The 115,343-nt window shown below is 39.0% G+C and carries 112 protein-coding genes and 7 tRNA genes (2 of these 119 only partly in view); 23 read left to right on the top strand and 96 right to left on the bottom strand.

Translation table 11 applies throughout. The features are described from left to right. The 7 genes from WDA22_06255 to WDA22_06225 all read right to left on the bottom strand — a co-directional run. Window positions 1-784, bottom strand: partial view of a T9SS type A sorting domain-containing protein gene (locus WDA22_06255; GenBank protein MFA5833062.1) — the start only. 920 nt of this gene lie to the left of the window's left edge; 784 of the gene's 1,704 nt are visible here — the first part of the coding sequence; its start codon is at window positions 782-784; its stop codon lies off the left edge, out of view. A 1-nt stretch (window position 785) separates the two neighbouring features. Further along, the gene (locus WDA22_06250) at window positions 786-2,903 is read right to left on the bottom strand and encodes a TonB-dependent receptor (protein ID MFA5833061.1); all 2,118 of its coding nucleotides are present in this window, start codon (window positions 2,901-2,903) and stop codon (window positions 786-788) included. 146 nt (window positions 2,904-3,049) lie between these two features. Further along, on the bottom strand, window positions 3,050-3,577 hold the full coding sequence (locus WDA22_06245; GenBank protein MFA5833060.1) for a hypothetical protein: 528 nt from the start codon (window positions 3,575-3,577) through the stop codon (window positions 3,050-3,052). A 23-nt stretch (window positions 3,578-3,600) separates the two neighbouring features. Further along, window positions 3,601-6,939, bottom strand: coding sequence for a T9SS type A sorting domain-containing protein (locus WDA22_06240; protein MFA5833059.1), 3,339 nt, complete (start codon window positions 6,937-6,939; stop codon window positions 3,601-3,603). A gap of 14 nt (window positions 6,940-6,953) precedes the next feature. Continuing rightward, window positions 6,954-8,252, bottom strand: coding sequence for a (Fe-S)-binding protein (locus tag WDA22_06235; GenBank protein MFA5833058.1), 1,299 nt, complete (start codon window positions 8,250-8,252; stop codon window positions 6,954-6,956). A gap of 72 nt (window positions 8,253-8,324) precedes the next feature. Beyond that, window positions 8,325-9,707, bottom strand: a complete 1,383-nt coding sequence (locus tag WDA22_06230) for an FAD-linked oxidase C-terminal domain-containing protein (protein ID MFA5833057.1) — start codon at window positions 9,705-9,707, stop codon at window positions 8,325-8,327. Further along, window positions 9,707-10,060 (bottom strand): TIGR03067 domain-containing protein, encoded by a 354-nt coding sequence (locus tag WDA22_06225; GenBank protein ID MFA5833056.1) that lies wholly within the window; start codon window positions 10,058-10,060, stop codon window positions 9,707-9,709. The genes WDA22_06230 and WDA22_06225 overlap by 1 nt, the downstream gene beginning before the upstream one ends. A gap of 149 nt (window positions 10,061-10,209) precedes the next feature. On the opposite strand from WDA22_06225, the gene WDA22_06220 reads away from it, so the two are divergent. Beyond that, window positions 10,210-11,595 (top strand): tyrosine phenol-lyase, encoded by a 1,386-nt coding sequence (locus WDA22_06220; protein MFA5833055.1) that lies wholly within the window; start codon window positions 10,210-10,212, stop codon window positions 11,593-11,595. A 78-nt stretch (window positions 11,596-11,673) separates the two neighbouring features. Here the strand turns inward: WDA22_06220 and WDA22_06215 are convergent, their stop codons facing one another. From WDA22_06215 to secG, 19 genes are all read right to left on the bottom strand, one after another. Next, a complete protein-coding gene (locus tag WDA22_06215; protein ID MFA5833054.1) occupies window positions 11,674-12,462 on the bottom strand; it encodes a hypothetical protein in 789 nt (262 codons plus the stop codon). A gap of 97 nt (window positions 12,463-12,559) precedes the next feature. Then, window positions 12,560-13,117 carry an HD domain-containing protein gene (locus WDA22_06210; protein MFA5833053.1) on the bottom strand — a complete coding sequence of 186 codons (558 nt, stop codon included), beginning with the start codon at window positions 13,115-13,117 and terminating at the stop codon, window positions 12,560-12,562. A 70-nt stretch (window positions 13,118-13,187) separates the two neighbouring features. Next, window positions 13,188-13,745: an ATP/GTP-binding protein gene (locus WDA22_06205; protein ID MFA5833052.1), complete on the bottom strand. Its 558-nt coding sequence runs from the start codon at window positions 13,743-13,745 to the stop codon at window positions 13,188-13,190. Continuing rightward, the gene (locus WDA22_06200) at window positions 13,742-14,608 is read right to left on the bottom strand and encodes a hypothetical protein (protein MFA5833051.1); all 867 of its coding nucleotides are present in this window, start codon (window positions 14,606-14,608) and stop codon (window positions 13,742-13,744) included. The genes WDA22_06205 and WDA22_06200 overlap by 4 nt, the downstream gene beginning before the upstream one ends. Beyond that, window positions 14,605-14,982 carry a roadblock/LC7 domain-containing protein gene (locus tag WDA22_06195; GenBank protein ID MFA5833050.1) on the bottom strand — a complete coding sequence of 126 codons (378 nt, stop codon included), beginning with the start codon at window positions 14,980-14,982 and terminating at the stop codon, window positions 14,605-14,607. The genes WDA22_06200 and WDA22_06195 overlap by 4 nt, the downstream gene beginning before the upstream one ends. A gap of 14 nt (window positions 14,983-14,996) precedes the next feature. After that, entirely contained in the window at window positions 14,997-15,797 is an 801-nt protein-coding gene (locus tag WDA22_06190) for a response regulator (protein MFA5833049.1), read from the bottom strand. A gap of 39 nt (window positions 15,798-15,836) precedes the next feature. Continuing rightward, window positions 15,837-16,193, bottom strand: coding sequence for a hypothetical protein (locus WDA22_06185; protein ID MFA5833048.1), 357 nt, complete (start codon window positions 16,191-16,193; stop codon window positions 15,837-15,839). Between the two features lie 25 nt (window positions 16,194-16,218). Then, the gene (locus tag WDA22_06180; GenBank protein MFA5833047.1) at window positions 16,219-16,971 is read right to left on the bottom strand and encodes a phosphate/phosphite/phosphonate ABC transporter substrate-binding protein; all 753 of its coding nucleotides are present in this window, start codon (window positions 16,969-16,971) and stop codon (window positions 16,219-16,221) included. A gap of 53 nt (window positions 16,972-17,024) precedes the next feature. Next, entirely contained in the window at window positions 17,025-17,513 is a 489-nt protein-coding gene (locus tag WDA22_06175; protein MFA5833046.1) for a PAS domain-containing protein, read from the bottom strand. Window positions 17,514-17,527: 14 nt separating this feature from the next. Beyond that, on the bottom strand, window positions 17,528-18,028 hold the full coding sequence (locus tag WDA22_06170) for a PAS domain-containing protein (protein ID MFA5833045.1): 501 nt from the start codon (window positions 18,026-18,028) through the stop codon (window positions 17,528-17,530). 73 nt (window positions 18,029-18,101) lie between these two features. Then, entirely contained in the window at window positions 18,102-18,467 is a 366-nt protein-coding gene (locus WDA22_06165) for a CZB domain-containing protein (GenBank protein MFA5833044.1), read from the bottom strand. Window positions 18,468-18,546: 79 nt separating this feature from the next. Beyond that, complete coding sequence (locus WDA22_06160; GenBank protein MFA5833043.1) at window positions 18,547-18,921, bottom strand: roadblock/LC7 domain-containing protein; 375 nt, start codon at window positions 18,919-18,921, stop codon at window positions 18,547-18,549. 58 nt (window positions 18,922-18,979) lie between these two features. Beyond that, window positions 18,980-20,449 (bottom strand): hypothetical protein, encoded by a 1,470-nt coding sequence (locus WDA22_06155; GenBank protein ID MFA5833042.1) that lies wholly within the window; start codon window positions 20,447-20,449, stop codon window positions 18,980-18,982. A gap of 302 nt (window positions 20,450-20,751) precedes the next feature. After that, window positions 20,752-23,022 (bottom strand): PAS domain S-box protein, encoded by a 2,271-nt coding sequence (locus tag WDA22_06150; GenBank protein ID MFA5833041.1) that lies wholly within the window; start codon window positions 23,020-23,022, stop codon window positions 20,752-20,754. A 406-nt stretch (window positions 23,023-23,428) separates the two neighbouring features. Continuing rightward, window positions 23,429-24,094, bottom strand: coding sequence for an endonuclease III (nth, locus tag WDA22_06145; GenBank protein MFA5833040.1), 666 nt, complete (start codon window positions 24,092-24,094; stop codon window positions 23,429-23,431). Next, window positions 24,091-24,969 (bottom strand): hypothetical protein, encoded by an 879-nt coding sequence (locus WDA22_06140; protein MFA5833039.1) that lies wholly within the window; start codon window positions 24,967-24,969, stop codon window positions 24,091-24,093. Before WDA22_06140 ends, nth begins: the two co-directional genes overlap by 4 nt. Before the next feature lie 143 nt (window positions 24,970-25,112). Then, window positions 25,113-25,185, bottom strand: a tRNA-Lys gene (locus WDA22_06135). Between the two features lie 37 nt (window positions 25,186-25,222). Then, complete coding sequence (locus WDA22_06130; protein MFA5833038.1) at window positions 25,223-26,455, bottom strand: hypothetical protein; 1,233 nt, start codon at window positions 26,453-26,455, stop codon at window positions 25,223-25,225. A 68-nt stretch (window positions 26,456-26,523) separates the two neighbouring features. Continuing rightward, entirely contained in the window at window positions 26,524-26,856 is a 333-nt protein-coding gene (secG, locus tag WDA22_06125; protein MFA5833037.1) for a preprotein translocase subunit SecG, read from the bottom strand. Window positions 26,857-27,117: 261 nt separating this feature from the next. Between secG and WDA22_06120 the strand changes: the two genes are divergently transcribed. The 5 genes from WDA22_06120 to WDA22_06100 all read left to right on the top strand — a co-directional run bounded on the left by WDA22_06120 (window position 27,118) and on the right by WDA22_06100 (window position 31,089). After that, entirely contained in the window at window positions 27,118-27,282 is a 165-nt protein-coding gene (locus tag WDA22_06120; GenBank protein MFA5833036.1) for a hypothetical protein, read from the top strand. 16 nt (window positions 27,283-27,298) lie between these two features. Next, on the top strand, window positions 27,299-28,168 hold the full coding sequence (locus WDA22_06115; protein MFA5833035.1) for a metallophosphoesterase: 870 nt from the start codon (window positions 27,299-27,301) through the stop codon (window positions 28,166-28,168). 88 nt (window positions 28,169-28,256) lie between these two features. Next, window positions 28,257-28,826 carry a thymidine kinase gene (locus tag WDA22_06110; GenBank protein ID MFA5833034.1) on the top strand — a complete coding sequence of 190 codons (570 nt, stop codon included), beginning with the start codon at window positions 28,257-28,259 and terminating at the stop codon, window positions 28,824-28,826. 59 nt (window positions 28,827-28,885) lie between these two features. Then, window positions 28,886-30,208: a nucleoside transporter C-terminal domain-containing protein gene (locus WDA22_06105; GenBank protein ID MFA5833033.1), complete on the top strand. Its 1,323-nt coding sequence runs from the start codon at window positions 28,886-28,888 to the stop codon at window positions 30,206-30,208. Between the two features lie 20 nt (window positions 30,209-30,228). Continuing rightward, on the top strand, window positions 30,229-31,089 hold the full coding sequence (locus WDA22_06100; protein MFA5833032.1) for a purine-nucleoside phosphorylase: 861 nt from the start codon (window positions 30,229-30,231) through the stop codon (window positions 31,087-31,089). Between the two features lie 31 nt (window positions 31,090-31,120). Here WDA22_06100 and WDA22_06095 read toward each other — a convergent pair whose 3' ends face one another. Genes WDA22_06095 through WDA22_06085 form a run of 3 tightly spaced genes read right to left on the bottom strand, consistent with a single transcriptional unit; the run spans window position 31,121 to window position 33,477 of the window. Further along, on the bottom strand, window positions 31,121-31,537 hold the full coding sequence (locus WDA22_06095; protein ID MFA5833031.1) for a DUF420 domain-containing protein: 417 nt from the start codon (window positions 31,535-31,537) through the stop codon (window positions 31,121-31,123). Between the two features lie 7 nt (window positions 31,538-31,544). Further along, a complete protein-coding gene (cyoE, locus tag WDA22_06090; GenBank protein MFA5833030.1) occupies window positions 31,545-32,471 on the bottom strand; it encodes a heme o synthase in 927 nt (308 codons plus the stop codon). A 10-nt stretch (window positions 32,472-32,481) separates the two neighbouring features. Further along, window positions 32,482-33,477: a COX15/CtaA family protein gene (locus tag WDA22_06085; GenBank protein MFA5833029.1), complete on the bottom strand. Its 996-nt coding sequence runs from the start codon at window positions 33,475-33,477 to the stop codon at window positions 32,482-32,484. A gap of 131 nt (window positions 33,478-33,608) precedes the next feature. Here WDA22_06085 and WDA22_06080 point away from each other — a divergent pair, with 131 nt between their 5' ends. Further along, complete coding sequence (locus tag WDA22_06080) at window positions 33,609-36,332, top strand: M28 family peptidase (GenBank protein ID MFA5833028.1); 2,724 nt, start codon at window positions 33,609-33,611, stop codon at window positions 36,330-36,332. A 72-nt stretch (window positions 36,333-36,404) separates the two neighbouring features. Here the strand turns inward: WDA22_06080 and WDA22_06075 are convergent, their stop codons facing one another. The 17 genes from WDA22_06075 to xseA all read right to left on the bottom strand — a co-directional run bounded on the left by WDA22_06075 (window position 36,405) and on the right by xseA (window position 52,454). Further along, the gene (locus tag WDA22_06075) at window positions 36,405-36,881 is read right to left on the bottom strand and encodes a hemerythrin domain-containing protein (protein ID MFA5833027.1); all 477 of its coding nucleotides are present in this window, start codon (window positions 36,879-36,881) and stop codon (window positions 36,405-36,407) included. Window positions 36,882-36,886: 5 nt separating this feature from the next. Then, the gene (locus WDA22_06070; GenBank protein ID MFA5833026.1) at window positions 36,887-37,183 is read right to left on the bottom strand and encodes a hypothetical protein; all 297 of its coding nucleotides are present in this window, start codon (window positions 37,181-37,183) and stop codon (window positions 36,887-36,889) included. Window positions 37,184-37,203: 20 nt separating this feature from the next. Continuing rightward, a complete protein-coding gene (locus WDA22_06065; GenBank protein MFA5833025.1) occupies window positions 37,204-37,905 on the bottom strand; it encodes a Yip1 family protein in 702 nt (233 codons plus the stop codon). Window positions 37,906-37,993: 88 nt separating this feature from the next. Further along, complete coding sequence (locus WDA22_06060; protein ID MFA5833024.1) at window positions 37,994-39,364, bottom strand: tryptophanase; 1,371 nt, start codon at window positions 39,362-39,364, stop codon at window positions 37,994-37,996. Between the two features lie 27 nt (window positions 39,365-39,391). Beyond that, window positions 39,392-39,913, bottom strand: a complete 522-nt coding sequence (locus WDA22_06055; GenBank protein ID MFA5833023.1) for an adenine phosphoribosyltransferase — start codon at window positions 39,911-39,913, stop codon at window positions 39,392-39,394. A 117-nt stretch (window positions 39,914-40,030) separates the two neighbouring features. After that, window positions 40,031-42,157, bottom strand: coding sequence for a glutamine synthetase III (locus WDA22_06050; GenBank protein MFA5833022.1), 2,127 nt, complete (start codon window positions 42,155-42,157; stop codon window positions 40,031-40,033). A gap of 10 nt (window positions 42,158-42,167) precedes the next feature. Beyond that, complete coding sequence (locus tag WDA22_06045; protein MFA5833021.1) at window positions 42,168-42,641, bottom strand: Lrp/AsnC family transcriptional regulator; 474 nt, start codon at window positions 42,639-42,641, stop codon at window positions 42,168-42,170. A 147-nt stretch (window positions 42,642-42,788) separates the two neighbouring features. Then, on the bottom strand, window positions 42,789-43,961 hold the full coding sequence (nagA, locus tag WDA22_06040; protein ID MFA5833020.1) for an N-acetylglucosamine-6-phosphate deacetylase: 1,173 nt from the start codon (window positions 43,959-43,961) through the stop codon (window positions 42,789-42,791). Between the two features lie 6 nt (window positions 43,962-43,967). Continuing rightward, entirely contained in the window at window positions 43,968-44,633 is a 666-nt protein-coding gene (rpe, locus tag WDA22_06035) for a ribulose-phosphate 3-epimerase (protein MFA5833019.1), read from the bottom strand. Window positions 44,634-44,638: 5 nt separating this feature from the next. Further along, the gene (locus WDA22_06030; GenBank protein MFA5833018.1) at window positions 44,639-45,427 is read right to left on the bottom strand and encodes a PASTA domain-containing protein; all 789 of its coding nucleotides are present in this window, start codon (window positions 45,425-45,427) and stop codon (window positions 44,639-44,641) included. Next, window positions 45,424-46,017 (bottom strand): riboflavin synthase, encoded by a 594-nt coding sequence (locus WDA22_06025; GenBank protein ID MFA5833017.1) that lies wholly within the window; start codon window positions 46,015-46,017, stop codon window positions 45,424-45,426. The genes WDA22_06030 and WDA22_06025 overlap by 4 nt, the downstream gene beginning before the upstream one ends. Window positions 46,018-46,020: 3 nt before the next feature. Further along, the gene (locus WDA22_06020) at window positions 46,021-46,863 is read right to left on the bottom strand and encodes a serine hydrolase (protein MFA5833016.1); all 843 of its coding nucleotides are present in this window, start codon (window positions 46,861-46,863) and stop codon (window positions 46,021-46,023) included. A gap of 41 nt (window positions 46,864-46,904) precedes the next feature. Beyond that, window positions 46,905-47,996: a bifunctional diaminohydroxyphosphoribosylaminopyrimidine deaminase/5-amino-6-(5-phosphoribosylamino)uracil reductase RibD gene (ribD, locus tag WDA22_06015; GenBank protein ID MFA5833015.1), complete on the bottom strand. Its 1,092-nt coding sequence runs from the start codon at window positions 47,994-47,996 to the stop codon at window positions 46,905-46,907. 69 nt (window positions 47,997-48,065) lie between these two features. Continuing rightward, the gene (locus WDA22_06010; protein MFA5833014.1) at window positions 48,066-49,088 is read right to left on the bottom strand and encodes a Gfo/Idh/MocA family oxidoreductase; all 1,023 of its coding nucleotides are present in this window, start codon (window positions 49,086-49,088) and stop codon (window positions 48,066-48,068) included. Then, window positions 49,085-51,025 carry a 1-deoxy-D-xylulose-5-phosphate synthase gene (gene dxs / locus WDA22_06005; protein MFA5833013.1) on the bottom strand — a complete coding sequence of 647 codons (1,941 nt, stop codon included), beginning with the start codon at window positions 51,023-51,025 and terminating at the stop codon, window positions 49,085-49,087. The genes WDA22_06010 and dxs overlap by 4 nt, the downstream gene beginning before the upstream one ends. Then, the gene (locus WDA22_06000; protein ID MFA5833012.1) at window positions 51,025-51,258 is read right to left on the bottom strand and encodes an exodeoxyribonuclease VII small subunit; all 234 of its coding nucleotides are present in this window, start codon (window positions 51,256-51,258) and stop codon (window positions 51,025-51,027) included. The genes dxs and WDA22_06000 overlap by 1 nt, the downstream gene beginning before the upstream one ends. Next, window positions 51,258-52,454, bottom strand: a complete 1,197-nt coding sequence (gene xseA / locus WDA22_05995; GenBank protein ID MFA5833011.1) for an exodeoxyribonuclease VII large subunit — start codon at window positions 52,452-52,454, stop codon at window positions 51,258-51,260. The genes WDA22_06000 and xseA overlap by 1 nt, the downstream gene beginning before the upstream one ends. Window positions 52,455-52,516: 62 nt before the next feature. Here xseA and bshB1 point away from each other — a divergent pair, with 62 nt between their 5' ends. Further along, complete coding sequence (gene bshB1, locus WDA22_05990; protein ID MFA5833010.1) at window positions 52,517-53,236, top strand: bacillithiol biosynthesis deacetylase BshB1; 720 nt, start codon at window positions 52,517-52,519, stop codon at window positions 53,234-53,236. 8 nt (window positions 53,237-53,244) lie between these two features. Further along, complete coding sequence (locus WDA22_05985) at window positions 53,245-53,868, top strand: Fe-S-containing protein (protein MFA5833009.1); 624 nt, start codon at window positions 53,245-53,247, stop codon at window positions 53,866-53,868. Between the two features lie 52 nt (window positions 53,869-53,920). On the opposite strand, the gene ccsA is transcribed toward WDA22_05985, so the two are convergent. The 26 genes from ccsA to WDA22_05855 form a co-directional block, all read right to left on the bottom strand. Next, window positions 53,921-56,233, bottom strand: a complete 2,313-nt coding sequence (gene ccsA / locus WDA22_05980; protein ID MFA5833008.1) for a cytochrome c biogenesis protein CcsA — start codon at window positions 56,231-56,233, stop codon at window positions 53,921-53,923. A 7-nt stretch (window positions 56,234-56,240) separates the two neighbouring features. Then, window positions 56,241-56,630, bottom strand: coding sequence for a cytochrome c maturation protein CcmE (locus tag WDA22_05975; GenBank protein MFA5833007.1), 390 nt, complete (start codon window positions 56,628-56,630; stop codon window positions 56,241-56,243). 11 nt (window positions 56,631-56,641) lie between these two features. Then, entirely contained in the window at window positions 56,642-56,773 is a 132-nt protein-coding gene (locus WDA22_05970; protein MFA5833006.1) for a CcmD family protein, read from the bottom strand. Between the two features lie 9 nt (window positions 56,774-56,782). Beyond that, window positions 56,783-57,499, bottom strand: a complete 717-nt coding sequence (locus tag WDA22_05965) for a cytochrome c biogenesis protein (protein ID MFA5833005.1) — start codon at window positions 57,497-57,499, stop codon at window positions 56,783-56,785. Window positions 57,500-57,505: 6 nt separating this feature from the next. Continuing rightward, the gene (locus tag WDA22_05960; protein MFA5833004.1) at window positions 57,506-58,174 is read right to left on the bottom strand and encodes a heme exporter protein CcmB; all 669 of its coding nucleotides are present in this window, start codon (window positions 58,172-58,174) and stop codon (window positions 57,506-57,508) included. 16 nt (window positions 58,175-58,190) lie between these two features. Further along, window positions 58,191-58,823 (bottom strand): ATP-binding cassette domain-containing protein, encoded by a 633-nt coding sequence (locus tag WDA22_05955; GenBank protein MFA5833003.1) that lies wholly within the window; start codon window positions 58,821-58,823, stop codon window positions 58,191-58,193. Then, complete coding sequence (locus tag WDA22_05950; GenBank protein MFA5833002.1) at window positions 58,820-60,400, bottom strand: MXAN_6640 family putative metalloprotease; 1,581 nt, start codon at window positions 60,398-60,400, stop codon at window positions 58,820-58,822. The genes WDA22_05955 and WDA22_05950 overlap by 4 nt, the downstream gene beginning before the upstream one ends. After that, window positions 60,384-62,558: a VCBS repeat-containing protein gene (locus tag WDA22_05945; protein ID MFA5833001.1), complete on the bottom strand. Its 2,175-nt coding sequence runs from the start codon at window positions 62,556-62,558 to the stop codon at window positions 60,384-60,386. The genes WDA22_05950 and WDA22_05945 overlap by 17 nt, the downstream gene beginning before the upstream one ends. A 68-nt stretch (window positions 62,559-62,626) precedes the next feature. Beyond that, window positions 62,627-63,106 carry an acyl-CoA thioesterase gene (locus tag WDA22_05940; GenBank protein ID MFA5833000.1) on the bottom strand — a complete coding sequence of 160 codons (480 nt, stop codon included), beginning with the start codon at window positions 63,104-63,106 and terminating at the stop codon, window positions 62,627-62,629. Next, window positions 63,103-63,906: an outer membrane protein assembly factor BamD gene (gene bamD, locus WDA22_05935; protein ID MFA5832999.1), complete on the bottom strand. Its 804-nt coding sequence runs from the start codon at window positions 63,904-63,906 to the stop codon at window positions 63,103-63,105. The genes WDA22_05940 and bamD overlap by 4 nt, the downstream gene beginning before the upstream one ends. 1 nt (window position 63,907) lies before the next feature. Continuing rightward, complete coding sequence (locus WDA22_05930; GenBank protein ID MFA5832998.1) at window positions 63,908-64,972, bottom strand: CapA family protein; 1,065 nt, start codon at window positions 64,970-64,972, stop codon at window positions 63,908-63,910. Between the two features lie 15 nt (window positions 64,973-64,987). Continuing rightward, window positions 64,988-65,602 (bottom strand): hypothetical protein, encoded by a 615-nt coding sequence (locus WDA22_05925; protein MFA5832997.1) that lies wholly within the window; start codon window positions 65,600-65,602, stop codon window positions 64,988-64,990. Next, window positions 65,602-66,882, bottom strand: coding sequence for a Glu/Leu/Phe/Val dehydrogenase (locus tag WDA22_05920; GenBank protein MFA5832996.1), 1,281 nt, complete (start codon window positions 66,880-66,882; stop codon window positions 65,602-65,604). Before WDA22_05920 ends, WDA22_05925 begins: the two co-directional genes overlap by 1 nt. A gap of 42 nt (window positions 66,883-66,924) precedes the next feature. Continuing rightward, window positions 66,925-67,776, bottom strand: coding sequence for a nitrilase-related carbon-nitrogen hydrolase (locus WDA22_05915; GenBank protein ID MFA5832995.1), 852 nt, complete (start codon window positions 67,774-67,776; stop codon window positions 66,925-66,927). A gap of 1 nt (window position 67,777) precedes the next feature. After that, window positions 67,778-68,233, bottom strand: coding sequence for a TPM domain-containing protein (locus tag WDA22_05910; protein ID MFA5832994.1), 456 nt, complete (start codon window positions 68,231-68,233; stop codon window positions 67,778-67,780). A gap of 9 nt (window positions 68,234-68,242) precedes the next feature. Further along, on the bottom strand, window positions 68,243-69,259 hold the full coding sequence (aroF, locus tag WDA22_05905; GenBank protein ID MFA5832993.1) for a 3-deoxy-7-phosphoheptulonate synthase: 1,017 nt from the start codon (window positions 69,257-69,259) through the stop codon (window positions 68,243-68,245). Window positions 69,260-69,301: 42 nt separating this feature from the next. Further along, the gene (locus WDA22_05900) at window positions 69,302-70,072 is read right to left on the bottom strand and encodes a TPM domain-containing protein (GenBank protein MFA5832992.1); all 771 of its coding nucleotides are present in this window, start codon (window positions 70,070-70,072) and stop codon (window positions 69,302-69,304) included. 5 nt (window positions 70,073-70,077) lie between these two features. Continuing rightward, entirely contained in the window at window positions 70,078-70,671 is a 594-nt protein-coding gene (locus WDA22_05895; protein ID MFA5832991.1) for a LemA family protein, read from the bottom strand. 57 nt (window positions 70,672-70,728) lie between these two features. Further along, complete coding sequence (locus WDA22_05890; GenBank protein MFA5832990.1) at window positions 70,729-71,871, bottom strand: acyl-CoA dehydrogenase; 1,143 nt, start codon at window positions 71,869-71,871, stop codon at window positions 70,729-70,731. Window positions 71,872-71,955: 84 nt separating this feature from the next. Further along, a complete protein-coding gene (locus tag WDA22_05885) occupies window positions 71,956-72,819 on the bottom strand; it encodes a 3-hydroxybutyryl-CoA dehydrogenase (protein MFA5832989.1) in 864 nt (287 codons plus the stop codon). 19 nt (window positions 72,820-72,838) lie between these two features. Then, complete coding sequence (locus tag WDA22_05880) at window positions 72,839-74,020, bottom strand: acetyl-CoA C-acetyltransferase (GenBank protein MFA5832988.1); 1,182 nt, start codon at window positions 74,018-74,020, stop codon at window positions 72,839-72,841. Between the two features lie 86 nt (window positions 74,021-74,106). Continuing rightward, window positions 74,107-75,354 carry a transcription termination factor Rho gene (gene rho, locus WDA22_05875; protein ID MFA5832987.1) on the bottom strand — a complete coding sequence of 416 codons (1,248 nt, stop codon included), beginning with the start codon at window positions 75,352-75,354 and terminating at the stop codon, window positions 74,107-74,109. Between the two features lie 193 nt (window positions 75,355-75,547). After that, window positions 75,548-76,762, bottom strand: coding sequence for a folylpolyglutamate synthase/dihydrofolate synthase family protein (locus WDA22_05870; GenBank protein MFA5832986.1), 1,215 nt, complete (start codon window positions 76,760-76,762; stop codon window positions 75,548-75,550). Between the two features lie 25 nt (window positions 76,763-76,787). Further along, window positions 76,788-77,729, bottom strand: coding sequence for a dihydroorotate dehydrogenase (locus WDA22_05865; GenBank protein ID MFA5832985.1), 942 nt, complete (start codon window positions 77,727-77,729; stop codon window positions 76,788-76,790). Then, the gene (locus tag WDA22_05860; protein MFA5832984.1) at window positions 77,726-78,493 is read right to left on the bottom strand and encodes a dihydroorotate dehydrogenase electron transfer subunit; all 768 of its coding nucleotides are present in this window, start codon (window positions 78,491-78,493) and stop codon (window positions 77,726-77,728) included. Before WDA22_05860 ends, WDA22_05865 begins: the two co-directional genes overlap by 4 nt. Next, window positions 78,490-80,613, bottom strand: a complete 2,124-nt coding sequence (locus WDA22_05855) for a tetratricopeptide repeat protein (protein MFA5832983.1) — start codon at window positions 80,611-80,613, stop codon at window positions 78,490-78,492. Before WDA22_05855 ends, WDA22_05860 begins: the two co-directional genes overlap by 4 nt. A gap of 124 nt (window positions 80,614-80,737) precedes the next feature. Here WDA22_05855 and WDA22_05850 point away from each other — a divergent pair, with 124 nt between their 5' ends. Beyond that, on the top strand, window positions 80,738-81,247 hold the full coding sequence (locus WDA22_05850; protein ID MFA5832982.1) for a periplasmic heavy metal sensor: 510 nt from the start codon (window positions 80,738-80,740) through the stop codon (window positions 81,245-81,247). Window positions 81,248-81,327: 80 nt separating this feature from the next. On the opposite strand, the gene WDA22_05845 is transcribed toward WDA22_05850, so the two are convergent. Genes WDA22_05845 through WDA22_05820 form a run of 6 tightly spaced genes read right to left on the bottom strand, consistent with a single transcriptional unit; the run spans window position 81,328 to window position 84,705 of the window. After that, complete coding sequence (locus WDA22_05845; GenBank protein ID MFA5832981.1) at window positions 81,328-82,035, bottom strand: SDR family NAD(P)-dependent oxidoreductase; 708 nt, start codon at window positions 82,033-82,035, stop codon at window positions 81,328-81,330. Continuing rightward, window positions 82,036-82,764: an SDR family oxidoreductase gene (locus tag WDA22_05840; GenBank protein ID MFA5832980.1), complete on the bottom strand. Its 729-nt coding sequence runs from the start codon at window positions 82,762-82,764 to the stop codon at window positions 82,036-82,038. It abuts the gene before it with no gap. A 3-nt stretch (window positions 82,765-82,767) separates the two neighbouring features. After that, on the bottom strand, window positions 82,768-83,358 hold the full coding sequence (gene folE / locus WDA22_05835) for a GTP cyclohydrolase I FolE (protein MFA5832979.1): 591 nt from the start codon (window positions 83,356-83,358) through the stop codon (window positions 82,768-82,770). A gap of 2 nt (window positions 83,359-83,360) precedes the next feature. After that, window positions 83,361-83,774, bottom strand: a complete 414-nt coding sequence (locus tag WDA22_05830; protein MFA5832978.1) for a 6-carboxytetrahydropterin synthase — start codon at window positions 83,772-83,774, stop codon at window positions 83,361-83,363. Beyond that, window positions 83,774-84,238 carry a thioredoxin-dependent thiol peroxidase gene (gene bcp, locus WDA22_05825; GenBank protein ID MFA5832977.1) on the bottom strand — a complete coding sequence of 155 codons (465 nt, stop codon included), beginning with the start codon at window positions 84,236-84,238 and terminating at the stop codon, window positions 83,774-83,776. Before bcp ends, WDA22_05830 begins: the two co-directional genes overlap by 1 nt. Before the next feature lie 5 nt (window positions 84,239-84,243). Continuing rightward, window positions 84,244-84,705, bottom strand: a complete 462-nt coding sequence (locus tag WDA22_05820) for a redoxin domain-containing protein (GenBank protein MFA5832976.1) — start codon at window positions 84,703-84,705, stop codon at window positions 84,244-84,246. A gap of 319 nt (window positions 84,706-85,024) precedes the next feature. On the opposite strand from WDA22_05820, the gene WDA22_05815 reads away from it, so the two are divergent. The 6 genes from WDA22_05815 (at window position 85,025) to WDA22_05790 (ending at window position 91,233) form a co-directional block, all read left to right on the top strand. Further along, window positions 85,025-85,180 carry a GIY-YIG nuclease family protein gene (locus WDA22_05815; protein MFA5832975.1) on the top strand — a complete coding sequence of 52 codons (156 nt, stop codon included), beginning with the start codon at window positions 85,025-85,027 and terminating at the stop codon, window positions 85,178-85,180. 95 nt (window positions 85,181-85,275) lie between these two features. Further along, window positions 85,276-85,362: transfer RNA gene (locus WDA22_05810), tRNA-Ser, on the top strand. Window positions 85,363-85,446: 84 nt separating this feature from the next. After that, window positions 85,447-85,534, top strand: a tRNA-Ser gene (locus WDA22_05805). A gap of 169 nt (window positions 85,535-85,703) precedes the next feature. Further along, on the top strand, window positions 85,704-87,932 hold the full coding sequence (locus WDA22_05800) for a TonB-dependent receptor (protein MFA5832974.1): 2,229 nt from the start codon (window positions 85,704-85,706) through the stop codon (window positions 87,930-87,932). Window positions 87,933-87,951: 19 nt separating this feature from the next. Further along, window positions 87,952-88,797 (top strand): DUF4249 family protein, encoded by an 846-nt coding sequence (locus WDA22_05795; protein ID MFA5832973.1) that lies wholly within the window; start codon window positions 87,952-87,954, stop codon window positions 88,795-88,797. 78 nt (window positions 88,798-88,875) lie between these two features. Then, window positions 88,876-91,233, top strand: coding sequence for a DNA polymerase domain-containing protein (locus WDA22_05790; GenBank protein MFA5832972.1), 2,358 nt, complete (start codon window positions 88,876-88,878; stop codon window positions 91,231-91,233). On the opposite strand, the gene WDA22_05785 is transcribed toward WDA22_05790, so the two are convergent. The 16 genes from WDA22_05785 to WDA22_05710 form a co-directional block, all read right to left on the bottom strand. Further along, complete coding sequence (locus tag WDA22_05785) at window positions 91,230-91,631, bottom strand: cobalamin B12-binding domain-containing protein (GenBank protein ID MFA5832971.1); 402 nt, start codon at window positions 91,629-91,631, stop codon at window positions 91,230-91,232. The two genes, WDA22_05790 and WDA22_05785, sit on opposite strands and share 4 nt — an antisense overlap. Then, window positions 91,628-92,236 (bottom strand): Maf family protein, encoded by a 609-nt coding sequence (locus WDA22_05780; protein MFA5832970.1) that lies wholly within the window; start codon window positions 92,234-92,236, stop codon window positions 91,628-91,630. The genes WDA22_05785 and WDA22_05780 overlap by 4 nt, the downstream gene beginning before the upstream one ends. Window positions 92,237-92,294: 58 nt before the next feature. Next, on the bottom strand, window positions 92,295-92,690 hold the full coding sequence (locus WDA22_05775) for a hypothetical protein (protein ID MFA5832969.1): 396 nt from the start codon (window positions 92,688-92,690) through the stop codon (window positions 92,295-92,297). Window positions 92,691-92,708: 18 nt separating this feature from the next. Continuing rightward, window positions 92,709-92,791 (bottom strand) — tRNA-Leu (locus WDA22_05770). Window positions 92,792-92,831: 40 nt separating this feature from the next. After that, window positions 92,832-92,917 (bottom strand) — tRNA-Leu (locus tag WDA22_05765). A gap of 74 nt (window positions 92,918-92,991) precedes the next feature. Continuing rightward, a tRNA-Cys gene (locus WDA22_05760) sits at window positions 92,992-93,066 on the bottom strand. Window positions 93,067-93,111: 45 nt separating this feature from the next. Beyond that, window positions 93,112-93,184, bottom strand: a tRNA-Gly gene (locus tag WDA22_05755). Window positions 93,185-93,241: 57 nt separating this feature from the next. After that, on the bottom strand, window positions 93,242-93,715 hold the full coding sequence (gene greA / locus WDA22_05750) for a transcription elongation factor GreA (GenBank protein MFA5832968.1): 474 nt from the start codon (window positions 93,713-93,715) through the stop codon (window positions 93,242-93,244). Window positions 93,716-93,831: 116 nt separating this feature from the next. Then, window positions 93,832-95,037, bottom strand: a complete 1,206-nt coding sequence (locus WDA22_05745) for a bifunctional 3,4-dihydroxy-2-butanone-4-phosphate synthase/GTP cyclohydrolase II (GenBank protein ID MFA5832967.1) — start codon at window positions 95,035-95,037, stop codon at window positions 93,832-93,834. An 8-nt stretch (window positions 95,038-95,045) separates the two neighbouring features. Continuing rightward, window positions 95,046-95,381 (bottom strand): preprotein translocase subunit YajC, encoded by a 336-nt coding sequence (gene yajC, locus WDA22_05740; GenBank protein MFA5832966.1) that lies wholly within the window; start codon window positions 95,379-95,381, stop codon window positions 95,046-95,048. A gap of 42 nt (window positions 95,382-95,423) precedes the next feature. Then, window positions 95,424-96,545, bottom strand: a complete 1,122-nt coding sequence (gene tgt, locus WDA22_05735) for a tRNA guanosine(34) transglycosylase Tgt (protein ID MFA5832965.1) — start codon at window positions 96,543-96,545, stop codon at window positions 95,424-95,426. 42 nt (window positions 96,546-96,587) lie between these two features. Next, complete coding sequence (locus WDA22_05730; protein MFA5832964.1) at window positions 96,588-96,959, bottom strand: cyclic nucleotide-binding domain-containing protein; 372 nt, start codon at window positions 96,957-96,959, stop codon at window positions 96,588-96,590. An 18-nt stretch (window positions 96,960-96,977) separates the two neighbouring features. Then, entirely contained in the window at window positions 96,978-97,631 is a 654-nt protein-coding gene (pdxH, locus tag WDA22_05725; protein ID MFA5832963.1) for a pyridoxamine 5'-phosphate oxidase, read from the bottom strand. 124 nt (window positions 97,632-97,755) lie between these two features. Further along, the gene (locus tag WDA22_05720; GenBank protein ID MFA5832962.1) at window positions 97,756-101,025 is read right to left on the bottom strand and encodes a S41 family peptidase; all 3,270 of its coding nucleotides are present in this window, start codon (window positions 101,023-101,025) and stop codon (window positions 97,756-97,758) included. A gap of 156 nt (window positions 101,026-101,181) precedes the next feature. Then, window positions 101,182-102,924 carry a M14 family metallopeptidase gene (locus WDA22_05715; GenBank protein ID MFA5832961.1) on the bottom strand — a complete coding sequence of 581 codons (1,743 nt, stop codon included), beginning with the start codon at window positions 102,922-102,924 and terminating at the stop codon, window positions 101,182-101,184. A 67-nt stretch (window positions 102,925-102,991) separates the two neighbouring features. Continuing rightward, a complete protein-coding gene (locus WDA22_05710; protein ID MFA5832960.1) occupies window positions 102,992-104,677 on the bottom strand; it encodes a M14 family metallopeptidase in 1,686 nt (561 codons plus the stop codon). Window positions 104,678-105,012: 335 nt separating this feature from the next. On the opposite strand from WDA22_05710, the gene WDA22_05705 reads away from it, so the two are divergent. Next, window positions 105,013-105,426 carry a hypothetical protein gene (locus WDA22_05705; GenBank protein MFA5832959.1) on the top strand — a complete coding sequence of 138 codons (414 nt, stop codon included), beginning with the start codon at window positions 105,013-105,015 and terminating at the stop codon, window positions 105,424-105,426. Between the two features lie 54 nt (window positions 105,427-105,480). On the opposite strand, the gene WDA22_05700 is transcribed toward WDA22_05705, so the two are convergent. Together WDA22_05700 and WDA22_05695 are read right to left on the bottom strand one after the other, a co-directional pair. Further along, the gene (locus tag WDA22_05700; protein ID MFA5832958.1) at window positions 105,481-107,025 is read right to left on the bottom strand and encodes an acyl-CoA carboxylase subunit beta; all 1,545 of its coding nucleotides are present in this window, start codon (window positions 107,023-107,025) and stop codon (window positions 105,481-105,483) included. A 5-nt stretch (window positions 107,026-107,030) separates the two neighbouring features. Beyond that, the gene (locus WDA22_05695; GenBank protein ID MFA5832957.1) at window positions 107,031-107,924 is read right to left on the bottom strand and encodes a DUF3667 domain-containing protein; all 894 of its coding nucleotides are present in this window, start codon (window positions 107,922-107,924) and stop codon (window positions 107,031-107,033) included. A gap of 149 nt (window positions 107,925-108,073) precedes the next feature. On the opposite strand from WDA22_05695, the gene WDA22_05690 reads away from it, so the two are divergent. From WDA22_05690 to WDA22_05665, 6 genes are all read left to right on the top strand, one after another. After that, entirely contained in the window at window positions 108,074-108,481 is a 408-nt protein-coding gene (locus tag WDA22_05690; protein MFA5832956.1) for a MerR family transcriptional regulator, read from the top strand. Next, on the top strand, window positions 108,465-109,133 hold the full coding sequence (locus WDA22_05685; protein ID MFA5832955.1) for a PTS sugar transporter subunit IIA: 669 nt from the start codon (window positions 108,465-108,467) through the stop codon (window positions 109,131-109,133). Before WDA22_05690 ends, WDA22_05685 begins: the two co-directional genes overlap by 17 nt. After that, on the top strand, window positions 109,130-111,106 hold the full coding sequence (locus WDA22_05680) for a proton-conducting transporter membrane subunit (protein ID MFA5832954.1): 1,977 nt from the start codon (window positions 109,130-109,132) through the stop codon (window positions 111,104-111,106). Before WDA22_05685 ends, WDA22_05680 begins: the two co-directional genes overlap by 4 nt. A gap of 161 nt (window positions 111,107-111,267) precedes the next feature. Then, window positions 111,268-113,166: a proton-conducting transporter membrane subunit gene (locus WDA22_05675; protein ID MFA5832953.1), complete on the top strand. Its 1,899-nt coding sequence runs from the start codon at window positions 111,268-111,270 to the stop codon at window positions 113,164-113,166. Window positions 113,167-113,219: 53 nt separating this feature from the next. Further along, on the top strand, window positions 113,220-115,190 hold the full coding sequence (locus tag WDA22_05670) for a proton-conducting transporter membrane subunit (GenBank protein ID MFA5832952.1): 1,971 nt from the start codon (window positions 113,220-113,222) through the stop codon (window positions 115,188-115,190). Next, window positions 115,175-115,343, top strand: the 5' portion of a protein-coding gene (locus WDA22_05665) for an NADH-quinone oxidoreductase subunit H (protein ID MFA5832951.1). 761 nt of this gene lie beyond the right edge of the window; 169 of the gene's 930 nt are visible here — the first part of the coding sequence; it begins with the start codon at window positions 115,175-115,177; the stop codon falls past the right edge of the window. The genes WDA22_05670 and WDA22_05665 overlap by 16 nt, the downstream gene beginning before the upstream one ends.

Below are 115,343 nucleotides of genomic sequence, written 5' to 3'. Positions count from 1 at the left end.
CTGTATATGGTGAGACAGATTGAACGCCAGCCCATACCGCGAATAGATTGCTATCAATTCCGATTGCTAATTCTGCACCCTGACTTCGTTGAACAGGATTATTGATTGATGTAGGAACACTCCATGTTAATCCCCCATCAACTGTGAATGACACCTTTAGAGGAAATGGAGGGAGCAATTCGACATAAGCAGTGTATGTTCTTCCATAATAACTGCTGATAGAATTTATATCGGTGGTAATTGAAGCACGATCCTGCCTTTCACCGGCAATTGTTCGTTGCGAAGACCAGGTAAGGCCATTATCAGTGGAAACATGTGAAAATAATCCATCTTGGAATCCGAGACGTGTAAGAATAAATTTTCCATCCTTATCGATAGTAATTCCGGGATCACCTCGATGAAATAATAATGGAGCACCTTTACAGGTATCACTTCCATTCCAGGTCGCTCCTCCATTGTTTGAGATGTAAATACCTTCGCTAATAAATCCTGACGAGAGATTGATCGTGTTTGCACTACTGAATAAAAGAGCGTTATTTGATGGATGTCTCGTAACAAAAACTTCTGTTTGTGTAACATTGCTAGGGTATATTCTGAAATTACTTGAAATTCCAAAAAGAGAAGTTGCCGACAACTGAGCAAATGCAGAATTGGTTGGAACGGAGAACAATATTATTAAAAGAAACATCCAACCAATAGCGGGTAGGCTCGTCGCTCCGTTCCTTGGAATGACATTGAGATGAGATTTTTCAGATGTCTCAATAAGTGAATTATGGAAAGACATATTACAACGTATATCCAATGTTAAATGAAGCGTAATAATTTCTCGGTTCACCTGATTCAAAAAACTCTTTTCTATCCGAGTTGATATTGATGAATGCGATGTGAGTTTTATTAAAGATATTATTTATACCGCAGGAAACAAGAAAATTCACATTTCCCGAAACGATGTCTGTTCCGACGGTCGCGTTTACAATTTGATAATCACCTGATCGCGACGAATTTTCATCATTCACATACATACCGCTGACAAAATTGAAATTTGTTTTCACAAATCCTGTCATCTTCTCTATAATTTGCTGTTGATAAGAAAGACTTGATGAAAAATTATGTTCTGGTACGCTCGGCACGATTTTACCAGAGAATATTTTGTCAGTGATTGTGTCACCACTTGCGTTGTATGTTCTTGCAACGTATCTGTTATATAAAAAATCTGAAAATGTATACGCCAGTTTGAATTGCAGTCCTGAAATAATATCCGTCGCAATTCCAAATTCGATACCCGTTCTCTTTGTTTCCGCAGCATTCCGATAAAACACATCACTGCCAATTGAAAACGGAACGATTTCATCCTGGATAATGCTGTTAAACAACACAAGTTCAAAACGCGTTTGCGAAAAATATCCGTCGTTCATAATCATTCCCTTCATTCCAATTTCAACATTTTGCGAATACTGGGGCTGAAGATCAGGATTGATCAACCGTGGGAAATTGGTGCTCAGCGGATAATTTTCCATTTCATTTCCTGCCGGAGAATCGAACGAATAACCGAACGATGAGAATATTCCAATCACCGGGGTTATCTTATAATTAGCCGAGACTTTTGGAGTAAATTTTTCAAAAACGCGTTTTGCATTCCTCACTTCAAGATTCCTATCCGACTGATCAAAGAGGACTTTGTCCTGACGTCCGGTGATAAGCAGATCCAGCTTATCAGGAAGAAGCGATATTGTCGTTAAAAAGTATGCTCCCACATTATCGATGATTTCATCCGTGAGATTGTCCACCGGTTCTCCTTTTTTCCCACCAATGTTAGGATATTCTTCGATTGGACCGTATTGATGGAACAAATCCATTCCTAAGGAAACTTCCACAGGAAAATCGAATAACGATGTTTTGTGGACCCATCGGCCGGTTCCGCCGAATCCGTTCCGATTAAAAAAACGGTATGTTGCCGCGGTTCGTTCAAAATACTTTGTCGTTCCGTAGCCGGTAATTTCTAATTCGTTGTTTTTATTTCCGCCGAACAATGTATTGTATCGAATACCGATTCTCCCTTTTTTAGAAACACGTTTTGCATCTCTTCCGACATCTCGGGGATTGGACATAAAGGGATCTTTTTCATATTGAGCCTGTGTTAACGAACCGGGAAGTTTAATCAATCCGTCAACATAGTATAATAACATTGTCATTTTTGATTCATCGTTCGGTGCTGTTTCATAAACGGAATTGACGATATTCCAATAATCATTACTATGCTTGCGATATCCTTCCGCAGTATGATATGAATAGGTTGTAAGGAATTTATATCCATCTCCTTTTAATGCAAGTTTAAATCCATTGTTGCGAGAACCAAACGATGCCGCTTCATTAAATTGAACGATATGACTCTCATTAAAGTCAATGTCGTTAATGAAGTTGATAACACCGCCGGGCGCATTCGTATACAATGAAGAGGCATTCCCTTTGACAATTTCAATTCGTCCGATGGATTGGAAATCAATTGCCTCGATGCGTGTTTGACCATCCGGTTCCGACTCTGGAATATCGTCCAGTAAAATTCGAACCCCGCGTATTCCTGAATTGGAACGGGAACCGAAACCGCGGATTGATATGCGAACATCATGGTTGCCATATCGGTTTTGAAAGAATAAACCGGGAATGCCGGAAAGAACATCGCTTGCAGAATTTTTCCGTTCGTACCGATATTCATAATTGTTGATTCGCTGTACTGAATACGGAATATCAATAATTTTTTTTAAGGTTCGTGTTCCTGTGATAATCATCTCATCCACTTCGTACGCTTTCGTACTATCGTCCGAAGAAATAATATTATCACCCTGGGCTGCAGTAAATGAAATACTGATACCAAGGAGAAGCAACACATATTTCAGAAGCTTCATAACGTATCTTTCTGTTAAATGAAAAGATTCATAAGTATACAATGCTTCGTTCATCGCAAAACAGCATACTCCGTTTTATCAATCGACAACACAATTGAGAATACCTATGACAATTACTGTGGTTGTGATATGTCTATCTAGACAAGCTAGATGGTGTGTATTCGCGGCGGTGGAAGATCGACGCATTCATGTCGACCAATAGTAAGGAATGTGCGATACAACCGGAAGCTTCCAATCATGATCACCGGTTGAGCTTGGAATCCGTTTTCGGGTGTAAAAAAAATAAACCCTGTCGGAATGGAGTGAGAATAGATGTAGTTTGCTGTCGAATTATCTTTTGTTTTGTTTGCTAAAAAACCGAGAAACTTAGCAACCATTTTTTCTTCGGAAATATCTCTGTAACAGAATAACACAAAATCGTCCCCCTCTGCTTCTCTCCATACAATGTCGTACATACCGCCATTGAGACGGAACTCCCGTTCATGGATTTTGATTTCATCAAATTTTTTCTTGCTGATCCGAATCTTCTGTATCTGGGGTGCGATATTTTTCGAATGGATGATTGTTGCAACCGCAACCTTATGAATCCACTGCCTCACTTGCAACCCAAAGATCATCCCGCCCGCATCAAACAGGAAAATAGCAATGAGCGATATGGAAATATATTTTTTCAACAAAGTAATTATGACACCTGATACTATTTCAAAAACATCATTTTTTTTGTCTCAAGAAAACGTCCAGTCGAAATCGTATAATAGTATACCCCCGATGAAAGTCCGCTTGCGTCAAAATATTCCCGATAATATCCAGGAGTTCTCATCCCTTCAGCAAGGGTTTGAATGATTCTGCCGAGTGCATCATACACAGTAATTTTAACAAAAGAAACTTTTGGAATGGAATATTGAATAACTGTTAAAGGATTAAAGGGATTCGGATAGTTTTGCTGTACCGAAAAATGTATGGGGAGCTGTTGCGCTTCATCGGAAACTTCCGCTACTGCATCCGGATTTAATGCAATAGCAGTGATATTCGATTTCCCAACATCAAATGTGTGAATGGCTTTCCCGTTTGTTGTATCGACAATCAGGAATTTATTTTGTGCCGTATTAATTCCAGCAAGAACGTATAATGTTCCATTTTTATCGAACAATACATCAGCATTAGATATTCCTAAACCAGTTTGACCAACCAATGTTACGGCTTTGGTAGATACATCAAATTTGTAAATACCATCCAAAATTCCGGAAGTTGCGCGGAGGCAAAACCATAACGACCCGTTAACAGGATTTAGCGCCAATCCACCGATACGAAGTCCGGTAGATGCCAATTGTGTTGTCGATCCGGTGTTGATGTTGAGCCGGTAGATTCTTCCATTAAAATCTGCAGTATACGCAAGAGAATCGTCGATGAATGCAAGACCTTTCAGATTGGTAACGGCGACGTGCGATATTTTTTGAAGGCTGCTCCCTGAAACGCTAATGCGGTATAATGCTCCTCCATTAGTACTTCCTGTGGGATCAAGACCGATCAATTGTTTTGTTGTCGGATGGACTCGCAAACTTGTCACCTGCGTTAATCCGCTGTTAGCAATAAAAGTTATTTCTCCATTTGAAGTATTGATTGAATACAGTTTTCCTCCATCCGATAATCCGGATGTAGCATAGAGAGTTCCTAATTGAGCAGGGACAAGTTGGAATCCTGTGCCGCTGAGTGTCGTCAATGTATTTGTTGTTACACACGATTGGGATGCACAGTATATAATTGAATCATTGAAATTTCCTGCTGCAGTTGGCGCAAAATAAATTTTGAGCACGAATGTTTCGAGGCTTGGTATTTTTATCGGCAATGAAATTGATCCAGCGATCTTAAATTGTTGTGTAGCAGTGCGAAGAGACGAAATCACTAACGTATCAATCCCATCATTGGTTATTATAATAGATACAGTGTCGCTTGTTGTCCCAACATTTTTTGTTCCAAAATTAACAAAAGTTCTATCGGTTGTCAGTTTACTCCCTGCAATTGGTCCCATTTGTGTTTTCGCCACCCAAGTTCCCCATTTATTCTTTCCTGCAGCAAATTCTGTATGTGTCCAAATAGAAACACCGTCTGTCGGATCCAAGCCTATGCCGCTGTAATCACCCCACCGATTTCTTCCCGACGAAAAATCGACGACATAATTTCCTCTTCCATCCCGCAATGCAATACTTGGAGCAAGTCCCGGAGGATCATTCTTTCTTCTTCCAGTCATAAACGCGCCAATATATTCTTCCGTTCCGGAGCGGCTATACGTGATGGTCATGTCGCCATTTTTATTAACCATCAATGCCGGATATGAATGCCAGTATCCTTCCAATCCAAACGCTACATCTTCTTTTATTTTCTTTTGAAATGGATCGATTTTTAAATACCGAATAGATGAAAAACTTTTTTCGAACCCGCTTGCTACGGCGTGGACTGCCCACAATGCACTATCGCGATAGATTGGTTCATTCCGGATATCTGCTCCGAATGTTTCAATCAATATTGAGCTTCCATCACGTTGATCTGCGTCAGGTGATGGAAAATATTGGACGACTGGAACATTTGTTCCTGAAATTTTTGGTTTGGTCAACACACTGTCCACTGTCCACAACGTAAAGAACGTACCGAAGAAATAGGGAGAATCGTTTAAGAGAAATTGTGTTCCCGTATTTTCGTACGCAATACTTGGTCTCAATCCAAAAATCACCGCTTGCAAATTATCCGGATCTCTAAAATCCCAAAAATCTGTCCAGGAAATTGCATGAGCATTGTTCTGATATAATTGTGCTTTTGGGATGATTCGTAATTTGCTGTATTCAAAATTGGTAGTAAATCCGAACTGATTTCCTGTAATGTATATTGCATCTTTATCAAATCCGACACGAGCGTAGTCAGTCCAATTGGAGACGACGGAGTCTCCGAGCATATGAGCTGGTAATGCCCAATTATACCACGTTCCGATTGGATTGCTGTCGTCAGAAACGCCGAGTAAAATATATGCCTTCTTTTGTGTGTCATCGACATGGAGCATTTCAAAAATCCATCGCTGATCAAAATGATCGTACATGAGAATAGGATCGAATGTACTGGCTCCCGTTATTACTTGATCAAACCATGCATCGGCATCGATCGTCTTCAAAATATTTCCATTTTTATCAAATATTCGAAATGTGGAATTGACGGCAACCATAACATGATTCGGTCCAACGGCAAGGATTGGATCAGGAGGAATAAAATTTGTTTGAGGGATTCCCTCAAAACTCTGAACCGCCACAGGACGTGCTATGGTTGAAGCAATTGATTTTATTGAAGCATCTTCAAAATAATTGGATCCATATGGCGCCAGCGGAGCAATCATCTGTTTCGGAGGTGGAAGTTTTTCTATCCGTTTATTTACGTTTGGTTTTTTACTCTTCGGGCGAGATAAAGGTATTTCAAACGTTGTTAGAAAATTATCCGTATTGGTTATTACACCGTTATTCACAATTCCCAATTTTGGTCCACGAACCAACGGCGGAAGAATCGGGGCATACACTTTTAGAATAAGGTCACCTCCGGTCGGAACTCCTCCGTTTGTGCCCCCGCCTCCCCATTCACCAATCATAATGTAATACGTTGTTCCGGCGATCACAAAAGTTCCAATTGCAGATTGACGCGTATCGAGAGTATCGTCGTTGCATTTTATTTCCGAGAGATTTCCGCATGTACCCACAAACATTGCCATAATAATATCATAATCTGCGATTGGCTGACTTCCAACAGTATTAAAGACTACATATCGTGAAGTATCTGCAATGTATTTGAACCACACTGTTTTCCCGTTTGTCACACTGTCTTGGCACGATAATGCCGGATCGGAATTGTTGGGAGATGCTAATCGCGTATTTTGTGAAATCTGAAACGGAAGCGATGAAATTGTCATAGCAGTTGTACATTCATCGTTGCTGATTTGTGCGAAGAGTTTGTTACCAAGAAGGGAAATTGTTAGAAAAAATATTCTCAAAAGTATTTTCATATCACCTTTGAATGTTACAATTCATAGACATTGCGCAACAGCGTTGCAAGATGAACAATTTTCATCGTAGAATTATTTTTTTTGCAGCCATATTCAATCTGAGTTATACATCCGGGATTGTTTGCAACTATATATTCAGCATCTGCAATCGTTACATTCTCCATCTTTCGATCGAGAATCTTCATAGAGTCTTCATGGCGTACAACGTTATAGATTCCGGCGCTTCCGCAGCACCAAGATGCCTCATTCAATTCTACATATTCAACGCCTGGTATGGATTTGATGACATCACGTGGTTGTTTGGAAATTTTTTGCGCATGAATCAAATGGCATGCATCATGATACGTCACCCGATGACGGAATTCCTTGACCGGTCTTTTTAATCCAATATCAAACAGGAATTCCGAAATATCCTTTACTTTACCGGAGAGAAGTTCTGCTTTTTCCGCATAGTCCGGATCGTCATGAAGATAATGTCCATACTCTTTCATCAGTGCTCCACATCCGGCGGAGTTCATCACAATCGCATCTAAATCGAACTTTAAAAACTCATCAATATTTTTTTTTGCAAGAGTTCGTGCAATATCAAAGTCGCCGTTGTGCGCTTGCAGCGATCCACAACACACTTGATTTTTTGGAATGATTACTTCACAATCATGGTGCAGAAGTACTTTTACTGTGTCTTCATTGATGTGCGCAAACGCTACATTCATAATGCAGCCGGAAAGAAATCCTACACGAAGGCGTGATTTTCCGGAGGGACGAACAATTTCAGGATAAACGTCGTCAAAAAATCGGTCGTCAATTCTTGGGGAGAGATTCTGGATTTTTGAAAGATTGGGGGCAAGTTTTTTTACAACGAGCGAATGTTTCATTATTTGCTCTAAACCGCTGCTTTGATAGAATCCAAGAATCCTGGCTGTAAATTTCAGAAGATATTTTTTTGAAAGGACGTTTCGAAGAAATATCCATTTCATGATACGAGTGCTCGGCGATGCTTTTGACTGAACTCGCAATTGATTACGAACAGATTCCACAAGAGAACCATATTTCACACCAGCAGGACAAGCTGTTTCGCACGCTTGACAGTCCAAACAAAAATTCATTTCATCGATAAATCCATCTGTTACATCTAATGTTCCTTCAGCAACAGATTTAATCAAACGGATGCGGCCTCGTGGCGAAGATTTCTCTCTTCCGGTGATAGCATAGGTTGGGCAAACCGGTAGACACAATCCACAATGCATGCAATTTGTGATGATGTCATCACTGGGGATATCGATTCCACTAAAATTTGATTGTGTAACGCTCATAGTATGAATCAATCCAAAAATATCTGAGAAGTTGCTGTCGGATGCGATACTACATCTTAAAATGATGTTGATTTACATATCAAATATTTTTCCGGGATTTAAAACATTGTTAGGATCCAACGCCTTCTTGATTGTTCGCATTGTATTGATTGCCGTATATCCGGTAACAAGGTGAAGAAATTTTTTCTTGGCGAGGCCTGTACCATGTTCGCCGGTAATCGTTCCTCCCAATTTTACCGCTTCCAGAAAAATATCTTCGAATGCCTTTTCTGCCCTTGCAATCTCATCATGATCACGTTCATCGGTCAGACACGTAGGATGTAAATTACCGTCGCCGGCATGGCCAAATGTTCCAATCATCACGTTGTATTTTTTTGAAATACTCTGAATCTTTTCCAACATCGTCGCAATTTCACTTCGAGGAACGGTGATATCTTCCAGAATGGTAGTCGGCTTCACTCGCGCAAGCGCGGAGAAAGCAGAACGGCGAGCCGTTTTCAACCTCATTGCTTCTTCAACGGATTCGGCAATTTTAACATCGGAAGCATTATTAAGTTTACAACATTCAACGATTTTTTTTGCCTCCTCCTCCACAATGGAAGCAGGACCATCCACTTCTAATAGCAGCAAGGATTCAATATTCGTTGGCAGTCCAATCTTTGCAAAATCTTCCACGCATTGAATAGTGATTTTATCTAAAAACTCTACCGTGCATGGGATAATCTTCTGTGCGATAATTGCCGAAACTGTTTTCCCAGCATCTGCCTGTGTATTAAAATACGCAACCATGGTTTTACTGGTTTGCGGTTTTGGGATCAGTTTGAGTAGAATCTTTGTAAATATTCCAAGCGTTCCTTCCGAACCAATAAAAAAGTCTTTTAAATTATATCCGGCAACATCTTTTACTGTTTTACCACCGCAAATAATAATTTCACCGTCCGGAAGAACGACTTCCAAACCCATCACGTAATTTTTGGTCACTCCATATTTTAATCCGCGCAATCCGCCTGAGTTCTCAGCAACATTTCCGCCGATCGTGCAAATATTCATGCTTCCCGGATCCGGTGGATAAAACAGACCTATTCGTTCCACCTCTTGGTGAAGTTGCGCAGTAATAACCCCCGGTTCTACCCACGCTGTTAAATTTTCAGCATCAATTTCCAAAATCGTATTCCATTGCGACATATCTATGATGATACAATTTTCCGTAGGAATTGATCCTCCGCTTAATCCTGTACCAGATCCCCGGGGAACGACAGCAAATTTTTCTTGATTCGCAAGTTTTAGAATTTCGGAGATCTGTTCTTTTGTTGATGGCCGGGCAATTGCTTCAGGTAAGTGTGAATGTAACGGAGTGCCGTCGTACGAATACGTTATCTTATCTTCCTGAGAAGTGAACAGGTGTTTTTTCCCAACGATGGAAGAGAGCTTTGAAAGAACGTTCGATGATATCATTACTCTGCTCGTTTATAACGAACTAGGTAGAACTGATTGTCATGGGTTGAGACAAATACCTTAGGACGGTCACCATTGACAGTATTATAACAAACTACTAAAAAGCCACCGGTGACTTTGTAAATCGCTTTAAATACTTTTCCTTTGTTTGGACCGTCACTGCTGGTAAAATCAAAAGCCATTGGAATGACATACGGAATAAATTTTAATGTCCCTTTATCCGTATTCCCTCCAATATGAATTTCACATTGTTCTTTTGCGATCGTAAGTGTAATAACTGAAAGATATTCTTCATCAATATGTTGTCCGCCAAGCTCTACTTCAACTGCGTTCCAGGTTCCGTCAAGAGTCATAAAATTCCTTTAAACAAGATATGGTGATCGCGTATCACCAATGGGTGAAAATGAAATTGTTTCATCAACACATGTTGATTATATTTGTCCGTGCAATTCATATGAAAGTAACAAAATCACCTTCTAAAATCAATGAAAGAGGAGCATCAATGGATATTATAAAAAGACGGTCTTGGGCGGAACCATTCAAGATCAAATCAGTTGAACCGTTGCGAATGACCACGCGTGAAGAACGAGAAGTGACGATCAGAGAAGCCGGATACAACACATTCCTTCTAAAATCGAAAGATGTCTATATTGATCTATTAACGGATAGTGGCACGAATGCCATGAGTGATTACCAATGGGCAGGAATGATGCTTGGCGACGAAGCGTATGCTGGAAGTGAAAATTACTATCATCTGGAAGAAAAAGTTCAAGAATTTTACGGATACAAATATCTCGTTCCAACTCACCAAGGCCGCGGTGCCGAAAACTTGATTTCACAAATCCTGATCAAACCGGGACAGTATGTTCCTGGAAATATGTATTTCACTACAACACGGTTGCATCAAGAACTTGCGGGTGGAACATTCGTAGATGTGATTATTGATGAAGCGCATGATGCGCAGATTGAACATCCATTCAAGGGTAATGTTGATCTTCATAAATTTGAGAGTTTGATCAAAAGAGTTGGTGCAGAGAAAGTTGCCTACATTACCGTTGGTGCTACTGTAAATATGGCAGGCGGACAGCCGATCTCGATGGAAAATCTCAGAGCGGTATATCAACTGGCGTCAAAAAATAAAATAAAAGTAGTATTCGACGCTACACGCGCCATGGAAAATGCTTACTTCATAAAAGTGCGTGAAAAAGAGTATGAACAAAAAACGATAAAAGAAATTTTACACGAGATGTGTTCCTATTCCGATGCTGCAACTATGAGCGGAAAAAAAGATTTGTTGGTAAACATCGGCGGTTTTCTGGCAATGAATGACTACGATGTGTTTGAAGAAGCGCGGAATATGGTTGTAGTGTATGAAGGACTCCACACATATGGCGGACTTGCCGGCCGTGATATGGAAGCAATGGCGCGAGGTATTGAAGAAGCGTGTCAGTTTAATCACTTACAAGCTCGTATCGGACAAGTGGAATATGTCGGTAACAGATTGATTGAACTTGGCGTTCCGATTGTCCGCCCTATAGGTGGGCACGCTATCTTTTTGGATGCAAAACAATTTTATCCACAATTGGAACAATTGAAGTTTCCTGCCCAAACTCTTGCCGCAGAATTATACCTTGATTCCGGAATCCGAGCAATGGAACGAGGAATTGTTTCTGCAGGAAGAAATAAAGAAACGGGAGATCATTATTTTCCCAAACTAGAACTTGTTCGCCTCACTTTTCCCCGCCGGGTCTATACGCAAGCTCACTGTGATGTCACTGTTGAGTCTGTATATGAAGTGTGGCAACAGAGAGAAAAAGTGAAAGGTCTGAAGATGATCTACGAACCAAAATATCTGAGATTTTTCCAAGCACGTTTTGAAAAGCTATAATACCTAGAATAGCATTTAAAAAAGATATGCCACGACTCAAAGTCATGGCATATCTTTTTTTAAAACCGTTTCTATCTATTACCAGCCAAAATATCCGAACATTATTCCTGCGTTGATTGTATATCCGTTTATTTTAATATTGGATGGAACCGAATTGATCTCATGCTTTTCATCCAATTTCCATTCCGGTGAAAACATAATTGGATATCCTGCACCAATTCTTAGTTGCAACCATGTTAAAATGGTATATTCAATGTCTACATGAGGATTAAAAACGGCAAACGTACCATTCAACCTTCGTGTGTAATTTGTCGACTGTGTATTTTGATTTCCAAAATCATTCCAAAGATTGTTCCAATCCTTAAAATTGCCATCATCACGTCTCATTGTTAAATTAATCTCACCGCCGCCAATTGTTGCTCCTACGGCAACATCTAAACGATACGCTACGGGTTGCACATAATCTATTAAAAATCCGCCGTAGGAAACTTCGTATTCAACTTCCTTTCGCAGATTTCCGCCGGCGGTCATCGGTTGAATGGAATTAACTGTTCTACTACCACTTGCTCCAAACCCTCCCATTCGAACATTTCTTAAGAACATGATATAGCCGTATCCACCCCCTCCAACCAAATAGAGTGGATCATTTGCGAAAGTAGGAAGTCCAGAACTGGTGAGGAATTTATTAATTTCTTTATTATCAAACATTCCAACAATAGGCGTTATACCACCAGCACCACCCACTTTGGTTCTATTCCAGTAAGAATACTCTCTTCGATCATATTCGTCGTCATCATCTTTATCTTGAGAAAGGAGCGGAATGGAAAATATTAATGCAGCAAGAAAGAAATAGATGGTTTTTTTCATAATACGCTCCGGCAATGGTTTAATATTAGGTATAGATGGAACAAACTTTTTTAAGTTACGGAATAATGATTAAAGAGTTACAGGAACTCATTGTTGATTATAATCCCAACTGTGCGGCATTAGCCTTTAGTGAATCGAGAACAAATTGAATATGATCATCGAGGATAACACCCAGTTCGGCTGCACCGTTGATGATATCGTCTCTGCTCACATTCCTCGCGAATCCTTTATCTTTTAATTTTTTTTTGACAGAACTGACTTCAACAGATGCGACTTTTTTGTCCGGTTTTACCAAAGAACATGCAACGATAAAACCACAAAGTTCGTCGCAGGCGAATAATGTTTTTGCAAGAATTGACTCGCGGGGTACATTAGTATACGATGCATGTCCCAGTATGGCGATACGCATATCTTCTGGGTAGCCAAGGTTTTTTAATATTTCACTACCCTTCAATGGATGATCCGGTGGGTTGGGGTAACGCTCATAATCGAAATCATGCAGGAGACCAGTAATACCCCATAACTCTTCATCTTGATTAAATTTATTTGCGTAAGATCTCAATGCTGTTTCTACACATAGCATATGTTTGCAGAGACTTTCATTGAGCGTATACTCCTGCATTAACAATAATGCATCGATTCTATTGAATACCATGTACAACCTTAGGAAATTATATAAAATGATGATGAAGTATCAGTTGCTAGTAAAAGTGTGCGGGTGAAAATTACGATTGTGCGGCTGCTTTGTCAATAGCGAGACTCAATAATGCAATGAGCGCGGTACGGACATCTTCTTTTTGAGTTGTGTTACAGGGAATGGCAAATAGATCTTGTTTGTCAATAAGTTTGAGAACTTCTTTATAGTCTATGCTAGTCGGTACATCGAGTTTAGTAACACATAAAAGATAAGGAAGATTAAAACGGTCAGAAAAATATTTTATAATTTTTTTTGTATTCGAAATGCTGTCAAGATCTGTGCTGTCTGCCAAAAATATTACTCCAAATGCACCTTCAACAAGAACATCCCACATAAAATTAAATCGCTCCTGTCCCGGAGTGGCATAAATATGGAGAATAACATCGTCGTCAATTGTCCTTCTTCCATAATCCATTGCAACGGTTGTCTGCCCTTTTAATACTTTTACATTAGCTTCGGTTGCATATTCATCGGTCGTAATAGGGTCGAACTCGCTGATAGTTCTCACAAATGTCGTTTTTCCGGAATTCACTGATCCTGAAATAACTAATTTAAAGTACGCAGTATTTTTGGGTTCATTATTCATAATTTTTTGATGTTCTGCAAAATTTTTCTCAAATTTTCAAGTTTTGTTTTACTCACCAGACTACGATTCCCATCACTTTTTTGTTCGATTGGCACAGGAATAACATTCTTGAGAGACGGTTTTTGTAAAATATGTTCAATTTGTTTCTCGATTTTTTTCTCCACAGTATTTTTATCAAACTCAATGTTTTCAGGCGATGTGATTTTCTTGTCCATAACCGGAACTGGTTCTATGAAAGAGACCTGAGATTCCATCGGTAGTTTTGGTACCGGAACGTTTTTGGGAGGTTCATCGCTGATGACCGAATTCGTTATCACAATAGGTGCAGAGACTGATTCAAGTTTAATGTAATCCAGCAATGCCATTCTGATCAAACTGCGATAATAGTGAACTCGATTTGTTGTCTCAAAATCTTGTAAAAACAATGCTGCCGGTTTTGGAACTACTTGAAAATAAAAGACAACAATGCTATCGATACTATCCCTGGAGAAGAGTGAAAAATCTTTCACAGGATGTTTTGTCTTCGAAACAGTAACGGTTTCAATATCTTTGCAGATAGAAATAATGTCATCATCTGAAATCTTATTGATAGATTCCCATACAAATTGATGAACATCAAAAAATAAAATCGGTTCAGCACCCAGTTGACCGATAGGTGCACATGCCACATCAATATTCCCGTACAACAAATCTCGCATTATTTTATGGAACAACTTAATGTTTTTGTTATACAGCAAACGGTCCCCGGTAAGTATAAACTCACTGGACGACGGAATTTTCAGAAGTGAGAATGTTATCCGCTGTGGCGTTCCTACGGCAGCAGCATTTAAGACGTTAACAAATTTTGAAATTTGTTCAATCACAAATCTTCTTCCCGTAAATTTGCAGCAATTGATGATGCCGCTGTTCTTGCATATAAATTCAGCATTCCTAAATTTCCAGCGTTCGACATATGAACTATTAGCACGGAACGATCCCCAGCACTATACACTGACAACATACCTTCCGTGGAATGCAATACCACTTGTAATAACTCACCGCGGGATAAAATTTCAATAGCTTTTTTTCCTAAACCGAGTAGCGCTGAACCGACAGCCCCTACTTTATCAATTTCAATGGTGCTTGACCATTGAGCCTCGATCACTTTACCATCAGATGAAACGACACTCATCCCGTCTATTTCCGGTACGTCGCTTTGCAACTGCTTAAATACTTGTTGTAAAAATTGGTTATCCATTCTTGTAACGATAATTATAACGTTAAAATAGGAGATTCTTTTACAACATTGTCTACAGTAATACGGAGTAATCCGTGAGTTATCTGTGTAGAAGCCTCCACGTAAATACATATTTCTGGTGAAACGATATTTCTGTATACCATCTGTGTTTCATCGTCAGTTATTAGTATCTCTTTTGGATTACCGTTCTCACTGCCGAGTGTAGACCATAGAGCATTCATTGCCAAAAAAAATGATCCGGATTGTCGGATGAACATTTTTTCATCAACACCATTTCCTTTTGATATTGTGCTGTAAATAGTTTGTGTTTTAGGATTTGCTATGACGATCTGCAACGCTTCGGGCAAACGTTCCTGTATATCTTTCGCCATATGCTCGAATCGTGTGTCGGTGTTTTTCGATACCGGTTCCGCTGCAACTGGTCCTTTATGTACAAGTTCCGTCGATACGATAGGCTCACTTTGCAGTGAAAAGTTCTTTAGCATCGATTGGAGTTTATCAAATTGAATCGGCTTGCCGAGAATGTTTGTTATTCCCTGGTTTGAAAAGTATTTAATAAATCCTTCGTTATAGTATGCCGACATAATGATGAAATGCGGCTTTTTTTTATGCATATTCAGCCACGTGAGCAATTCACCACCGTCCATGTTTGGCATAATGAGATCTGAAATGATAACATCAACGGTCGTCTCCTCAAGAACTTTCTGCGCTCCAACGCCATCATAGGCGGATACAACCGAGTGGCCCCATTTCTCTAGTATTGTTGTGAGTGTCATAACGAGATCTTTTTCATCATCAACAATCAAAATTTTCATACCCTTCACCTTTTTGATATCCAGGAAAGTTTTTTAGCGTTATGAGAATGAATATTCTTCAATTTTTTGTTTCAAAGTATCTCGTGCCCAACCGGTGGTTACTCCCCCGCTTCTGAGGAGAATGAAACAACGAAGCGGTCGGTGTGGAAATTGTCGCATGAGTAGTATCCATTGATCGTCCAATGCCATGAATTCGACACTCGATTTCTGTGATTGTAATACTTCCTCAAATACAGCATTACATCGATCTGAAACGGACACACCATTACTGGTCGGTACATTCCCAAACTCCGCTAGTGATATTTTCTTTTGTAAGTCAAAAACGCATCCCCAGCGGAAACTGAGTAATTCATTTTCCAGTACTTTTAGGAAGTCGAGATATTGTTGGTCGCTCATCGTTCTATGCTCCCAGAGTAGTGATTCATTCTTTTTCAACTAACGTATCCATCAAATCAATCATAAACTCAACATCTTCTTGTTCAAGCAGATCCCATCCAGTCATTCCAAGTGCCTCCAATGCATTTTTCCCTTCTGTATCAGTAGACATTTTTACGAGTGTTTGCTGTAATTTATCTTTTAATGGAATCATCTTATTTCCGACAAGTAATGCATGATGCACCATGTAGATCTGGCTGGTGATGAGAGGTCTTAATTGTTTTTTGACAATATCGGAAAGGTCATCATAAGTGGATTTTAAAAAGAATCCGATATCTGCTGTACCGCCGATTAAATCCTGTGCAACTCTCATATAGGAATCCCGGTGAGTGATAACGGTGTTAGTTTTGTTCAAATCTGCAGGTTCAATTAAAATCATCGCCATCATATGAACATTCGGATCATCGGTTGTAGCAATGCGTGTGTTCGGTTTGAGATCTTCTATTTTTTTTAATGGACTTGAATCAACAACGGCAATAATTGCTTCATCAGTCAATTCCCTTGGACGCGCTACTGCCTTAAATCCATGTTTCCGTACCAACGTTGCTGCATCGTATGGATTGGAATAGATTAAATCTACTTTCTTCTCTTCGATAACTTTTCGTTGACTTTCAAAATCATCAAATAGTTCCAGGTGAATGTGTTCCCCAAGATTACGCTGTAACCACGTGTTGACGAGAAACCAGTCCGATATATGAAGCGGACTAAAATCCGGACTTACAGTAAAGAAGAATGACATAAGATTCTTTCCTTTCTTAACATGCTCAAATCGAATACTGTTAGTTTACAGTGTTATGTTGTCTCTTGCTGTTTCATTTTTTTATATAAGGCAATATGTTCCTGAATTTTTGTTCGTGAAGGTTGGCGGCGAATGGATGAGTAGCCGATGATTTTCCCGTTTCGGACATTTGGAATTATCGTAGCATATACCCAATAATAACCGCCATCCTTGCGTAAATTTTTTACATAACCGTGCCAATATTTTCCTTGACTGACGGTTTCCCATAAATCCTTAAATGCTGCTGTAGGCATATCGGGATGACGAAGGATACAGTGAGGTTGTCCGATAAGTTCCTCTCGTGTGAAACCGGACATATCGCAAAAGGATTTATTGCACGACAAAATGTTTCCGTGGGTATCCGTCCTTGAGACAATTAAATTTCCTTCTGGAAAAGAAGTTTCGATATCGGTATAAATGATGGTTCGTTCCGAACCGTTGAAATATTTGTGTCGAACAGTAGTACCGGATGTGACAATATCAGAAGGAAGCATATCTTTCATAAGAATTTTCCTCCTTAACTATTTTTTATTTTTTTCTCGTCTTCTAACAATTTTTTATAGAGCACAACACATTCATCAACTTTTGTTCGTGAAGGTTTTCGCCGAACCGATGTATAACCAATAATATTTCCTTCGCGGACATTAGGAATGACAGTGGCAAAAACCCAATAAAAGCCTCCATCCTTTCGTAAATTCTTCACGTATCCATGCCATCGTTTCCCTTGTTGAATAGTATCCCACAATCCTTTAAAGGCAACAGCCGGCATATCGGGATGACGCAAGATGCTGTGATATTCACCAATCAATTCTTCCTTTGTATATCCGGCAATATCACAGAATGATTTGTTGCAGTGGGTGATAATTCCGAACGTATCGGTTCTTGAAACAATAAGTTTTCCTTCAGGAAAAGGTGTTTCGATAGTTGTATAGAATATTGTCCGTTGAAACCCTTCATAATAGGTCAATTGAACAGATGCTCCCGGTACAGTTGCATCCTTAGGGGTCATATCTTTCATGATAGCCTCAATAAATAAATGTTCTTCAATTATACTTTCAGCCACTCAGACTAACAATATTTTGCCGACTACTTTATAATGAATATTTTTTCACTAACTCTTCCAGATGATATAATTTGAGGATTAATTTACATGCTGTTGTTGCATCCACTGTCTCTTGTGTTGGTTTGAGTGTATTCACTTCGCTCGCGGTTGTGTGGAAAATCCGATGTTCATCCTCAATTTCTTTAATGACCTGTTTAATATCATCCGGAAAATTTTGTACTGATGGCCATATATCCGAATAAAAGAGTTTTCCAAAATTGCACTCAGTATGTTTTTTGTGTTCAAATACCGTTTGGAGTCGAACACATTCATCAAGTTTGTTCAAGTAGTTAACATGCTGCAAAATCAAATAATCTAATTGGCTTACCAAACTCTGTAATTGATTGGTAATCATAAACATTGTCCAATAAAAAGAAAAGTTTTGTCACAAAAATGTAACAGTATTTTTCTTCAGCTTCATTAAATGTGCGGCATTATCCGACTGCACCGGCCAGTTTTTTTGCGGATTCGGTTGCCCGCAGAAATACCATTCCAATATTAACGGTTTTGGGCGTTATAATGCACAAAGCCGCTGATGTACCAATTAAGTAAATGAACAACCGGCCTTCTGATGATGTAATTGTAAACTCAGACACTTCACCTAGTGACAATGACGGCATAATTCGTCGACCCATACTGATGGTTGTTGCCATGAGGGCGGCAAGTTTATCTGCCGAAGTATTCCCCTTGATATCGGAGACCAGCGGTAGTCCGTCATGTGACGCGACAATGATGCCTCGTGTTTCAGGGATATCGGCATAAATTTCTTGAAACACGGTTTTTGATAATTCAGTTAGTGATCCGGCCATATAAACCTCCTATTTATTTTTACATCAGTGGAACAATTATGTTATGAAACATCTGTTGTTAGTGTGTTTTATTTCTTTTAGCGAGTTTCTTTTTAAGTTCTTTTCCTAAGTCCCGCAGGGCTTCTTCTGTTTGTAAATTTTCTGTTGAATGAATATATCCTGACTTCACTAAAATATTTTTTGCACTTCGAAGAGCGTCTAACAATTGCTTCTGTGCTCGATCGGTTTGATCATTCTCATTGAGTAAAACATATTCTTTTGACTCACGACGAATATCTTGTTCGAGTTTTACCAGATCTTCATTCAACGGGTCATGTAAAATAGCACGGGCTATTTCGTCAAGTGCTTCAGAAAAATTCTTCTTTTCGCGAAGTGCCTGCACTTTTGTTATTACTTCAATTTGTAATTCCTTAAGTCGAGTTGCAGATAGAGCATTCTCTTTTTCTTTCAAAACCTGTTCTTGCAGCGACAACTGTAATTGACGTTGAGCTTCTGTAATGGTATTGCGCAATGCCAAGGCTTGTTTCTGTTTAGGGTCTTGTACGAGAATAATAGCGATTTCACCAAGTGCATCTTCAAATCGGCATTGGTTTTGATATATCCTTGCTTTTTGAAATCGGTATGTCATTTCGGCACTGCTGATAATCTCATTACCTTTTTGAGAAAATAGAGTAACGATATCTTGTTGCTTTTTTCGTACGGTATGTTCCGGTAGTGTTGTCTGTGTCTGAATTTCGTCAAGTACTTTTAACTGAGCTTGCTGTATTTCCTTTTGTAATTGCATAGCCTCTTTATTTTGTGGATGAAGCTGATGAATCTTATTCAATACTTGAAGGGCTAGTGTAAATTTTTGTTCGACCAGATACTGTTTTGTTTCTTGAAGCAAGACCGTAGTTGCATGATGTGTCTCTTCAAGCAATCTTTTTTGCGCAAAATATTTTCGCCGTTCAATTTCTTTTTCCATCACATTTTGTTCATGAATAGCATTACTTACCCGTTTATGTAATTCAAGCAGTGGTGAATGTGTTGGATGGATTGATAAAGCGTTTAATATCATCGTCATGGCAATTTCATATTTGCCTGATTGAGCGATTTGTTTTGCTTTTGTATATAAAAGTTCAACTTCATCAAATTGTTGTTGATTGATGGTAATGGGATTTGATTTGTGCGAGTCTGCAAACTCTTCCAAAAGTTGTCTCTCTTCATGTTTCAGTTGCTGCTGCTCCATTTGTTGACGAGCGATTTCCTTTTCATACGCCTGCCGGATTTCATGTTCAAGATCTGCCGCTTTTTTATTAAACGGATCAATCACAAAGGCTCTATTTATCTCATCCAGAGCATTGGAGAATCTTTTTTCGTTTGCCAGTTCGTTCGCATATTGAATGAATTGTTCTACACGGGCATTCATTTTCTCTTCACTCAGCTTCATCCTTTTCTCATTTTCATCGTAGCGCTGTTTTATTTCATCATGAGTGCTGATAAGTGTACTGGCGAGCTGTTCCGTTCTGCCGACATCATCGATTGTCACTTGAGCAAGATTGTGTAATGTTTCTGTGGTTACGGTGGTGACTGATGGATGGTGTTGAGGTGCATTATTCTTTTCAAGAAGCGACAACACATTTACTTCGTATGCCTGCACATATAAATTACCTGGCGCGGCACTTAATGCTTTGCGAATTGTTTTAAGTGCTTCTTGAAGATTACCGTTCTTGACAAGTCTATCGGCTTCCTTCAAGAAAGGAGAAATTGTATTTATTGTTGACGATGTCACTGACGTCGTTTGATAAATTGTCACTTTGTGCAAATAACATTTTACGGATCCAAGATGATTTAAACAGGCTGTTTTGTTTTTTCCAATACTTTTTCAAGAGTTTCTATTAATAGTTCTATTTCTATTGGCTTGTGAAGAAAAATATCAATGCCCAGTTCCTTAATATTTGCTATGGTATTTTGATCACCAAATCCGCTTAGCACTATTATCTTTTTATCAGGATATAATATTTTCATTTCTTGTATTAATTCATCACCCGTTCTGTTTGGCATTGCTATATCGGTGATGACAATGGAAATATCTTTTTCCGATTTCCGCAGAAGTGCAAGTGCCGAATCAACATCTAGCACACCAATGGTTTTATATCCATAGAGCGATAATGCCTCGCTCATAATGTCCAAAAGCTCCTGTTCGTCATCAACCAATAGTATTGTTTCTGTGTGTTGATGCGAAGTAATGTGGACAAAATCTTTTTCTTTCTCTGCCTTTTCTTTGGTCAGCGGTAAATAGATTCTAAATGTTGTCCCTTTGCCAATAGTACTTTCAACGTCGATATAACCGTTCAAACTCGACACAATACCGTGCACAATGGAAAGTCCCAATCCAGTTCCTTTTTCTATTTTTTTAGTCGTAAAAAATGGATCAAAAATTCTATCGAGTAATACATCGTCAATTCCCATTCCTGAATCGGAAACAGATAGTTCAATAAAGTTATCAACTGTCTGGACGGCAAACTTTTGGTAGAGCACATTTTTATCTACCGACCGTACTCCTAAAATTAATTTTCCCCCTTGCGGCATTGAGTCGGATGCATTAATGCTCAAGTTGAGATATACTTGTTCAATCAATGAATAGTCTCCCATCACCTCAAATTCTTGGTCTTTGGGAATATGTAACTCTATGCTGACTGATTTTGGCAGGGAATGTTCAAGGAAATTCAGGATCTGTGCAATTGCTTTATTTATAGAAATAGGCACCGATGTAATTTTGTCGCGTCTTGAAAATAAAAGAATTTCTTTTGCTATGGCAGATCCTCTTTTTGCACTTTGTGTGATGACATCAACATATTTTAAAAAGGTAGGATTGTCGGATAATTCCATTCGCAACACTTCTGATGCGTTGAGAATGATTGCCAGGACATTATTAAAATCATGCGCGACACCCGCCGCCAGTGTCCCGACACTCTCCATTTTTTGAGATTGCAGTAATTGATGTTCTAATAATTTTAATCGTGTTTCATTCAGCAAATAACCGTTGATCTCTCTCAGATCTCCATGCTCATCAATTGTTCCGACCAAATTTTCAACCACATGCACACTATTTCCAGCGTGCGTTCGCAATTTTTCTCGCAGATTATCCAATCTATGTTCCCGTTGTAAACGTACAAGCGTAGCATTCCATTGTTCTTGATTTTCATACAAAGACTGCAACATAATCGCGGGATCCGAATTACCATGTTCTTCAAATTCGAATATTTGTCGAAACGCCTTGTTGCATACGATGATATTGCCATCTGGTCTTGCAATGTAAGCGCCGCTGACATCGTCTTCAAAAAACGTTCTATAGCGCTGTTCATTGACTCGTAATATTTCTTCTTTCATTTTTTGAAGACTAATGTCTTCAATAACACCCACATAATTAATCAATTTACCCGACTTGTCCAAAATCGGAGATAGCGTCGCCTGCTGCCAATAATGTTCACCTGTTTTCTTCTTATTGATAAACGTTCCACTCCATCGCTTCCCTTCGTTTAATGTTTTCCATAAATCGGTAAAGGTTGCCTGCGGCGTTAATCCTGATTTAAGGATACGCGGATTTTGACCCTTAGCTTCTATAGATGAATAACCTGTCGTTTCCGTGAAACCTTTGTTTACATATTCAATGGTACCTTTTGGATCTGTAATTACGATAGATGCTGAACTCTGCTCAACTGCCACCGAAAGTCTATTTAATTCAGTTTCTACTCTATACCGTTCAGTATAATCTCTAATAATTCCTGCATAATATTTTTTTTCACGAAACGTGTATGTGGAAATTGCTATTTCCAAGATGAGCTCTTTCCCGTTCCTATGTTTTCCCTTCACGTACATACCGCTTCCCATTTTACGAGATTTATCATTTTCTTTTCCAAATTGTCTTACATAATCATCATGAACATCCCGAACATGTTCGGGAAGCAGCGAGGATAGTTTTTTTCCACACGCTTCTTTTGAAGTGTACCCTAGAATTGATTCAGCAGATTTGTTGAAGCAGAGGATGATTTGGTTTTCATCAGTAATGACTACCGCATCCATTGATGTTTCAAGAAACTTTTTAAACTCGCTTTCCATATCACTGCCCAGCACTTTTTCTATTGATGTTACCGCATAGCAGCATTGAATTTCTATCTCAAGAAAAAAACTTCACTACATGCGAATGCTATGACGAATGGTGTCATCATAATAGAATAGATAATATAACGTCAGTTGATTGAAAATATTTTCGGAGAGCACGCTCCTTTTTGGAGGGACAGGTCAAAAACTGTTGAACGTACTTTTTGTAAAGTATAAATAAATCATAGCAAAGCAAAGATTGAAATTGTGAAATTGAATTATTTTTACTACAAAGAAGATAACTTTCTCCGTTTTTATTTTGCGAAAGAACAAGAACCTATAATGCAGATTAGATTGTACGATTGTAAAATATATTTTAACACATTGAATCTTTGAAGGAATTATTAAAAATAATAGGAGAGTACTATTTTAGTGAAGATGAAGGACAGAATTGAGAAAAAGGACATTGAACGCATAATGGTTTTCGAGCAGAACAAATTTTTCTTCCATGCAGGATTAAGGAATGAGAAAAATGGAACCATTTTTTCTTTTGAACGAGCGGCATTAAATCTTTTTCTATCTTAACGGCATCCTGTTCCTTTGTGAGTCCCAGTCTGTTTGAAAGCCGAATGACATGTGTATCTACAACGAGCCCTTCAATTTTTCCAAATGCTTCACCAAGAACAACATTGGCGGTCTTCCTCCCTACTCCTGGAAGCTGAAACAGTTCTTCCATCGTCTCCGGAACAATTCCATTGTGGTCTTCCAATAATGCTTTCGCACAACCAATAATATTTTTTGCCTTATTGTGGTAAAATCCTGTGGAATGGATTAATGATTCCAATTCTTTGATGTCTGCGGTTGCGAATTCTTTGGGAGTAGAAAAGCGGGTAAACAATTGCGGTGTGACAATATTTACTCTGGCATCCGTGCATTGCGCGGAAAGAATGACGGCAACCAATAATTGGAAAGGATTTGCGTACTGTAAAGCGACTTGATTGTTTGGATATTCTGCGAAAAGAATTTTGGCAATAACAGATACGCGATCCCGTTTTTCCTCTTCAGATTCTTTATTGTGTCGCTTCTTCACGGTATTTGTTCAAGAACGATCAACGACCCATGATTCGTAATAGCATTTTCTAATTCATCATGATCACCGACAAGCGAAAGGATTACGGAACCCAGCGGATGTTTATTGACATTGAGTCCAAATCTGATTTGATAGGTTGCTCCGACAGAGCTATGCAGCAATTGTTTTGTCAATGAAAAATGATTGATCCCAAATTGATCCAGCAAAATAGGCAGCCGTTGGTTTAGAAGCGCTACAAGTGAATCGTCCTGATAAGCAATATCAATCACAATAAGATTTTTTTCCGGTGACTTTTCTTGATCAATGGAAATCATATTTGCATTGATCGATCCATTTACAATGGAAAGGAGTTGTTGTGAAGAAAAATCATCAAGTGTCGATTTTAAGGATTGTACAGTTGAAAATCCGTCAAATAAAAATAACGAGAGGGCGACTTCACCAGAATTCTTTCCAAACGAACACCCAGCATCCGCAAGCATTGTCCGGCCATTTTTTAAAAGACGTTTCACCACACCGACGAGTTGACGTTGCAAAGGAACTTCCTGCGGTTCTAACACTTTCCACAGAGTATGTTCAACAGTCGAAAGTATTGGTGCTGCATCAAGTTGCTGGACAGTATTCTCTATACTGTCCTGAATTAAGCGAATAATCTCATCAGTGTCAGATTTTAACGGTGTGGAAAGAAAATGCGATAGTCCTCCTCGAAGAATTGTCCCATTCTTTTGAATGGATTCAGCTTTCTTGCGTTGAAATTCGGTCGCCCTTGTTTGCAGGCTTGTGGGTACAAAATTTTTATATTGATCAAAAGGGTTTTCTCCCGATTTAATCACCGATGAGTTCTGTTGAAGAATTACAAAATACGAGTATTTTTTCATACAATATTAAAACGGTTATTTGCGAAAGTACGTTCTACTATATAAAGAAATTTAATCAAAAATAAAGACTTGAAGGAGTCTTTTTTTTATTTGGGGGAGATTCTGCTAAAAAAAAAGTCCGATTGAACATCGGACTTTTGTAGTGCACCTACCAGGACTCGAACCTGGAACCCACTGATTAAGAGTCAGTTGCTCTACCAATTGAGCCATAGGTGCAAAGCGTTCTATAAATATAAAAAAGAGTCAGCTCTTTTCAAAATTGAAATTCAAATATCAAATTCAATTGTTCATAATCTTCATAGACAAGTTGAGTTGAAAATGTATCCGATCCTTGTAACCGAATACCAGCGTTCACAACAAAAGCATTCCCTTTTGAATTTCTAAACTCTTTGTCAAAAATAGTATTCATTTCTACTACAAATCCCAAATGGTTTTTAAATTGCTCATACAATGGAAATGTTGTCACACCGGCAGATATTTTTCTTTTGTCACCATAGAACGAGATTGTTGAATAGGAATACTCGGGGATAGTGATGTTTCCTGCGATAAAAAAAGAATATTTAGATCGCTTAAATTTATATCCGCTGTCTGCGATGAGTGCAACGGCTTGAACTGCACCAAGCGCAAGAGATGTTTTTGAAAACTCCCCCACTCTTGGCAGAACCTGGATTTTGGCAAATGCTTCTTGTTGTGCAAGTTTCTTTTGTCGGAAAATAGCATTCGCGGAGAATTCAAACATTGCTGCCCGGACTGCATACATTACTCCGCTTAATTGAAACGGAGAAAGTCCCCCTTTTACCATAATCGAACTTTCTTTATTTGAAATCTCTCCGTTACGGAATGAAATGACTTTTTCAGGAGGAGCACTTTTCAAGAATTCACCGAACATCTTTTTGTGTAACTCCGCTTCTTGATCTTTCTGCTGCTGACGCTTTTTTTCTATACTTAATTGTTCTTGCTTCGTTCGCAAATCCTCCTTATGACGTTCTTCTTCAAATTGATTTTTCGCTTTTTGTGTTCTCAGTTCCTCCTGTCGTTTCTCTTCTTCCATCTTGTTACGCACCTTCATCAATACAATTTCCCGTTCAATCTGAAACTGAATTAACGAATCGTATTGAGATATTCGGTACTGGATCAAACTAAAATGTGTTGTTGATGACGAGTCATGGTATCGTTCAGTGATGGAAATCCCTTTGAGACTGACATCGGAGATCATTTCAGTGGACAGTTTCGTTCTATCGGAAAATTCTTTTCCTTCTTCGGATACTTCGCTTTGAAAAAGACTTTTCACTTTTACTTCGACATTGCGTGCAAATTCAATAAATGCACGCGTATCTGCTTCGTCGGATGATTGTTGAGATACTCCTATTCCGTAGTAGAATCCGGAACCGATGGAATTTTTTTGTGTATTTGTCCATTCAGGTTTTTGTTGTGCAGCCGTAAATAATGTTCCAACAACAATTACAGACAAAATTCTCAGTATCATACTCCCCCATAAAGAAAAAGCCCATAGTACTGTCTATGGGCTTCAAAAACTTTTACGATTTCAACATATCAGGGATTTGCTTGTTGCGGTTGAGTTTGTGTCGGAATCTGCGGTGCCGGAACAGTTGTTGACTGTCCGCTTTGAATAACGCTTTCCTGAGTTTTTCCTTTACCCGGTAAAAAGAACAAGTTGACCAAAAGTGCAAGAACGATAAATGTTGTTGCTAGATAGGTTGTGGATTTGGAGAGAAAATCTGATGCACGACGAACGCCGAATACACTTCCGATATTTCCGCCTCCCATACCTGCGGCAAGTCCGCCCCCTTTGCTGTTTTGCATAAGGATAACGATGATCATAAGGACTGCAATAATGATTTCAATGAGAACTAAAGTGGTGTACATTGTGTTCCTAATTAATAGTAAGTATGTTTTAAGAATTTATTGTAACAAAATTAACCAAAAAGAGTAGAAAAATCAAGATAAAGTATTTTTAATGTTTAAACTATATACAATATTATTTCTTTTCTCAGGCCAAACATATCTTTTTGTTCGCCTTCGGAAGTATATCAGTAATCAAAATATTTTTCCAACATGGTCACAGAAACTATTGATTGCAGTATTTCTGGTGTTTAATATCCCACTTCTCTTTTTGTATTTTTATATATGGAATCTTTCTCAATTCTCCCCTATAGTGTTAACCTTGCTTACTCCATTTTTCATCTGGCATTTATCAACTCTTTTTATTTTTATGGTATTGGGATCGGCAGCATTAATAATGTTACCCTTCAAAGTATCAATGAAAATAGTCACAGTCCATCCAACCGTTAAATTTAAGGTTAATCGCATGAAAGAATCAACTCGATTCAAACAATTTGATGTTTCACGTCGATCGTTTTTACAAAAAGGTGTTATCGGACTTTCGGCATATTCATTTGTCGGAGCAACAGCCGGTGCAGTTTCCAGTGGAGAATATGAAATTATTCATAAGACAATCACGATCTCAAATTTGCCGGAAGAATTTAAAGGTTTTACGATCGGTATGATGAGCGACATTCATTCGAGTATTTTTATGAATAAGGAAGATATGGATGAATATGTGAGGGCAATGAACGAGTTAGAAACGGATTTAATCGTTGTTACCGGCGATTTTGTTAACAGCAAAACGGAAGAAGTATATCCGTTTACCGAAGCATTTTCAAATCTGAAAGCGCAATATGGCATTTACGGCTGCTTAGGAAATCATGATTATTTTGCAAAAGATGTAGAACTTGTTGCCAAAGAAGTAGATGATTGCGGTATTAAATTGTTACGGAATGACGCTGTTCAGATTCAAAAAGGGAACTCTTATTTTAACCTTGTTGGTGTGGATGACATTGGACGAAATGTAGATCCGAATGATTATATGAATAAGGCTCTTGCATTTGCAAAAAATGATCGGCCAAAAATTATGTTGTGCCACAAACCGTACTACTTCCACAATGCAAAAAATCTCGGTGTTGACTTGACATTGAGCGGACACACGCATGGTGGCCAGATTGTCTTTGGAACCATTGATCAAACGCCAATTTCACTTGCGTCATTAGCTTCCAAATATATATCCGGACTCTATTCGTTGGATCAATCCAATTTATATGTAAATAATGGAATCGGTTTTACAGGAATCCCCATAAGAATAAATTGTCCTGCGGAATTAACAGTTATCACTCTAGCGTAACCGTTTTTTCTCTTTGAAATTAGAACGTGTTTTCTCTATATTCTTTCCGTAGTTCACTGAAAGAAATCATTAAACGCGTTCTTTTTTTATGGAAGTCACTCAACAGCAAGCCCCTCAAAATGTCGGCTGGATTGAAGTTGTTGCCGGTTGTATGTTCAGCGGAAAAACGGAAGAATTAATTCGTCGTCTCCGCAGAGCGCAAATTGCTCGACAAAAAGTCCTCATCTTTAAACCTCGCATCGATAATCGATATTCTGCTAGCCAGATCGTTTCGCATAATACACAATCCCTAGAATCAATTGTCATAGACAAAGCCGAAGAGATACTTTCATTAGCAAAAGATGCTCAAGTTGTTGGTATTGATGAAGTGCAATTCTTTGACATGTCTATTGTTGGTATTTGCAATAAACTTGCGGACGAAGGAAAACGTGTAATTATTGCCGGATTGGATCAAGATTATCGCGGAGTCCCTTTTGAACCGATGCCCCAGTTGCTTTCCGTAGCCGAATACATCACTAAGACACTTGCTATCTGCGTCGTGTGTGGAAATCCGGCGGATAGAACTCAACGAAAAATTGCCAGCGCCGATCGTGTTGTTGTTGGAGCGGCAGATTCGTACGAAGCACGCTGCAGAAAATGTCATTACATCCCGGATTGATGCACGCATTAAAATATCATGTTGTTTCCATCTCACATTCTTAACAAATAAGGAATACTATGGACATTCTTTCCATTCTACATGGATTCTTCGGGTTAGCAGTTGTTATAGGAATCGCGTTTGTTTTCTCTAACAATAAAAGGAAAGTTAATTGGCGATTGGTTGCGACAGGTGTTGCTCTACAATTCCTTTTTGCTTTTATCGTGATCAAAACAGAGATTGGAAAATCTGTATTTCGTGCAATCAGTACCGGATTTGTTAAACTTTTAGATTTCACCACCGAAGGCGCTACGTTTGTCTTTGGTTCGCTTGCCATTGGTCCTGCTGCTCCCGGCACGATGGGATTCTTTTTTGCATTTCAAGTACTACCGACAATCATATTCTTCGCGGCGTTGATGTCTGTGTTTTATTATCTTGGCATTATGCAAAGAATTGTTCAAGGCATAGCATGGTTTATGGCAAAAGTTCTCGGAACGAGCGGTGCTGAATCGCTTTCCGTAGCGGCAAGTGTTTTCATTGGACAAACAGAAGCACCTCTTACCGTAAAACCATACATTTCCACCATGACAAAATCAGAACTGCTGACGATGATGATTGGTGGCATGGCGCATATTTCCGGCGGTGTTATGGCGGCATATGTGCAGATGCTTGGTGTTGCTTTTGCAAAAGCGAATGGTTGGCAATTAGGAACAGCGCAGGTTCAATTTGCAGGACATTTACTTGCTGCCAGTGTTATGTCTGCTCCCGCCACTATGATCATTGCAAAAGTCCTGATTCCGGAAGTGGAAGAACCATTGACTAAAGGAAGTGTAAAAATTGAAATTGAAAAAACACATTCCAATCTTATTGAAGCAGCGGCCGGCGGAGCATCCGACGGTGTAAAACTTGCCATTAATGTTGCGGCTATGCTTATTGCGTTTGTGGCGCTTATCGCACTGCTTAATTCGCTGCTTGGCTGGACCGGTGAAGTAACAGGACTGAACACCATTTTGATGCAGCAGTTTAATCGCCCACTTTCTTTAGAATTAGCATTCGGACTTGTTCTCCAATTTGTCGCATTTGCTATTGGTGTTCCTTGGCAAGATGCGCTGAATGTTGGAAGTTTAATGGGAATTAAAACAGTCTTGAACGAATTTGTTGCTTACTCAAAACTTGCAGATATGATTTCGGCACACATGTTATCTCAAAAAGCAATTACGATTGCAACATATGCACTGTGCGGATTTGCAAATTTTTCTTCCATAGCAATTCAAATTGGAGGCATTTCCCCACTAGCAGAAAACAGACGCTCCGATATTGCTAAATTCGGTCTACGAGCACTACTTGGTGGAACAATTGCAACCCTTATGACGGCAACAATTGCCGGAATATTGATAGGTTAATTTTTTCATAAAGCCATCTAATGTACGATGGCTTTATTCTCTATACTCAAATGGACAATACGTTATTAAGCGAATCAATTTCTTACCTTAAGAAACAAGTATCAACAGTTCCTAAGATTGCTGTTGTTTTAGGTTCCGGCCTTGGTGATTTTGCCCAACAGATTAAACATCCGACTTCCATTCCAACTGCGGACATTCCTCATTATCCAGTCTCTACAGTTCAAGGACATGCTGGTAAAATTATTTTTGGAACACTAGAAAAAGAAGGAAAACAATCGGCGCAACTTATTGTTTTTCAAGGGCGTGTGCATTTATACGAAAGCAATGATGTAAGAAAGGTAACATACCCAATTCGAACTGCCTCAGCATTAGGCGCAGAAAAAGTGATCATCACCAATGCTGCCGGTGGCATTAATCGTTTGTTTGATGCAGGAACACTCATGTTCATTCGAGATTATATCAATCTCACTGGTGAAAATCCATTGATTGGTTCATCAGATCTGAATAGCATATTGCATAAACGAACTACTCCGCCAATGGACCCAGAAATCCTTGAACAAGCAAAATCTATTGCCTTGAATAATGGTATTGTTACTAAGGTTGGTGTGTACTGTTGGACGAAAGGACCAACATACGAAACTGCGTCAGAAATTCGAATGATGGCATCTATGGGTGCTGATGCTGTGGGAATGTCAACAGTACCAGAAATTATGGTGGCTCATCAATTTGGGATGAAAATTCTTGGCATATCGTGTATTACCAACATGGCTACCGGAATCTCTCCAACCAAGCTATCACATGCTGAAGTAACCGAAACAGCAAACAGAGTGAAGAATGATTTTGAAAAACTAGTGAGCGAAATTATTTTTGGGATTAGTTAAGACGAAAGACTACAGAAAGATACCCTTCATCTTAGAATATTTGATATAACATCAAATAAACAATTACCCCCGTTACGGAAACATACAACCAGACGACGAATGTTTTTTTCGAAATCTTTGTGTGAAGATCAAACTTTCCTTTTAATCCACGATACAATGTTACAATGGCCATTGGCGGGACAACTGCAGCAAGTACGATATGCGAAATAAGAATGGTGAAATAGAATGGACGACTCCATCCTTCCCCTTGAAATGGAACAGATCCTACCTTTGCATGATACGTAAGATAGCTAATTAAGAAAAGACCGGAGGTTATAAAAGCGGCAATCATAAATTTTTTATGTTGCTCTCTTCTCCCCGCTTTAATATGTCGGTATCCAATAACAAGAAACACAAAACTGATGAAATTTAGGATGGCGTTCACAGTTGAAAGATCTTCGAATTTCATAATGAAGTTACTGAATTTTAAAGATGATCATTGCAGAAAAGATGATCGGCAAATAGAATAATGATGAAAAGAATAGCATGCGAGCCGCAGAACTTGAAGTCTCCGAACCTACTGATCGGGAAAATTTCCAACCGAAAAACAAAAATGCCAATCCAATAGCCAGGGCAATGGGTACATATTCTAACGAAACAAGTCCGACAAATGCCGGTGATAAACCAATGAATACAAGAATCGCCTGATGTAGCAAAATATGGTTTGCAACTTTTTTCCCTTTGGTATCTAGACTTGTTAACAACCGAAATCCTGCTTTTGCATAATCATTTCTATATAGCCATCCAATCGAATAAAAATGAGGCATCTGCCAGTAAAATAAGATGGCAAAAAGAGTTAACGATTGATATGAAAGTGAATTTTGGATAGCTGCCCAACCAATTAATGTCGGAAGGGCTCCAGGTATTGCTCCAATAATTGTTGAGAGTGTGGAGATTCGCTTGAGGGGTGTATAGAGAAATAGGTACGTAACAAGAGTCGACAGAGCCAAAAATGATGTCAGCCAATTTACAAAGAACAGCACAACGGCTCCAGCTAAGGAGGCGATCGATCCAAATAGAAATGCCTCAATGGGAGAGATTCTTTCATCAGGAACTGGTCTTTTTTCGGTCCGTTTCATTCGTGAATCGTATTCATGTTCTAAAAATTGGTTTAATGCTCCTGAACCGCCTCCCACAAGTAATGTTCCTAAGGCAAGCAAAGGAAATACCAATAATTGGGATTCATCCGGTTTTTGGATCGCCAAATATGCAGAGCAGAGCGAGGTAAAAACTGAAAGCAACGTTAACTCTGGTTTCATAAGAAGCCAAAGGTCTCCAAGAAATTGAGGAAGTGTGCGTTCTTCCTTTTTGCTATCTGTCATGCTAACGGATTTTTTTTCCATGGTACCGTTACTATTTATGTAGCCAGCGTAACCGGGCAATTTTTAATGAAATTAAAACACATGTTACAAGAACAAGTGCACCAATAACAACATGCAATGATGTAATGATAAATTCTTTTCGAGATAAAACTGTTAGGATACCAAGCGTAAATTGAATCAAAATACTGCCCAAAAGTAATGTCCCTAATCTTCGAAGTTGGTTTGGAAGTGCATTCGATTTCTGAAGTATATATCCCAATAAACTGACAACACCAGCAACAATAAATGCCCAATATCGGTGAATCAAGTGAACAACAATCTGATATGACTCAACTGGTTTATCTCCTGTCCATTTAATGCCATCTCTAATTAATTCCTGATTATACGCCTCTACTGATCCTTGGGATAATGTTGGGAATACTTGTCCATATGCTAAAGGAAAGTCAGGAATTGATAAACCCGAATACGTATGCCTGAGCAAAGCACCAAAACCTAATTGCAAAAAAACTACAGCGACTGCGATATAAGAAATTGTTTGCATTGATTGTGTGCGTTTAAAATCAATATTCTGCTCTTCTTCTTTCCACCATTTTGAAGTGAATAATGCGATTGATGATACTGCACAAAAAAAAGTTTGAGCTAACATTCCGTGCGCAATAGAAATAGGTGTTGGAAGAAGAAAGAGAACAGTAAGTCCTCCTAAAATTCCTTGAAAGATTACTGCACCAAGTGCATAATACGTCAACCATTTCACCCACTTACGGTCTTCCTTTATTGTCACCCAAACGGTGAGAATAACTGTAAGAAAACCAACAAAGGATGCAAAGAGTCGGTGTCCATGTTCATATTTAATTCCTCCAACCCATTTGTCAATTGGAAATGTAAACATGTTTTCACCGTATGTTGTAGGCCAGTCCGGAACGGAAAGTCCTGAACCGGTACTGGTAACAAGTCCGCCAAGAAAAATTAAAACGAATGTACTGACTGCGGTCAATACGGAAAAGCGATGTAAAGATTTATTGTACATAGTTCTGTCTAAATGTTAACGAACATTTAAATATAAGAATTTTTCATAGTGAATAACAGACAATCCTTGCATCCGCCATTAGATATCGGTAAATTTATGCGCATGTTTTATGACTATTTGAAGGAGTACCAATGAAACAAATGATGTTGTTCCTGCTCTCTACCTTGCTAGTATTTTCACAATCGGAAAGACATTTTGCAAAAATTAAACAGATCACTTTTGGCGGATCGAATGCAGAAGCGTATTTTTCCTCCGATGGGAAACAATTGATTTATCAAGCAACAAAAGATCATTTCAAATGCGATCAGATATTTACCATGAATATCGATGGAACAAATAACACACTTGTTAGCACCGGTGACGGTAGAACTACTTGCGGGTATTTCTTTCCTGATGGAAAAATTCTGTATGCGTCAACGCATGATGACGATGACGATTGCCCTCCTACTCCTGATCGTTCCAAAGGATATGTTTGGGGAGTGTTTAATGCATACGACATTTATAGTGCCAATGCCGATGGGTCAAAACCAAAAAAACTTGCCGCCACCAAAGGATACGATGCTGAAGCCACCGTCTCATCTGATGGAAAGCAAGTGGTATTTACATCTTCTCGAGATGGTGATTTAGAATTATATATAATGAATTCTGACGGTTCAAATGTCCGTCGCTTAACAAATGACAAAGGATATGATGGAGGCGCATTTTTCTCGCCGGATGGGAAAATGATTGTTTACCGTGCTCACCATCCTGTGGACTCGGTGGACATAAAGGAAGGCGAAAATCTTTTGAAGGAACAACTCGTAAAACCGACAAAGATGGAACTCTTTGTCATCAATTCAGACGGAACCGGAAAAAGGCAAATTACAAATAACGGTGCGGCTAATTTTGCTCCCTACTTTACTCCTGACGGTAATAAAATTATTTTTGCAAGCAATGTAAATGATCCTGCAGGGTATGATTTTGATCTTTTTCTTATCGACGTTGATGGAAAACATATAGAACAAGTAACATTTTCGAAAGGATTTGACGGATTTCCAATGTTCAGTCCCGATGGAAAAAAATTGGTCTTTGTATCCAGCAGAAATGCAACATCTCGCCATGAGTTCAACATTTTCATTGCAGATTGGACTGAGGATCCAACAATATCAAATTTGAAAAAGCATATTGAATTTTTAACTTCCGATGCGCTTGAAGGAAGAAGCACAGGTGAGAAAGGAAACGATCTTGCTGCAGAATATATTGCAGAGCAGTTTAAGAATATTGGACTTCTTCCTTCGGGTGATCAAGGAACATATCTCCAATCATTTGATGTAGTAAAATCGTTAGAAGTCGGTGCGAATAATTCTCTTGCCTCAACAATTGCAAAAAAGAAACCGACTACATACATCGTCAAATCTGATTTCACACCAATTGGATTTTCAGCAAATGCTTCTGTATCCGGTAAAGTGGTTTTTGTTGGTTATGGTATGACCGTTGACTCAACCTACGATGACTACAAAGGAATTGATGTCAAAGATAAAATAGTGATCGCTATGCGATATGCACCGGACGGCGATAACCCCCACTCAAAGTATACAAAACAATCTTCGCTGAGATATAAAGCAATGCAAGCACGTGAAAAGGGGGCAAAAGCATTGTTGCTGGTGACGAGTACTGCAGACGATTCAACGGATGGAATAATGAAATTGAAATATGATAATTCATTTAGCGATGCAGGAATTCCGGTATTGTCAGTCACACGAAAGGTTGTGAATAATTGGCTGAAACAGAATAAATTGAATATCGATTCATTACGAAGCAAAATTGTAAAAACAAACTCTCCTGCATCGGTTGAAGTAAAGAATTTATCTATTAAACTCTCAACCGAAATCATCCAACGAAAAAAGAAGACACAAAATGTTGTTGGTCTTTTAAAAATTAATGAAGCAAATGAATACCTTGTGATTGGTGCGCATTATGATCATCTCGGTTATGGCGGTCAAGGTTCAGGTTCCCTGGCCCCGGATAAAAATGAGATCCATAATGGCGCTGATGATAATGCATCCGGAACTTCGACGGTCATCGAACTTGCTCGTCGATTATCTGAATATAAAAATGTGTTAAAACGAAATGTTCTTGTGATGGCATATTCCGGCGAGGAAATGGGATTACTAGGCTCAGCGTATTACACAAAACATCCTAGCTTTCCTCTTGTGGATGCAGTTACCATGATGAACTTTGATATGGTTGGTAGACTAAAGGAAAATATGTTAACGGTTCAAGGGATCGGAACTTCGACGAATTGGGAATCGCTTACGAAAAAACATAATGCAGATTCATCCTTTACATTGAAATATGTAAAAGATGGTTTTGGACCAAGCGATCATTCATCATTTTATTCACAAAATATTCCTGTGCTTTTCTTCTTCACAGGACTTCATGACGATTACCACAAGCCTTCTGATGATGCAGACAAGATTAACATTCAAGGAATGAACGACATCGTTTCCTATGCTGCCAAACTTGCTGTTGAAATTGATACAACATCAGTTCGCCCGGACTATATAAAGACACAATCCCAGGAGCAAAGTGGCGGGCGGCAAGGATTCCGTATATTTGTAGGGACAATTCCTGATTACTCGGAAGATGCTAATGGCATGATGCTTGCAGGAGTTCGAGATAACAGTCCTGCCTCAAAAGCCGGAATGCAGAAAGGCGATGTGCTAATTAAGTTTGGAAAACATGAAATAAAAAATGTTTATGATTATACGTATGCCTTGCAGGAGTATAAGCCGGGTGATATTATTGAAGTGACGTTTGTCCGAAATAAAACTGAAACAATTACGGCTACAATGACTCTTGAAAAACGAAATTGAGATTCATGGATATGGTAGTAATAAAAAAGGACGCCGATGCGTCCTTTTTTTTATAATTATGTTCTTAAACCATTAAATCAGCTTTTTAGCAATCTCTCGAACTTCTTCTTTTGTGCAGAACCGTTGAATCATCGGAAATAGGATGTGATTCTCTTTATGAATATGATTTACCATCAATTGAACGATCTCTTCTGCCGATTCACACAATTCTTCCCTTGATGTTTTATCATCATGATTTTCTTTGAGTGCTTTAATGCTGTAATTAAGTTTCTTATAGATCCTGGCCATCTTTGCATGGTCTTCCCGAAGTACAGAAGTGGGACCATCAACATACCGTTCTACAACAGGAAACAATGCATCTTCCTCATGTTTATTATGAACACGAACTTCTTCGTCTACATACTCAACTGCTTTTAATAACGATTTAAACGATTTTTCAGAATACCCTTTTTTCTTCAAATCGGTTGCATTTTTTTTAAGTTGATGCAGTTTCGTTAAAGCTTCTTCGTGTTCTTTCATCAACAACGCTATCGGATCGCGAGATGCCATGATGCTTATTTCGTTTCCATATAGGTTGTGTACTTTGTTTTGCTATCAATAAAATCCTGAAGTTGTGCTGTCAGCTCATCTGCTGTTTGGTCATCGCTTTCTTCAAATTTTTTATAAGCAACTTCAGAATGTGCCATGAAAATCTCTGCAAATGAATTCTGCTTTCCGCGTTGTTCATAGACTGAATACGAAACAAATTGATTTGTTGCATAATGGGTTTTCAATTTTTCCACTGCAGACAAATAATCGGTCCGCTTTGCTTCTTTCACGTCGTATTGAACGGTGAGAATAACTTTTCCCATCGAAATTAGCTTCCTTTACGTTAAATGTTAAATGATGAATAAATGTATACACTTACTGTTGAGACTGCCCCAACAACAATCAGGGTCAATATAAAACTTGTTACAAATCGTATTCGATGCGCCATCGAAATGCCAAAGGAGGCCAGCACCATACTCCACAACACCGTAAGACCATCCAATCCTAACAAGACAATGGTGACCATAGGTTTCACTTCATAAGCACTTGGATTGGTGGAGAACATTAACAATCCAAGCGAACCAAATTCCAACGGCAAAACAAACATTATCGAAAACATTATCGGAACAAGAGACCAACCAATTACACCATATGTCTCTTTTAATGTTCCCTTCCCTTGTAAAATTCGTGCACTAATGTGAAATGTTCCTATCAGCAAACAGACTAATGGAATGCTGATCATAATACCGAGAACTATTCCATAGAGTAAAAGTGGGAATAAATTATCAAACGAATTTCCCGATTTGTTTGCCCACATCAATGTGAAGATTGTCCCAATTCCAAGAAATAAACTAAGTAAGAGGACAAAATTTTTGTGTTCCGCTATGATAATTTTTTTAAATGCTTCGGATGGCGATTCAATCATCATCCAGATCATTGCAAAAAAATCTAGATTGGGAACTCGATCCTGTACAAAACTGCTGCACGATTCACATTTGATTGCAAAATCATCGTTGGAATGTCGGCATACAGGACAAACTATCATATAATGATAAAAATACGAATAAAAGCACGGGCTTGCAATGAAAATTGCGAGAAATCTTCATGAAAGAAGAGGAAAAGCAGCATGTTCATTACAGTGGCTTGAACTGTGCAGTAAAATGTCGCAGTTGTGGCGCTTCATAGGTGATCGTATATCCGCGAAGATTTTTTCGATTTGCATATAGCTCAACTGCACACTCAATAACATAATCCATATGACTCTGTGTATAGACACGGCGCGGAATTGCCAACCGGACTAGTTCCATTGCGGGCGAAACAACCTTCCCCTGTTCATCATACGTTCCGAACATAACGCTTCCAATCTCAACGGATCGAATGCCTCCAATCAAGTATAACTCGCAGACAACAGATTGTCCCGGATATTCATACGGAGGTATCTGTGGTAAAAATTGTTTTGCGTCAATATAAATGGCGTGACCACCCGGTGGCAGAAGTATTGGAATTCCGATCTCTGTTAATTTATTGCCGAGATACTCAACGGAACGTAATCGATATGTAAGGTAATGTTCATCCAGAACTTCTTCTAAGCCTTGCGCAATCGCTTCAAGATCGCGTCCAGCTAATCCTCCGTATGTAGGAAATCCTTCTGTCACGATCAATAAGTTTCTTGCAAGCAATGCCAGAGAGTCATCATTCATTGCCAAGAAACCACCCATGTTGACGATCGCATCTTTCTTAGCACTCATTGTCACACCATCGGCATACGAAAACATTTCTTGTGCAATCTCTTTTGGGGATTTATGTTCATACCCCTTCTCTCTTTTTTTAATGAAAAAAGCATTTTCTGCAAATCGACAGGCATCAATGAATAATGGTATTCCATATTTATTCAAGAGTGCTTTTGTTTCTCGTATGTTTTGCATTGAGACAGGTTGGCCGCCGCCGGAATTATTGGTGACAGTAATAAAACAAACAGGAATATGTTCTGCGCCGGTTTTTTGAATAAATTGTTCAAGTGCTGCAACATTCATATTTCCCTTAAACGGAGCAATAACATCCGGTCGTTTCCCCTCTTCAGTTTGAAAATCGACTGCTACTGCACCGCTGAACTCAACATTAGCTCGTGTAGTATCAAAATGTGTATTATTGGGGACAAACTTCCCTTTGCCACCAATAATCGAAAAAAGAATTTTTTCGGCTGCACGTCCCTGATGCGTTGGAATGATATTTTTTAAACCGGTAAGATCACGAACCGCTTTCTCAAATCGAAAGAAACTTTTTGCTCCGGCGTACGATTCATCTCCTTCCATCATTCCCGCCCATTGTTTTGCGCTCATGGCCGATGTTCCGCTGTCAGTCAACAGATCGATCAACACATCATCGGCACGAATCAGGAAAGGATTGTAAAACGCTTTTTCCAATATCGCCTTTCGTTCATCTACTGTGGTGAATCGAATTGGTTCAATGGATTTTATTTTAAATGGTTCGATAATAGTTTTCATGCGTATAGTATTTTTTACAAACGTTTGTTATTCAGCATCATAACTCACCAATGAATGGATGTCAAAGCCGGATAATTTATTTCGTGGTTGAAGAAATGCCAGCTCAATCAGAAATGATAAGCCGACAATATTACCGCCCAATTGTTTTACCATTTTGCATGCCGCCTGCATTGTTCCGCCGGTTGCCAAAACATCGTCATGCAAAATCACACGTTCACCAGGTGTGATTGCATCTTTATGCATTTCTATTGTATCTGTTCCGTATTCCAACTGGTACTCTTGCCGAATTTTTTCAGCGGGAAGTTTGCCTGGTTTTCGAATCGGAACGAATCCAACACCCAGCCGATAAGCCAATGCCGTTCCAATAATAAATCCGCGTGATTCAATTCCAATAACTTTTGAGATTTTTTTGTTCTTATAGTATTCATAGAAGGAATTGACACAATATTGCAGTGCTTCAGCGTTTTTCAAGACCGTTGTGATGTCTTTGAACATTATTCCCTGTTTAGGAAAATCGGGTATTGTTCTGATAATGGATTCAAGTTTCATAGAGTGCTCCTTATTTACGCCGTGAAAAAATATCAAATTCAATCTGAAGAAGCAATTTAAAATAAAAATCCCCGAAAGGTACTTCGGGGATTCGCCTTCAAGATATAATTCGGAATTCTACAAACCGACGATCATATCTGAATATTTTGGAACTGGCCAGAGGTCATTTGCAACGATCACTTCTAGAGAATCGACAATTAACCGTACGGCTTCAGTCTGTTTACGAACAGCCAGGTACGCTGCACCTTTCTTTTTAATATCTTCTACCTTTTGAGCGGAGCCCAACGACTTCTCAAGTGTTGCAACTTCGGAATAAAGAGCGGATACTAATTTCGAGAGATCTTTAATTACCACGGAAATTGTTTTTGCACCTTTGTCTCCACGACCGAGTGTTGATTTTAATCCTTCTACGGCCTGAGAGAGTTCTGTGATGTATGTTGTGGCAGCAGAGAAATAGAGCGTTGTTGCCATGCTTTTTGCAACTTGTGCTTCAATCTCAACCTGTTTGATATAATTTTCAATATCAATATGATAGATAGCTTCTATCTCTCGTTCATTATAGACTTTGTATTTCGTAAAGAGATGTTCTGCTTCTTTAGTGAGATATGATGCTAGCGCTTCCGGCGAAGACTTCATGTTTGGCAAACCGCGTTTTGCAGCTTCTTTATGCCAAGCTTCCGAATACCCATCGCCGCTGAACAACACTTTTTTCGATTCAGATATAGCTTTTCGCAGGACTTCTACCACGGCAATATTGAAATCTTTTCCGCCCGCAACTGCTTTTTCGATCAACAAGCGGATGTCATCAAGTGACTCAGCCATTGCAGTATTCAATACAGTGATTGGTGTGGAAGGTGACTGACTTGAACCTACAGCTCTAAATTCAAATTTATTTCCAGTGAACGCAAACGGTGAAGTTCTGTTCCGATCAGTATTATCTTTCGGAATCTCTGGGATTTTGTCAATGCCGATATTGATCCATGCTTGATCTGAGTCCGTAGTTACTTTCCCTTTTTCAAGATCATCCAGAACTCTCGTCAGCAATTCTCCAAGGAATACAGAAATAATTGCCGGAGGTGCTTCGTTTGCACCTAGTCTGTGATCGTTATGTGCCGTAGCAATCGATGCACGCAACAATTTGGAATGTTTATAAACAGCTTTAATGGTGGAGACTAAAAAAACCAAAAACTGTAAATTTGACTGCGGAGTTTTACCGGGATTTAAAAGATTTTCCCCTTTATCCGTAGCAAGTGCCCAATTACTATGTTTACCGCTTCCATTAACGGCGGCAAATGGTTTTTCATGAAGCAGAACAGCAAGGTTGTGTCGTTGTGCAATCCGTTCCATGAGATCCATCAAAATCTGATTATGATCTATTGCGACGTTGACATCCTCAAATATCGGAGCCACTTCAAATTGATTCGGAGCCACTTCATTATGACGTGTCTTCAACGGAATACCTAATTTGTAGGATTCCTCTTCGATTTCCGTCATGAATGCAAATGCCCGTTCAGGAATATTGCCAAAATATTGATCTTCGAGCTGCTGATGTTTTGCAGGATTTTTTCCAAACAATGTTCTGCCGGTCTGTTGTAAATCAGGACGAGCATTGTAGTATTCTCGATCGATTAAAAAATATTCCTGTTCAACACCAAGAGTCGAAAATACCTTGGTTGCCGAATTGTTGAAATGTTTCAGCATGCGCATTGCTGATTGGTTTAAAGCATCGATAGATCGCAGTAATGGAGCTTTTTTATCGAGTGTCTCTCCCGTATAGGAAATAAACACTGTCGGAATACACAGTGTGTTTCCGTGCGGGTATTCCATGACGAATACTGGACTAGTCGGATCCCAAATGGTATATCCACGAGCTTCAAACGTTGCTCGAATTCCGCCTGAAGGAAACGATGATGCATCCGGTTCACCCTGGATCAATTGTTTTCCGGTAAACGCTTCAATAATTTTTCCGCTGTCACTGTAATCAATGAACGAATCATGTTTTTCAGCGGTAAATCCGGTGAGAGGCTGGAACCAGTGTGTGTAATGTGTACATCCTTTCGCAATTGACCAATCTTTCATAGCAATCGCTACGATATTTGCTGTATCGCGATCAAGTTTTTCACTTTTATTGATAACATTGAGAATTTTCTCGTATGCATTCTTCGGAAGCATTTGTTGCATTTTGGCAAGGTCAAATATGTTCTCACCAAAATATGTCGAAACTGGTTTTGCCGGTTTACTCATAACGTTCCCTTTATTTTGATTTATTAATTTTAAGTTTGTTAGTTTCTTTCATTGTTGACAAAACAATACTCGTAGTCGTGTTCACAATTCCGGACCATGCTTGAATTTTTGAAAGTAGCTTTTCCAAGCTGGAGGTATTTTCCGTTCTGATTTTAATTAAATGAGTGCCTGTTCCTGTCACCGAATGGATTTCTAAAATTTCATCGGTCGATTTAGCATGATCAATAAATGAATTATAATGTTTTGAAGAATCCACCGTAATGGTTATAAATGCAGTAATGTCCTTCCCTACTTTTTTAGGATCAACATAGGTTGTATACCCGGTGATGATTCCATTTTCTTCCAATTTTTTCATCCTCTCGCTGACAGAGGGTATGCTGAGTTCAACGGCCTGCGCAAGATCGTTGCGACGGGTTCTGCCGTTTTTTTGAAGGATATCGAGTATTGTAATGTCGATATCATCTAGTTGATGCAATGAATTCACAGTATCACCTTATTAATTTAGGTATATAACCATTTACACTTAGAATATAAGGTTATATTCAAATAATGTCAAACAGTTATTTAAAATTAAAAAATCCAATCTCAACAGATTGGATTTGTCATGCTCTCAACGGTAAATCATTTAGGGTTAGTTCAATAGTAACCCTTTTTGATATTTTATTTGTCCTTCGTAAATAGTTGCATGGACAACAAAATCATCATCCATAACGACAAGGTCAGCATCTTTACCAACAGCCAGAATTCCTTTTTCGTGTTCCAATCCAAGTACTTTTGCTCCATTTAATGAAGCCATTCGTACTGCATCCGTAAGTGGTACTCCTACCATACGCACCATATTGCGAATGGCTTCTTCCATCGTAAGAGTACTTCCTGCCAGTGTTCCATTTTCTAAAAACGCTCGTTTATTTTTTACAATAATTTTTTGATCCATAAAATGATATTCACCATCCGGCATTCCACACGCTCTAATTGCATCTGTCACCAAAATGATTCCACCGCTCCCTTTGATGTTATGCAAGAGCTTCATCACAATCGGATCGACGTGAATGCCGTCTGCAATTAATTCTACTTTTAATTCGTTACGGAGTAATGCGGCTACCATAATTCCTGGTTCTCGATGATGAAACGGGCGCATTGCATTGAACATATGTGTAACGTGTGCCGCGCCATTGTCGATCGCTTTTTCAATGTCATCATACAACGCAAGAGTATGTCCAATAGAAGGAACAACGCCCTGGCTTGCTGCTGCTCGGATCACGTCAATATTTCCGGGAAGTTCAGGAGCAATTGTCATGAGCTTTATAGAACCGCGTGCAGATGAATTTAATTCATTCCACATGTCAACATTCGGTTCCCATAAGTACTCAATTTTATGTGCGCCTTTAATCTCCGGATTTATGAACGGACCCTCCATATGGATTCCCCATATATTCGAGTCTTTGTGCTGTTCAGCGTATGTTGCAATTCTATCGACATCTTTTTTTAGGAGATCGATTTTTTTGCTAAACAATGACGCCAACATTCCGGTTGTTCCATGAGAAAAAAAGAAATCTGAAACAGTTTTTATTGATTCATCGCTATCATCAGCGAATCCTTTTCCCCCGCCACCATGAACAAGAAGATCAATAAATCCTGGAGTTACTGTTTTTCCATTGAGATCATAAACAGGAATATCAGAGGAGAGGTTAACATCACCAACCTTTCCCATATTGGTGATTTTCTTATCTGTAATAACTATCGTACCGTTATTTACAATTCTAAACGGTGTAACGATTTTAATATTTTTAAGAGCATACTTCATATATTTTTATTTAATGTACGAATTAAGGATGGTAAAATTCGATTCAATATCTGCGGACCCAAAAACAGCATTTCCAGCAACAAGATAATGTGCTCCGGCATCGATGACGCTTTTAATAGTTTTTAAATCGAGTCCCCCATCTACTTCAATGATGGTTTTTAACTTTTGTTCTGCAATCATTGCCGCAAGTGATTTTATCTTAGTCAGAGAGGATTCAATGAATTTTTGTCCGCCAAATCCCGGATTGACTGACATGATCAATATCAAATCTGTATACGGTAATATTTCTTGAATAGTGGACAACGACGTTGACGGATTTAAGCTGACGCCTGCCTTCATGCCTAATTCTTTTATTTTCGTAATTGTTCTATGAAGATGTGTACATGCTTCAACGTGGACAGTAAGAATATCAGCCCCTGCCTCCTTAAAATGTTCCAAGTATTGATCCGGTCGTTCAATCATTAAATGAGTATCAAGAGTAAGCGAGGAAATTGAATTGATAGTTTTCACTACATTCGGGCCGAAACTTATATTCGGCACAAAATGTCCGTCCATGATATCGAGATGCAGAATTTTCGCTCCAGCGGATTCTACACGTTTTAGATCACTTTCAAGATGGGCAAAGTTTGCCGAGAGTACAGAAGGGAGAATAGCTAATTCATGTGTTTGCATAGTTATTAATCACGATTCGGTTTTGCGTTCGATTTATCCGGAGTTTGGGAAATGAAAAGATCCACATCTTTTTGAGTTGTGACAACTTCATTTTCTCTTGGCAGTTGGTCAATTACAGTGTTTGGCAATAATTCATCATTAATTTGAAAGGTAATATTGCCTGCTCTAAGTCCCTTTTCTTTTAAGATTTTTTGGGCTTCAGTAAATGTCTTTCCAATCAATGAAGGAATATAAATACTATCGATAGATTCTCCAGCACTGACGATTACACTAATATATGTGTTCTTTTTTACTTTACTTCCGGCAGGGATATCCTGTGTGATAATCGTTCCTTCAGGTAATTCTATCGATACTTGATATTGAATTGCACCTTGCTTCAACGCCGCTCTGTCCAATGCAAATTTTGAATCACGAATAGATCTTCCTCTGAGCGATGGAACGATCACATCTTGTTCTCCTCCAGAAATTGTAAGATATACTCTTCTCCCTGTCTTTACCACTTGATCAGGAGCAGGATTTTGCAGAATGACATATCCTTCTGGATAGGACGGATCTTGGCGTATCTCGCCTCTTCGTGGTTCAAGATGAAGAGAGTCAAGAATTCGTTTTGCTTGTTCCTCTTTCACACCCACAACTTTGGGAACCGTGAGTGTGCCACCTTTATTCACATAATACGGCATCACAAAAGTATCAATAAGGAATAATGCGACAATAAAGAGGCCCAGTGTCCAAAAGAAAGGGCGAATTGTTTTCGATGTTATAATTTTTACAAATGCGTTTTTTGAATTTATCATGAAGTATAATGTACTAAACTCTCGAGATATTTGCCGATGATATCAAATTCTAAATTTACTTTTGTACCTTTGACATATTGATGGAAGATGGTGTGTTGGTATGTATATGGTATAATTGCAACAATAAGCTCCTCTCGCTCCAGTTTAGCGACTGTTAAACTCGTACCATCAACGGTAATGGATCCGACTGTGATAAGATATTTTCGATACTTTTTTGGAAATGAAATAGAATACATCCAACTTGTTTTTAGAACAACTATTTTTTTAATAGTACCAGTATAATCAATATGTCCCTGAACTAAGTGGCCTCCCAATCGGTCGTGAAGTTTTACAGAACGTTCCAGGTTAACCTCACTATTTATATTTAACTTCCCAAGATTCGTTTTCGAAAGTGTTTCTTTTATTGCCTGAATAGTAAATGAAGTTTTGGATCGTCGAACCACCGTTAGACAAACACCATTAACACAAATACTATTATCAATGCGAAGATCAGAAAGTACTTTTCGCGCGGTGATGGTAAATTCAATTCCATCACCAAATTTCTTAATGGAACGAATCGTTCCAATTTCTTCTATTATTCCTGTAAACATAATTTATTGAACCATAAAATTAAAAATTTCTTCGGAAACCCTTGAAAGAATTTCTATACCATCACTATTTGATTTTAAGTCTTTTGACAACAAAACCAATACATAAGATCTACCATCTGGTAAATATACAATTCCGGAATCATGTTGAACATTTGTAATTGATCCGGTTTTATGAGCAACTTTCACTGTCTGTGGAAGCTTAGCAGGAATCATCGTGTTGAATTTTTGTGCGAGTAAAATATCCAACATTGAGTTACATGCTTCAACTGAGACGCATTGTTTTTTTGCAATACGTTCGAACATGATTGAAAGATCGAATGCCGTAGTTGTGTTATTTTTCCCTGCTTGGAATGCTTTAGTATCTTCTACTCCTCGAAGGACTTTCATATCATTGAGATTCAATTCTTTCATCGTATTCATAATATTGTCAGGCCCTACGATGCCAATCAGAATATTTGTTGCAAGATTACTGCTGACGGTAATCATCTTAAACACAAGATTATATATTGACTCTTTTTGTCCAAGGCGTTTATATAAACCGTCATCACTATCATCAGTTAATTCTAACGAATAGGCGCTGCTATCAATAATACTTTTGAATGAGTTTGAGACAACGATTGAGTCATCCAATCGCAATTTCTTATGATGAGCCTGCTTGAACACTTCTATCATTACAGGAGTTTTCATAGTACTAGCTGCATGAAAATATTTATGTTCATTAATATAGAAGCTTTTGTTTGAGCCCAAATCCTTAAATGCAATAGCGAAAGTACCTTGATGAGTTGAAATCAGCGATTCAATTTTGGCTTTAAGTATTGCTACATCTTTTGAGGGCTGGCCAGTCATATGTGAACAGAGAAGAACGAACGATAAAATGATATGAAACGTCATGGATACTCTACCGTATATTCCCGAAACCTGTCAGTTCCGAAATATTTATCTAAAATAAGTTTCTTTTTATAAGATACCGAAATATTTCCGAAAGTTTTTACGCCATCTTCATATTTCTTCTTTGCTTCAAAAATATACATTTTATTAACACAACGAGCATCCATAAATTGAGTAAATATTCTCTGACCACCCTCTACGAATACAGATCCTATTTTTCTTTTATGTAAATCTTGCAGAATATCAGCAATATTTAATATTCCATGGTGACTCTTTAGAGAAATTATTTCAATACCTTTTCGCTTCAAATATTTTCTTTTGGAAATATCTTTAACGGCGCTCTGTTTTAATGTATACAAGATTGTCTTTGCTTCACTATTAAATATTCTGCTCGTTATTGGAACAGAAAAATGTCCATCAACAATAACGCGGACAGGGTTTGGTCTTTTAATCCCTCGCACTGTTAATAAAGGATCATCTTGAATGACTGTATTTGCACCTACAAGAATTGCATCATATTCACTCCGAAGTCGGTGAACATGTTTTCTGGATTGAAGATTCGTAATCCATTTACCTTTACCATTGTGCTGAGCGATAAACCCGTCTGAGGTTTGCGCAGCCTTTAGTGCAACAAACGGCTTATTTCGCAGAATATGAATAATAAATTTTTCATTCAATGCATTGGCTTGTTTTCTTAAAATCCCGCCGATAACCTTAATGCCATGTTCTTTCAGTTTCTTAATGCTTTTGCCTGCAACGAGTGGATTTGGATCGTCCATCGCCACCACAACTCGCGAAAAACCATGTCTTATAATCGCATCAACACATGGCGGAGTCTTTCCATAATGAAAACATGGTTCCAAATTTATATAGATAGTTGCTCCAAAAAGATCTTGCTTCTTTTGTAACGCGTCTCTTATGGCATTGATCTCTGCGTGTGGATCCCCAAACTGTTCATGATATCCTTCACCAATTTTAGAACCATTTTTGACAATAACTGCTCCAACGAGTGGATTAGGGCTGACAAATCCCATTCCTCGTTTTGCAAGGATCAAACAACGGTTCATCCAATATTCATCATCACGAATCATAGACACAAATAAAAAAGACATCACGAAAAATGAAATTCGCGATGTCTTATCTTCAAAACGTTCAAAGGATTATTTAAAAGTGATTTCTTTGCCTTTAACGGCAGAAGTGTAAATTGCATCAACAATCTTCATTCGCAGGACAGCTTCCTGTGCTGTTGAAATAACAGGATGTATTCCACGTACGGAACCAACGAAATGTTTTAATTCGTTTTCATAAGATTTTTTTAAAGCATTTTGCGAAGTGTCGGTCTTTAACGGAGTGACATTGACGACACTTCCGTGCATTTCCTTGTGGATTGTTAAAGGGTTAATTTTGCCGCTACCTTGTTCACCATAAATATTACAGTAGTAGAGTTCATTTTCTATATGAAAATTCCAGCTGACTTCAATCGTAATCGTTGTACCATTTTTCATGGTGATATATGCAACAGATGAATCTTCCACTTTAGTTTTATGAGAATAATTCATTGCATTAACTCGCGATACTTCCGGATATCCTGTCATCCACATTGCAAGGTCGAGCATTACAATACCCATATCCAGAATTACACCGCCACCGGACATCTCTTTTTGTGAGAACCAAGTTCCTTCGGAGGAAGGTTTCTTCAACCATCCGGCTTTTGCATAGAAAATTTTTCCCAGTTCACTGTTTTCAATAAAACTGCGCAACATCATGGTGTCAGGTCTAAATCGATGATTCATTCCAACCATAATTTTTCGTTTATTCTTTTTTGCTGATTCTGCTATGGCAATAGCTTCCGTCAGTTTACGCGCAATCGGTTTCTCCACGAATACATCGCATTTCGTTTCCAAACTTGCGATGGAAACTTCTTTATGAACATCTGTGGAGGTGCAAATATCAACAGCGTGAAGGTCTTCATTCTTCAACATCTCTTGATAATCGGTGTAAAAATGTTTTATCCCGTATTTTTCGGCAATTGCACGTGCACGATTTTTGTCTCTGTCGCATACGCATGCAATTTCAACATCCGGCAATTTCGATAAGATTGGAAGATGAAATACTTGAGCGATCCATCCTAATCCGACAATGCCGATTCTCGCTTTTTCAATTTTTCCTTCGGCTGAGCTCATTGTGCCTTTCTTCCCGGAAGTATTGTTTGTTGTGCGTGTTGTGAATGAAATTCTTTTACTACCGAGGCTATACCAGATGCATCAAGTTTGGTGATTTGTAACAGTTCAGTAGGAGTCCCATGTGTTACATATCCATCTGATAGACCGTGAATTTTGATATTCAGATGTGTCTTATTCATATTCGCCAACGCTTCAACAACTGCGGAACCAAATCCTCCAATAACACTATTTTCTTCAACTGTGACAATATTGGTGAACCGTTGAGATATATTTTCAAGAAGATCCAGGTCAAGCGGTTTTACAAAACGCATGTTAACAACTTCAGCCAATATGCCATCTTTTTCCAATAATTCGGCTGCTTTTAAGGATTGAGCTACCATAGTTCCAATCGCAAGGATTGCAACATCCTGTCCTGTGCGAACAGTTTCTGATTTTCCAATAATCAATTTTTCAAATTTTGGTTTCAATGCAATTCCAAGGGAATTCCCCCGCGGGTATCGGATGGCTACAGGGCAGTTTCGTTGTTCAACGGCAGTATATAACATGTCGCGCAATTCATTTTCATCTTTAGGAGCCATAATGATCATATTTGGAACACACCGTAGGTAGGATAAATCCAACGCACCATGATGAGTAGGCCCATCGGCACCCACAAGGCCTGCTCGGTCTAAAACGAAAACAACATGAAGATCCTGAAGTGAAACGTCATGAATGATTTGATCAAAAGCTCGTTGTAAAAAAGTCGAATAAATTGCAACCACCGGAATATATCCTTCGGTTGCCATACCTGCCGCAAATGTTACCGCATGCTGTTCTGCAATTCCTACATCAAAGAAACGTTCAGGTATTGCTTGTTGTAAAATATCAAGTCCGGTTCCATCGGGCATAGCAGCGGTAATTCCTACGACCTTTGGGTTTTCTTTGCAGATCTCCACAAGTGCATTTCCAAAGATTTTTGTATACGCTGCGGGTGCTGAAGATTTAGGAGAAATTCCGGTTTCTTTATCAAACGGTGTAACACCATGCAATTTAGCTGCATCTCTTTCAGCCGGTTCATACCCTTTCCCTTTTTCTGTATTGATGTGCAACAGAATAGGGCCTTTTAATTCTTTTACATGCTCAAGGATTTCCACTAATTTGACGACATTATGTCCATTAAATGGACCAAAGTAACGGAAACCCATTGCTTCGAACATCATTCCCGGCGTAACGACTGCTTTAACACCTCTCTCAAGTTTTCCTGCAACACTTCGTAAACGATCACCGAACGTATCCAACTTTCCTGTAAGATCCCATACATTCGCTTTAAATTTATTGTATGTAGGATGTGTTAACGCTTCAGAGAAATAATTATGCAGCGACCAGAGCGTAGGGTTATTTGCTGAGAGAGAAACCATTTTATTATCACTCAGAACTACAATCATATCTTTTTTCAGAATGCCGGCATTATTCAGTGCTTCATATGCCATACCTCCTGTTAAAGAACCGTCACCAACGATTGCAACGACCTTAAAATCTTTTTTAGCAAAATCTCTTGCAGTAGCCATTCCTAAAGCTGCTGAGATAGCGGTATTGGCATGGCCGCCACCAAAAGTATCATACTCACTTTCATCACGTCGTAAAAATCCGCTTAAACCTCCTTTTTGTCGGATGGTATGAAGTCTATTTTTTCGACCAGTGAGAATTTTATGAGGATATGCTTGATGTCCAGTATCCCAAACTAGTTTATCGATGGGTGTATTGAAGACATAATGAAGCGCTACTGTTAATTCAACTGCTCCCAATCCTGCACCGAGATGTCCTCCAGTTTTAGAAACAGAATCCACCAAAAATTCACGCACTTCAGAACAGACAGTGCGTAAGGAAGAGACGTCAAGTTTCCGAAGATCGTCCGGTGTATCGATAAAAGGTAAAAATTTTGATTCTGATGATTCCATTACTCTTCAAAGTCCGTCAATTGTAGTTTTCCGTTAAGATCTTTTGATAATTGTTTGATTCGTATTTCAGCTTTGTTCAGAGTCTCCATACATTCTTTGGAAAGAACAATTCCCTCTTCAAACATCGATAAGGATTCTTCAAGAGAGACATCTCCCTGCTCTAGCAGTAATACTATTTTTTCCAATCGGGCCAGGGATTGTTCAAAAGAATGTTTTACTTCCTTCTTTGCCATTACTTTCTCTTTCCTATAATTTCAATTTCAGCAATACCGTCGTAGAATTCTATTGTGCCGGGCTTTGATATCTTCGCTTCCTTCAACCCTGCTATGACTGTATTCTCTTGTCGAATGATCGTGTATCCCCGTTTCAGCACAGATTTTGGGTTCAGAGAATTGATCCTTGCTGAAAGCGTTTGAGAATGTTGCTTTGTCATTTGAAAATTATGGACAAGATTTTGTTCAAGTCTGCGGTGTAACTCATCTATCTGCTGGCTTCGTTGGCGAATCAAATCATTTGGCTTATTAAACGAATAACTTTGCGTTAGATGTGCGATCGTTTGTTTATGTGAATGCACTGTATTTATTACTGAATTGTTTATAGTATAGCAAAAATTGCGTATAAGTTCAACGACCTCACTCTTGTCCTTCACAACAAGTTCAGCTGCCGCAGAAGGTGTCGGAGCTCGTAAATCAGCAACAAAATCACAGATACTAAAATCTATTTCGTGACCTACGGCGCTGACGACAGGAATTTTTGATGAAAAAATCGCTCTGGCAACAATTTCTTCATTAAAAGCCCAAAGATCTTCTAATGATCCTCCTCCTCTGCCGACAATCATGACATCAACAAGGTGTTGTCGGTTGAGATCTTCCACAGCTTGAGCTATTTCTTCAGCAGCTCCTATTCCCTGCACTTTTACAGCGACAAAAATTACTTCGACTGCGGGAAATCTTCGTGTTAAAACAGAGATCATATCTCGAATCGCGGCACCGGTTGGCGATGTAACGATTCCTATCTTTTGGGGATACGCAGGAATTGGTTTCTTATGTTCACTGTCGAATAATCCTTCCTCAAGAAGTCGTTGTTTCAATTGCTCAAATGCAATTTGCAATTCACCTTTGCCGAGAGGTTGAATTTGTTGACAATCAATTTGATAGCTGCCGCGAGGTTCGTACAGAGTGATGTTTCCTCGAATCATTACTTTCATTCCATCTTGCGGGCGAAATAACAGTTGACCGGCTCTGCTTTTCCACATGACTGCCGAGATTTGAGCCTGTTCGTCTTTTAAGGTAAAATATAAATGTCCGGATGAGTGCAATTTGAAATTCGAGATCTCTCCTTGAATCCAAACTTGTGTAAACCCAAGTTCTAAGACCCCTTTAATCTGGCGAGTCAATTCAGTTACCGTAAGTATTTTCTTATCACTCATAGATTAAATATAACGAAAGAGTGCGAATAAGAAAAACCTTCATTATATTGAAAATAAAAACTATGAAGCTAGACGTACTCGCAATTGGAGCTCACCCGGATGATATTGAATTATCATGCTCGGCAACTGTTGCAAAATTAATCAAACAGGGAAAAAAGGTTGGAATCCTTGACCTTACAGAAGGAGAACTTGGAACGCGTGGAAGCCGTGCAATCAGAAAGAAAGAAGCTGAGACTGCCACAAAAATTCTCGGTGTTCCTACAAGAATGAATCTTGGATTTCCTGACGGTAACATTGAAGTCAATCAAACAAATATTAAGAAAATAATTCAGATTATACGATTCTATCAGCCAAGTATCCTTCTATTTCCACATTGGCTTGAACGGCATCCAGATCATGAACATACTCACCGATTGTGTAGAGAAGCATGGTTTTACAGTGGTTTGGAAAAGATATCGACGAATTATCAAGGCAAAAGACAGGCGCCATTCCGCCCCAAAAAATATTTTCATTTTATGCAAAAATATGAATTCCCACCGACATTCATTGTAGACGTTTCAGACGTTTATGAAACAAAAATTAAATCGCTTATGGCATTTGAATCACAATTCTATAACCCAAAAAGCAAAGAACGAGAAACAATTCTTTCTTCCAGATTATTTTTAGAATCAATTTATGCTCGGGACAGGCACTTTGGATCGCATATTAATGTTGAATATGGTGAGCCATTTTTTAGTATTGAACCACTTGGTTTTAATTCATTTTTTGACGTGTTGATATAGGAGATTTCATGACGTGCCCTCACTGCGGTTCACAACAACTTAGCAATGCTATTGTCTGTTTACAATGCGGCAAGACATTGGTGGTAGTTGAACAATCAAAACAACAAAAGTATATCAAACTGGTCTCAGCCGGAATACTCGCATTAGTCCTCGTTTTAGGAATTACCTATTTTTTTAATACGATCAATCGGACGTATCATCCGGTGATAGATCATCAACCATCCGTTGGATATGGAGTTTCCGCTGCATCGGGAAAAATCATGAGTAATAAAATGTCAGCAACCATGGATGGTAATGATATTATTATTCCGTCTGATGTGGTTTTGAATTACCGAATTGTTCGAGTGAACGATCCTGAAGGGATACAAACAGTGCCAATTTTGCTCTATGTGACACCTCGCGGAAAAGTTGTCACTGCAATGAGCATTAGCGAATCATGCAGATCAAATGATTTTTATCTTGACGGTAATGATATCCATTGTGCTAATTGTCCATCCTATTGGAATATGGAAAGTCTTGAAGCATATGCCTGTTGTCAAAAATATTATCCCGAACCGATTCCAAGTAAGATTGTTGCAGGACAAATTCGGATCGATAAGAATCTCGTACAGCAATGGAGAACCCGTCTTTAAAAACAAAAAAGCCGGCAATCAGCCGGCCTTATTGTTTTTCTACTCATACAAATTACTTCTTCATTACTTCTTGTACTCGTCGCACGATGGTAATAAGAAATCCTCCGATCAATGCAAACGTTCCAATCCAGACTAAATTGATATACGGTTTAATACTGGCTTCAACAACAAGTGTTTCGGCTTTAGGTGCTTTCGATACTGATTCTCCGTGCAATCCCTTTACCTCTAATGTTACACTCGCTTCTTCATCATTTTTACTTGGATTCATTCCTTTAATGAGAAAGGATATATCGGTATTGGGGAGGGTGGCTTCAGCAAATGTCGGCTGTCCCCCTTTATTGGACATCGTTGGGTGAACAATGTCCTTTTTCCCATTCCTTGTCACTTCAATATTCATCACTAAATAATTCCCTTTTTCTTTCGATTGGGTGAATGAATAGTCTAAATATTGTATTTTCATCCCTTCAAAAGTTTCAGTTTTTCCTTTGGTCAATGTCAGCGAATGATCATCCCCTGACTCTTCCGGAACTTCCAAAGATAGCGGAGAGACATAAAAATCTTTTGTAATCATATTGACGATATCAGGATTTCGAATGAGAGATCCTTCTTCACTTTCTTTAAACATAACGGGTGTAACGACAAATTTACTTCCATCTTTTTCGACTTCAACATTAAATCCAAAACGACCACGCTCCATCGGCTGATAACCGACATATTTTATTTTATATCCAAGCGCTTCCACTTCTTTCCCTTGTTCTAAATTTAATGTTTTAACGCTATCATATTTTGCTGATGCTACAAATCCCAGGAACATAATCGCTATACCTATATGTGCCAGCGCACCTCCCGCCATTTTGGGATTTCCTTGCACAATCTTAAAACCGACGATCGTGTTAGTGAATAATGCAAATGCCGAAGCAAAAATAAAGATAATCATAGCAACATGCGTTGCACCCATCAAAAAAGTAACAATTGTAAATATCGTTGCCAGAGATAACGGTGCTATGAGTTGTTTTAACAAAGCATCCGTTCTTGAACTCTGCCACCATAATAATTGACCGATGCCAGCAAGCAAGGCTATAGCAATACCTAACGGAAGCGTCGTTGTAATATAAAACGAAGGATCGACCGCAGAAATTTTTCCTTTAAGAATATTCGTAATAATCGGAGATGAGGTTCCTATAACAATAAAAATAGAGGCAAATACGAGAGATGATGCGCCAAGAAATAATGCAAATTCACGTGACACAAGTGTGTGTTGCACAGGTACGACAGGCATTTCTTTCCATCGTTTGAAGAGTAATCCAAATCCGAGTGCAGTAAATAATCCTATCACAAGCAATAACAGCCAATACACCCACATGCCGGGGTCAACAAATGAATGAACTGATGTTTCACCAAGAACACCGCTTCTTGTGAGGAATGTTGAATAGAGCACCAGCAGAAAACAAAACATACTCAATACAAAATTGGTCTTAATGTATGTCCCATTTTTTCGTTGAGCAAGCATCGTATGAATGGATGCAACACATACTAACCAAGGAACCAATGAAGAATTTTCTACCGGATCCCATCCCCAGTATCCACCCCATCCAAGTGTTTCGTATGCCCAATATCCGCCGAGAATAATTCCGGTACCAAGCATCATTGCGCCAAAAACAGTCCAAGGTGTTGCAACACGAATCCAACTGACATAATCTTTCTTCATCATACCGGCTACTGCATACGCAAATGGAATTGACATAGAAGTGAAACCGCTAAATAGTATCTGCGGATGAATGACCATCCAGTAATTCTGCAGTAATGCATTCAACCCCTTCCCTTCCAATGGTATTTGAGCCCACAGTCCTCGTGCTTGGTCTACCCAAATAAAGTTCGTTGTTGTACTTGGAATTTCACCAACATGAAGAAGTTCTGTGGAGAACTGTTCCCATATTGGTTTGAAGGGATTCTTTACGACAAGCATCAAAATTAAAAACGAAAAGATCGCAGAAAACACAGCCATGAATTCCGCTTCATATCCTCTCTTCGCTGTATAGCGAAGTAATACCAATCCAATAATGCCGGTATACAAAGCCCATAACATAAAGCTTCCTTCCTGGCCGGCATAAAACGTTGAGATTAATAATGAAAGAGGGAGATCTGTGGAACTATAATTCCAAACATAATAGTACTGGAATTGATGAGTCAGTATAAAGTATAACAGCAGCACCGACGCAGCAACAATACTTGCAACGGCAAGTTCATAAAATAACCGTGCAAACTTTTTCACCTGCTCCGAGGCATTCTTATGAACAATAAAGTAGAATACCGTAGATAGGATCGATGACGCAAATGCAATTTTGATTATTGCAGCACCAAACATGAATACCTCATAATGTTTTCTTTACAGCTTCGCCGTCGCCTTCATATTTTGAAGGGCATTTTGTCAGCAGTTCATTGGCATGAAAGTATCCATCCTTAAAACGACCTTTAGCAACAACTTCTGTGGCAATATCAAAATTATTTGGTTTTGCACCATCGAGAACAACTTTCACTTCTTGTTCATTATCATCAACCATATAAAATGTAAATTGCGCTTTAGAAGCATCAAATGAGGATTCTTTTTCTTTCACCCATTTTCCTTTTACCTGTACTTTTTTGTTGACCGTCTGAGCTTTGGAAAAATCCATATACTCAATATTGCTTTCGATAAATGTGGATGCGCCGAATATCAATGCTCCAACAATAATAATGCTTGCCACCACTACTTTTAGATTCATATACTCTCCTATTATTTCTTAATTTGTTCTTCAAGTTTTTTAATTTTCAGATCGAGTTTAAATAAATATCCTAAAAAACCAAACCAGATCGCAAGGATAACGACCAGAACGACGTACATTTGATTTTGTTCAAAAAATTCCATGAATATTCCTTATAAATTAGTGTCTGTAAAGTGTTGAACTTGACGCTCGATTCTCATTAGGCGGACTTTTATCGTATACATCCAAAAATATAATACCGTAAATCCGGCTAATGATCCTAAAAATACCAACAGCATGTTCGTTGCCATTTTAAACTCCAACACAGGTCCTTTCCCTTGTTCATCTCCTAGCGATCCGGGATGAAGTCCTGACATAATTCTTGGCATCACAAAAATAAAAAAAGGAACGGTAACACCGGCAATGATTGAATAGACAGATGATAATGTTGCCCTGCGTTCCTCTTCATCGATAGCTGAACGCAAAACGAAATATGCTCCGTAGATCAATAACAAAATAAAGATCGATGTTTGACGAGGATCCCAATTCCAAAATGAGCCCCAGTTGAACTTCGCCCAGATTGCACCGGTTACAGTGGCCAGGACGCATAATAATAGACCTAAACTTGCCGAAGAAACCGATCGAAGATCATAGTCGATGTCTTTTTTACGAAGATATATTATGCCATAGATCATCGACATAACAAATGCAACAACGGTAGCCCACGAAATTGGAACATGGAAAATAATATTCCGCGCTTTTTCTTCCAATCCCGGAATAAACGGAAACTGATACCACGTTTCAGGAACTCTCACCATTGGGAACGCTATTCCTGCGATAATAATTCCTGTTAACCAAACAGAAACTGCAATTTTGAGCCACATTTTCATATTGTTTTAATCTTTCCAAACGAAATCGAATACTAAGAATGAAGTAGCGATCATCACCACTGTGAATGACAATAAGATCTGAAATTCTTTCAGTGCTTCAGAGATAAAGGCTCCTTCTGTTGAAAGTTTTGTAGCATTAATACATGTAAGCAAAAGCGGTAATAATATCGGAAAGGCAAGAACCGGAAAAAGAGTCCCTTTTGTGTTTGCTTTTGCGATGATTGCTGCAAGAATTGTCGAAGCACTTGCGAGCCCTGCACTTCCAAGAACAATTGTAATCCAAAAAATGTTGGTCGATTTGACAGTGAATTCTGTGATAAACAACAAATAACAAGCGGCAATAATAATGGAAAGAAAAAGTATCAGAATGAAATTATACACTAACTTTCCAATGTACACCGAACTTGAATTTACTAATAGCCGTAAAGTCATAGATGTTCCACGTTCTTCTTCGGCAACAAACGTGCGGGAAAGGCCGGACATGGCGCTAAAAAAAATCACAATCCATAATGTTCCAGAAAGAACATCATTCGAAGGTGATTCTGCGCCAATAGAAAACAGAATTATTGAAAGCGTCGTCACCACAAACATCAGCAAAGCATTTAATGCATACCGAGTCCGAAACTCGGAAACGAATTCTTTGATAAAAATGTGATAAGAGGTTGTAAGAGTCATTTTATAGCGTAACTAATTATTTGCCATTCTCAACCGAAAACACTGTATCAGCATATTGAAGATCGTCTTTGTCGTTCGTTGCAAAGATTAATGATCCGTATTGCTTTTGCAGCATCATAAATTTTCGGACAGCTTCAATTCCATACTGATCAAGATTCGAAGATGGTTCATCTAAGACCAATAACAACGGCTCGTGTAATAATGCCGCACAATATTTTAATCGTTGTTTCATTCCCGATGAAAAATAGCGGACTTCTTTTTTTCGATGTTCATAAATACCGAATTCATTCAGCAACATCATCGCACGGTCGCTGCTCTTTATCCCTAAGTTTCTGACCTTCGATATAAACGATAGATTCTCTTCTGCAGAAAATTCTTCGTACATATTTAAATACGGCGAAACTAAACCGATATAAGGATAATAATCAGGATACTGAACGGTTGAACCATTCACCGTAAATTCAACTATCCCCTTTGATGGTGATAACACACCACAAAGTATCTTTACCAATGTTGATTTGCCGGAACCATTTTTTCCCGTTATTGCAAATGAAACACCTTCTGTGAAAGAAAATGAGATATTTTCCAGAATCTTTTTACGATTATATAATTTAGTAATATTTTCGGACTTAAAGGTCAGTTTTTTCATCTAATTATTGCAAATTTTCCTTTGATAACAGAAGAACCCTTCGCCAAAATATACAAATATATACCTGACGACACTATATTCCCTTTGTTATCTCTTCCTTTCCATTCCGCATATTGTGTGCCAGAAAACGTAGTATATTTGGCAGTATTTGAAAAAACAAGATCCATAGTTGAGGCTGAAACAATAGATAGTGTTGCATCGCTTAATGCACCAATACCGTCAAGAGAAATCAAAAAAGAAGAAGTCGATGGGTTAAAAGGATTTGGGAAACAAGATCCAAACGACTTATTCCCTACCGAAATGTAAGACCAAAATTGCGGTTCTGATGGGGTAAATGCAGCAAAGATAGATTTGGAAACTGAAGGAAAACCGCTTGATGAAGAAGAGGTGTAAGAAAGTTTTGCTGATAATGATTGTTGTCCAACTCCAATGCCGTCTTGGTAGTGTGTGTTAGAAATAATAAAAAACGATGAATCGTTTGCGACACTTATTTTATAATAATTTGACGCAAAGCTTTCTGAAATTACCATGTGATCTTGTATCACTGATGTTGCAACGAGAGAATTGGACAGTGCAACAGAGGGAAGAATTTTTGCATCAGAATAATATCGAATAGAATCTGCGCGATGAGCAGTGAAAAAATTCCAATATGAAAAATCGGAATATTCTCGTTGAATGGATGTGGAATATTTATTCAGGGCGGCATTTAAAGCTGGAACTGGCTGTTGAAGTTTCATTTCATTCCAGATCTCTTTCATAATAGAGGTTCCATATTTCTTCATCAAGAACATTCCCCATATTGCCCTTTCGTATCCCGGATAATTGCTCTGCGAACGAATAAACAAGGGAACTGAAGAGATATTTTTAAAATACGTACGAACATCGAAGATATAGTCTTTTGCCTCATTAAAGACAGTGTTTTCCATTGCTTCGGCACATATTTCGTAAAAATAGAATTGGTCCGATTCCCAAACACCAGATCCTCCCACTTGTATCGCATGATGAAATTCGTGCGCCGTGGTTGCTAAAATTGCTTGGACGCCTTTTGTTCTGTACCCTGCACCAAAATCGTTGTCGATTCGAATATAGGTTGCATATTGTTGATTGGTTTTTGTTGGACCAACAGGAAAATCGGTTTCAATAATAGTTTCACCAAACAAACCTTGACTTAATTCCAACACGTAAAAATCAAATTCGTTTCCGTTTCCTCGTCCGCTGTCTTTGGGTGGTTCAGTAAATCCATACGAGTCGATTTCAGCATGCCACACGGAGTCCAGAATTACTGAGAGTGTGTCAATAAATTTTTTTGAAGAATTGGCAACACGATTTCCCGCAGCGTCAACCATTGCGGGGGTATTACTCCCGGATGTGTCATAATGAATTCGGATTTTTTGATTCTTCGTCACGATACTTTTTTGAAGAATAGGACGCGTGACAACCGGTAGTTCAATCTGTTGTATTTTCGCTTGCGTAATGAGTTGAACTTGCCTATAGGTTCCGCATTTCTCTCCCGGTTCTTGAGCGAAAAGTAGTGCAGAAAAGAAAATTACTGTTAGGATATTAATGCGCATTCCCATAAATCAATGTTATCGTATGGCCTGAAGGATGAGTATAAGCAATGTCTGCGGCATTGTCTCCGTTAAAATCACCGCAGCGAAATACAGAATCGTTTGGAAGATCTGCAATTGTTACCGAAGAATAAAATTTTCCATTCCCTTTTCCTCGATACAATAGTAATTCGCCTGACATTTTATCGGCAAAGAGAATATCCAGAATTCCGTCATTATTAAAGTCGTATGTCTGAATTTGTTCTGTCATTTTTACGGAAAGCGAATCAAGAATAGTTTCAAATTGTTCGAACGTGTTGTCTTTCTTTCCTAACGATAAACGAAGTGAATTACTTGGAGAAGTATATAACAAACAATCTTTAATTTGGTCACCGTTAACATCCTCTAAATAAATAATCGCACGTTTAATGATCGAATCTATCAAAACAGTTGAATATACTTTCCCCTTAAAGTTTCCGCTAGAATCGTTTAATGTGATTCCTAAAAGATTGTTTTGTGTATCAATATTACTGTATACGTATAGAAGATCCGTTTTACCGTCATTGTTAAGATCGTTGATTGTTGAAAATATTATTTTTGAAGGAATGATCGGGACAAGGCTTCTTGTCAGAAAACGCGTCCCTTTTACCTGTTGATAAAAAACAATAGAATTCGTCCCCGATGGCATAAATGCATACAAAGATATTCCTTTTTCCATATAGGAAACATCGGGAAGAACAGTAATTGGTTTTTCAGGAAGTGAAATAGAAAATTGTTCTACAACTCCGGTTAATGTGGATAAAGTATCTTTCTCTTTTCGAAGAGTAATCAATGAGATTTTTGGATTCTCTTGATGAATAGAATACAGTGTGATGGTTGAATCTGTTTTTGCGTAGAGAGAAACAGCGACAGGTTTATCAGGTGTTTCAAGAGATATCTGACCCGAAAAATATTTATTGTCAGCCATCAATACAGATATGGTCGCAGATTCATAATTGGTTATAACAAGATCATCTTTCGAATTACCGTCAAGATCTTGCACAAAGAGATTGTTCGGTTTCAATCCTACCGCAAAGGATATTTCACTTTCATTCGAAACAAAATCGGTCTGAGAGTTCCAACAAATGCTATATTCATTGTTATGCTCTGAAAAAAGAATGATGTCTGTTAAGCCATCTCCATTGATATCTCCCGGCAAAATAGAAGAGGACATCGTTTCGGTGCCGAAGATCATTTCGTCAAAAAAATTTCCATTACTCTCACTTAAAAATAAGGAAAAGATCTTTGATTGTTCATCAATCAATACGATATCTGTTGATGAAGGAGTGTGAAAGGCTCCCCATTCAATTCGTGAAGGTGCATGATACATGGGAAGTGCTCGTGAAAAAGAAAAATTTCCTAGTCCATCACCTTCAAGAATTTGAAGTGTCCTATCTTTTGTTGAAGTGACAGCAACATCAGCAAGTTGATCGTTATTAAAATCGGAAAACAGCGTGTGTACACTGTCTTCACCAAATGAAAGAACCGTCTGTTCGCTAAATTTAAGCTTCCTCAATCCAAGATATAAAATGGTTTCATTGCTTAGCCAATTATGTAGTGCAATATCAATGACGTTGTCCCCATTGATCGTAATCAGGGAAACATTGCTCACTGAAATATTCTCGAAGAGAGATTTTACAGGATAAAATATTCCGTTTCCTTTCGCCTGAAGAAAACTTATACCCGATGAAAGTATACCGTAACTCATGATATCGGGAATGTTATCATTATTAAGATCTCCGATAGTGGCTTTCTCCGGATAAAAATTTACAGGATAAAATGATTGTCTATACGTTGAATCGGACTGTTTGCTGATCAACACCTCCAATTGATTTCCTTCACGATGGACAATTACGATGTCGTCGATACCATCATTATTAACATTTCCTACAGTTATAGAAGAGACGGCTGTTGAACGAGCAATCGTTTTCCCCCGTTCGAATTTACCAAAACCATCATTTTTCAGTATAAAGAATGTTGATGAATCAACATCATACGATAGAACGTCAGGAAATCGAAGCGAGGAAAAATGTATGAATACCGGGTGAACTACTTGAAATGGAAGAGTAAACTGTTGAACGATACTAATAGAATTAATTGAATGAAGTTGTGCAATTGAACAGATTGGGAAAAAAAAGTTTAACACCATAGACAGAACGATAACTGCTGCAGTATTTAAGCAAAAATTCCCCTTTTTTGCATTCACAATTGTAAGATTTAGTTGAGTATTTTTTTCCTGCGTGACAAACGAAGGTCTCTGCGGTGAAGTGCATCGTCAAAACGCCTTTGTTCTTCTTCAGACGCAATTGTTACCTGTGGTACCTGAATCGGTTTACTATTTTCATCTAACGCTACAAACGTAAGGTATGCAGTATTCGCGTGCTTTATGTTTCCTGTTAAAAGATTTTCTGAAAGGACTTTGACTCCTACTTCCATCGATGTTCGAAAGACTCTGTTGATAGAAGCAAGTAATGTAACGACTTCGCCGATCTTAATAGGATGAAGAAAATTGAGATCATCCACCGACGCAGTGACACAGATTCTTTTTGAATGACGTGCCGCAGCAATAGCTGCCACAAGATCAATCCAATGCATTAACTGTCCACCCAGTAAATTACCTAACTGGTTAGTATCATTTGGCAGAACCAACTGAGTCATGCCCGCCTGATGTTGTTGCAATGGAAGTTCTGCACTCATTCAGATATGCTCAATTGACGTTTCTGTTGGTCTTCATCATATTCAAGTTTATCCGCATCAATTTCCTTTTGTAACTCATCGATCTCTTTGAGAAGATCGGTTGCAGGGAATTTCGTAACTAACTCAACGAGTGTTTGATTTGCGCCGGAAAAATCCTTCCGTTCATTTTGACATTTTGCTTTCCAAAACATTCCATCATCTACATACGGCGAATCGTGGTAATCTTGAATTAATTTGTCAAAATAAGAGACGGCCGCTTTGTAATATTCCATTCTGTAGTATAACTTTCCGCCATCGAACATTTTTTTCGACAATTTTAAAGTCAATTCTTCAATTTTTCTTTCAGCGTCTTGTACTAAACTATCCGTGGGTGAAAATTCTATATAAGTTTGAAAGTTATCAAGAGCATAACGCGTATATTTTTGATCCAATTGTGATTTTGGGGAGAGTTGATAATACGATTCAGCTCTCTTATACCGTGCAGCAGGTGCAAACGGACTTCCAGGCATTAATCTTACCAGATTATCATATTCTGCGGCAGCGAGAATAAACTCTTCTCTGCGAAATCGGCATTCGGCAAGATAGTATTGTGCGTCATCGCCAAATTCACTTCCTTGAAATTGCACAGTGATAATTTTAAAATCTTCAATTGCTTCAAGATAATCATCATTGTCAAACATCGCTTTCGCTCTGACAAAATGTTCTTCGACCGGAAGAATAATGATTTCTTCTGATGATGAGCAAGAAATAATGTATAGGGAAAGAAAAATTGTTACAATAAAAGAAAAAGCTTTTCTCACGTTAATTCCAATATGATGATAGATCAATATTTGATAATTTTTGTGTCCGTTGGATCAACTTACTGCGCTCTGTAGAATCCTTCAACCGTTCTGTTCGCATAGAAACATTTACCGGTAGAAGTTTTGTTATTTGAATGTTTGTTACGCTATCTTTTTTCTCAATGAGAAATTTTACTCCATAACTCCGCTGTGTCCAATAATGCTGCGGCTGAAAAAAAACAAAATTTCCTAAAGAATGAACGATGAAACTCTTCCCTCTTTTTGCAATGCCGTGTGTTACATGCGGGTGATGTCCTAGAAAGATATCTACTCCATGATCTGCAGACCAATTAGCAAAATCTTTCACTTTTTGTACAGGTCGATCAATATATTCAACACCGCCGTGATAACTCATGATAACAACATCCACCGAATCTTTCACTGAAGTAATTTCTTTCAATAATCGAACTGTATCCGGTGTGGCAAGATAATTTCGCCAGTCTTTAAACGTCATGTTGACGAAGGCTGATACAGCAAAGATAGCGAATTTTATCTTGTTTTTCTCGAAAATCAACGGTCGAAACAGATTTTCCTTCCGTTTAGACGTTCCTACGAACGGAATGTTCGAATGTTGAAGGCGATCGATTGTCTCTTCCAGTGCGGCAATACCATAGTCCAATGCATGATTATTTGCCGTTGAGACGATATCAATTCCCGATTGCTGCAACGTGGCAATGGCTTCGGGCGGAGCGGTGAAAATCAAATTGAATTTTGGATGCCCCGTCTCTCCTTTTTGATCAGAGATTTGGCTTTCCAAGTTGGCAAAAACGATATCTGCAGAGTCCTGTGAAATGGAATATCGTTCGAAAGGATATTGAGGACTAATTTTTAGAATTTTTTGACCAACGGTTCGACCTAAATTCACATCTCCAAAAGCGAGAAACTGAACAGAGTAGGTTGTGTCAATTTTTCCTCCAACGATAGGAATTGATATCTTCCGTTCGATGGACAACAAGATAACTTCTGCAATGATGAGAAGCGTAACAGCAGTAATTCCAAAAATTGCTTTTGAATAATTGTTTTTCAATGATGTTGTCGGGAATTAACTTCGAATGGTAAAGAAAAGATAAATCGCGACACCTGATGCGATTGTCACAATTGCAGGTTCCAAAATTGAATCGAAGAATGAAAGGGTCGGCACTCGATTTTTTGTCAATGGAATTGATCCGTCGTGTAACTGTTCTATCTCTGAATATAGTACCGTATCTACAAACGATGATGAAAATGCTTTGGACCAGAGTACTTTACCATTCATGTGAGAAATAAGAGATGCAACTATGCTGAAAGCAACCGTTCTCTCTGTTTTTCGTGAACCCAAAAAAGAATCGGTAAACAGCTCACTATATAAAACAGACGACTCCCGAACGGTTAGTTCGAGAGTCGTCTCGGAAGAATCTTTCTCCACAAACAGAGGAATGTTCCGTGAAACTAATCCTTGAATGAATTGAGTTTGAAAATATGTCGTATTCTGATCATTCGTGGATAGTAATCTCACTGAATGAAATTGCTGCAACTCCATTGACGCAACAGCTTGCATTGTTGAATCGCAAAGTCGAAACAATATCTCACGATCTGAATGAGAAGGTTCATTTCCCGTCGCAGAACACATTGAAAATATTACCAGTATCACCGTTATGTTCCGCAACAATTTGTTCATTATGCGTAGATTCCGCGAATCTTTAATGTTCTTGCAACTCTATCGATTGCGACAATATATGCACCAATACGGAGCGGTACTTGGTGTTTTGCTGCTGTTTCATACACATTATCAAATGATGCTTTCATCATTCGTTCCAATCTACGATTGACGCGATCCAGCGACCAGAAATATCCAACGCGATCCTGTACCCATTCAAAATAGGATACGGTAACTCCGCCGGCATTTGCTAAAATATCTGGAATAACGATAATTCCGCGATCATTCAAAATTGGATCAGCTTTTGCCGTCGTAGGTCCGTTGGCACCCTCGGAAATGATCTTTGCTTTAATTTTTGAAGCATTGGCTGGAGTGATCTGATCTTCTTTTGCAGCCGGAATCAATACATCGCAGTCAAGTTCCAATACTTCTGATTGTGTAATCTTCTCAGCTCCGTCAAAACCGCCAAGCGTTTTATTTTTCGCAACATGTTCAAGTGCTTTTTCAACATCAATACCACGCTTATTGAAATATCCACCGGTTATATCAGAAAGGCCAACAACTTTGCAGCCTTGCATTTTCATCAACTGAGCAGAAATTGAACCGACATTTCCGAATCCTTGAACTACAACGGAAGTATCTTTCGGTTTCATCCCCAATTTTTCCATTGCGCCGAGTGTTACAATCATCACACCTCTGCCGGTTGCTTCGCGGCGACCAAGTGATCCGCCGATGAGCAACGGTTTGCCAGTAACTACACCGCTGACCGTTTTCCGCATGTGCATGGAATATGTGTCCATCAGCCATGCCATTGTCTGTTCATTCGTTCCCATATCAGGTGCAGGAATATCTTTGTCATCACCAAATACGTCCATCATATTTGCTGTGTAACGCCGTGTAATTTTTTCCAATTCAACTTGAGTAAGTTTTGTCGGATCGCATCTCACTCCCCCCTTCGCACCACCGAATGGAACATTCAACAACGCGCATTTCCATGTCATCCATGCCGCCAATGCTTTCACTTCATCGATATGAACATCTGGTGCATATCTGATGCCTCCTTTCGACGGTCCGAGAATGTCATTGTGAATGACACGGTGACCTTCAAAAATTTCCACTTGTCCGTTGTCCATTTGAATAGGGATGGAAACAGTAACTTGTTTAACAGGTGTCTTTAAATATTCATACACCCCTTTTTCCAATTGTAAAATTTCTGCCGCTTTATCAAAGCGCTGCATCATTGATTCAAATGGATTGTCGTGATCAAGAACCGGTCCCGGTTCTTTATATTCAGTGGTCATACAATTGCCTCGTTAATTAGTTTATGATTGCAAAAATACTCACTAAGAGTTTCGTTTCAAAGAGTTTTTTAGCTGGTGGATAGTAAATTCCGGTGAATCATCGATGAAATGTCGTGAAAACCTGCGGGCCCTCCGAATCTCATTATCATCAATTGTTGCAGTGACTAAATCTTCTTCAAATAACTTCCCGTTCACAATTGCATCTCCATTCGGGCCAACAATCTGTGAACCACCCCAAAAATTCACTCCATCTTCAATTCCGACTCTGTTTGCAAATACGACATAGGTGGAAAGAAGTCGGGCATATGCTCGATGTTGTTCATGATTCACGGAAGCACTGGTGAGTTCTTCTGATGATCCTGATAGTCGGGTTGGGCTTGCTGTTAAACTGATGATAATATTGGCTCCGTCATGTGCCAAAATATACGGAAGAGCCATGTGCCACATATCCTCACAGATGAGAATGCCAAGTTTTCCATATTTCGAATCGAAGACAGAGACTTCTTTTCCTTGACTGAAATATCGCATCTCTTCAAACATTCCGTATGTCGGCGGGTAATTTTTTCGGTGAGCACTATAGATTTTTCCATCTTCAAATACAAAGGCGGAATTGTAGATGCCAAAATTCTTTGCTTCCTCAACAGCGCCGGCTATAATGGTGATCTGCTTGGAAAGTTTTAACAGTTCGGAAAAATATTTGTTTGGTTCTGCTCGTAATGCAAGATCCCAATTCAAATCTTTCACGGAATAACCTGTCAGACTTAATTCGGGGAAGACGATGATATTAATTTTTTTAGCAATAGCTTTTTTTACATAGGAAACATGATGGGCAATATTTTTTTCAAGATTACCAACGGTTGAATCAATCTGTGCTACAGCAATGGTATATTTCATATTACGACACCACGACATCGTTTGAAAGTTCGTTTGTATCCCCTGCTTTCATCGGAAATTCTTTTTTTAATATTTTCCCAACTTCGTCGATGGCATAACAAATGCCTTCAACAAACTTACTTTGACGAAAATATTCAGCGACTTTCATTGCCATTATATCCCAAAACTCCTTTGAAACTTTTTTATTGATGCCTTCATCGCCGATAATCTGAAATTTCTTGTCGCTCATCAGCAGATAGATCAATACTCCCGTTTTATCCTTTGTCTTTTCCATCCCGAGTTCAAAAAAGTTCTGCACCGCGAGATCGTACAGGGAAAGATTTCTATTTTTTATTGAGCGAGATTTATGAACGCTCACACGAACTTCTCCGATTGTCTCTTTTTCTATGTCAGCAATTTTTGCCGCAATCTGATCCATCTCATCTTTGGTAAGAATATTTTTGGTAAAGAAACTCATAAGAAGCTCCTAAGCGATGGTTCGTTCAAGTATGGATTCGTATCGTTTTAATTGCGACATCATTTTCACGTAAGATTTCGGAGTCAATGATTGATAACCATCCGAAAGAGCTTTTTCAGGATGTGAATGAACTTCTATCATTAAACCGTCCGCGCCGGCGACGAGAGAAGCCTGCGCTAACGGGGAAACCAAATCCCATGCACCTGTTCCATGACTTGGATCGACAATGATCGGTAAATGTGATAATTTCTTAATTAACGGTACACAATTTAGATCAAGTGTATTGCGTGTATAGGTTTCAAACGTACGAATACCACGTTCACACAATATCACATTATAATTTCCACGGGAGACTATATATTCTGCAGCCATTAATAATTCTTCAATAGTGGAGGAGAATCCCCGCTTCAATAGTACAGGTTTTTTTAATTCGCCGATTTTTTCCAACAACGAAAAATTATACATGTTGCGCGCACCAATTTGCAACAGATCGGAATATTCTGCAACAGCCTCAAGCGTTTCTGTATCCTTTACTTCAGTGACGATTTTTAATCCTGTCTTTTCACCCGCTTCTTTTAGATACTCAAGTCCTTCCAGTTTTAATCCCTGAAAGGCATAGGGTGAACTTCTTGGTTTAAAAGCGCCGCCTCGCAATAATTTTGCGCCGGAATCTTTAACGAGTTCTGCAATCTCCAAAATCTGTTCACGGCTTTCAACAGAACACGGACCAGCAATCACTTGTATTTCGTTTCCGCCGAACTTCACACCGCCAACATCTACAATCGTATTTTCCGGTTTAAAATCTCTTCCTACAAGTTTGAATGGTTTTGAGACAGAAATAACATCAACGACACCTGGCAGAACAAGAAAATTATCTGCAGAAACTTTTGCCTTGTTGCCTGTGATTCCGATGGCAACACGTTGAACACCCGGAATTTCGTGAGGGGTAAATCCTAATTCCTTAACTTTGTCTGTAACAGATTTTATTTCTTGAGTCGTTGCATCAGTTTTTAATAAAATCAGCATTATAATCTTTTCTATCTTTTAATATTTTTTGAGAATCTCGAATTACCACGAACCGCTGGCTCCGCCACCGCCGAAACTTCCACCGCCTGCTGACCAACCGCCACCTCCACCACCACCGCCAAACGAACCAAATCCGCCTCCAGAACCGAATCCACCGCCACCCCACCAATTGTTGTGTGATCCTCTGGATGTAATTCCATACTGTCTTCTGCGAAAACCGGAAATAATTGAAAACAGAATGACAATGAAAATAATGATAACACCAAACCAACTACTCTCTTCCTTGCTTCTTTTTGTCTCTCCGGAATATTCACCTCGTGTCACCAGCGTAATAGATTCTATTGCAAGTGAAATTCCTTTAAAATAATTTCCATCTCGAAATTGCGGTTTAATATTATTGCGAATAATTTGATCACACAGTGCGTCAGTCAAGACACCTTCCAGACCGTAACCGACTTCAATAGAAATTTTGCGATCGTCTTTTGCAATCAGCAACAGAATACCATTGTCTTTTCCCTTTTGCCCGATTTTATTCTTTTCCAATGTCTTGATTCCAAAATCACGGATTTCATTTTCTCCGAGCGTTGGAATCATTAATACAACTAGTTGGTTTGAAGTACTGTCCTCGAATTGAATAATTTGTTTTCGAAGTTTTGTGTATTCAATATTATCGAGGGTGTTGGTAAGATCGGAAACAGGATCAACGATGGAAGGAATTTCAACTTGGGCAGCAACAGTTCCAAAAAGGAAAACGCAAAGAAGCGTTAGAAATACTGTTGATCTGCTTCTTTGCGCTATGAAATAATTTTTCATATCCTTTAGAACTGCACTTTCGGTGCAGTTTCAGCTCCTGCTTGAGCTTGGAAGTATTGTTTTTGCTGGAATCCGCCAAATGAAGCGATCATATTATTGGGAATCTGTCGGATATGTGAATTATAGTATTGAACTACTTCATTGAATCGTTTCCGTTCAACGGATATACGATTTTCTGTCCCTTCCAGCTGGGATTGTAACTGTAGGAAGTTTTCATTTGCTTTAAGATTCGGATATTGTTCAACGGTGACGAGAAGTCTTGACAAAGCCGAAGAGAGTTGACCTTGTGATTGTTCAAATTTTTGGAATGCCTGCGGATCATTTAAGAGTTGCGGAGACAATGTTACTTGTGTAGCTTTTGCCCGGGCTTCGATAACAGCCTGCAGCGTTGATTTTTCAAAATTTGCTACACCTTGAACTGTCGCAACAAGATTCGGGATAAGATCCATTCTTCGTTGATACTGGTTTTGAACTTGAGCCCAACCTTCGTTGACACCTTCATCTAATTTCACTATGCCGTTATATTTCCCGATACCCCACATCACCCCAAGAATAATAACTCCGACGATTACTAAAAGAACAATTAACCCTTTTTTCATTTTTTCTCCTGTTATGCTGAATAATATAGTCGAAAAATGCCAAAGAAACTCATTGGCTTAATCTTTCAACAGTGTACGGGATATAACAATGTGTTGAATCTCCGAAGTTCCTTCATAAATTTCCGTAATTTTTGCATCTCGAAGATACCGTTCAACATTGTATTCGCGAACGTAACCATAACCGCCATGTATTTGAATTGCTTCTAGTGCACTTTTCACCGCAGTTTTGGATGTCCACAGTTTTGCCATCGCGGCTTGTTTTGCAAATGGTTGTCCTGATTCTTTCAATACTGCTGCTTGATATGTTAATAACCGAGCTGCTTCGATATCGGTTGCCATATCGGCGAGTTTGAATTGAATCGTTTGCAATTCCGAAATTGGTTTGCCGAATGCCTTTCGTTGCTTTGAATAATTCAGCGAAGCATCTAAACATCCTTGTGCAATGCCAAGCGCTTGCGCAGCAATGCCAATTCTTCCACCTTCTAACGTCATCATTGCAAATTTAAATCCGAATCCTTCTTCCCCAATCATATTTTCTTTAGGAACGCGAACATTTTCAAACGTCAACGAAACAGTATCAGAACTTCGAATCCCAAGTTTGCGTTCTTTTTTTCCATGGGAGAAGCCCGGCATTCCTTTTTCCACGATAAATGCCGAAATTCCTTTGTGTCCTTTTGACGGATCTGTTTGTGCAATGACAATGACATAATCCGCATTCACGCCATTCGTAATCCAATTTTTTATTCCGTTCAGTACGTAATGATCACCGTCCCGCGTTGCTGTGGTATGTTGATTTGTTGCATCGCTACCCGCTTCCGGTTCCGAAAGGGCAAATGCGCCCAGTTTTTTTCCTGTAGCAAGCGGAATAAGAAATTTTTGTTTTTGCTCTTCTGTTCCGTGTTTGGTCAATCCATAACAGACAAGAGAATTATTCACGGACATGATCACACCGCAAGAGGCATCCAATTTAGAAATCTCTTCGATCGCAATAACGTAGCTGAGCGTGTCAAGACCGGCACCGCCGTACTGTTCGGGAACCATCATTCCCATAAATCCGAGCTCGCCGAGTTTTTTAATTTGTTCGTGAGGAAAGAGTTCTTTTTCGTCCCGCTCATCAGCGGAAGGGGCAAGTTCAACATGCGCAAATTGGCGCGCAGTTTCTTGGATCATTTTGTGGGTTTCATTCAGTTCGAAGTTCATATCACTTTCTTATGTTTTAAGTTGTGCGATAATGAGGATGACAACACCGTGGTTATAATACAGCGTTGGTATTATTTGAATGTGTTATTTCTGAACAGTATAGTCGTAAAAACCTTTCCCGCTTTTTCTTCCGAGGTGACCTGCGGCGACCATCTTTTTTAACAATGGACATGGACGATATTTCGAATCGCCAAGTCCATCATACAGTACGTTCATAATTGAAAGACAGACATCCAATCCTATAAAATCTGCTAGCGTCAACGGACCCATCGGATGGTTCATGCCGAGTTTCATTACAGTATCAATCGATTCGGGTGCGGCAACACCTTCCATAACACAGTACATCGCTTCGTTCAACATTGGAAGAAGAATTCTGTTAGAAATAAAACCGGGATAATCATTCACTTCTACAGGGACTTTTTCCACAGCTTCTGATAATTGCTTAACAGAAGTATATGTTTCATTGGAAGTTGCAAGTCCTCGAATCACTTCAACAAGTTTCATCACCGGAACAGGATTCATGAAATGCATTCCAATCACCTGTGATGGACGTTTCGTCACTGCACCAATTTCGGTGATTGAAATTGAAGAAGTGTTTGTTGCCAGAATCGCATGTGCTGGAGCGTTTGCATCAATAGTGCGGAAAATATCAAACTTGATGTTTTTATTTTCCGTAGCGGCTTCGATGATGATGTCCGCGCCTTTCACTGCATCAGCCAAAACAAGTGAAGTCTTGATGTTTGCAAGAGTCTTCAATTTTTGCTCTTCGGTTAATGTTCCTTTTTTTACTTGACGATCGAGATTGGAAGAAATTGTTTTTAATCCGCGATCAAGAAAATCCTGCTTAATGTCATTCAGTGTTACGCTATAATTGTATTGTGCAAAAACATGGGCAATTCCATTTCCCATTGTACCGGAACCAATGACAGTGATTTTGTTAATAGCCATAAGATTATCCTACATTACATCATGACAGTAATTCAACGATCAATCCGCTTGCTTCACCTCCGCCGATACAAATGGCGGCCATTCCACGTTTAAGATTTCGTTGGCGAAGTGCATGCAACAACGATACGGTGATTCTAGCACCGCTTGCACCGATAGGATGACCAAGTGCTACTGCGCCGCCGTTCACATTCACTTTATTGATGTCGATTCCAATAATTTTATTTACAACAAGTGTAACCACAGCAAATGCTTCGTTAATTTCAAAAAGGTCGATATCTCCAATATTTAACCCAGCCTTCATTAACACTTTTGGAATAACATCTGCCGGGGCTGTTGTAAACCAGTTCGGTTCTTTTGCTGCCGAAGCAGATGCAACTATTTTTGCTATTGGTTTTATCCCAAGCGATTTTACTTTTTCTGCGGACATCAACACCAACGCAGCTGCACCGTCATTAATCTTAGATGAATTTGCAGCCGTCACTGTACCATCTTTTTGAAACGCAGGACGAAGGGTCGGTATCTTATCAAAATTTGTTTTAAATGGCTCCTCATCAACTTCCACGTATGTCGTTTCACCTTTCTTCCCTACTATTGGAACCTTGACGATCTCATCTTTGAATCTTCCAGTGTTGATAGATTCCTGTGCCCTTTTATAACTCAGTATCGCAAATTCATCTTGTGCATCACGCGGAACATTGCATTCCTTTGCACATTGTTCTGCAAAATTTCCCATCGGAACGTTTTGATAGACATCTTGTAATCCATCTTTCATCAGTGAATCCTGAAGCTCACCATTTCCATAACGATATCCGTAGCGTGCTTGCGGAATGAGATACGGCGCGTTCGACATGCTTTCCATTCCGCCGGCAACAATAATATCTGCATCTCCAAGCGCAATGGATTGCGCTGCAAGCATAATTGCTTTTAATCCAGAACCGCAGACTTTATTAACGGTAAATGTTTCAACAGACGATGGAAGACCGGCATACAATGCCGCTTGACGTGCAGGAGCCTGACCAACACCGGCTTGAATCACATTTCCCATGATGACTTCGTTGATGGAATCTTTCGAAATGTTTGCACGTTTGATTGCCTCTTCAATAACAATTGCGCCAAGCTTCGGTGCCGTCAGCGAACTTAATGCTCCGCCGAATGATCCGATCGGTGTTCGACATGCACTAACAATAAAAACTTCTTTCATAGTTACATTCCTTTTCAGTGGACAAATTTACGCCGAAAAAGGTGAAGTTCCAAAATAAAAAAGCCGTCATGAAGACGGCTTTTGTGTTAACTATTCATCGATTTTAAGAACTCTTTATTCGATTTTGTTCCTTTCAATCGTTCAAGGAGGAACTCCATTGCCTCCACCGGATTGAAATCACTCATAAACTTACGCAGAATCCAAATTCGGTTTAATTCATCCGGTTCCAGTAATATTTCTTCTCGGCGTGTTCCTGAACGATTGACATCAACTGCAGGAAAAATTCTGCGGTCAGACAATTTCCGATCGAGAACTATTTCGCTATTGCCAGTTCCTTTAAATTCTTCGAAAATCACTTCATCCATTCTGCTTCCTGTTTCCACCAGAGCAGTTGCTATGATCGTCAAGCTGCCACCATCTTCAATATTACGAGCAGCGCCGAAGAATCGTTTAGGCCGATGCAGCGCCATTGCATCAACACCGCCGGAAAGAATTTTACCGGAGTGTGGTGTTACAGTGTTATGGGCCCGTGCAAGACGCGTGATACTATCCAGCAGAATAACCACATCATGTTTTGCTTCAACCAAACGTTTCGCTTTTTCAATCACCATGTCGGCCACTTGAACGTGTCGTTCGGGTGGTTCATCGAACGTAGAGGCGACAACTTCCGCACTAACACTTCGCTCCATATCCGTTACTTCTTCGGGACGTTCATCGATCAATAACATCATCAATTTTACTTCAGGATGATTTCGGGAAATACTGTTCGCAATCTTCTGGAGCATGATCGTTTTACCCGCTTTAGGGGGTGACACAATCATTCCGCGTTGTCCTTTTCCAATCGGAGCAAGCATATCCAACACGCGCATAGCATATTCGCCGGGAGCCGTCTCTAATTTTAACCGCTCCTCAGGATACAAAGGAGTCAGGTTATCAAACAAGATACGTTCGCGTATTTTCTCTGGTTCATCTTCATTTACTGCTTCTACACGAAGCAGTGCAAAGAATCGTTCCCCATCTTTCGGTGGACGAACTTGACCGCTGACAGTATCACCGGTGCGCAATGCAAATTTTTTAATTTGTGAAGGTGACACATAGATATCGTCCGGTGACGGTAAATAGTTATAATCAACCGATCGAAGGAATCCATATCCGTCCGGGAGCACTTCCAGCACACCTTTGCTGAAAGTCTGTCCATCCTTTTGACTTTGTGCTTCGAGAATTTTGAAGATAAGTTCTTGCTTGCGGAGGTCACTGTATCCCGAAAGACCAAGGTCGCGTGCAATTTTATTGAGATCGGAGATTTTTTTGGACTTGAGTTCAGAAATGTCCATAGGCATAAACGAAGGCTACCCCCTTAGAAGTGATAAATAGTTTTTATTGATGAAGATCAAGATAATGCGATACAACAGTTAATTAGCGTTGGAGTTAGTATGATTTATTGATTGAGACGATAGTGTAGGTGGATTACCGATTAGGAATGTGTCTTTAATTCTATTGTCAAAGTATAGGAAATCAAGTTTATTGTCAAGACTTTTTTTCAAAAGCTTGGAGAACTTCCCCAAGCAAATAGTGAGAACCAGTAAATACCAGCAACCTGTTTTTCTTCGTTTTCCTCTCTCCTAATTCGATCGCTTCATGAACATTTGATGCATGAAAACACCGGAGATTCATTTTTTTACATATCGAGTAAAGTTGTTCAGCTGGTAGCGCTCTCTCAATATTTGGTTCTGTTGCAATAATCGTCACATTGATCTTTTTGAACTGTTGAAGTATTGAACGAAAATCTTTGTCCTTCATTACACCAAAAACAATAACAAATCGTTTGTACGGTAATTTTTTTAGTTCTGAAACAAGTGTCTTGATTCCATCGGGATTATGAGCAACATCAAATAACACATCTGGCCTTCCTTTTCGAAGTTCAAACCGCGCACGAAGCCCTGACAATTGCGTTGTCCGTTCCAGTCCTTCTCGTATCGCTTTATTCCCTATCAGCAAATGTCTACTAACAATATTAATCGCACCAATGGCAGCTTTTGCGTTTGCATGTTGATGCCTTCCTTTTAATTGAAGATCAATATCTGCAGGAATTTTTAATTTTGAAGATTGGAAGAGAACTGACCCTTTTTGTTTTGCAGTCTTGCTGATTACCGCTTTAGCGGATGAGTTAACATTACCAATAATAACTGGAACATTTCGTTTAATGATTCCCGCTTTTTCTTTTGCGATAGACAAAATCGTATTTCCTAATAATTCGGTATGATCTTTTCCGATTGAAGTGATGATTGAAACCATAGGGGTAAGAACATTCGTCGAATCTAATCTTCCCCCCAATCCAGTTTCGATGACAGCAATATCAACTTTTTGATCGGCAAAATATTTAAACGCGATAGTGGTGGTAGCTTCAAAAAATGTTGTCTTCTGTTTGATGATCTGTTGTCGTAAGAGCTCTGTATATCGCGCGATTTCCTTTGTGGGAATCATTTTCCCGTTGATGCGTATTCGTTCGTTGAATGTAACCAAATGAGGTGAAGTATAGAGACCGACTTTATATCCTGCTGCTGTGAGTATGGCTGCAATCATGGAACTTGTCGATCCTTTTCCATTGGTGCCGGCAACATGAATTGTTCGAAATGACTTATGAGGATTACCGGCAGATTTGAGTAGTGCACGAATGTTTCGTAAACCGAATTTCATCCCTAATTTATGAAGCGAATAGAGAAACGTTAACGTTGAATTCATTTGGGAAGTTTTTGAGAAAAGGAAACTACAACCAAGAATCTACTATGGAAATTGTTTTATTCGTTTGGAGAGATTTTACTAATTTGCCAACATCATTCAACCCATTTTTTTCACAAAATTGCCTAACACCTTCAGCAACAGAAACACCAGTTGCAGGATTGATAAAGTTAGCCGTTCCGATTTGAACCAAGGAAGCACCCACTATGAAAAATTCCACAGCGTCTTCCCATGTCGCAATACCACCTATTCCGATCACCGGAATTTTTACTGCATTCACAGTTTCATATACTTTTGCCAATGCGATCGGTTTAATAGCAGGTCCTGAAAGTCCACCAGTTGTTGTTGCAATTTTTGGAGATCGTTTATGAATATTGACAGCCATTCCGATAACGGTATTGATCACCGATACCGCATCAGCTCCTTCAGTTTCACACGCTCGCGCAAATTCGGAGATATGTGTTACATTAGGAGTTAACTTGATAATGAGAGGTTTTTTTGTCCGTCGACGAAGTTCTTTTGTAATAAGAGAAACAAGTTTCACATCAGTTCCGAAACTTAATCCCCCTTCCTTTACGTTTGGACAAGAAACGTTTATTTCAAATCCATGCACGCCTTCTTGTGCATTGAGCAATTCTAGAACTTTGCAATATTCATCCACACTACTTGCCGCAATATTTGCAATGACTGTTGCTTTTCGCTCTTTCAATACAGGAAGTTTTGCATCTATAAATTTATGAACGCCGATATTTGCGAGACCGATGGAATTCAGCATGCCACTTGCCGTTTCGGTGATTCGGGGATTTGGATTACCATCACGCGGTTTCATGGAAAGTGATTTTGTTACAACACCACCGAGTTGCGAAATATCCACAAGATCCGGCACTTCATCCCCGTAACCGAATGTACCGGAAGCAACAAGAATTCGATTCTTAAATTCCACACCTTTTAACGAGAATGATTCAATCATGATAATTTCACCGTTTGCGTTTCAAATATTGTCCCCTCTTTGCAGACCAGTCTGTATTTTTTATCGCCGCTATTCATTTCAATATTACATCCTTGACACAAACCAATTCCGCATGCCATATCACATTCAAGTGAGGCATAACATTGCGATCCGATTTCATGGGCATAATCAGAAATAGCTTTCATCATCCGTGTTGGGCCGCAAACAAAAAATCGTGTTTTGCCATAATCAGTTTTAGAAAAATCGTCTTTGATTACATCAAGCACTGTCCCCTTCATTCCTTGACTTCCATCGTCCGTGGCGATTTTCACATTTTTCAATCCCTTCTCAACAATCAATTCTTTGTGCCTACCACCTAAATAGGTAACTACATTCTTGTCTATTGGAAAATATTTTGTCAACATTGGAAAAGGAGCAACGCCAATTCCACCGGCTACAAAAATAGCTGTATCGTATTCTCCGTTTGTAAAGGAAAGAAAATCATTTCCGCATGGTCCAAGCACATCAAGCATATCACCTTTCCGTTTGCGTGCAAGTACTTTTGTCCCGGTCCCAATCACATTAAATACGATGGATATTTTGTTTCCTTCGATATTAAAGATACTGAATGGTCTACGCAGCAACGGATAATTATCTCCGACCCGAATATTGATAAACTGTCCAGGTTTTGCCGTGGCAGCAAGATATTCTGAAACAAAAGTCAGTTCTAAAATTTCGGTGGTAAGACATTCAAACGAATGAATGGGTACAATCTCTTGCTTCATAATTTATTTTTCGGTGTGGGTAAGGAATCTTGCGGCGCCGTTTCGGTTTTTGGTGTTTTTGGAGATTTGGCTTCTTTTTCCTGTTCTTCTTTTAATTTTTGTTCCTCAATTATTTTTTGTTTTTCTTGTTCAATCCGTTTCAGTTCATTTTCGTATTCGGTCACTTTGGGCCGAGCAAAATTTGCAAATTGAGAAAGCGGATATTTTGTTATAACACGCTTATACACGGCATATGCACTATCGTTATTCATCAACGAATTTTCATAATGCCAGCCTGCCGTAAAAAGTGATTTAGCCGATACTGTTGAGGTTAAGAATTGATCTGAAATTCGTTTATATAATACGATTGCCGATTCATATTTTTTTGAATCGGAAAGTTTTTCTGCTTGTTCAAATTCCTCTTGTGCAGAATCTTTCTGAGCTTCCACCAGAGGGAGCCCCAAACTCTTCCGTGCTTCATTTGCATACGGCGATTCAGGATATGACGTAATGATTTTTGTATATAACGAATCAAGTTCAGATTTGGGCTTTTGTTTAATACTTCGTTGAATTTCCGCGATCGAATACAACGCACGAGGAGCGAACTCACTGGCAGAATATTTATTTACCACCTCATTAAACAAGCGTAGTGCAGAATCCGGTTGTTGAATTTCGACATAAAACAATCCTCCCAACTCAAATTTAGTTCTAATGATAGATCGATAGAGTGAATCAACCATCTTCTGTTGTGTTATTGTGCGATCCAATTGATCTTTTATTTTTGTTGAATCGATGACTATTGTCGAATCTTTTTTGGGATCTGCTTTGCCGGCTTTTGTCATTTTTTTGACTTTAGGCTCTTCTTTCACTGAAACAGAATCCTTTATTCTCGTCGTATCACTCTGTTTTATTAACGCAAGAGAATCCTGTTGATCCTTCATAAGAAGTGCGTTAATATAAAGTGAGTCATAACGAATAAGATCTTTTTGCAAAATATCATACTTGTTAAAGATGTCCGACCGTTCTGTTGCTTCTTTTGTTATTTCTGAACTAGTAAATTCGGAACGAGCCTTATTGTATAAGGTGCGGGCGGAATCATAATTCAATTCCTTTTCTTCAAAATATTTCCCAAGAATGTAATACGATCGAGCTGCTTCATCCGTCCGTGCAAAGGCAGTATCAACAAAAATATATTTGTTGATAGCTTCAGATGTTTTATTCTGCAACATCAACACATTAGCAATTTCGAAATGAACAATTCCGAAAAATTCTTTATTCTTCGTATCGGAAAGCATTTCATTGAGGCCGTTTATTGCTTCATCATACTTTAATTGCAGTGCGGTTGATTTAAAGAATTGCAATTGTGCCTGGAATTTAAACGTGTAAATCGGCGAGATAGCAGCTGCGTTGAGATACGCTTCCTGTGCTTTTTCATTGTTTTTTAATCTATTAAAGCTTCTTCCGATTTGAAAATAGATTCGTGTTTTTGTCTCGTCGTCATCGACAAGTTCCACAGCAACGCCATACTGTTTTTCCGCTTGTTGATAATCTTCCAATTGAAAATAATGTTCACCAAGTTCAAAGGCAGATTGTCCGGCAATTTCTTCATCGTGATCAATGGTTTTTGCGAATACCTCTTCCAACTGTTTGATACCTTCAGAATATTTTTTTTGACGCATCAAACTTTTGCCCAGCCATAACTGGGATTCAAAGATTACCTCGCTTTGGGGAAACTGCACTGCTAATTCCTGAAACTTCCGTTCTGCTCTCACATCATCATCCATATAAAAATATGCTTTGCCAATCATCAACAACGCATCGTCTACCCACTTCGAATCCGCATAGAATGAGAGTACTCTTGAATTTTTTTCGATGGATGTTTGAAATTTTTGACGTGCAGATGATGGTACGACAAACGCCTTGGTCGTCTGACCCCGTTCAAAATAATCTCTACGGGATTTGAAGACTTCGTCTTCGGCATCATTGAATAATCGTTGTGCATTATAGTATGTGTTAAAATACGCTATTGCGTTAGTATATCGTTGTTTCGAATATTCTGCAATAGGATTATATACAACACAGCCTGAAAAGGATATTGCGAGCGTTAGGGCGGTATATATGTTAAGTCGGATATTCTTCACGTTTCTTCCTGTAAAATAAATAAAGGTTGCATGCAATTCAATGTTAAACTTTCTTCAAACGGTTGTGTCAAAACACCATCGTTACGCTGATCCCAATTTATTCACATTTATATACGAGGTAGTTATGAACTACAAATTTATGTTCTACACGTTACTTACAATCTTTACTGTTTCGCTCGCTTTGAGCCAGCCCGGCCCAGGACGAGGGATGATGAAAGATCTCAATCTTTCGGATGCACAAAAGGAACAGTTTGAAAAAATCACGTTCGATATGCAAAAGAAACAGATCGAAGTGAAAGCAAAACTCGAGATAGCAAAACTTGAACTTCGCCGCCTTATTGGAGCCGATAATCTGGACAAGGCAGCAATCGAAAAGAAAATGAACGAAATTGCATCACAACAAGTAACACTCCGAATGAACCACATTAATGCATGGTCAGAAAAGAATAAAGCATTAAACGCCGATCAGCAAAAAATCTGGAAAAAAATACTCAATAAACATCCTCGCATGATGCCGAAACAAATGCATGGACAAATGATGCGAAAACATGCTATGCCCATGGATGATGATATGGATGATGACGACGCTCCCCGTATGGAACGAAAAATCAAAAAACGAATTATTAAAGAGTAATTGTTTTAATCAAAAACGCCGGACATCAAAATAATGTTGTTTGGCGTTTTGTATTTTAAAGCGGTAGCAAGAATGGAATATTATCTCGGCTTTATTGTGGGTCGAATATCAATTTCACTGACATTTACTCTATTAGGCATTGTCAGTGCAAACAACACTGTCTCAGCGACATCTTCCGGTTGAATAATCAGTGGTTCATCTTTTTCCTTTTCAGCAAAATGAGTGTTCACTGATCCGGGGGAAATTGTCACCACACGAATATTATAGTCACGCACTTCAAGCATTAACGATCTCGCAAATCCGATCAATCCCCATTTTGTTGCAGAATAGACCGATCCGCCAGCAAACGAATTTTTACCGGCAAGTGAAGCAATGTTAATAATTTCCCCGCGGCGTTGTTTTATCATTGTGGGAAGCACGGCACGGCTGCATAAGAAAACCCCTTTCAGATTTACATTCATCATCGATTCGTATTCTTCCATCTTCGTGTCGATGACATTCGAAAAAATTCCAACGCCTGCATTATTAACAAGGATATCTATTTTACCATATCGTTTTAATGTTTCAAAAACAAGATTTTGAACTGAATTCTCTGATGTAATGTCAGTAGGAATCGACACGGATTTACCACCTGCTTCAGTAATTTCTTTTTGTGTCATCGAAAGGAGATCCGAACTTCGGGCAGCAAGCACAACTGTTACACCTTGTTGAGAAAGTAAAAGTGCAATAGCTCTTCCTATTCCTTTACTCGCTCCAGTGATAACGGCAACAGCATCCTTTAATATCATTTATAAGTCCCCTTCTACAGGGCGTAATACAATTTCGTCCGTTGTCATACGCTGCGGTTGGCAATAGAGAGAAACAACTGCATCAGCAACATCATCGGGTTGAAGCATTTTGTGGTGATATTTTTTTCGAACGGGTTTATCCCACATTTCCGTCTCTACTGCACCCGGAAGCACATCAATCACGCGGATTCCACGTTTCCGAACTTCCATCCTCAATCCTTTAGAAAGAGCCAGCGCACCCGCTTTCGATGCGGAATAGACAGATGAATTATTGAATGTTGTTATCGCCGAAACAGAATGAATATTAAAAATGTGACCCTTCTTTTGTTTTAACATGGAGGTAAGGACTGCTTTGGTACATAAAAAATAACCACGAAGATTCGTATCAACGATTTGATCGAACTCTTTAATAGTTGTTTTCTCAAATGATTCAAAAGTCGTTACGCCGGCATTATTCACCAAGACGTCAACGCCTCCCACTTTTTTTGTAATCGTCGCCATCACAGTTCGAACGCTTATTTCGGAGGTGACATCGCATACTAACGGAAGTGCATAACCACCTTGGTCAATAATCTTACCCGCATTAATTTCTAACTGAGATTTATTCCTTCCCGTCAATATAATTTTACATCCAATATTGGCAAATGCATTGGCAATCGCCAGACCGATTCCTTTAGTCGCTCCGGTTACCCAAACGATCGGAACATAATTTTTTTCTAATTCAATCACAGGTTATGAAAGTTTATTTGTTATGAGGGTCAAAAATTCAGTTCGTGTTTTAATATTTTCTTGAAAAATTCCCAGCATTGCACTTGTTGTTGCCAGTGAATGTTGTTTTTCCACACCGCGCATCATCATGCACATATGTTTCCCTTCGCATACTACAGCTACACCTTCTGGATCCAATACATCATACAATGTGTTGGCAATTTGTCGGGTCATTCTCTCCTGCACTTGCAGTCTGCGGGCAAACATATCCACAAGGCGTGGAATTTTGCTCAGTCCGACTATTTTCCCTTTTGGAATGTAGGCAATATGGATCTTTCCATAAAACGGCAGCATGTGATGCTCACACATTGAAAAATAGTCAATGTCCTTCACAATAACCATTTCGTTATAATCTTCTTTGAAGACTGCGCCATTCAGAAGCGATTTGACATCGTCATGATAACCCTTTGTAAGAAACTGGAGCGATTTAGCAACCCGGTAAGGGGTCTTGATTAATCCTTCTCGCTTTGGATCTTCGCCGATCAGTTGTAATTGATCAAAAACCAATTTTCCCAATTTCTCAGTAACAGTGTTTGAAGAATTTTTTTTAGCCAACTTTATTCTCCTCTGTATTCAGCAAAATTATTCTCAGTTTCGAACACGCGTATGGAATACAACTTCCCTTCAGTAATGTCCGGAGCAATTTGTCGCCAGGCAGCGATTGCTATGTTTTCCGTTGTTGGATTGATCCCGCTCAAAAAAGAGACATCAACATTGAGATTCTTATGATCAACAAAGTTCAAGAATTTTTCTTGAAGAATATTTTTAACTTTTTTTAAGTCGACCACAAATCCCGTCTTCGGATCGGGAGTGCCGGCGACGCACACGACAATATGATAATTATGACCGTGTCCGTTAGGATTAGAGCAACCTCCGAATACTTCCGCGTTTTGTTCCTCATTCAGTTTCGGATCGAACAAACGGTGTGAAGCACTAAAGTGTGCTCGACGATAAACGTATACTGTAGCCATTATGTAGAAACCGCCTCTTGTATATTCTCCACGTGGCCTTTGAGTCTTACCCGTGAAAAAATGTGTGAAATAAATCCATGTTCATTAATAATAAACGTGGATCTGATCACTCCCATATATTTTTTACCGAACATTACCTTACGTTTCCACACACCGTAAGCTTTCATCACCGTTTTATCTTCGTCGCTGAGCAATGGGAAGTTCAAACCATATTTCAGAGAAAATTTTTTATGAGATTCAGGACTGTCGGGACTTACACCTATCAGCACAGCGCCCGAAATTCTTTTCGGAGTAAGATGATCCCGGAAACTGCACGCTTGAAGGGTACACGTTTCAGTATCATCTTGTGGATAAAAATAGAGAACGATTTTTTTTCCAAAAAATTGCCTCAAGGAATATTTCTTCCCATCCCCACCTGAAAGTTCAAAATCAGGTGCCTTATTCCCTATTCGGAGTTCTGGCATGTGCGTTATAATGCTTTCTTTACTTCATCATAAGGAGGTTCAACTCCTGGATTTTCAGATACCCAAGCATACGATACCATTCCATTTCCATCAACAACATACGCAGCGCGGTTGGCGGCTGTCAATCCGATTAAACCACCAAAATTTGTAACCAATCCACAGTATTGTGCAGAAATATATCGTGTGAAATCACTCAACAAAGGAAATTTCAAACCGTTTTTATCAGCAAATGCTTTGTTTGCTGCAGGTGCATCCACGCTGATCCCTAAAACCTGTGCTCCGCCTGAATTGAAATCCGCCATCGCATCGCGAATGGTACACATTTCCTTTTCACACACCGCTGTGAATGCTCCTGGATAGAAGAAGATGACAACTTTCTTTCCGGCATAATCAGAAAGAGAAACTGGTTTACGATATGCATCTGCTAATGTGAAGTTTGGTGCTTTTTGACCGACAGCGACTGCCATGAGTATTCTCCTTGTGATAATTGACTGGTGATTGTAACGAAGTTTTTCTGGAATTTGTTCCTTAGAAAGGAAATATGTTTGAAAAGTAAAGAAATGAAACTGTAGAGTCAAACAATCGTTGGAAGTAGAAAAAAAATTTAATATATTTGTGCAGAAAAATTTCCTTTACCGTGAAGCGCAAAAAGTAGTTTGGACTAAATATTTATCAGCCTTTTACTGTAGAAATTAAATGTCACAAAGCAATAGCATCTGGAGAGGTGCAAGAGTGGTTTGAGCCGGAGGCTCATCAGCCTTTGGCTGAGAATTGGCTAGAGAGAGTATGTTTACAGTCTATGTTCTTTGGAGTGATAGACTTCAAAAACGTTATGTGGGAAGTTGCGAAGATCTCAAAATTAGGATAAAGCAACATAACAACGGTGAAAGTAAATTTACAAAAGGTGGTATTCCTTGGATTTTAATATATACTGAAGAATAGCAAACAAAATCAGAAGCAAGAAAAAGAGAATTGTTTTTGAAAAGTGGTGTTGGTCGAAAGTGGTTGGATGAAAATGTAACAAAGCAATAGCATCTGGAGAGGTGCAAGAGTGGTTGAATTGGCTACCCTGGAAAGGTAGTGTACCCGTAAGGGTACCGTGGGTTCGAATCCCACCCTCTCCGCAGATTTTCGAATCCTAAATTCAACCTTAACCAATTGAATTTAGGATTTTGTTTACGCGATCAATCTTTATTTCTTCCACTTCTGGAGAGGTGGCGTGAGTGGTTGAAACCACCAGTCTCGAAAACTGGTATAGTCGAAAGGCTATCGAGGGTTCGAATCCCTCCCTCTCCGCACCCGTAATAAAAAAGCCATCCGATAAAGGGATGGCTTTTTTTGTTCGTTCCATTCTGCATATTATGTTTGTGTTATAGACAAATATTTAAAGCAACAAAATACATTCAACAATCGTAAACACAATACTTCTATCAGCATTTTTATGAAAAATATCGAAAGCATATGAATGTATAAATTATTGTTACTCTTTTTTCTTTCTGGTACGTTATTGTTTAGTCAACAGAAAGCGGTGTTGAGCGGATTTGTGAGAGAAAAATCCGATAAAGAATCACTCCCATACGCAAATATTCTCATCAAAGAACTCAAAATAGGTACGTCAGCTAATATCGAAGGATATTATGCAATACCAAACATCCCCGAGGGGGAATTTACAGTGATTGTTTCGAATCTAGGATTCCAATCTTATTCATTTACCATTGACACACGGCAAAACAAAAAAATTGTTCAAGATGTGCTCCTTTCCGATCAATCAATTCAAGTAACCGAAGTTGTGATTAATGCAGAAAAGGAAGAAGAAAAAAGAAATACGCAGGTTGGTAGAATTCAAATGCATGCAAAAGATGTTGCTGCCCTCCCCACTATCGGAGAAGCTGACGTGTTTCGTGCGTTACAATTAATGCCCGGCATTAAAGCCACATCTGAAATTTCAAGCGGATTAAATGTTCGAGGAGGAAGTACCGATCAAAATTTAATTTTACTTGACGGTACGGTGGTCTATAATCCCTCTCACTTATTTGGTTTTTTTTCCACGTTCAACAATGATGCGGTAAAAGATATTGATATGATGAAAGGGGGATTTCCAGCGGAATTTGGTGGTAGGCTTTCTTCTGTATTGAATGTTACAAATATTGACGGGGATAGAGTTGAAACACATGGAAAGGCTTCAATCAGTCTTTTAAGCACTCGCGTAACAGGTGAAGGTCCTGTCGGAAATGGCTCCTGGTTCCTTTCGGGACGGAGAACATATTTTGATACATTTATTGCTGCAGCAAATCTGGATACAGGAAACGATGCGTTGCCGCTCTATTATTTTTACGACGCCAATGGAAAATTAAACCAAGATATCGGAGAAGATGATAAACTCTCCTTCGTTGGATATTTGGGACAAGATGACCTTAAGTATACATTGGGAAACAATGAGGTCAAACTGAATATGCGCTGGGGAAATAAAACCGGAGCAGTTAAATGGACACACGTTTATAGCCAAACGCTCTTTTCTAACTTCACAGCATCATTCAGTCACTATGCAGCAGGAATCGGAGCAACACTTGGCGGAATTAAAATTTCTCAGGATAACAGTGTTGATGATTTTTCACTCAAAAGCGATGTCGATTTTTTTGCATCCAATGATCATTTGATAAAACTTGGTGTCTGGTATTCACAATATGATATTGGTTACAAACAAAGCGGCGATGGTGACCCATATACTTTTCGAGAACGTCCGGCACAAATCTCTTTCTATGCTCAAGATGATTGGACACTAGATGAACGGTGGGTTGTGAAATCTGGATTGCGGTTTGAATATCAGGATGCATCAAAAGCATCTAATCTCGGTCCACGATTAGCTGTGCGATACAATATTGATGAATATTCATTATTGAAGTTTTCTTCCGGTTTATATTATCAATTTTTAAATGCCGTTCCGGCAGGAACTGACAACGGTTTCTCTCCTTTTGATATTTGGGTTCCGATTAATGAAAAAATGAAACCGAGTAGAGCTATTGATGTTGTGTTGGGATATGAAACAAAATATTTTGAGGACTACAATCTCTCCATTGAAACGTATTACAAAAAATATTTTGATGTACTTCAATTTAAAAACGAACTCGTTCAATCTACTGCTGTTCAGGATTTATTTCATGTCGGCAACGGCCGTTCTTATGGGTTGGAACTATTTTTGCAAAAACGGATCGGTCAAATAACCGGATCTATTGGGTATACGTTGGCTTGGACTCATCGCACTTTTTCTGCGTTGAATAAAGGTGAAGAATATCAACCTAAGTATGATCGACGAAATGATATTACCTTTGCAGGAAATTATCAACTGAATGAGAAATGGAAGTTCAGCGCCGTATTTACATATGCAACAGGTCAGGCATATACATTCGGCGTTGGACGATACCAAGTGAATCTGCTTGGTAATCCATTTGACATCACGTTGCCTGGAAAACTTTATAACAGGCGACTCTCCCCTTATCACCGATTAGATCTTAGTGTAACTAAACAAACAACATTGTTCGGATTACGAGGAAGTTGGTATTTTCAGATATTTAATGTTTATAATCGCCGAAATGTTTGGTTTAAGCAATTTGATACCTCGAAAAATCCGACAGACATTACCGATGTTAAGTTATTACCAATTATTCCGACATTCGGTTTTGATTTTGAATTTTAGTTGATAGGAAAAATATTTTATGAAATTATATTACGTAATAATTACAGCTGGAGCATTGTTACTGGTAGCGTGCGAAGAATCATCATTAACTGCTGATTATCAAAAAGAAGTTGTTGTGAATGGATATCTTGAGGAAGGACGTTCCATTGATACTATAAAAGTGCAGTGGACGGGTGAAGTTGATAAAAAATATGTCGTACAAGATCAAGCAATCACCGGAGCGACAGTGATTGTGAAAAGCATCGACGGTAGTTTTGTTGATACGCTGGTGTATGATCCCCTCAATCCGGGAAGATATTATTCCAATGACTCAACTAAAATAATTAAAGCAAAACAAACCTACGAACTGTATATTAAAACACCCGCGCCGGATGTTCGCATTGTTACCGGGATGACAATTGTTCCTGATACATTCAGTATCCAAACTTCAGCGTTTCATAACGGCGATACAGTACGATATGATCCTTTTGCCCCACCGTATAATTTTACATGGTCAAGCAGCAACAATCATGCAACCTATCTTCCCACCATAACGAGTCTGGATGTAAATGCTGCAATGATCCCGAAATTTTTTATCCGCGATACAACGAATATAAATTTTCGCAGACCGGAGAAAGTCGTTTATCGAATTGGCCTCCCAAAAGAACAACGAAGTACTTTACTCCCCTGGATTTCGTTGAATTATTTCGGAAATACCCGCTTTGATATCTATGCTGTCGATTTTAATTACAGCGATTTTCTGAACCAAATAGTGGCGCAAGGGGGCGAATTAAAGGAAACCCGATCCAATCTTAAAGGGGCAATTGGAGTATTTGGGGCTCAAACAAAAGCAAAAGGAGGTTTTACCGTTTTCCTAAAACCGTAATTCATTCGGTAGTTCATATAATGAGAGGTCGGCGTAAGTCGACCTTTCTTTTTTTAAAGCTAGAGATTATATTGGATGATGAACCCAATCCTCTTTGGCGCCGATGACGAATCAAATATTGTTGCTGTGAATGCACATAGTGACTCATTCGTCCGTATCTATAAACGAACCGAAGCAGGCATTGAACAACGGGACGAAGAATTCTTTCCTTTCTTTCATCTCTCCGATAAGCGATTCATTGAACAGTTTCCGGAAAAGTTTTGGCTGAAGAAATTAGAGGGGACAAATTATTATCAATACATCTGTGCTTTTCCCTCTGTTTCCATCTTATGGGATGCTGTTAATTTTGTACTGCGAAAGTTGACAAAGGAATTTAAAACAAATTATTCGTCTCATCTTGATACCGACCACATCTTTCTTCGTCCTGACATGAACACTCAGTATCTGCTGCAAAGCGGCAAGACATTGTTTAAAGGAATGCATTTTGATGATCTACATCGAATGCAGTTGGACATTGAAACATACTCGAAGGATTATCGCTTCAGCCGTGCAGAAAAAAAAGACGATCGCATTATTTTAATTTCCTTTTCGGACAACCGAGGATTTGAAACTGTCTTAGGCGGAAAAACTATCACTGAAAAAAAACTTCTTCAACAATGCATCAAAATCATTACCGAAAAAAATCCAGACATTATTGAAGGACATAATATTTTCAATTTCGATCTACCGTATCTTTTGAAACGCTGCGAACTCAACGAGATTGAATTTGCCATTGGACGAGATGGTTCGCAACCAAGCGGTTTTCGTTCGCGCACGTCGTTTGCCGAAAATTCAGTAGAATATATGAGTTATGAAGTTTCTGGAAGGCATATTATCGATACGTGGCTGCTGGTGCAATCGTACGATATGACAAAGCGGAATATGGAAAGTCACGGATTAAAATACGCAGCTCAGTATTTCGGCATCTCTTCACCGGGTCGTACATACATTCCTGGAGATAAAATTTCATGGCATTGGGATAATGATGTAGAAAGCTTAAAAAAATATGCATTGGATGATGTGATTGAAACCAGAGGATTGAGTGATAAACTTTCCGGAAGCACATTTTATCTTTCGCAGATGCTTCCGTTCAATTATGGAACCATTGCAAAGCTCGGTTCTGCAGCAAAGATTGAATCAATCTTTCTTCGGGAATATATCAAACAGAGGTATTCTCTTCCAAAACCACAAAAAGGGTTTCAAACATCCGGCGGATATACCGATATATTTTATACTGGTGTGTTCAGTCCGATTGTGCATGCAGATGTTGAATCGCTGTATCCATCCATCATGCTTTCAAAAAAGATCAAACCGATTACAGATGATCTAGATGTTTTTCAATTGGGATTAAAATTCTTGACAACGCTTCGTCTGGATACAAAACGCCAACTGCAAACGGCAAAAAATGAGCAAGAATATTCAACATTAGATGCAATGCAGTCATCTTTTAAGATCTTGATCAATTCCTTCTATGGATATTTGGGTTATGGAAAAGGATTGTTTAACGACTACCAGCAGGCAGATGTCATTACAACTACCGGTCAGGAATTGCTACGGAATCTTATCCGGGAAATTGAAATCCATAACGGAACAGTGATTGAAGTGGATACCGATGGCATTTTCTTCATTCCGCCGGACAATGTCACTGGTGAAGAATCTGAACGAAAATTCGTTGAACATCTTTCCGAAACATTGCCGGAAGGGATTAATCTTGGATTCAACGGACGATTCAAGAAAATGATGAGCTATAAAAAGAAAAATTATGCTCTGCTCCTTTATAATAACAAAGTATCGATCAAAGGTTCATCGTTGATTTCACGTTCGATCGAACGATTTGGACGAAGTTATATACAGCAATGTATCGATTCGTTGTTGAATGACAGGATACAAGATCTCCATAACTTGTATATTGAGTTGGAAAAGACAATCCGTGAGCATGGATTGGATGTGAATGATTTTGCCAAGATAGAAACTTTAAAGGATTCCGTGGAAACATATCAAAGCGATATTGCCAAGGAGAAACGTAATCGTTCTGCTCCATACGAATTAGCACTTCGATCATCAAGAAAATATAAACAAGGCAGCCGGATTCAATACTATATTACGGGGACTGAAGCCAACGTAAAGGGTTTTGAAAATGCGAAAGAAGCGCATGAGTGGGATGCTAATTTTCCGGATGAAAATACAGAATTTTACCTGAAGCGATTGGAAGAGTTTTCGAAGAAATTTGAAATATTTTTTGATGAGCGCGGATTTGCATTGATTTTTTCTGCCGAAGATCTGTTTGGTTTCGATCCAACAGCAATTGTTATCGTAAACCGAAAAGAAAAGTCAATTGAACTGGACGAACCAAAGGAAGAAAATTATTCCATTGAGTTCGATGACTCTGAACGTTAAGCAGTAACTTTGAATGTGTTTTTGATATAGTCGACAATGGCAAATGTCGAAGCTCCCGGTGTAAATATTTCCCCTATACCCATTTCTTTCAACCGTACAATATCTTCCTGTGGAACAATTCCCCCACCAAACAGAAGAACGTCGGTCATTCCTTTTTCATTCATTAGATTCTTCACTTTTGGGAAAATCGTCATATGCGCACCGCTCAGTGAGCTTATTCCGATTGCATTCACATCTTCCTGCAATCCCGCTTCGACAATCGCTTCAGGAGTTTTTCGCAGTCCTGTATAAATCACTTCCATACCTGCGTCACGAAGCGCGGCTGCAATAACTTTTGCTCCTCGATCATGGCCATCGAGACCAGCTTTTGCGATCAATACACGAATTTTTTGACTCATACTGTTCCTTTCAGGTAACCCAGATCGTGAGCGAATTTTGTAACTGCAAGATAGAACTTAGAAAGGGGAAAACCAACAACGGTATAATAATCTCCCACAATCTTTTCAACAAATACGGCACCGAAATCATCCTGAATTCCGTACGCACCCGCCTTATCCATAGGTGAACCGGATGCGACATAATTTGCAATTTCTTGATCCGACAACCTTCGAAATGTCACTTCGGTTTTTCCATAGTCAATATATGATTTTTTCGTTTTCACATCAACTAGTGCAAAACCGGTAAAAACTGTATGTGTCCTCCCACTGAGTGTGCGAAGCATCAGTTTGGCATCCTCTTCCGAAACAGGTTTACCCAACACTATACTGTCGATGACTACAATCGTATCAGAACCGATGACGATTCCCCGTTTATTCTTTTTGGCTACATCTTCAGCTTTATGTAACGAGAGCCGTTGAACATTCTCCTCGGATGAATGGCTAGGATTAATTTCTTCGATAATCCCACTTGGCTGAACGGTAAAATTTAATCCGATTTGTGTTAACAGATGAGCTCTGCGCGGAGATTGTGAAGCAAGAATGATCGGTTCAGTTGTTATAATCATATTCGTACAAAAAAAAAGCGATTCAGATGAATCGCTTTTAGTCTACTACTGAAAATTTTTATCGGAACATCGCTTTTAAACTTCCCCATGTTCGCTTCACGCTTGAAACGTTGTGGGAAATAGTCATGATACTTGAATATTCTGCACCGCCGGAAGATACTACTGATTTGATTCTGTATTGATAAATTGTTCCGGTGGTTTTAAAAGCGGATTTGTCTATGTATTCGTAGAAAGAATTTGAACCTTTTTTGCCGATGACTGCAATTGTAATAAATTCACCTGCAGTACCACTTCGTCGTTCAATAACGAATTCTTTTATCGTTGATTCATCAGTGGTTCCCCATTGTATGGTGATATTACTTCCGTCACTGCGTGCCTGCATTGTTCCTTCACGAATCACACCGGAGAGTGCAATAGTTGAAAAGAACAAACAAAATGTCAGAAGTTGTTTCATCATTTACCTATTGTTTTGTGCGGAAGGCGGGACTTGAACCCGCACGCCTTTTGGGCGCCACCCCCTCAAGATGGTGTGTCTGCCAATTCCACCACTTCCGCAATGTAACGAATTCGATAATGAAAGCAAATACTTATTTTGTACCGAGGGCCGGACTTGAACCGGCACGGAGCTTGCGCCCCTCAGGATTTTAAGTCCTGTGCGTCTACCAATTCCGCCACCCCGGCAATAATTGATAATTTCAAGGCTTGAAAAATTGTTGAATATTATTGCCCTTTATTTCAAAAATTGCTCAACTTACTGGAGGCGCCGATCAGATTCGAACTGATGCATAAAGGTTTTGCAGACCTCTCCCTTACCACTTGGGTACGGCGCCAAACGAAAATCCCGTCTCGAAGCAGCAGGACGGGTCTTTTGTTTGAGCGGGAAACGGGACTCGAACCCGCGACATCAACCTTGGCAAGGTTGCGCTCTACCAACTGAGCTACTCCCGCAAAAATCTGATACAAATATAAGGAACTGTTCCCCTTAAGTCAAGATTATCTATACTGTTAGCGTGATATTTCCATGATCTGATATTTTAACATTCCGGCAGGCACTTTAATATCAACAATTTCACCGACTTTTTTTCCCATCAATCCTTTACCAATCGGCGATGTTGTGGAAATTTTATTCTGATCAAAATCAGCTTCTTCTGGTGAAACAAGTTGATACTCAATTTTTTTCCCGCTCTTCTGCTCTTTCACAGTCACTTTTGACAAGATATACACTTTGTCATTTGGAAGATCTTTACTATCGATCACGCGTGATTTGGAAAGAGTTTCTTCCAACTTTGCAATTCGATACTCGAGATGACGCTGCTCTTCACGTGCGGCATCATATTCCGCATTTTCGCTGAGATCACCGTGACCGCGAGCTTCCGCAATCTTCGCAGCTACTTGTTTTCGTCCGTTAATCTTCATTTCACGAAGATCAGCTTCGAGTGCAATAAATTTTTCTTTTGTTAGATAAACAACATCACTCATAAGATATTGACAACTTTGTTTGTGGATATGAAAAACAAAAGCCATCGTCCGTTTAGACAATGGCTGATTTTATTATAATGAATTTAGAGTAATTTCAGTGGAGAAGCAAGAAGATTTTATTTTGTCTCTGCCATTATCATGTGACCGAGTTTATCCCGTTTTGTTTTAAGATATTTTTCATTAGCACTTGTTGCTTTCACCTCTACTGAAATACGTTCAACCACTTCAATTCCAAATCCATTGAGACCAACAATTTTTTTTGGATTATTTGTCAGCAGTCGTACCTTCTTCACACCAAGGTCCAGAAGGATTTGTGCGGCGAGACTGTAATCACGAACATCGGCATGAAAACCAAGTGCTTCATTGGCTTCCACTGTATCCTTCCCCTCATCCTGAAGTTTGTATGCTTTCAGTTTATTGAGAAGCCCAATGCCTCTTCCTTCCTGACGCATGTATAGCAAAATGCCATTTCCTTCTTTTTCGATCAGGGACATTGATGTGTGAAGTTGTTCATTGCAATCACAGCGTTGGGAACCGAATACATCTCCGGTTAAACATTCTGAATGAACACGAACAAGAATGGGCTTCGAAAAATCGATCTTCCCTTTGACAAGGGCAATGTGTTCCTTCGCATCAATGGATGATTGATACAAATGCACATCGAATTTCCCATTCTTTGTAGGTAGCGATGTTGTCACAACTTTCTCAACCAATTTTTCTCGATGATGGCGATACTCAACAAGATCTTTAATAGAAACTATTTTAAGATTAAATTGTTTTGCAATATTCCTTAATTCAGGAAGTCGCGCCATCGTACCATCTTCATTCATAATCTCCACAAGCGCGCCGGCTGGATATAAGCCAGCAAGAGTGCACAGATCAACGACTGCTTCAGTGTGGCCAGCTCGTCGCAGAACACCACCTTCAACCGCTCTCAGCGGAAAAATATGCCCTGGTCTTCCGAAATCATTTCCTTTCGTCTCGAGAGATGTTAACGCTCTTATAGTCTTTGCGCGATCTGCTGCAGAAACTCCGGTACTCGTTCCATGTAAATAGTCGATCGGAACGGTAAAAGGCGTTTCATGTAACGATGTGTTATTTTCTACTATCGGTTCAAGATGAAGTTCGCCTGCGCGCTTGGCAGTGATAGATGCGCAGAGAATTCCCCGACCTTGTTTGACGAAAAAATTTACGGTTTCAGGAGTTATTGATTCAGCCGCGGCAACAAAATCCCCTTCATTCTCGCGATCTTCATCATCAACCACAATGATTGTTTTGCCGGCACGTAGGTCTACAATTGCTTCATCAATTGAATTGAGCATATAAGACATTACTTTGAAATACTTTCTACTTCACCCTGTTTATTTACAACGGAGATTGAATTGCGTTCAATCTTTACTTTAATTTTTTCTCCAATTTCAATGAGAAGAGTCTTTTCTTCTACACCAACCACTTCACCGTGAATTCCACCGGCAGTAATGATCTTATCTCCTTTTTTAATCTGTCCAAGCAGAGATGCGCGTTCTTTTTGACGTTTCTGTTGAGGGCGAATAATCATCAAATAAAAAATACCGATGATCAGAGCGAACATGATAAGCGTGCTGTAAATTTCACCGCCGCCTTGACCTGATTGAGCAGGTGCCATTGCTAATACTGAACTAAACATTATAACTCCCTTATACTTAATGATTTATGAATATACTTGAAACTATATTTGAGCTGCTAATTTTTCCAGTGTTTCTTTTTTCCAATTCAAAAAATTATCTGCGATGATCTGCTTTCGAGCCTCTTTCACTAACCAAAGATAAAATGAAAGATTGTGGATTGATGCCAATTGAAGCCCTAAGATCTCATCTACTTGAAAAAGATGTCGAAGATATCCGCGTGAAAAATTCTTATTGGTGTAACTTTCAAAATCTCCATCAACAGAAGCATCATCCATCTTCCATTTGGCATTACGGATATTCATCCTACCATTTCGAGTGAAGATCATTCCGTTTCTTCCATTGCGCGTTGGCATCACACAATCAAACATGTCAATGCCCCTTTCAATACTCTCCAACAAATTTTCTGGTGTTCCTACTCCCATCAAATACCGCGGTTTCTCTTTGGGTAGAGATTGTGCGGTAAATTCTGTCAAGTCATACATTGTTTCTGCGGGTTCCCCAACCGCGAGTCCACCGATTGCATATCCTTCAAAGTTCAGGTCAACCAATGCCTTTGCACTATCCGATCGAAGATGCTTAAATACGCTACCCTGAACTATAGCAAAGAGGGATTGCTGATGTCCGTAAAGGGGTAAAGAATTATTCAGCGCTTGCTGACACAACTTTGCCCACTTTACCGTTAGTTTATTGGATTCACGCGCATATTCTTCGTCACAAGGATACGGAGGACATTCGTCTAACACCATCATAATATCAGACCCAATAGCGCGCTGAATCTCGACTACTTTTTGCGGAGTGAAAAAATGAGATGACCCATCCAGATGGGACTTAAACGTAACACCATCTTGAGTAATTTTCCGTAATTCCGTGAGACTGAAGACTTGATAACCACCGCTGTCGGTCAAAATTGGTTTATGCCAATTCATGAACTTATGGAAACCACCCATTGTTTGAATCACTTCCATTCCTGGACGGAGATACAAGTGATATGTGTTTCCGAGAATGATCTGAGCGCCTAATTCAACAAGTTCCCTCTGCTCAACCGCTTTCACTGTTCCTTGTGTGCCGACAGGCATAAAAATCGGCGTTTCAATAACGCCGTGATCTGTTTCTAATACACCTGCTCGAGCAGATGATTCTGTATGGACGAGATTGAACTTCACTTAACCTTAAGGTACGAAATTATGATCGTATTTCAATGAACGTTATTTCTTGTTTTCTTTATCTTCTATCACAGCCCACATTTCGTCTGTTGTTTTTGCGAGACGTTCCGCAAGACTGATTAAAATTTTATTAGCAATATCCGGATGGTTCCGGATGACTTCATCGATGCTGCTTTCAACAACCATCACTTCGGATTCCTCAAGTGCTTTCATTGTAGCAGTGCGAGGGCGCGCAAGTAGACCGCTTAATTCTCCAAAGATCACTCCACGCTCCGAAAATTCATTCATCTTCAAATCTCCTTTATATACCCCAACACGACCTTTCACCAAAACATACCAATCGAAGGACATATCACCTTCTTTATTGATGATCTCATCTTTTTGAAAGATTTTTTTCTTCTGTAAAAGTGCCATATACTTTCTCCGGGTGATTTATGGTGACAAACGAACTATTTTCCACTGATTGTTCGATTGTTTTCGATATGCAATTCTGTCGTGCAGACGATTAGTACGTCCCTGCCAAAATTCAAATTCATCCGGAATTACTCTATAACCACCCCATTGCGGCGGCAAAGGAATCTGTCCGTTTTTGAATTTTTCCAGCATCTCGCCAAACGCTTTTTCCAACAATGTTCGCGCAGAAATTTCACTGCTTTGTTGAGATGCCCATGCACCTAATTGAGAGTCAATCGGGCGAGTTTTGAAATACTCGTACGATTCCGATACAGACACTTTTTCAACTCTGCCGACAATCCTTACTTGACGTTCAAGCGGCTCCCAAAAAATTAACAGTGCTGCTTGAGGGTTTTCTTTTAGATCATGTGCCTTTGAGCTTTGATAATTTGTAAAAAAAACAAATCCTTTTTCATCGAATTGTTTTAATAAGACCATTCTTGCTGAAGGTCGTCCCAGTTTATTCGCCGTTGCAATGGTCATCGCATTCACTTCCGGTACCTCGGACTTTACTGCTTCCTTGAACCATTTGTCAAATTGCACAAAGGGATTCTGATCAACATCGTGTTCGTCGAGCGACCATTTTTTATAATCGGTACGAATGTCCGCAATATGCTTGTTTTTAATTTCCACGCCTTAAATATACTCAAAATAGCGTCACAGTTCACGCTGTTTTTCAAAAACAGAACGGCCAAGCATTTCTGCATGGCCGTTGTATCCTTCAGTTAACAACGATATCTATTTTTCAATATAGATCTTACTTGCTTTTATCCGGGAATGGCGGAGGATTTGGAATTCTGTATTTAAAGTTCTTAAGATCTTCTTTAATCACTTCAATTGCTTTCAACAATTGTTCATCCGTACCGGAAAATTCTGTAGCCGGATCATTATCAACGACAATATCAGGATCAACACCATGTCCTTCCATAATCCAACTTGTTCCTTCATTATCATATCGCGAAAATTCCGGACGATTCATGAATCCGCCGTCAACAATGGGAAGTGTTCCTCGAATTCCCACAACACCACCCCATGAACGTTTACCGATTAGTTTACCAAGATTGTATTTTCGAAAACGGTACGGGAAAATATCTCCATCCGAAGCAGAGAACTCATCCATCAATAATACTTTGGGACCAAGATGCATTTCCGATGGATTGGTTCCGGGTGTACCATTTCTTGAATAGCCGATCATTGCTAGTTGGCGGTTTAACCGTTCCGTAATCATCGGAGAGACATTTCCTCCTCCATTGCCACGATCGTCGATAATGAGAGCTTCTTTTCGCATTTGCGGGTAAAAATATTTTGAAAATTCATTCAATCCATTTGCCCCCATATCAGGGATATGAATATAACCGATCTTTCCATCCGTAGCTTTTGAAACTGTTTCAATATTCTTCTGAACCCAATTATAATAATACAACGGAGCTTCATTACCGGTAGGAATGACCGTCGTTTCACGACTGCCCGATTCTTTTGCCGATGCATTCACTTTTAGCTTTACTTGTTTTCCAACCGTACCCACCAGAGCTTCATTAAGATCATTCATTTCGTTTGTCGGTTTACCATTTACAGCGATGATGTAATCCCCTTCTTTGACATCGACACCGATTTCAGTCAATGGCGAGCGAAGGTTCGCTTCCCAATTTTGGCCTTTTAGTATTTTTACTACGCGGTAATACTGTGAAGAAGCATCTCGTTCGATCTTAGCACCGAGCAATCCAAGTTTTATCCGTTCCGCTTTCGGATAATCGCCACCGCCGACATAGGAATGACCGATGTTGAGTTCCGAAATCATTTCCCCAATCACATACGTTAGATCGACACGATGATTCACATAAGGAAGAAGTTGTGAATAATTTTCTTTCATTTTTTTCCAATCTACGCCATGCATACTTGGAGTCCAGAAGAAATCGCGCATTTGACGCCAAGATTCGTTAAAGATTTGGGACCATTCTTCTCGTTTATTCAAATTCATCTTCATATCAGAAAGATTGAGTTTATCTTTCACTTCAATCTTTCCTGTTGGAAGATCAATAATGCCATATCCTCCATCCTGTTCAATTAACATTTTCTTGCCATCCCAGGAAATCTCATATCCATTTGTCTCGCCAAGTTCAGTTTCTTTTTGTTTTTCCAAATCATACAAAAAGAATTTTGCTTTTGTATCTTTACTTCCCTGTCTGATATAATAGACTTTGTCACTTACAATATTCAAACTTCGGTAATTGGAGGCTGATATGGGCAACACATTGATACGCTGCTGTAATCCTTCAACATCCACTTTCACTATCACTGTTTTTACATCATCTTTTTTCTTGTCATCAGACTTTCCTTTTGCATCCGATTTTTTTTCCTCATCTTTGAACTTCACTTCATCACTCTTTGGCTCAAATGGAGACTTTGTCTCTTTTGCAAGTGCAACAAAGTATATTTTTGCCATGTCCTGATAGATATGATTCCATTCCGTCCAACCATACATGGGACTGAAGGAGCGGCTTGAAATAAAAAATAGATATTTACCATCCGAACTAAAAACTGGACTTCCTGAATCGTACCATCCATCAGTTACATCAACAGTCTGTTTTGAATCCAGCGAATATAATTTCACTTTGTTCATGACATCCGCTTCCGGATTTGTGTAGGTAATCCATTTCGAATCGGGTGACCATGCATACTCATTGTACTCGAACACTTTTGATTCGGCAACTAATGTTATTGATTTCGATTCTACATCCACATAGTGCAAGCGTTGAGCTCTATCAGCCCAAAGCAGTTTCTTTCCATCAGGCGACCAAAGTGGTTGATATTTGTAATTACTGGAATTTTTTGTTATTTGTACTGGTTCACTCAGTCCATCCTGCGATCGCATCCAGATTTCATCCTCGCCGGTGACATCAGAAATATAAGAGATCCATTTTCCGTCCGGAGACCATTTTGAATTTCGTTCATGGACACCGGAAGTATTCGTCAAATTTCTTGTGTTTCCATATTTTACGGGAACAGTAAAGATTTCACCGCGTGCACCGAATAATGCGCGACTTCCATCAGAAGAAATTTCGTAGTTCGTCACATTCTTGCTGACATCAATAATTCCTCCACGACCGGATTCAAAATCATCATTAATCTGAATTGATATTTTTGTCTCCTTTTCCGTTGAAAGATCAAAACGATAGAGATACCCGCCATTTTCAAAAATAAGTGCATCATTTCCAAGTGAAGGGAATTTTACATCAAAGTCCGAAAAGAACGTATGTTGTTTTGTTTCTTTTGTATCAAGATTGTAAGAATAGAGATTCAATCGTTTGTTTTTATCTCTTCCATCCCGGTCAGAAGTAAAATAGATTTTATTGCCGAACCACATCGGAAAATTATCTTGGGCTAGATCGTTAGTGATGTTTTCTGATTTCTTCGTTGCAAAATCATAAACGGAGATATCATCCGCTTGTCCTCCTCGATACCGTTTCCATGTCCGAAATTCGCGGAACACGCGATTGTAGGCCATCTTTTTGCCGTCGGGTGAGAATGTAGCCCAACCACCACGCGGCACGGGAATCTGATTCGACTTTCCTCCATCAGTGGAGACAGAAAATAATTGACCTTTAAAATCGTTGAATTCTATTTGACGGGAACGGTAGACAATTGTTTTACTATCTTTCCAGGAAGTAACAATGTTGTTTGGACCCATTCGGTCAGAGACATCATCCCTATCCAGTGTTGCCGTATATGTTAATCGTTTCGGAATACCTCCCACGGATGGAATCAAATATACTTCTGTGTTCCCATCATACTGTCCAGTAAAAGCGATACTTTTACCATCGGGAGAAAATCGAGGAAATAATTCCATTCCGATATCGTTTGTCAATTTTCGTGCTACACCACCATTGGAAGAAGCAGTGTAAAGGTCGCCGGCATATGTGAAAACGACGTTGTCTCCATAAATTGCAGGGAAACGAAGCAAGCGAGATTCATTCTGTGCAAATGCAATGCTGCTTAGTAGAAAAATAAACATTATTAATTTTTTCATTGAGACCTCTTGTAAGAAGTTAGATTAGTGCTGTTGGCTTTTGGCCATTGGCTGTTTGCTATTGGTTTTACATCAAAAAAATTTTGTAACTACACGGCAACGAAATAAATCAATTACTTCTTGATCACTTTAGTACTAGTTGAGCAGTGAAGTAAATTATTTATACGTTTTTTCCGAAGTTCCTCCCTTTTCAGAATCAACCTTGACGGTATAGGAACTACCACCATCGACAATCCATCGAACGGCAATGGATGCCATGCCAGGAATATTGTCGATATTCAAGCGATTAGGATTATTTTTTTGTTCCTTCATGATGCCGAGAAATCGATTTTCTAAAATTCCGCTCGTAACCACTTTCCCACCTTCCAAGGTAATCCAATCCGGACGAGTGATTTTATTTTTGGAATCTTGAAACGTGTGCGTTGGTATTACTCGTTCGTTTGAAATGATTGCCGTTACCTCTTTCAGTCCACCCGAAAGATTTTTTACCATAATAGAATCTACTGATACTTTTGGAGTGTAATAGAGATGGAACAATGTAAATGCCATATTTCGATGACACATATCTTCAATCATAAACGAAGGGGCAGTTCTCGTCCACGCTTTTTTAATTCCACCAATTTCAATCTCCCCATATTGTGGATGTTGAAATTTTTTCCAAGGAACAACTCCCTCATTGAATAACATAATCTTATCAAAACGATAAATATCTTGTTGTGTAACATCTCGAGTAGAATCTTTTGCCCTTCGGAAATAATCGAATTCGCTCCACAATTCATTTGTAAACGATAAAATCCCTCTTCCTCCATAAAACCATTCAATTTCACCGCCATAAACGGTGTAGAGATCTTTCCAAATGATCATGTATTTATATCCGGGGAGTTGTTCTTCACCAAGCTGTCCAAGAAAGTCATATGTTTGAATATCCTGACGACTGTATGTTCCTTCATCAGATTTTGAACCAGGACCTCTCAAAATCATGCCGCCATTATTATGGAATGACTGCGCTGCTGCAATATTGGTATGGGCTAAAAAGAAATTTCGGATCGATCGATTTTCAGGAAAAGTAAATGGATAATGATCCGACCCGCCTTGAATATATCGAGGTGCCCAATTCCACGCCCAATCTCTATTGGGATCATAAAACCCAGGGTTATCTTCATTAACAACGCCGTCACCATCATTGTCAATTCCTTCCCACCCTAACAAAGTATATTCTCCCTTTTCATCAGGATTGGCTTGAATCATCAATCTTGAATCTGAAGGATCAACTTTATAACGTCCATTGGGATCTTTAATGCGCATAAAAACAATATTCCCATCGCCATCAAGATCATCATACCCATCTTCATTAAATTCACCGTCGCCGTCATCATCCCTTTTTGCCAATCCACTTCTGGGGGAATGAGGATTGTTTGCTTTGTAGATGAAATAATCTCTCGCATCCGGATTGATCGTCGGTACTATATACAGAGTCTTTTCATCCAACAAATTTTTGATCCATTCCACTTCATCATAAAGTTCAGTAACATACCAAGCGGTATACAGAACAACTTCTGCCCCTTGTATTTCGTTGGAATGAATATTGCCGTCAATATACATTGCTGGTTTTTTGTCAGGATTTCCTTTTTTTGAATTGGAAATCGTCATCTGCCACATATCTTTTCCTTCAACCGACTTACCGATTGAGGAGATTTTTACAAGATTGGGATATGCTTTTTCCATCCGTTTCATAATCTCATATAACTGTTTGGAATCGTAATACCGATTCCACGCAATTTCGACTTTGGGATTATTTGGAGCACCCATTGCTTTCAAAGCGCTTGCAGTAAATTCTCTGGATTCTTGAGTAAAAGAGAAAGAGACAAGCAGTATTGTGATTAAAAATATTTTTTTCATTGACACTCCAGTTATTGACCCGACCTTCCTTCCCCTTATTGGGAGAAATTTGGGAGAGGTTTTAAATTTATTTCAATTCAATTTTTAACTCTGCATTTCCTGCAACAGGGCTTTCAGCTGTTACTACGACTGATCCTTTACCCACCACAATCCAAGAAAGCGTCTTGTATCCACCGCTTCCTTTGATTGGTTCAAGAGTTTGTTTCGCTTTGCCGCTCGATATTGAATTTCCTTTTCCAGCGTCTATAATCACACAAACGTTGCGGACCCAACGGGTTTTTATTCCCATTCCACTGTTCGTCGGCAAATATCCATTATTCACAACATCAACGGAAACTCGATATACATTGTCGTTGATTTTTTTAATTACTTGATTGGTCAATGATATTGCCGGAAGTTGTGCAGCGAGAAATGTAAGGAAGTTGGAGTATGATCTAGAATACGAATCCAGGCTTTCAGCAGGAGGATTTGTCAAAACAAATGGTTTCACGCCGCCGATCTCTGCTTCCTTATTCGGGAAATCAGGGTGATTGAATTTCGTCCATTGCACAGAAATATTTTTTATTCCAACAGCATCGTACCATTTTAATGTTTTTACATTCGGGTCGTCTGATTTTTCCTTATCCTCCTTTTTTGATTCCGATGATTTTTTGGTTGAATCCTTTGCGGTAGTTGTATCTTTCATTTGTGAAACTTCTCCCGGCCACCAAGGACGTACAGCAAACGACCATCGTCCTGCATGATAATATGCCCATTCACTAAATGATCCTTCTCCTTTTACCGGTTTTGGAGCATCTTTCAACTTTGTTATTTCTCCAAACCGTTTACTGATGAGTCCAAAATAATCTTCATCTTCCTTGGTGACGGATGAGATCACTGGCGATTCACTTTTAGATGGTTCACTCTTCCAAGGGGTCGTCAGGTTATCATTCGATGAGAAAGTAAAGACTAATCCAATATTAGGATGCTCAAAAACAAAATCGATAATAGCTTTTGTTTCATTTTCGGATATTTGGTGGACGCCGCTGTTCTTTCCAAAAAATTGATAGTTATAAGTAAAGTTGCGATTAAAGTCAGTTCCTCCTATTTGGTCTTCATTCCATTCTTCATCCTTATCATTGTCAATGCCTTCAGTCAACAAGCGATACATTCCTTTTTCACCTTTGCCTGGATCTGCTTTTTTCATTAATCGTGAGTCATCGGGATTCACTATCCAATCGCCATGCGGATCTTTAATTCGCAGCCAGGAAATTATCCCATCGTTGTTTAAATCTTCCGCATCGTCTTCATCAATGGCAGCATCGCGGTCATCATCGTATGGATTGTAATTTATTTCGCGTTCAACAATAGGTTTTGTAAAAAATGATTCGCTTGCATCAACATTTGCTCGAGGGATTATATAGACAGTCGTATTCTCTAATAATTTTGTAACGCTATCAACTTTTCCGTATGCTTGCACAAGATGTTCAATAAATCGCAATGCGTGTTCTGAGCCAACTAACGATGTCGCTTCCATTCCGCCAACCACAAGTATTGCTTTGTGATTTTGCGTTTCCCCTTTTCCAATTGAGACAACCCAAAGATCATTTCCTTTCATCGTTTTAACAATGGATTCCATTTTTACAAGAGGTGAATTTTGCGAAACGATTTGTTTGAGAATTTTTGTGAGATCAGCAGAGTTGTGATATTGAGAAGGTGATTGTGCTGCACTAATACTGAAAAGAACAAAGGTGACAAGAATGATTTTTTTCATTGAACTCCTTTAGTTTTGTTAGTGTAGATTCTAATCCACACAATAGGACAATAGGACAATAGGATAGGTCTTGAGATCGGTCCTCCGTAAACAAGTACCAATGTATTTAGGAAAATGATAGTGTGATTTCAAGTGATAATTGTAAAATAATTTACAAAACACCGAAGTACATAAAGCTCTATCTGTATGGTTCGTAATAAATAAAGAGCATTTAGACTAAATACTCAAGAATGTTTAACGTATTGCAGTTGTCGATTAAGAGGATTACTTTAGCGTGTCCTTAATAACACACGGATCAATAATCCGCTATTTATCACTAATGTAGGGAGGTACGTATGAAAAAAATTCTCATCGGTACTGTTGCTGTCTTCATCGCCATGTCCGCTTTTGATTTCATCGTTCATGGTATCCTTTTAAGTGAAGCATATAAAGCTACCGCTTCTCTCTGGCGCCCGGATATGCAATCCAAGATGTGGATCTATTCAGTTATTTCTCTTGTTAGTGCATTTTTCTTTTCATTCATTTTCTCTAAAGGGTTTGAAGGAAAAGGAATTGCGGAGGGAGCACGTTATGGATTATACATTGGAATTTGGATGAGCATTGGAATGGCGTACGGTACGTATGCAATGATTGCAATTCCCTACGCAATGGCAATGCAATGGTTCATCTATGGAGTAATTGGATATGTGATTTACGGAATTATTCTTGCGTTGATTTTTGGGAAGAAAGCAGAAACAACAACGGCATGAAGTAAAAATAGCTGACCGTTACCTTTAAAATGACGGTCAGCGTTACCCGCTCTCTTATAACGGAATATTTCCATGTTTTTTCTTCGGATTTTTATCCGCTTTTGTCTCAAGCATTTCTAACGCGCGAATAATTCGGGGACGAGTTTCATCTGGAAGAATCACATCATCAATATATCCCCGTTCGGCTGCGCTGTACGGATTTGCAAATTTATCTGTGTATTCTTGAATTTTTTGGGTGAGAGCAACTTCTTTGTCTTCTGCTTTATCAATCTCCTTCTTAAAAATAATTTCCACTGCCCCTTTCGGTCCCATTACAGCTATTTCCGCAGTCGGCCAAGCAAAGTTAATGTCTCCACGGATATGTTTGGAATTCATAACATCATACGCACCGCCGTATGCTTTACGAGTGATAACGGTAATTTTCGGAACAGTCGCTTCACAATAGGCGTACAATAATTTTGCTCCGTGTTTAATAATGCCGTGCCATTCCTGATCTGTTCCTGGTAAAAATCCCGGTACATCTTCAAACGTAATCAAAGGGATATTAAATGCGTCGCAGAATCGAATAAAACGCGCAGCTTTAATTGATGCTTCAATATCCAATACGCCAGCAAGAACAGCAGGTTGATTTGCAACGATTCCGACCGACATTCCGTTCATCCGTGCAAATCCAACGACAATATTTTGTGCATATTCCTGATGCACCTCCAAAAAATTGCCATCATCGATTACAGAATGAATCACTTCTTTAATATCGTACGGTTTTGTGGAAAGATCCGGGATGATTGAATTTAATTTTAAATCTTTTCTATCACTTGGATCCGTGCATTTCGCGCGGGGTACATCATCCATATTATTTTGCGGCAGGAAGGATAATAATTGTTTGATGTGATCGATACATTCAATCTCACTTTCACAGGCAAAATGCGCTACGCCGCTTTTCGATGCATGCGTCATTGCGCCTCCAAGATCCTCGCTTGTTACTTCTTCATGTGTAACAGTTTTTACAACATTAGGACCGGTTACAAACATATAACTGGTGTTTTTCACCATAAGGACAAAGTCCGTTATTGCCGGAGAATAGACCGCTCCTCCAGCACACGGTCCCATAATTGCGGAGATTTGCGGAATGACTCCCGATGCAAGAGTGTTTCTTAAAAATATATCAGCATATCCTCCAAGAGAAACGACCCCCTCTTGTATTCTGGCGCCTCCTGAATCATTTAATCCGATGACAGGAATGCCTACTTTCATAGCCATATCCATAATTTTACAAATTTTTTCCGCGTGTGCCTCGGAGAGTGAACCACCGAATACAGTGAAGTCCTGGCTATAGACAAATACTTCTCGTCCATTAATTTTTCCATGGCCAGTGACTACACCATCGCCAAGAAATTTTTGTTTCTCAAGTCCAAAGGCAGTAGAACGATGCGTCACCAGCATTCCAATCTCTTCAAAAGTACCTTCATCAATCAATAAGTCTATCCGTTCTCGGGCAGTTAATTTTCCTTTTTTATGCTGATCGGCAATACGCGCTACTCCTCCGCCAAGGAGCGCTTCTTCTTTTTTTTGTTTCAGTAGATCAATTTTATTTTTCATAAGTATTAGGTAAAGAATAACAGAATTGTTGCAACGACAAATAGACTGAGAGTTAGTATAAAGACAACCGAATGACTTATTAAGAGCAACAAAAACTTTATCACTGTTTTCCAACGTGATTGCTTATAGACACCTTTAAGTCCACTATACAAATATAAAGGAATCAATAGCATAATGATATTACTATAAATTTGGTATTTATGCGGCAATATCATCTCGCCAAAAGTGTCAAGTAACAAAATAAAAAAGACGAATGAATGGAAATAAAACGAGAATATGAGATGCTTAATATAGAGGATATGCGAACGTATGTAGACCAATTTTAACAATATTGCAAAGACAGGCAACAAGAGAAAAATAATCTTAGGGAGATGTTCTTTGATTTTATCAAAAAACATTTGAGGATTATTTTTCCCCGACTTGAATCCTTCAATAAAATTTTTACCAAACAATTTTTGGATCTTTGCAGTATCCTTAATAGTGAAACTTACATCTGAATTGTTACTCCGAATAGATATGTTTGTTGAATCTCCATTGATAATCGATTTCAAAGAATCTGACTGAGAAAAATTCTTTCTCAGATTGGATTTTGATTCTGATACATACCATGAATTGATAAAGAAAAAGAGAAAGCTAATAAAAAAATAGAATTTAAACGGAGAGAGATATTGTTTTCTTTTCCCGGATAGATATTCTTCTGTAAGCATCTCCGGTTTGAATAAAAACGGTTTGATGGTCCGAATTAATCGTTTATCAAACGATGGAATGACATCAATAAATTCGGATGCCAGTTCCTTTACAGGAAGGTGGAGTTCTTTATCTCGCTGTCCGCATGAAGAACAAAAGTCTCCGTATAATTCTGCATTACAATTTTGGCAATATCGTTTTTCTTCTGTCATAGGATTCAATGCTGAACAATTTATAAGGAATTGACCACAGTTGCACTGTGGATCAAAAAAAAAATGGACATCGGTATACCGTTTGAGAATGATTGAATTTCGCCAAAAAACTGTCTATCTTAACTCTACCGTAAACGTTAAGGTTGGAAGTGTATAAAATTGGTAAAATTGCTGAACAGGTTGGCGTTACGCCACGAACGCTTCGTTATTATGAGCAGCTTGGACTCATCACGCCCTCCTCGGTAAGCACCACCGGATATCGATATTACGATGATAATGCTCTTGCCATCCTTGTTCGAATCCGAAATCTTAAACACGTTGGCCTTTCGTTGGATGAAATAAAAGAAGTGATTGGTCTTTATTTTGCACAACATAAACCGTTGGAAGCGAAAGAAAAGACCCTTTCCTATTTACAAACCCATTTGAACGAAATAAACTCAAAAATCAAAATGCTTCAAAAAGCAAAACTAGAAATGTTGGACCAAATACAATTAACGCAGCAACGAATGTCTCAATTAGATGTGAAAGGTCAAAAAAACGGTGGATCTAAAAATTAAAGATGTTGCTGAATTTTTGGTGATGTCTGAAAAAGAAATCCAAAAGTTAGTTAAGACAAAGGAAATACCACACCAAATTATTCAGGATCGGGTCGTCTTCAATAAAGACAAAGTCATCGAATGGGCGTTAGGCAGAAACATTCCATTGAATATCTCCGGCAGTTCACATTTTGTAGAATACCAGATTAAAAGCCTGCTTCCATTGCTTGATGAGCAATCTATTTTCTATCAATGTAATTTCACGGAAGAACTGTACATTGAACAAATGACAAACCTTGCCTTGTTTGATGCATCGGTGGATAAGGATGTTGTCGTTCAATTATTGAAAAGCCGTGAACAGATGATGTCCACAGCGATCGGGAACGGAATCAGTCTGCCACATCCAAGAATACCATTGGTGGTGGGACGGGATAAACCATTGATTCATTTTTTCTTCCCGTCTCGGCCACTTAAACTTAATTCTTTGGATGGGAAACCGGTTCATACATTGATTCTTCTCATTTCTCAGACGATTAAACAGCATTTAAGCTTGCTTGCTCATATCAGCTACCTTCTTTCACAAAAAGAAATTCAACAAGCTTTGGAAGTGCGGCTTCCGTATCGCGAATTAATGTCTCTCATTGAAAAGATTGAGGAACAACGAAAGCGATGATCGTACTCTTTATTCTTGATGGTTTTTTATTGTGTCTGGCTCTCGTCTTCCTTGCTATCGGGCGAAACCCATTTTTCCTTAATCGCATAGGACATGGATTGATCGCTGCTGCAATGCTGAGCGGATTGCTTTTTGCAATGCATGCATTTATGTATTCACCAACGTTATATGTGAATCTCTTCACCCATTCAAGTCTCGGAGCAGTTTCATTTCATTTCGATAAACTTTCTCTCTTCTTTCTCTGCATCATTCTTATCGGAGGTATTGTCACTTCGATTTCGGGCATTGGATATCTTTCCCGTGAAGAAAAACATCGTTCGTTGAAACCGACTATTACTGCCACAGTATTATTATTTTTTTCTATGCAAATACTGATCGTGGCAGATCATGCGTTTTTATTTCTCATCGCTTGGGAAATGATGGCATTATCGGGATATTTGGGAATTCTCTTAGAACGTGAGCGTAAGGATGTCCAAAAAGGGAGTCTTACTTTTTTTATTGCCACACACATCGGAACACTATTTCTCTATCTCATGTTTTTGTTGTTGCATCAACAAACAGGCAGCTGGGAATTTTCAATTTTTGCACAACATTCGTTTCTTCCTTCTGTCATCTCCTCAATATTTTGGTTGGGATTTATCGGTTTTGGAATGAAAGCAGGATTCATGCCGCTGCATTTTTGGAAACCCGAAGCGTATCCTGTTGCTCCCGGCCATATTTCTGCAGTGCTATCTGCTGTGATGCCAAAAACGGGTATATACGGCTTGATTCGAGTCATTATTTGGATTCAACCGACAGATTATTTTCTCCCGTCCGCATTGTTTGCCATTTCCGGCGGAACTGCTGTTATCGGCATATGGAACGCTTTGACTCAAAAGGATCTGAAGCGAATGCTTGCGTATTCATCCGTTGAAAATATCGGTATTATTGGAATGGCCCTTGCGATTATGATTTTTGGAATAGAATATCAAAAACCGCTTGTGACGTTTCTTGGATTAGCCGGCGTACTTTTCCAAACAGTAAATCATTTTGTATTTAAGTCTCTGTTGTTTTTGAGTTCAGGAACAATTCAACATCATTTTCAACATCGTAATCTCGAACAGATGGGGGGAATGATGAAGTCTGCCCCGCTCTTCGGATGCATTGTGCTCATTGGATCGATCGCAATTTCAGGATTGCCGCCATTTAATGGGTTTGCATCAGAATTTTTAATCTTCAGCAGTTTTTTTGAAGCATCACATTCTTTGCACGGATATTTCCCATTCTTTATGCTGATTGCTGCAGTGACATTAGCATTTGTCGGCGGTTTGGCTGTTTTAGGATTTTCAAAAGTCTTTTCAATGGTGTTTCTCGGTAAATCGAAAACAACCATTCAACAGCCAATTGATATTTCACACTACGAAGCGTTTTCATTGTATTTCCTCACACTGTGTATTATCGTACTCGGGCTTTTTCCACAAATAATTGTATCCGCATCAGCGATAGTGTTTAAAGAATTATTCCCAGCGGCACCGTCAATGATTTTACGATCATCGATTGAAACAATACAGAGCGTCGGTATTATTGCTCTTGCAATTTTTGTGGTGATCATGGTGATTTTATTTCTCAAGAATAAACGGATCGGACAATTTTCGACTCGGATGTCAGTTCCGTGGGGATGCGGATATGCATTACAAACAGATCGAATGCAATATTCCGGCACTTCATTTTCTGATACAATCGTCAACATTGCCGGCAAAGCGTTGACAGCAGAAAAAGAATTCGTAATACCAGTGAGGACTTTTCCAGAAGAAAGTTTCTTCCATACAGACGTAAAAGATTTTGTTCTCTTCAAAATTATTATCCCATTGAATAAAAGGTTTGATTGGTTTACAGATCAGTTTAAATGGCTTCAATCGAGTCAAATTCAAGTGTATGTTGCCTTTTCCATTGTTGTGTTGGTGTTTTATTTATATTTAGCGTTTCGTTTTTAGTTTCGGATACTTTCAAAATCAAGTGACAATATTTATTTTCAAAAATATTTTCACATGTACGATTTAAGCATTATTTTTTCAACTTGTAAGGTATACTTGTGGATGTTCTGTTCCTTATAGGCTGTTGTCTCCTAATTATTGGTGCACTCATTGCAGTATTTGTGCGTCCAATACAAAGGGCTTTGACCTTTTATGTCCTGATTGTCGTTGTAGGATTATCCCTTAATCTCAGTTTTTCATTATCGGCAATTTTGTTATTACCAAGTGTTACACCAATATTTTCCATGTTCTCAAACGAACAATCTGCTTTTCATGCCGATGGACTTGCTCTATTCTTTCTTCTGGTGATTACAACTGCAGCAATACCATCAGTGATTGCCGCTCATTCTTACCTGCAATATTATTTTCATAAGCAAGCATCTGTTCGAGCATTTCTTGTCTCGTTTTCTCTTCTTTTTCTTTCGACACAATTATTGATTCTCTCTAATCATGCTGTTCTCTTTCTCATTTTTTGGGAATTGATGACACTGATGGCATATCTTGGAATGCTATTGGATAAAGAGAAAGAGGAAGTGCAAAAAGGAAGCATTATTTACTTTGTCACAACTCATATTGCAACATTCTTCTTGTATATTTTTTTCTTTATGCTTCATACACAATCTGGCAGTTGGTTGTTTAGTGATTTTCATGTGTCGATTAATTCCGGATTACTTTTCTATGCGATTTGTTTTTTTGGTTTTTTAGGATTTAGTATTAAAGCAGGATTTATGCCGCTGCATTTCTGGTTACCAATGGCACATCCTATTGCACCAACTATGTTGAGTGCATTCCTTTCCGGTGTTATCCTTAAAACCGGAATCTATGGAATTTTTCGACTTATAGAATTTTGTTCTCCTTTGCCGGCATGGATGGGAATAGTGATATTAGCTTTTAGCATTTTTAGTGCCGTCTTCGGCATTTGGAATGCCATAGCGCAAAAAGATATTAAGCGCATGCTCGCCTATTCATCTATAGAAAATATTGGCATCATCGGCATCGGCATTGGGCTTGGTGTACTTGGCGTTGCATATTCCATTCAATCATTAGTCTGGCTTGGTTTCGGTGGAGCGCTCTTCCATACGTTTAATCACGCCATCTTCAAAAGTTTGTTGTTTCTCGGTTCAGGGGTGATCTATCAGAATTTCCATTCGCGAAATATTGATGATATGGGAGGAATTGTTCACCGTGCACCGTGGTTTGTTGCGCTCTTCCTTATCGGGTCAGTCGCAATCAGCGGTATTCCACCCCTCAATGGTTTTATGTCCGAGTTTCTGATTTATAAGGGATTTTTTGAATCGGCATCAATTCTTGGGAAATATTTCCCTCTCTTTATGCTGCTGATGTCTGTTGGCCTGGCGTTTGTTGGCGGATTGGCATTAGCCGGTTTTACAAAAATTAATGGAGTAATGTTTTTGGGATCAATTCGCACAGACCATCGCACATTTATTGTAAAGAAGACAGATTATTTTGCATTAGGATTTCTTGCATCGATTTGCATACTCTTTGGTGTTTATCCACAGATAATTCTCGGAATCATTTCTTCGGTAATTACTTTTAACCATTGGGGAGTTGCCATACAACCCTATACCATGTTTGCGCAATGGAGTGTATTGTCCAACGTATTTCTTAGTGTTCTCCTTACCATCGGATTTATTATCGTTTGGAAAACATTAAACAAACAGTATCGTACATCTCCGGCTTGGGGTTGCGGATATGCATTACAAACTCCCCGTATGCAATATTCCGGGACATCGTATTCCGATGAGATGGTAAGTATCGCACACAAAATATTAGATGTTAAGAAAGAAACGCGCTTACCCTTAACGATGTTTCCTCGACAAAGTGTTTTCAAAACAAATGTCAGGGATTTTGTTCTTTCAAACATTCTTACTCCGGTCTTTGCGGCTTTATTATGGACGACCGATCGTTTTAAGTGGATTCAATCCGGAAATGTTCAAGTGTATATTTCCTTTTCCATTGCTGTATTATTGTTTTATTTACTGCTTGCAATATTTATTTAATTCAATCTGAGAAATATGTTTTTATAATCACCATCGAAAGAACTATAGAAACTGTGGATATTCTATTTTTTATAGGATGCAGTCTGTTTATTGCGGCTCCGATGATAGCGATGATTGTGCGGCCATTAAAACGGGCTTTATTGCTCGTCGTCGTTTTATTGGTAGTGGGATTATTGTTTAATCTCAGTTTTTCTCTTATTCAAATTTCTGCACTGCCAACAATCTTCCCTCTTTTTACGATACTACCCAATGTGGATTCATTTTTCCGTGTCGATGGCCTTGCTCTCTTTTTTTTACTTGTAATCACAACAGTCGCAATACCTACAGTGATATCAACATATACTTATCTTCAACCTTTTCTTTTCAAGAATATTTCTGTAAGAGCATTCCTTATCTTCTTTTCGTTATTGCTGCTATCTACACAGTTATTAGTCTTGGCTAATCATGCAATCGCCTTTCTCATTTTTTGGGAATTGATGACACTGATGGCATATCTTGGAATGTTGTTGAATAAAGAAGAGATTAATGTTCAAAAAGGGAGCTTTATCTATTTTGTTACAACGCATGCCGCAACTTTTTCCTTGTATATTTTTTTCTTCATTCTCCATCAACACGCAGAAAGTTGGTTGTTCAGTGATTTTCATTTTACTTCCGATAACGGATTGCTCTTTTATGTTGCCTGTTTTTTTGGCTTTATAGGTTTTGCGATAAAAGCGGGGTTTATGCCGTTTCATTTCTGGTTGCCGTGGGCACATCCTATAGCTCCGACAGTGTTGAGTGCATTTTTCTCAAGTATTTTGATTAAGACAGGTATTTACGGAATCTTTCGCATGATAGAATTTTGTTCCCCGCTTCCCGCATGGATGGGAATCGTGATGCTGGTTATCAGTCTCTTCAGTGCGATTTTTGGTGTCTGGTACGCACTTGTTCAACACGACATAAAAAAATTATTGGCGTATCATTCTATCGAGAACATCGGCATCATTGGTATTGGTATCGGCCTGGGAATGCTTGGTATTTCTTTTTCTATTCAATCGCTAATATGGTTAGGTTTTGGAGGAGCGTTATTCCATACCTTTAATCACGCCATCTTCAAAAGTCTCTTATTCATCGGATCCGGAATTATCTATCACAACTTTCACACACGGGATATTGAAAAACTGGGTGGCATAGTTCATAAGGCACCATTGTTTGTTGCTCTTTTCCTGATTGGTTCCATTGCCATCAGTGGAATTCCTCCGCTGAATGGGTTCATGTCCGAATTTCTGATTTATAAAGGATTTTTTGAATCGGCATCTGCACTTGGAAATTATTTCCCTCTCTTGATGCTGTTGATGTCGGTTGGACTGGCTTTTGTCGGCGGATTGGCATTGGCTTGTTTTACAAAAATTAACAGTGTCATGTTCTTGGGAACGACACGAAAAGGAGATCATACCTTTTTCGTTTCTGTGTCAGATTACGTTGCATTAGGTATGTTGGCTGGTGTATGCATTGTATTCGGTGTGTATCCTCAATCAATTTTGGGAATAATTTCTTCTGTCATCTCCTATAACCGTTGGGGAATTCTTATTCAACCGTATGCAATGTTCGCTCAGTGGGATGTGATGACATTGGTATTTGCCAGTGTATTATTTACCATTGCGGCTGTGTTCGTCTGGAAAAAAACCAGTACAAAATTTCGCATCTCTCCTGCCTGGGCGTGCGGATATCCAAATCAAATTCCGAGAATGCAGTATACTGCTTCATCCTATGCCGATGAAATAAATAATATTGCATCAACGTTACTCCATCGAGAAAAGCATGTTACGTTGCCTACTACCATATTTCCGGCGGCATCGCGTTTTCATTCTCATGCAGAAGATTTTTCAGATGTACAGTTCGTAAAGCCGTTCTATGCCTATATTCTTAAGAAAATCAGTTCGGTGGAATTTTTAAGTCACACCGATATTCGTTTTTATATTTTATTTATGCTTATGGTCGTACTGCTGTACGGCGGGATAGCAATCGTATGGACATACTTTTAAATTTCCAGGGACTCTTCCCCTTCTTGTTTATTGTCGGAATATCGCCATTGCTTGTTGGATTAATCAACAAGCAAAAAGCGTTACTCACCGGAAGAATCGGCGCACCAGTGTACCAGCCGTATTTTGATCTGCTCCGACTCAGTCGGAAAGAAA

The sequence above is a fragment of the Bacteroidota bacterium genome (assembly GCA_041658205.1).
Lineage (GTDB): Bacteria > Bacteroidota > Ignavibacteria > UBA10030 > UBA8401 > UBA8401.
The sequence above is the reverse complement of the archived record's forward strand: the minus strand, read 5'-3'. Positions and strand labels throughout refer to the sequence as shown.

What these genes read in the sequence shown, in the direction of transcription:
- WDA22_06150 (MFA5833041.1), bottom strand. Translation starts at nt 23,022, where the DNA reads ATGGAAAGCGAGTTTAAAAAGTTTCTTGAAACATCAATGGATGCGGTA.
- WDA22_05790 (MFA5832972.1), top strand. Translation starts at nt 88,876, where the DNA reads ATGAACCCAATCCTCTTTGGCGCCGATGACGAATCAAATATTGTTGCT.
- WDA22_05955 (MFA5833003.1), bottom strand. Translation starts at nt 58,823, where the DNA reads ATGAAAAAACTGACCTTTAAGTCCGAAAATATTACTAAATTATATAAT.
- WDA22_06165 (MFA5833044.1), bottom strand. Translation starts at nt 18,467, where the DNA reads ATGATTACCAATCAATTACAGAGTTTGGTAAGCCAATTAGATTATTTG.
- WDA22_06000 (MFA5833012.1), bottom strand. Translation starts at nt 51,258, where the DNA reads ATGGCAAAGAAGGAAGTAAAACATTCTTTTGAACAATCCCTGGCCCGA.
- WDA22_06195 (MFA5833050.1), bottom strand. Translation starts at nt 14,982, where the DNA reads ATGGATAACCAATTTTTACAACAAGTATTTAAGCAGTTGCAAAGCGAC.
- nagA (MFA5833020.1), bottom strand. Translation starts at nt 43,961, where the DNA reads ATGAAGTATGCTCTTAAAAATATTAAAATCGTTACACCGTTTAGAATT.
- WDA22_05720 (MFA5832962.1), bottom strand. Translation starts at nt 101,025, where the DNA reads ATGAAAAAATTAATAATGTTTATTTTTCTACTAAGCAGCATTGCATTT.
- WDA22_05860 (MFA5832984.1), bottom strand. Translation starts at nt 78,493, where the DNA reads ATGAAGCAAGAGATTGTACCCATTCATTCGTTTGAATGTCTTACCACC.
- WDA22_06225 (MFA5833056.1), bottom strand. Translation starts at nt 10,060, where the DNA reads ATGACTCTTGACGGAACCTGGAACGCAGTTGAAGTAGAGCTTGGCGGA.
- rpe (MFA5833019.1), bottom strand. Translation starts at nt 44,633, where the DNA reads ATGCAAACACATGAATTAGCTATTCTCCCTTCTGTACTCTCGGCAAAC.
- dxs (MFA5833013.1), bottom strand. Translation starts at nt 51,025, where the DNA reads ATGGAATCATCAGAATCAAAATTTTTACCTTTTATCGATACACCGGAC.
- WDA22_06075 (MFA5833027.1), bottom strand. Translation starts at nt 36,881, where the DNA reads ATGGCATCTCGCGATCCGATAGCGTTGTTGATGAAAGAACACGAAGAA.
- WDA22_05985 (MFA5833009.1), top strand. Translation starts at nt 53,245, where the DNA reads ATGACGTGCCCTCACTGCGGTTCACAACAACTTAGCAATGCTATTGTC.
- WDA22_06020 (MFA5833016.1), bottom strand. Translation starts at nt 46,863, where the DNA reads ATGACTGGCCAGCCCTCAAAAGATGTAGCAATACTTAAAGCCAAAATT.
- WDA22_06220 (MFA5833055.1), top strand. Translation starts at nt 10,210, where the DNA reads ATGGATATTATAAAAAGACGGTCTTGGGCGGAACCATTCAAGATCAAA.
- aroF (MFA5832993.1), bottom strand. Translation starts at nt 69,259, where the DNA reads ATGCTGATTTTATTAAAAACTGATGCAACGACTCAAGAAATAAAATCT.
- WDA22_05800 (MFA5832974.1), top strand. Translation starts at nt 85,704, where the DNA reads ATGTATAAATTATTGTTACTCTTTTTTCTTTCTGGTACGTTATTGTTT.
- WDA22_05745 (MFA5832967.1), bottom strand. Translation starts at nt 95,037, where the DNA reads ATGCTCAATTCAATTGATGAAGCAATTGTAGACCTACGTGCCGGCAAA.
- WDA22_05965 (MFA5833005.1), bottom strand. Translation starts at nt 57,499, where the DNA reads ATGAAAATGTGGCTCAAAATTGCAGTTTCTGTTTGGTTAACAGGAATT.
- WDA22_06050 (MFA5833022.1), bottom strand. Translation starts at nt 42,157, where the DNA reads ATGAGTAAACCGGCAAAACCAGTTTCGACATATTTTGGTGAGAACATA.
- WDA22_05705 (MFA5832959.1), top strand. Translation starts at nt 105,013, where the DNA reads ATGAAAAAAATTCTCATCGGTACTGTTGCTGTCTTCATCGCCATGTCC.
- WDA22_05695 (MFA5832957.1), bottom strand. Translation starts at nt 107,924, where the DNA reads ATGACAGAAGAAAAACGATATTGCCAAAATTGTAATGCAGAATTATAC.
- WDA22_05975 (MFA5833007.1), bottom strand. Translation starts at nt 56,630, where the DNA reads ATGAATCTAAAAGTAGTGGTGGCAAGCATTATTATTGTTGGAGCATTG.
- WDA22_06065 (MFA5833025.1), bottom strand. Translation starts at nt 37,905, where the DNA reads ATGATAGTTTGTCCTGTATGCCGACATTCCAACGATGATTTTGCAATC.
- WDA22_06105 (MFA5833033.1), top strand. Translation starts at nt 28,886, where the DNA reads ATGGACATTCTTTCCATTCTACATGGATTCTTCGGGTTAGCAGTTGTT.
- ribD (MFA5833015.1), bottom strand. Translation starts at nt 47,996, where the DNA reads ATGATTCGTGATGATGAATATTGGATGAACCGTTGTTTGATCCTTGCA.
- WDA22_06100 (MFA5833032.1), top strand. Translation starts at nt 30,229, where the DNA reads ATGTACGATGGCTTTATTCTCTATACTCAAATGGACAATACGTTATTA.
- WDA22_06110 (MFA5833034.1), top strand. Translation starts at nt 28,257, where the DNA reads ATGGAAGTCACTCAACAGCAAGCCCCTCAAAATGTCGGCTGGATTGAA.
- WDA22_06060 (MFA5833024.1), bottom strand. Translation starts at nt 39,364, where the DNA reads ATGAAAACTATTATCGAACCATTTAAAATAAAATCCATTGAACCAATT.
- rho (MFA5832987.1), bottom strand. Translation starts at nt 75,354, where the DNA reads ATGGACATTTCTGAACTCAAGTCCAAAAAAATCTCCGATCTCAATAAA.
- WDA22_05730 (MFA5832964.1), bottom strand. Translation starts at nt 96,959, where the DNA reads ATGGCACTTTTACAGAAGAAAAAAATCTTTCAAAAAGATGAGATCATC.
- WDA22_06010 (MFA5833014.1), bottom strand. Translation starts at nt 49,088, where the DNA reads ATGAGCTCAGCCGAAGGAAAAATTGAAAAAGCGAGAATCGGCATTGTC.
- WDA22_05830 (MFA5832978.1), bottom strand. Translation starts at nt 83,774, where the DNA reads ATGGCTACAGTATACGTTTATCGTCGAGCACACTTTAGTGCTTCACAC.
- WDA22_05715 (MFA5832961.1), bottom strand. Translation starts at nt 102,924, where the DNA reads ATGAAAAAAATATTTTTAATCACAATACTGCTTGTCTCTTTCTCTTTT.
- WDA22_05700 (MFA5832958.1), bottom strand. Translation starts at nt 107,025, where the DNA reads ATGAAAAATAAAATTGATCTACTGAAACAAAAAAAAGAAGAAGCGCTC.
- WDA22_06080 (MFA5833028.1), top strand. Translation starts at nt 33,609, where the DNA reads ATGAAACAAATGATGTTGTTCCTGCTCTCTACCTTGCTAGTATTTTCA.
- bshB1 (MFA5833010.1), top strand. Translation starts at nt 52,517, where the DNA reads ATGAAGCTAGACGTACTCGCAATTGGAGCTCACCCGGATGATATTGAA.
- secG (MFA5833037.1), bottom strand. Translation starts at nt 26,856, where the DNA reads ATGTACACCACTTTAGTTCTCATTGAAATCATTATTGCAGTCCTTATG.
- WDA22_06115 (MFA5833035.1), top strand. Translation starts at nt 27,299, where the DNA reads ATGAAAGAATCAACTCGATTCAAACAATTTGATGTTTCACGTCGATCG.
- WDA22_05850 (MFA5832982.1), top strand. Translation starts at nt 80,738, where the DNA reads ATGAACTACAAATTTATGTTCTACACGTTACTTACAATCTTTACTGTT.
- greA (MFA5832968.1), bottom strand. Translation starts at nt 93,715, where the DNA reads ATGAGTGATGTTGTTTATCTAACAAAAGAAAAATTTATTGCACTCGAA.
- WDA22_06250 (MFA5833061.1), bottom strand. Translation starts at nt 2,903, where the DNA reads ATGAAGCTTCTGAAATATGTGTTGCTTCTCCTTGGTATCAGTATTTCA.
- WDA22_06055 (MFA5833023.1), bottom strand. Translation starts at nt 39,913, where the DNA reads ATGAAACTTGAATCCATTATCAGAACAATACCCGATTTTCCTAAACAG.
- WDA22_06235 (MFA5833058.1), bottom strand. Translation starts at nt 8,252, where the DNA reads ATGAGCGTTACACAATCAAATTTTAGTGGAATCGATATCCCCAGTGAT.
- WDA22_06170 (MFA5833045.1), bottom strand. Translation starts at nt 18,028, where the DNA reads ATGAAAGATATGACCCCTAAGGATGCAACTGTACCGGGAGCATCTGTT.
- WDA22_06070 (MFA5833026.1), bottom strand. Translation starts at nt 37,183, where the DNA reads ATGGGAAAAGTTATTCTCACCGTTCAATACGACGTGAAAGAAGCAAAG.
- WDA22_06130 (MFA5833038.1), bottom strand. Translation starts at nt 26,455, where the DNA reads ATGATACTGAGAATTTTGTCTGTAATTGTTGTTGGAACATTATTTACG.
- WDA22_05780 (MFA5832970.1), bottom strand. Translation starts at nt 92,236, where the DNA reads ATGATTATAACAACTGAACCGATCATTCTTGCTTCACAATCTCCGCGC.
- WDA22_05960 (MFA5833004.1), bottom strand. Translation starts at nt 58,174, where the DNA reads ATGACTCTTACAACCTCTTATCACATTTTTATCAAAGAATTCGTTTCC.
- WDA22_05885 (MFA5832989.1), bottom strand. Translation starts at nt 72,819, where the DNA reads ATGGCTATTAACAAAATCACTGTCATTGGTTCCGGTACAATGGGAAAT.
- WDA22_06025 (MFA5833017.1), bottom strand. Translation starts at nt 46,017, where the DNA reads ATGTTTACAGGAATAATAGAAGAAATTGGAACGATTCGTTCCATTAAG.
- WDA22_05680 (MFA5832954.1), top strand. Translation starts at nt 109,130, where the DNA reads ATGATCGTACTCTTTATTCTTGATGGTTTTTTATTGTGTCTGGCTCTC.
- WDA22_05950 (MFA5833002.1), bottom strand. Translation starts at nt 60,400, where the DNA reads ATGGGAATGCGCATTAATATCCTAACAGTAATTTTCTTTTCTGCACTA.
- WDA22_05870 (MFA5832986.1), bottom strand. Translation starts at nt 76,762, where the DNA reads ATGAATTCAACGTTAACGTTTCTCTATTCGCTTCATAAATTAGGGATG.
- WDA22_06180 (MFA5833047.1), bottom strand. Translation starts at nt 16,971, where the DNA reads ATGTCATTCTTCTTTACTGTAAGTCCGGATTTTAGTCCGCTTCATATA.
- yajC (MFA5832966.1), bottom strand. Translation starts at nt 95,381, where the DNA reads ATGTTTAGTTCAGTATTAGCAATGGCACCTGCTCAATCAGGTCAAGGC.
- WDA22_05775 (MFA5832969.1), bottom strand. Translation starts at nt 92,690, where the DNA reads ATGAAACAACTTCTGACATTTTGTTTGTTCTTTTCAACTATTGCACTC.
- WDA22_06095 (MFA5833031.1), bottom strand. Translation starts at nt 31,537, where the DNA reads ATGAAATTCGAAGATCTTTCAACTGTGAACGCCATCCTAAATTTCATC.
- WDA22_06160 (MFA5833043.1), bottom strand. Translation starts at nt 18,921, where the DNA reads ATGGCCGGATCACTAACTGAATTATCAAAAACCGTGTTTCAAGAAATT.
- WDA22_05900 (MFA5832992.1), bottom strand. Translation starts at nt 70,072, where the DNA reads ATGAAAAATTATTTCATAGCGCAAAGAAGCAGATCAACAGTATTTCTA.
- xseA (MFA5833011.1), bottom strand. Translation starts at nt 52,454, where the DNA reads ATGAGTGATAAGAAAATACTTACGGTAACTGAATTGACTCGCCAGATT.
- WDA22_06190 (MFA5833049.1), bottom strand. Translation starts at nt 15,797, where the DNA reads ATGAAAATTTTGATTGTTGATGATGAAAAAGATCTCGTTATGACACTC.
- WDA22_05940 (MFA5833000.1), bottom strand. Translation starts at nt 63,106, where the DNA reads ATGAGTGCAGAACTTCCATTGCAACAACATCAGGCGGGCATGACTCAG.
- WDA22_05945 (MFA5833001.1), bottom strand. Translation starts at nt 62,558, where the DNA reads ATGGTGTTAAACTTTTTTTTCCCAATCTGTTCAATTGCACAACTTCAT.
- WDA22_05895 (MFA5832991.1), bottom strand. Translation starts at nt 70,671, where the DNA reads ATGAAAAAAGGGTTAATTGTTCTTTTAGTAATCGTCGGAGTTATTATT.
- WDA22_06230 (MFA5833057.1), bottom strand. Translation starts at nt 9,707, where the DNA reads ATGATATCATCGAACGTTCTTTCAAAGCTCTCTTCCATCGTTGGGAAA.
- WDA22_06140 (MFA5833039.1), bottom strand. Translation starts at nt 24,969, where the DNA reads ATGAAAAAATACTCGTATTTTGTAATTCTTCAACAGAACTCATCGGTG.
- WDA22_06210 (MFA5833053.1), bottom strand. Translation starts at nt 13,117, where the DNA reads ATGGTATTCAATAGAATCGATGCATTATTGTTAATGCAGGAGTATACG.
- WDA22_05880 (MFA5832988.1), bottom strand. Translation starts at nt 74,020, where the DNA reads ATGAAAGAAGTTTTTATTGTTAGTGCATGTCGAACACCGATCGGATCA.
- WDA22_05910 (MFA5832994.1), bottom strand. Translation starts at nt 68,233, where the DNA reads ATGAGTTTCTTTACCAAAAATATTCTTACCAAAGATGAGATGGATCAG.
- bcp (MFA5832977.1), bottom strand. Translation starts at nt 84,238, where the DNA reads ATGCCAGAACTCCGAATAGGGAATAAGGCACCTGATTTTGAACTTTCA.
- WDA22_06215 (MFA5833054.1), bottom strand. Translation starts at nt 12,462, where the DNA reads ATGAAAAAAACCATCTATTTCTTTCTTGCTGCATTAATATTTTCCATT.
- WDA22_05865 (MFA5832985.1), bottom strand. Translation starts at nt 77,729, where the DNA reads ATGATTGAATCATTCTCGTTAAAAGGTGTGGAATTTAAGAATCGAATT.
- cyoE (MFA5833030.1), bottom strand. Translation starts at nt 32,471, where the DNA reads ATGGAAAAAAAATCCGTTAGCATGACAGATAGCAAAAAGGAAGAACGC.
- WDA22_06120 (MFA5833036.1), top strand. Translation starts at nt 27,118, where the DNA reads ATGGAATCTTTCTCAATTCTCCCCTATAGTGTTAACCTTGCTTACTCC.
- WDA22_05845 (MFA5832981.1), bottom strand. Translation starts at nt 82,035, where the DNA reads ATGATATTAAAGGATGCTGTTGCCGTTATCACTGGAGCGAGTAAAGGA.
- WDA22_05820 (MFA5832976.1), bottom strand. Translation starts at nt 84,705, where the DNA reads ATGGCAGTCGCTGTCGGTCAAAAAGCACCAAACTTCACATTAGCAGAT.
- WDA22_06205 (MFA5833052.1), bottom strand. Translation starts at nt 13,745, where the DNA reads ATGAATAATGAACCCAAAAATACTGCGTACTTTAAATTAGTTATTTCA.
- WDA22_05925 (MFA5832997.1), bottom strand. Translation starts at nt 65,602, where the DNA reads ATGAACAAATTGTTGCGGAACATAACGGTGATACTGGTAATATTTTCA.
- WDA22_05970 (MFA5833006.1), bottom strand. Translation starts at nt 56,773, where the DNA reads ATGGAATTTTTTGAACAAAATCAAATGTACGTCGTTCTGGTCGTTATC.
- WDA22_05920 (MFA5832996.1), bottom strand. Translation starts at nt 66,882, where the DNA reads ATGACCACTGAATATAAAGAACCGGGACCGGTTCTTGATCACGACAAT.
- WDA22_05795 (MFA5832973.1), top strand. Translation starts at nt 87,952, where the DNA reads ATGAAATTATATTACGTAATAATTACAGCTGGAGCATTGTTACTGGTA.
- WDA22_05890 (MFA5832990.1), bottom strand. Translation starts at nt 71,871, where the DNA reads ATGAACTTCGAACTGAATGAAACCCACAAAATGATCCAAGAAACTGCG.
- WDA22_05815 (MFA5832975.1), top strand. Translation starts at nt 85,025, where the DNA reads ATGTTTACAGTCTATGTTCTTTGGAGTGATAGACTTCAAAAACGTTAT.
- WDA22_05915 (MFA5832995.1), bottom strand. Translation starts at nt 67,776, where the DNA reads ATGAAATATACCATTGCTGTAGCACAGATTGATTCAACCGTTGGTAAT.
- WDA22_06085 (MFA5833029.1), bottom strand. Translation starts at nt 33,477, where the DNA reads ATGTACAATAAATCTTTACATCGCTTTTCCGTATTGACCGCAGTCAGT.
- ccsA (MFA5833008.1), bottom strand. Translation starts at nt 56,233, where the DNA reads ATGTTTGGTGCTGCAATAATCAAAATTGCATTTGCGTCATCGATCCTA.
- WDA22_05710 (MFA5832960.1), bottom strand. Translation starts at nt 104,677, where the DNA reads ATGAAAAAAATCATTCTTGTCACCTTTGTTCTTTTCAGTATTAGTGCA.
- WDA22_06175 (MFA5833046.1), bottom strand. Translation starts at nt 17,513, where the DNA reads ATGAAAGATATGCTTCCTTCTGATATTGTCACATCCGGTACTACTGTT.
- WDA22_06185 (MFA5833048.1), bottom strand. Translation starts at nt 16,193, where the DNA reads ATGAGCGACCAACAATATCTCGACTTCCTAAAAGTACTGGAAAATGAA.
- WDA22_05785 (MFA5832971.1), bottom strand. Translation starts at nt 91,631, where the DNA reads ATGAGTCAAAAAATTCGTGTATTGATCGCAAAAGCTGGTCTCGATGGC.
- WDA22_06240 (MFA5833059.1), bottom strand. Translation starts at nt 6,939, where the DNA reads ATGAAAATACTTTTGAGAATATTTTTTCTAACAATTTCCCTTCTTGGT.
- WDA22_06030 (MFA5833018.1), bottom strand. Translation starts at nt 45,427, where the DNA reads ATGATAAATTCAAAAAACGCATTTGTAAAAATTATAACATCGAAAACA.